The sequence below is a fragment of the Acetobacter cibinongensis genome, from assembly GCF_000963925.1.
GTDB classification, from domain to species: Bacteria; Pseudomonadota; Alphaproteobacteria; order Acetobacterales; family Acetobacteraceae; genus Acetobacter; species Acetobacter cibinongensis.
The window spans coordinates 57,672-170,519 of the sequence record NZ_BAMV01000011.1; the positions used below are offsets into that span (position 1 = coordinate 57,672).

Genomic DNA, 112,848 nt, shown 5'->3' on the forward strand with positions numbered 1-112,848 from the left:
CTTGATAACTGGTTTTGGGGTCGAGGGATGTTCCAAATCCGTCATACCCGCTGACATAAATAAAATAGGGTGTGAGGGAGAGTTGCAGATGGCGGTTGAGGTGTAAATTTACTGGCGCTGCTAGAAAAGTTTGCGCTCGGGCGTTTTCCTGCAACAGATAATAGGATGTATCGCCATCAGTGTAAGTGCGGGAATAATTGAAGTGTGTGCCCTGTGCTTTCCACTGCGCTTTGCTGGGAGCGCGCAAATAATATTGTCGTTGCCGGTTGAAGGAAAAAATGAGGGATGCCGAGCTTCCCTTGCCCCATTCTTTAAGTAGCCGACTATCAACATGAAAACGCGGGCTATCTCCGGCGCCCCGCCATTGGGACGCATTACGGTAGGAAAAGGATGCAAACCCCGTTACGCCGGTATGTCCGATCTCTCCACTATCAAGGCGTAGAAACTCGCGGTTGAGGGCGTAGGAACCGTAAGAGAGGTCCATAAAACCACTAGCCGTGCGTTTGGGCTTAGAGAGATGCACGCTTAATTGCCCACCAACCGCATTGTAAAGCGGCGATGCGGCATCGGAAGATCCCTGTGTGAGCGTGACGGAACTGATGTTTTCTGTATCCGCTGTGGCGGATGTATAAGGCATGAGAAAGAGCGGGGGAGCGGCGGGAACGCCTTCAAATAAATACCCTATTTCCGTCTGGTCCAAACCCCGTACGGACAGGCCTTGCTGATCATCATTGGTGCCAAGTGGGTCATTGGCGGAGTAAATGACACCCGGCAAATTGGCGATAAGCGCAACCGGGCTTTCTGTCGGGCTTTGGCGGGCAATATAATCCCGTGTCAGCCCGCTTTGTGCCCGCGGAGCCTTCTGGTGCGGCATCAGGCCACCGCCGGGCGTGCGGCCAGTTGAGCCATCGGCAGTGGTGCGGCTTTTTACCGTTACATATTCGGGGTGCGCGGAGGTGGCGCGTGTGTCATCTGCCTCCTTATCCTGCGTTTCCATTTGGGTATCGGTCGTTTCTGCTGCGGCATCAGCATCGGGGGCGGCCCCAAAGCTGGAAAGTGCCGCAGCAAGAATCAACACAGGGAGGAAGGGGGTGTCAGGAGTAAAGGAGGAAGCCTTTGGCACGGTATGGAATTCCGGTCTTTTTCTATTGCTTCCCAATAGTCTAATAAAATTTATCCAGAAAAGAAATAATATAACATAACATTTTTGAGGGGTGGCTCTTCGAGAGGTTCAGTGTGCCATCGTGTTATGCAGAATTAAGCAGAAAACTGACACGTTCTGGCTCAAGGGGTGAGCGAACGTGCCAGTGTGTTTTGGGGTGCGGACTCAGGGAGTAATGGTCTGAAGCACCAGGCCGGGGGTCAGAATTTGTGGAAGTGTTACTTCCGGGCCATGAGCCGGGCTGTAGATGTAAAGCGGCACACCATCGCGTTTCCGGGCTTTGAGGAAGGCACTGATTGCTGGGTCATGGTTGGTCCAGTCGCCTCTCAGGATGATAATGCCCTGTTTGGCAAATGCCTCTTGAGTGCTGGGGATATCAAGAGCAACACGTTCATTGACCAGGCAGGTAATGCACCATGCGGCCGTCATATCCACAAAGACAGGTTTGCCTTCGGCCTTCAGGGCATCAAAACGTGCTTGCGTGAAGGGTTCAACCCCTTTTGGTAGGCCAGACCCTGCGTTGGTGGCGTTTGCCTGGGGCGCTGCATGGTGCAGGGCGGGTGCAAGGGCCAGAGCCAGCAGCAGCCCTAGTAAAGCAAGGCCATGGAGGGCTGTTGTGCCGCGCGTATGGCCGTTTTGCATAAGGCGTGTTTGGGCAACGCCGTAAAGCCAAGCGGAAAAAGCCAGAAGCACCAACCCACTGGCCAGAAGAAGCACCACAAACGCGCCGCCTTCCAGCGTGGCAACCCAAAGCAGCCACACGCAGGAGGCCAGAAGCGGAAAAGCCAGAAACTGCCGCAAATATTGCATCCACGCACCGGGGCGCGGCATGCGTGCCGCCAAGCCGGGTGCAAGGGTAAGGAGCAGGTAGGGTGCTGCAAGCCCCAGCCCCATTGCGGCAAAAACACCCAGCCCGGCCACAGGTGGGCCAGAGAGTGCCCCTGCAATGGCAACCCCCATGAAGGGAGCCGTGCACGGAGTTGCAACAACAACAGCCAGAACGCCTGTCAGGACATCATGCAAATGGCCATGCTTGTGCGGGTTGGTTCCACTGCCAACGGCCACAGGCAGGAATTCAAACACCCCAAGTAGGTTAAGCGCCATGACAAACAGGAGCCACGTTACCAAGGTGACAAACAGGGGGGATTGAAACTGAAAACCCCATCCGGCTGTGCTGCCTGCCATACGCAGGCCAAGCATCAAACCGCCAAGGCCCAGAAATGTGACCATGACGCCCAGCGTATAACAGACTGCGCTGATGGTCTGGGTACGACGTTCTGCTTTGCCCAGACGGGCAACGGATAGAGCCTTCATGGCCAGAATGGGGAAAACACAAGGCATAAGGTTAAGAATAAGGCCACCCAGAAAGGCAAAGGCGATCAGCTTTAAAAAGCCTGTTGCGGGGGTGTCCGTACCATCTGAACCATTTTTTGCTACAGCCACTTTTTGGGCCAAAGCATGTTGGTTGCCAGCAGCATCCTGCAACACCACAATGCCGGAAAGTGCCTGATCTGCGCCAAACTCCGGCAAACGTTTCAGGTCAAGGGTAAGCGCGCCATTTTCAACTTTCAGCGGCTGTGGAGCGGCCTGATCTATCAGGCCGGGCTGGTCCGGCATGAACCATGCGTCTTTAACGGCCTGCGGTGACAGATCAGAGCCTGTCAGGCGTAATACGCCACCCGGTGTAATGCTGGCCTGATAAGGGGAGGGTACGGGGCTATTTTGTGTGGCGTGGTCAAATAACGCAGCCTGTACAGACGGTGTTGGGGCAGCATAAGGGAGCGTCAGGCTGAGGTCTGCTTCTTCCGGCACACAAACGCTGGCGCACACCAGCCAGTTGGCATGGGCGGTCAGCGTGGTCTGGCGTGAGGTTTCAGGTTGGGATGTTGCTCCGCTTACAGGCTGTAACGTGACAGTAAGGGGCAGTACGACATCCCCAGTATAGGCGTAGGACATGAGCGAAGCATCACGGATGCGATGGGGTGTTGGCCATGCCACCATGTCGCTCTGGCCGCTGGTGGCACCCTGTGCTGTCACCTTTACCGTAACCGGTTCTCCGGCATCGCCGGGGTTTTGCCCGTATGTGTGCCAGCCGGGCTGGAGTTGCAGACGGAGGGCAACATGCAGCGGGCTGCTGCCATCGGTTGTATCCGTACTGGTGATGAGCGTGGCCTTGCTATGCTCCGTACTGACCGCAGGGCTTTCGGCTGCGTGGCTGGCAGTCAGCATGGCAACGGACTGCGTCATGCTCAAAAAAGCCACAGCACCATAAAAAGCAGTTCTGGAGCATGTGGATCTGCGATTTTCTGCCACAGTATCTGGGTGTCGGTCTAGCTGTGATGCCGTGTCACCTGTGCGTTTGGTGCGTAAGCCTGCGGGAAGCAGCAAAGAGAAGAAACGCATGGAGCAAGATCTTTCAGGCAGAATGCGGAGAGGTTTTGCGGTCAAGGAGGACGCTACAAGACATACAGGGTGAGAGCCTGTGCGGGAAAGCCCTCATCAATCTCGTTTTTATCGGTTTTGGAGGTGTTTGCCGGGCTTACACGCAAGATGGAAGCAGGCAGAGAGTGTATATCCTGCTGATGTGGTCGCGGAGCACTTAGGCTGGGTACCTCTGCCACACGTCTGACAAGAGCGTGGCAGAGGGGCGACCGTCAGGAGCGCAATAGTTTGCAAGCTCCCGGGCGGGTTAGCAGGTTTATTCTTTAAAATTCAGGACCGCTTCAGCCACTCGTTCAGCTTGTCCACTACGGCCTGAGCGGACATGGTGCGGGCATTGCCCAGTTCCAGCGTGGCATCCGGGTTCAGTACTTTGCCATCGGGCGTTACCACCAGAGCAACCGGGATGGCTTTGATGGTGATGCCGTATTTTTTGGCAATGTCCATATTGTGGTTGAAGTGATCCACGTTGATGGAGGCCACAACAAAGTTTTCCTGCACCCATGGAGCAATGGCCGGGTCATCCAGCACACCAGAGAGCACGCGGCAATCCGGGCACCAGTTGGCACCAAAGTCTAGTAAGACCTTACGGCCTGTCTTGCGTGCTGTTGCAAAGGCTTCTTCCACCGTTTTTGGCGCGGCATCCGGTGTGTCGTAGGGCTGAGCCACAGCTTTGACGTTTAGCGTACCCACTTGCGGCACTGGTGTTTGTGCATGGGCAAGAAGAGGTGCGGCAAAAGTGCAGGACAACAGTGCTGCGGCAAACAGGCCTTTTTTGGCAGATGGCGCGGAATGTTTGGAAAAGCGGAGAAAAGCGGAAAGTGTCATGAGCTGATCCGTTACATTGGGTGTATAGATAATTCCCTTATCATATCGGATATAAAATAATAAATACAGATTAATGATCGTTATTTTGCGCGGTGTCCGGATTAAGCACGAACAGACGTGAGCAGTAAGGGCAAACGGCCTGATGCCCTGCAATTTTCAGCCAGACGCGAGGGTGCCCAAGGGGGCCAAGCCCTCCATCACACGCGACTTTGGCGCTATCCACCACAATTGTTTCCACATGGCCTAGCTTGGGGCATGGGGTAGGATGTGTGAGGTGCTGGCTCATGGTGGAGATCCTGTTTGACAAAGCAGGGAAGGGCGGCAAAACCGGCTCTGGTTTTGAATTATCGGGCATGATAGCGGCCAAAAGCCTTGGTTTCCATTGCTCTCATCATCCCATAAGCGTGAGCAGGTGTGCGTTATGCGTGTAAAACAGACCGTGGTGGCTCTTGCTGGTCTTCTGGCTTTGGCGGCATGTTCAACTACACTGCCACCAGCACCACACCCGCCAAAGCGCTGGCAAAATGCTGCCCGCCTGACGCCCCCGCAGCGCTCTTTCAAGTTGTCAGACGGCGTAATGCTCCCTGCACGCATATGGCCTGCCCCCAACACACCGCACGCCATAGTATTGGCCCTTCACGGTTTTAATGACAGCCGCGATGCGTGGGAGGTGTCTGCTCCCTTTTTTGCAGAGCATGGCATGACCGTAGTGGCCCCAGACCAATGTGGCTTCGGGCAAGCCCCAGACCGTAGTGACTGGGCAGGCACCAGACGCATGGTGGCGGATATCAAGGAGCTTATAGCCCAACTACAACGCGAAAACCCGGACATGCCCCTTTATACGGTGGGGGAAAGTATGGGTGGCGCGCTTCTGATGGTCATGATGGCCCAGCCCGATGCACCACAGACAGCAGGGACCATTTTGCTAGCGCCAGCCGTCTGGGATGTGGGGGTTGAAGCAAGCATCCCCTTACAGCTTATGAAGAGCTTAGCCCCTTACGCACTTGTTCCTCAGCAGAGTGTGCCCGTGCATGTTGTGGCTACTGACAACATGGCAGCGCTTATCCGGCTTTATTATGACCCGCTGACCCTCCATGCAACGCGTTGGAAAGCACTGGCGGGCTTGGTCGAATTAATGAAAGAGGCGGCAGCCAGCACGCCTTCTGTGCGCGGGCCGGTCCTTTGTGTTTATGGAGATAAGGACCAGCTTGTTCCTGCGTCTGCCATAGCTAAAGTCTGGCAGACAATGCGGCAGATGCACCTGACGGTCCGGCAGGACCTGATAACAGGGGGACACCATCTTTTACTGCGCGACCGACAGGGGGCATTGGTCATGCAGGATATTGTCAGTTGGATTTCCGCCCCTCAAACGTGGCTACCCTCCGGCGGTGATAGCGCAGCGGGCGTGTGGTTCTCACAGCAGGAAGGGCGCTTGGGGGCGGGGAAAAGTGGCGTTTTGCCTCTCTTGCCAGCAGGGCTTGAAAATCTTGTGAAAAGATAATTGGCCCTACGCGTTATTGGCTCCAAAATAGTCGGGGTCAATTTATTGCTGAACGACCAATTCGTGTATGGGACAAGGTGTCTTTACACGGCCTTCTAAGTGCCTAAGCGACATTAATTTATGGCTGGTGGACCCGAAAGGATTCGAACCTTCGACCTTCGCCTTCGGAGGGCGACGCTCTATCCAGCTGAGCTACGGGTCCATTGGCCTCTCCCTAGCGCAAAGGCGGCGGGCTGCCAAGGGGCTAAAATACCGCTCCAGCAAGAAAGCCCCCAAACGGATGAGTGGTATTATGCGGCTGGCGTCTATTCCAAGCCATGCACAGTTCAACGGATGTTGCGCCAAACGCGGCACAGCCGAGAGGGAGATAAAACACCATAAACAAGATCCCGCAGCGCACTGGTCGCGCAGCCTGCCTGAAAGGCTGCTATGGGGTGCGAGCCCTTGCTGGCAGGGGTAAACTGTTCCTATGCTGGACCGGAATGAAGTGTAGGAGTGCAAGACATGTCTGGAAACCGATCAGCATTTAAACTGGTAGCAACCTTGGCGTTCTCAGGGTGTGTGGCCATGCTGGGCACCGCAGGGGCCGCTATGGCGCAAACGCCGTTTCATGGTCCGGTGTTGAAAGTGCCAGCAGTACCACCGCCGATGACGGCGGTGAATGTTGCGCCGGGTGTTCTGGATTACGATGGTATTCCCACCGTTGAACACGCGTCCCCCGCCAATGTGGCAGGCCTGATGGCATATTGTTATAAGCATAAACTGGTAAGGGACACTACCGTACGCTCTCTGGGCCGCAAACTTGCAGCACGGGATGGCGTGAGTACGGACCCGGCTTATGCGTGGGGTGGGGTTGGCCGGTTGATGCTGGACCATCATGCCATGTTTGATATTACCACGCTCAAACCTAATCTTCAGTCTGCCGTATGCAGCCGGTCTGCATTGCGCGGGCCGGACTTGCTGAAAAGCCGCTGATAATTTCTCAGGAAGGCCGTTTTTATGAGTGCACCAGCCCAGAATTTGACTCCGCAGGATCTGTTGTCCGCCGTGCAGGGCGTGACGGAGAGCGAGACGGACCTGATAGCCACTTTGGCTAACGTGGCAGCGCTGGTTTTTGAAGCATTGCCACAGGTCAACTGGGCTGGGTTTTACCTGTTCCGGCAAGGGCAGCTTGTGCTTGGCCCTTTTCAAGGGCGGGTAGCCTGCACCCGTATTCCGTTAGGCAAGGGGGTATGTGGTACGGCTGCTCAAAGCCGGACAACGCAATGCGTGGCAGATGTGCATAGTTTCCCCGGTCATATTGCGTGCGATGCCGCCTCTGCCTCTGAGATTGTTGTACCTCTGATCGTGGATGACCTGCTGCTGGGCGTTTTGGATATAGACAGCCCTGTTAAGGCGCGTTTTGGAGTAGAGGAGCAGGCGCTCCTTGAGGCCGTGGCAGCCTGTGTTGTCAAAGCTGTGCGTGCAGGCAACGTGCCTTTGCCTCTGGCGTTTTAGGGGCACCTAGACTGCTGAGTTACAGTCAAGTCGGGCATCCGGGAGGCATCATGCGTTTACAAAAAATTTTCGGCACAGTCTGTTTGCTTTTAACCCTGAGTGCAGCAGGGTGTGGTTGGCATAATCCGGGCCCACATTGTGAGGGACCACACCCCCATGGTGGTATGGCACAGGGGCCGGGTATGACCGGGCCTAACGGGAGTGGCGGGTTGGCTGGCACCAGCACAAGCGAATACGGTGCCCGCCCGCATGACAAAAGGCGTTGCTAATCTTTCCCGTATTTCTATGCAGACCGGGGCATAGTCTTGCCATAAGATAAGGCTATCAAGAACGAAGCACACGGATTTCATGCGTGTGTTTAAAAAGGATTTTAAAAACTATGCGTCAAATCACATTGCTTGCAGCAGCGGCTGTTGTTGCGCTGACAACAGGCACCGTGGCACAGGCCGAACCCGGTGGTTGCATAAAATATGGTGCGGCTGGTGCCGTTGGTGGCCACCTGGTGAAGCATGGCGTGTTGGGAGCCGTGGGTGGGTGTGTCACTGGTATGTATCGTCGTCATGAGTATCGTAAGGAAGCCAAACAAAAGGCCGCCCTGTACGATCAGGAACATCCTGGCGCCAAAGGCACCTATCAGGAGAAAGCCACCGCTTATGACGTGGAACACTCTACGCAGCCGGGCAAAATGACATCCGGCACCCCGGCACCTGCCGCAGGTACACCATCCGCTACAGGGCAGCAGGACACGCACTTCTAATTTTATAGTGTGAAAAGTGCTGAACGGACCATCAGGCGTCTTCTGGTAAAAGGAAGGCGCCTGATACGCTTGGCAGAGTGCTATTTTCTAAAAAATTCCAGCTTAGACCTAAGAGGCGTTAGGGAGATGGCGGCGCAAAGTCAGCCTCTACTGGGTTAGTTGCGCTTTGACTTCTCCATTGGGGTAAGCTGGGGTTTGCAGGTTGAGGTACACCTTGCCATTGCGCAGCATTTCCTCCTGCTGAGGCGTGAGGAGCAGGCTACCGCTCATGCTGGTTGGTGTTGTCTGATGCACCGTTGCAAATGGAACCGCTTTCTTGTTCTCGGCTGCAGGGCCATGAAAATGAGCAACTTTCATCGGGCCGCTCAGGTCTTTCCAGCTCGCGGTGTAGCGTAGAACATGAGCCGCCGGATAAAAGAGTGTATCGACTTTGCCGCTGGCTTTTGTGGGCGCATTGCGTTCAGGCGCGAATGTGCCGCTATAATGTTCACTCCGTTCTGCGTGGGCAGAAGTGGCCAGCGCTGTGATGCAAGCAGCGGTCAAAACAGTTTTTAAAAAGCTGGAATAATAAGATCTCATGCTTTTGCTCCACTCTCTACCTTTACCAAACGGTATGGAGAGATGGTGTCAGGAGCAAGGCAGTTTTTATTCAAAATCCCTCAAGGTCCCTTCTTCATCCACAGGCCGCCGGGGGCTGCGTTGAAAATGTACACGCGGTTGTGTTGAGGCATTTTCCATTTTCTGGCGAATGGTTTTAAGCCACCGCTCCGTTGCGCCATCCTGCATGGCAGGGACCTGTTGTGCGGAATGAGACGGACGAGATGAAAAAGCCATCGGATTGCTCATGCATAAACTGCCATAAAACGAAGCAGACTGATGTTGCCTGCACGGTAAGGGTAAGCAGACCAGAGAATGCCTGAGCACAAGGTTATACAAGCGCAGTGCAAAATAGGTGTGACGTTTTCTTGAAATTCGGCACGCGCTTTGCCAGCCTGAAACTCTTAAAGTCCTAGTAAAGTAAGTTCTTTTTGCAAAGCGGGCGGCAGTGCCGCGTGGGTGCTCCCGCTTTCCAGGTCAGGCGGGGCATCCTTGGCTTCCAGATACCGCCAGCCCTGAAAAGGCCGTAAGGCTCTGGGCTCAACCCGAATGATTTTTGGCTCTAGCAGGATCAGGGTGCCTTGGGTGCCATCGGGGCGGGTTTCGGTCTGGATATCCAGTACCCGCTGACGGCAGAGAATAAGGCCGCTGATCACACGGTACAGGGAACCACCCGCCAGTATCTCATCACTTCGTTTGGGGAAGGAGCGCGTATGCACAACCGGTAGCGCGCCATACTCAGGGTGCATACGGCAGTTCTGGGCGGATTTCTGGCGTTCGGCCAGTTCTTCCAGAGAGGAGACGCCAACAACCAGCTTGATGAGATTAAGCATACCCCCAGATTAGAACAAAATGGGCACAACGCCTACAGTGTTTTGTAAGGTGTTTCTGAAAAAACGGGGAGGCGTGTGCCTGCAAGCGTCCCGCTTTTTCAGAGCAAGGCAGACGTTAGAGAGACTGCGCCTGCTGCACAAAATTGTTCAGGAAACGCTGCACATCAACCTTCTGCACCAGCGTGACCTCTCTGACATGCTGGCTGCGGGGGGCCATGTCTTTGGCCCAGACGCGGGCATGGCCATAGTGGCTCCCTTGGCTGGTATCAATATCCATATACGCTTTTACGGAGTGTTGTACGAGGGATGGGTCAGCCGCAATGGCGGCCGTCAACTCATCCCACATGGGCAACGGGGAATAGTATTTGCTGAGATAGGCCGTCACAGGCGTGTTTTTCTTGGCAATGCGGGCCATGTACTCTTTGCTCATGGCAATATCATTGGAAATATTGCCCACAACGGTAATGGCGGGCCATGGTGCGGTCAGGGTAATATGGGCGGCTTCCGGGTCAAAAATCATGTTGAAGTCTGAGGCAAAGTTCGCGTTGCCGGTTACGGACATCAGGTCCGTATCCAACAGACCGCCCATAAAGACCAGTTGCTTGGCTGTAGCGGCAAAAGTGGGGTCAAGCCGTATGGCCAGCGCCAAATTGGTAAGGGGGCCAGCCGCCAGAATGGTGACCTGATGGGGGTGCTGGTGCACGGCCCGGATCATGAAAAGAGCCGCATTTTCAGGCGAGGCCGCAGTGCTGGGCAGGCCTTCTGCCAGCTTGGGGAGGGCAGGCTGGACTTCAGAGGCTTTTGCACTATCACCCAGCCCGCCCCATGCGCCTTTCCATGGAATACGGCCAAACTCCTGCTCATGCAGGCGCATTAACGCCACGGTGTTGAGCAACGGATAGACCGCGCCGTCAGAGACAGGAATATCCGCTCTGTTGGCGATTTCCAGAAAGCGGCGCAGATGCGCTGACTCGGCGTTCTCCCAGTCATCGCCTGTTGTTACGGTAAAGCCCAGGACCTTGACGTGCGGGTCAGCCAGAAGAGGAATGGTGGACTGAATGTCAGACCCACCCGGCCCTAGAAAATCATTATCCTCAATAATCAGGGTTGGTTCCTGCGTACCTTCTGCCCGTGCGGGCTGAGCTGTCAGGCTCCATGCAAGCACCAGAGTGCAGGCTGCGGTCAGACCAAGGCGGGTAAAGCGGGACAGGGTGGATGGATGCATGGGGAAAGCCTCGAACTCAGAAAAATCCCCGCAGGCTGGTATCAGCCAAGGCCTGATGGGCGGTTGCAGCAGTATAGAGAAGGCTTTAAGGCCAAAAAAAGAGCTTTATGTCTGTGGCCTGTAAAAAACAGGCCAACTTTTTTAGGAAAGCTTCAAGGTGGCTATGGGCGACCTTGTTTTATACCACCAGCGCGTGCAGCAAAGCCTCAAGGCGCAGGCGGCCTTCAGGGGTGGCAGACAGCGTTGTTGCTGTGCGGTGCAGATAATTTTCTTCCAGCGCGGCTTGCAGAATGGTGGCGTCAGTCGCCTGTTCCAGTGTCAGGCCGGTGCGGGCGACAAAACGAGGCAGGGAGATCCCTTCCTTCACCCGTAATCCCATAAGCAGCATTTCACGGGCGCGTTCCTGCGGGTCCAGCCTGTCCTGTGATGTCTGGCCGGTACCCGTGCGTTCCACTAGGTCGGCCCAGGGTTCAGGTGCACGGTGGCGGCGCGTGGCAAAAAGGGCATCGCCCTCTGTCACGCGGCCATGAGCACCGGGGCCAAGGCCCAGATAATCTCCGTAACGCCAGTATGTCAGGTTATGGCGGCTCTCACTCCCCGGTCGGGCGTAGTTTGAGACCTCATAATCCGCCAGCCCGTGGCGTGCGGTAATCTCGGCGGTTTCCTCATACAGGGCTGCTGCTTCCTCCTCGTCGGGCAGGGTGAAGGTCCCTGTGCGGTAGAGCGCCTCAAACTTGGTACCGGGTTCAATGGTCAACTGGTAGAGGGACACATGGTCCGCCACCAGACGCAGTGCGGTGTCCAGCTCCTGCCGCCAGTCTGTCAAGGATTGGCCCGGCCTAGCGTAAATCAGGTCAAACGTAATGCGTGGAAAGAGCTTACGGGCAGTTTCAAGGGCTGCCAGCGCCTGTGGGGCAGAATGTTCGCGCCCCAGAAATTTCAGGGCGGCATCATCAAGGGCCTGAATACCCAGTGACACCCGGTTGACACCCGCCTGCCGGAAGCCTGCTAACCGCCCGGCTTCAACACTGGTGGGGTTGGCCTCCAGCGTTATTTCCAGATCTGGCAGCGGCTCGAACAGGGAGGTCGCGTCTTCAATAAGAGCGGCCACACTTTCTGGGGTCATGAGGGAGGGTGTGCCTCCCCCAAAGAAGATCGATCCCAGCTTACGGCGGCCCAGACGCGCAGCATCATGGGCAAGTTCTGTCCGAAGGGCACGGGCAAAACGTGCTTCAGGGATTTGAGCCCGTACGTGGGAGTTGAAATCACAGTACGGGCATTTGGCCAGACAAAAAGGCCAGTGAATGTAAAGCGCCAGAGGCTCGGTAGGCTGGGTCAGATTGCCACCTTCACGCCCAACTGCACCACGCGGTCTGGCGGGATGCGGAAGAACTCCATGCTGGAGGTCGAGTTACGCGCCATGAACAGGAACAGGGACATCCGCCAGTGTGACAGGCGCGGCACAGAAGAGCGGGTGATCAGTTCACGGGATGTAAAATAGGACGCTTGCAGCGCATCAAAATCCACGCCGTTGGCTTTCAGGTCTTCCAGTGCGCGGGGGATGTTGGGCATTTCCATAAAGCCGTAGCGCAGGATGATGCGGTAGATGTTGGGAGCCAGTTCTTCAACGGACACACGGTGCCCACGGTCAGCTTCAGGCTGATCAAGGTTCTGCACGGTTACGAACAGAACATGGTCATGCAGGATCTTGTTATGGCGCAAGTTGTGCAACAGGCACGGCGGCACAAAGTCTGGCGTACCGGTCATGAACACGGCCATGCCGGGCACACGGATGATACGAGACTGTGGCAGACGGGCAATGAAAGACCCCATTGGCAGGCTGTCCTGCCGCTGGCGGCCCACAATCAGGCCACGGCCTTTTTTCCAGGTGGTCATCATCAGGGTCAGCACACAGCCCAGCAGAACCGGTACCCAGCCGCCATCCGGTATTTTCAGGGCGTTGGCTGAAAAGAAGATCAGATCCAGCAGGAAGAAGCTGCCAAACACCGCAGCCACCTTGGTGGTTGACCATTTGAAGTGGTGACGGAACACCACAATGGCCAAAATGGAGGTGCAGATGAAGGTGCCGGTTACAGCAATACCGTAGGCGGACGCCAAGGCATCGGAACTGCGGAAGGCAACTACCAGCAGTACGGCCCCTACGGCCAGAAAGCGGTTGAAGTCTGGCAGATAGATCTGCCCTTCTTCATCCGCATTGGTGTGGGTAATGCGCAGGCGCGGCATGTAACCAAGCTGGATAAGCTGACGGCAGATGGAAAACCCGCCAGAAATACCGGCCTGACTGGCAATGACGGTAGCAAGGGTTGAAAGCACAACCATAGGCACCTGCATCCAGTGCGGGCAGAGCAGAAAGAACGGATTGGCGAGCGCCTTGGGGTCTGCAATGACCAGAGCGGCCTGACCGAAATAGTTGAGCACCAGCATAGGCAGCACAAAAAACAGCCACGCATACCGAATAGGCGCGCGGCCAAAGTGCCCCATGTCAGCATAAAGCGCTTCTGCCCCGGTGACGCACAGTACCACTGAACCTAACGCCAAAAACGACAGTTTGCCGTGGTAGAACACGAATTCCAGCGCATAGGTGGGAGAGAGCGCCATAAGAATGGCAGGGTGATGGAGCACTTCCAAAAGCCCCATAACCCCCAATGTGCCAAACCAGAGCAGCATGACCGGGCCAAAAATGGTCCCAACACGCCCTGTACCCACCCACTGTACGCTGAACAGGCTGATGATAACCAGAATGGCAACGGGAATAACAAAGTCATGCGCTGCCGGGACGGTCACCTCCACCCCTTCAATGGCGGACAGCACAGAGATAGCCGGGGTAATAATTCCGTCCCCAAAAAACAGGCAAGCCCCCACAATACCCACAAGGCCGAGGCCTATGCGCGTTTTAGGGCTGGAGGCTACGCGCTGAGCCAGAGAGGTAATGGCAAGAATGCCGCCCTCTCCATTATGGTCAGCGCGCATGATCAGCAGCACGTACTTGACGGTCACAACCAGAATGAGAGTCCAGAAGATCAGGCTTGCAACCCCCATGATCTCCCACGGTTCTACTGAGTGATGGCCGGAGATGACCTCAACCGTAGAGCGGAAGGCATAAAGCGGGCTGGTCCCGATATCCCCATAAACAACACCCAGAACACCCAGCAGTGCTGCAAACCCTACGGGTGCGGCAGTATGCTGGGGTTGGTCGGCATCAAAGTCCGTAATATGGCGCGGGTTGTGCGACCCCGTGGCCCCGGCTGCGCCCGCAGCGGTTGCATCAGGCTTGTGCGCATCGGGAGATGTGCTGGCTTGATCGGTCATGTCAGTTCAGGCTCCACAATGCACAGGGAAAGAGGTTTCCGGCGGCCTCAATAAGGCCGGGACAGAGGGTGGCGCAAGTCATGATTAAGCGCCCTTGTCAGGCTGTGGCAGGGCGGGGGCCAAAAATGGCGGTCCCGACACGTACCAGTGTAGCGCCCTGAGCAATGGCTTGTGGATAGTCAGCTGACATGCCCATGGACAGCACAGAAAGCCCATGAACCTGCGCCATGCTCCGCAAAAGCTGGAAGTGGGGCACAGGGTTCTGCTCTGCCGGTGGAATACACATCAGCCCTTTCAGGCGGTCCCCAAACCGGGCGCGGCTGGCGCGGATAAAGGCATCTGCCTGCTCGCGCGGTACACCAAACTTTTGGGGTTCGTCACCCGTATTCACTTCTATCAACAGGTCAGGCATCCGCCCTTCCATGTCCGCTGCCTTGGCCAGTGCGTCTGAAAGGGCAGGGCGGTCAAGGCTTTCAATCATGTCTGCAAGCCGCACGGCGTCTCGCGCCTTGTTGGTTTGCAGGCCACCAATCAGGTGCAAGCGAATATCCGGGTGGGTCGCCCGCAGCGCGGGGAATTTGGCAGCAGCTTCCTGCACCCTGTTTTCACCAAATACGCGCTGGCCAGCCTGTATGGCCTCCTGCACGCTGGTGGCCGGGTGGAATTTGGAGACGGCCACCAATGTAATTTCAGCGGGGTCTCTGGCTGCGGCATGGGCAGCGGTATCAATCTGGGCGCGCACATGCGCGAGTCTGTCTGCCAGAAGGAGGGGAGTGACCATAAAATTACAGAGCTTCTCACATTCATGAATACAGGCACACCGCGCTGGGGCGGTGTGGTGTCTGTGATACTCTAGCTCATATTACGCCTGAAAGGCACCCTGCTTGCGCAGAGGCAGACTTCAGCCCTGTGCAGATGCGCCATACGGGGTGATGAGAACAATTTTGCCGCTATGGTTACCCTCCTCCAGCGCCTGATGCGCCGCCGCGGCATCGGCCAGAGGATATGTTGCATGGATAAGCGGGCGGATTTGCCCTGCGGCGAGCAGAGGCCAGACGTGCTCCTGCAACTGCCGCGCAATCAGGGTCTTGGCGGTGGCATCCCGTGCACGGAGGGTACTGCCAGTTACAATCAGGCGTCTGGTCATAATGCGTGCCAGATCGGCTTTTTCCGCCTTTGCGCCACCTTGTAAGGCGATGATGACCAGTCGTCCGTCCTGCGAAAGGCTCTTGAGGTTTCGCTCAAGATAAGCACCGCCAATCATGTCGAGAATAAAGTTCACCCCTTTCCCGTCGGTCAGGGTTTTAATCTGTTCGGCAAAATCTTCTTCGCGGTAGTTGATGGCTTTGGCCCCGAGCTGTGTGCACAGGGCACATTTTTCAGCACTGCCTGCGGTGACAAAAGCCTGACCGCCAAAGGCTTTGACAAGCTGGATGGCGGTTGTGCCTATGCCACTTGCCCCGCCATGTATCAGCACCCTACTGCCAGTGGCAGGCAGGTTGGGCATGAACAGGTTGGACCAGACGGTAAAATAGGTTTCCGGCAGGGCGGCTGCCTGCACGGCCGTAAAGTCTTTTGGCCATGGCAGGCACTGGCCTGCGGGCACAAGGCAGTATTCCGCATAGCCACCGCCATTGGCCAGGGCGCACACGCGGCTTCCTATGGCTGGCATGGTCTGGCCTGCGAGCGGTGCACCACAGGCGGCAACTTCGCCAGCAATCTCCAGCCCTAGCCGGGGGTTGGCACCGGGTGGTGGCGGGTAGAGGCCCTGCCGTTGCATAAGGTCGGGTCTGTTCACCCCTGCGGCCATAACCCGCACCAGTACTTCACCCCGGCCCGGTTGCGGGATGGGGAGAGTGGCAAGGTGCAGCACGTCTGGCCCACCCGGCGCATCAAAGCATACGGCCTGTAATGTGGAGGGAACTGGGTGGGCGGACGCAGGGGTCATGATGTGCTCTTGTGCTGTGTAAGCAGGCAAGCGCATCAAGCCGCATTTTGTTTCAAACCAAAAGAGTGTGCGGCTTCACGTCTTGGATAGGCCTTGGAGCCCTGAGCTTTAAAACAGAATAAGTGTACAGAGTCCGCCAGTCAGAATCATGCTCCAGAAGGTCAGCAAAATCATGCGATGGCGGATGGTAGCCCGGGCCAGAAGCTGCATCAGGGGGTCAGGCGCAGATGTGTCTTCCTCCGCCTGTGGTGCTGGGTGCAAAGGGTGGACGGCTGTGCGCTCAGCGGTCGGTTGGTAGGGGCTATTGCTATAGCCCACCCCTACGGTACGCATCAGGCTGGTTTTAAACTGCTCCAGCTCTTCCGTGCGGTACACCAGACGGCCGTCCAGCATACGGGCGGCGGGAGCACAGCGGAGTGTGCGCAAAGCCCAGAAGGTTGTGGCACTTACCCCCAGATACCGCACGGCATCCTGCCTTGACAGAACCGGCCTGCCCGGAAAGCTGATCAGACGCCCGGTGGAAGAGCCTGCACTGTGCATAACATCTCCTTTTTCAGGGTTTCGGAAAACGTGCGGGGTAGAAAAACCGTTATGTGTGAGTCTGGCCTAGACAATAGCAGCAGGACGCCGGGGTTAGAGTGGCGGGAAGCTTTCTACCAGATCAAGGAAAATCTGGTCACTTTGTGCCATGTGGTGGGCTGCGGAGGCACCGGGGCGGGCGGGTAGCTCTCCGGGGCGTGACAGTTCATCACGTATCAGGCTCTCGAGCGCAGGCAGGCGGGTGGTGTTGCCCAGTTCATGTGTGCGGGCTTTCGCTGCAACCAGACCGTTAATGTCGTTTTTCAGGCTTTCGGAAAGGTCTGCGTGGGCCATCAATGCCTGCAAGTTCATCGGAGGTCTCTGCTCGGGTGCCAGCCGGAGGCAGCGGATGGCAAGGGCTGGGCGCAGGGCATAGAAATATTTCTTAACTGGAACCGGGCCGTCAGAAGACAACCAGCGTTCCGCAGCGTTGCGACCAAGGCTTGCGTAATGGTGGGCAAGGGCGCGGGCATCCAGTACATCGTCAGCCAGCAGGGCCAGTCGGCTAATAATCGGATGATCCGTCCTGTAGCGAATGGGCGAGCCTATCCATTCACTGATAACAGCATTGGATTTAAGCAAAAGCAGAAGCGCTTTGCGGATATCCCAGCCATTAAGGTCGATCTCCCCTTCAATCGGGGTTTCAACAACATCCCGCCCGGCCTGTAGCTTCAGGTACCAGTTGCGTGGGCGTATGTAGAGAAAGCGGATATCGTAATCGCTGTCTGGCGAAGGGAAGCCCCATGCGCGCGAGCCAGACTCAACAGCCAGAAGAATATGAATATTTTCCTGCTGTTCCAGCGCTGCCAACCGCTGCGTAATTTCGGTTCTGATAGAGGGGGCAATCGGGTCTAAAATCATGAAAACGCTTAGCCTTTGTGTTTTTCCCCAGCCAGTTCGCGGCGGGTGCGCTCCAGTTCCTCAGCGTAACGGCGCAGTACGTATCGTTCGCTCAAAAGACCCATCACCATACCGTCCTCGTTCACAACAGCTAAAGCCGGACGTGTGGTGCGTTCAAAGGAATCCAGCGCGACAGACAGGGAGGTACAGGGCGGCAACGTAATATCTCCCTCCTGCACAAGCTCCACCACAGGCGTGGTGTCATTATAGCGGCGGGAGTGGAGGGACACGTTTTCTATCACGCCCACATACCGGCGCTGCGCGTCCCGCAGCACAATATAGCGCGGGGTTGCACCGGGGTAGGCATCCCGTGCTTCTCCCACATTGGTTGTCGCGGGGAGTGTTGGCACCTCTGTGCGCATCATGCGCTCAACGGTCAGGTTACGCATCCAGCCGACATCAACGCCAGACCGAATATTTTCGCCACGTAAATGGAAACGCCATGTGGCGAAGGAATAACCAAACGTGCGCCGGACTGTCAGGGAAGACAGAATGGCGGACACCATGACAGCGCTGGTCAAGGGAAGGCTGCCGGTGGTTTCAAGCGCCAGAAAAATCATGGTCATAGGCCCACCAATGACCGCAACCGCTAATCCGCACATGCCCACTATGGCACAGACAGAGACCGGTAACGCCATGAGCGGGGACAGCACACCGGCAAATACAGCGCCCGTGAGCACGCCAAGATACAGGGAGGCAAAAAATAGCCCGCCCCGGAACCCTGACCCAATGGAAATAGCAGAGGCCAGAGCCTTCAACCCCAGTAACCCCAAAGCCAGCAGGAGAGGGGGGGTGCTCAGTAACCCGGCCCGCATGGCCATATGCCCGGAAGACAAAACGGATGGGGAAACAAGCGCCAGAAGCCCAACCAGAACACCGCCGAGCGCAGGTTTTGACCAGACAGGCAAAGGGATTTTTGTAAAGATACGTTCCGTAAGCGTTACGCCTTTCATGAGCGCAACGCCAACCAGTGCGGTAACGATACCCAACCCGGCAATGGGCAGAAAAGCGAGTGGCGGGATGCTCTCTGGCGCAGGAACCTGCACAGGCGGCAGCACCATGCCGGTTGTATGCACGACACCGAGGGCAACCACCGATGCTAACGCAATGGGGGCAAGTGCCGTAAGGGTATAAGTGCCGATAATCAGTTCAAAAGCGTAGAATGCGCCAGCCAAGGGAGCATCAAAGGCTGCCCCGATGGCTCCAGCGGCTCCGCAGCCCACAAGCAGCCGTACATCTGCCCGGTGCATGCGTAATTGTCGCCCAATGCGGGAGCCTAGTGCTGCCCCTAACTGACTAAACCCGGCTTCAAGCCCCAGAGACGCGCCGCACCCGTTTGACAATATGGTTTGGCAGGCAACCAGCGCACTATCACGGAGGGACATACGGCCTCCATGCAGGGCATTGGCTTCTACCGGGTCAACGGGCCTGAAGCGTTTGCTGCGCACCAAAGCGTAGCTGAAAAGACCAAGCAGAAGGCCCCCCAAAGAGGGAACGAGCAGCGCCCGCATAGGCTCCACAGTTGCCAGACCGGATAAGCGGCCTGTTGCGGGGGAGAGTAGATGATGGGCAAAAAGAGTGGTGCTCGTCATGATACTGACGACAGACCCGGCAAGAATGCCTGTCAGAGCGGCAAGGGCAATCAGCCACAGGCTATTGGTACGCACCAAGGCCCGCAAAGCCGCCAGAAAACGCGGCGGCGTGGTGTGGGTGCGCATATGCTCCAGCAGGCCTGTCATGGGCGCGCTGGCACGGGCATGGGAAAGGCTACGCGGTGCATCACTACACCATCATGCCTGTTCCCATCTGCCGGAGCAAAGGTATTCTTTCCTAAAAAAGCCTAGGCTGGGGGCTGTGCGGCAAGAATACGCGCCGCATCGTCAGCGCTGAGCGTGTAGTTGAAGAAGGTTTTATAAAAGTCCTGCACTTTCTGCGTCATGTTGACATCCTGAAAAAGGCTGGGGTGCAGCTGCTTTGCTGCCCACTGTATCTGGAGCAGTTCCTCAAACCCATACCGGTCCCATGCAAATACACCTTGCGGGCTGACAGCCCATTTGCCGTCCTGAAAAGCCTTAAGGGTGCGGAGGGGAGATGTGGCGTCCGGCGCGCCGCTGGATGGGTCCAGAATAATGAAATCTGGGTTCCAGGCAGCAATTTGTTCAAAGGTGGTGGGGCGATGGTTGCCGGTTACAGTGGCGGCGTTGCGGCCACCTGCGGTGGTAATCCAGCTATCAATCAGTGTGTCTGTGCCATCCACCTGCAAAGGGGTGAGTTTTGCAATATGCAGCACGCGGGGGCGTTGCGCAGCGTCAAGCGGAGCCAGACGCTCTTGAATGAACTGCAACGTATTTTCCATGCTTTTGCGATACAGGGCCCCCGTGTCCCGCGCGTAGGGGGTGCCCAGTGCCTGTGCCGTCATGTCCAGAGACCGAAGCATATCCGGCCAGGTCACATAATGTGCGTTCAGCACGGTCAGGCCTTTGTGGCGGAGGGTTTCTGCCTGCCCCTGATCGGACACAAAAACGAGATCAATCTTACGGTTCAACAGGTCTTCAGGGTCTGCCGTGTTAGGGCGTACACCTGTTTTTGCTTGAAGCAGGGCAGGAGCAATCTTGAAAAGCCATGGGCGATCTTTCGGGTTTTCCGCCGTAACCTTTATTTTGCTGGCAGCGCCTAGCATGACAAGGCTTTCATTATGGGCAAACCATAAATCGGCAATGGCTGAGGGGGCATCCGGCACTTGCACAACCGTTCCGCCCATATCCGTTACCGGGCGGGCAAAGGCGCTGGTGTTGGCCAGAGCAGCACTCAGGCCCGCCACCAACCCGAGGGCCAGACTGGCCTTGCGTGTCGTGACAGCGCGTTGACAGATACCAAGCCAGAAAGATGAATATACCCGCATAACAGGCCCCTCATGACATTATAGCCGTATAGCATAAAATATAGAGAGGGGCTGGGCAACGGGCCGTCAGGCAATAACCGTGCGGTTACGGCGCCATGTGTCTTCCAGTGCGTCTGCTGGGTCCTGATGGCTGCCACTCCATGCCCCTTCCTGCTTAGGGGAATGTGCCAGAGCTTTCCATGCACCAGTCCCTGCCTGCCGCTCCAGCGTAACAGCCCATGCCGGTGGAATACGGGTGAGCAGGCGCTCCATTTTTTGCCCGGAAGTCAGCGGTTTTGCGTAGTTATGCCCCATCTGATTTATCTCCTCACGTCCGACCTTCCAGAAGGATAAGGTCTCTCTTCAAGCTTAGTTTATATGGGGAGGTATGGGGCACAACCGCAACAGGGGCGCATTACTAAAACGGGTGATGAGTGCCGTTTTGCCAACCGGAACACGTTAGAGTGTGGCAGCATACGCTTTATTGGAACTATTTGACCTAACAGTCAGGCTGGAGCAGACCGTAGGCGTGTAGTCAGCGCACGATTCTGATTTTTAGCGTCATAAGAGTATTTAAAGAGCCTTCAGATTACTCAGTATTTTTGCAATAACGTCCGCCGCTGGTGCTGTGGCATCAACTTCAAGCGCCCGCTCATTCGCCTCGGGTGGCTCCAGAGTGTTAATCTGGCTGGGGAGCAGGCTGGCGGGCATATAATGGCCCGACCTGCCAGTTACGCGCTTGAGCAAAGTGTTGTGGTCGGTCGTGAGATGAATGAAAATGAGGTCCAGACCTGAGGCCCGCAGCACGTCACGGTAAGAGCGTTTCAGAGCCGAGCAGGTCAGGATTGCCCCGCTACCCGCCTGTGCACACTGGTCCAGCCATGCGCGGCACTGATTTAGCCAAGGTAAGCGGTCTTCATCAGTCAGCGGTATGCCAGCGGCCATTTTCTGCACATTGTGCTGGGGGTGCAAAGCATCCCCTTCCTGAAAAGGCCAGCCAAGCTCTTTGTGTAAGCCTTGAGCAATGGTGGTTTTGCCACTGCCTGAAACACCCATCACAACCAGAAGGCTTTTCCGCACATCCTGCACTGAGGGCTGGCCCGGCTGCATTTAGAGAGCGCCTTGTGTTGCCTGCTTACGTGCTGGCTCAAGAATTTTTATACCTTCAGGGCCAGCAGTGATGGTTTGGGTAGCCATGTGCAAAAACAGCCCGTGCTCAATAACCCCAACAATACCGTAAATGCTCTGGCTCAGGGTGTCCGGGTCTTCTATGGGGCCAAAAACACAATCCATGATCAGGTTTTTTTCATCTGTTAGATAAAAAGACCCGTCCCGGTGTTTACGGGGGGCCACATGAGCGCCCAGACGTGCCAGACGGGTGGCGGCACTTTCCCAGCCAAAGGGGACAACTTCCACAGGCACGGGGCAGAGCATACCCAGATGCTCTACATATTTGCTGGCATCAGCAACAATGACCAACTGCTTTGCCGCAGCCGCAACTATCTTCTCACGCAGCAATGCGCCACCGCGACCTTTGACCAGATTAAGTGTGCCCGGCTCAATTTCGTCTGCACCATCAATGGCAATATCCAGGTCAGGGTGTTCGCCAAAGCTGGTCAGGGGGATGCCTTCCTCCCGTGCCTGTGCCTCGGTGGCATCGGAGGTTGGAATTGCGCAGATACGCAGCCCTTCCTCCCGTATGCGGCGGCCCAGCTCAGCCACCACAAATGTTGCGGTGGAACCCGTCCCAAGCCCTACGGCCATACCGTCTTTTACCAGTGTGGCAGCCTGTATGGCGGCCTGTTGTTTGAACAGAGCGGCTGGGTCGAGCGGTTGGCCTGTCATGGTTCTGGTTCCTTAAAGTCTTTTTGTTCGTTTCAGGCAGAGGGGGCGGCTGCGGCATCCAGCAGCCAGCGGACCTCGCCCATAGCGGTAATCTGGCTGGCCGGGCAGGATGGGTCTTGGGCACGTACTTTGGCAACGGTCTCTTTTTTGCCAGAGCCTTCCACCAGAAACACCACATATTTGCTGGCATGAATGGCGGGATAGGTGAGCGTAATGCGTGTATAGGGTGCGACCGGGGGAATGCACGGTGCCACCCATGCCGTTTTTTCCTGCAACACCGGCTGGCCGGGGAAAAGGGAGGCCGTATGCCCATCAGCCCCAAGGCCGAGGAGGTTGACATCAAACAGAGGTTTGTCCGCCTCAAAGCGGTCAGCCCCATAAAACTGTTTCAGTTGGGCTTCATAGCTATGGGCGGCTTCTTCCGCAGTGCCTGTGCCGGCGATGGGGTAAATGTTGGCAGCGGGTATGGGGGCTTTGGAAAAAAGGAGCCGCTGCAACATGCCAAAATTACTGTCTTTATGGTCATGTGGCAAAAAGCGGTCATCACCCAGAAAGAAATGCATCCGGGTCCAAGGGAAGCGGCTGATGTACGGTTCGGTCGCCATCAGGCTGTAGAGTGCCTGCGGCGTACTGCCACCTGACAGGGCAAGCGCAAAGGGACCGCTGGTTTTGTTGAGTGCCTGCTCCAGCAACCAGTCTGCCAGATGCCGGGTTGCGGCGGTGCGGTCTGCAAATACCTCGACTGCTGCTGTACGGGTGTCATGTCCAGTCATGGTGTAGGGGTCTCCCTCTTCTCATACAAAACGCTCAAGGCAGCGCGCAGCATGCTGCCTTTGTTGGCATGTGGTTGTACGATGTCAACAGAACAGAGGCGGGAAAGTGCCGTAAAATCACTTTCTCAGCCCTCTTTCTCTCAGAGTTGTGCTCTGGAGGAGTGTTTGCTTGGCTGGCCGAAACCACACGCGCAAACAAAACCCCTTGTTGCAGGCAAGCTATGCAAGCCTTGAAAGAAACAAGGGGTGAGAGAGTTCAGCATAACAGTGTCCAGCTTGGCCTGGTGGGAAGCTGGTTTGGCGAATAGGTCGTAATTAGTCGGCTCTCGTGGCACGCGGTAAAATGACGGTTTCTATAGCCTTGGACCAGCCTTCCTGCTCATTGGTGCTGGTAATGAAATGAGCATGTGCCTTCACGGAGGCATCAGCCTGCCCCATGGCAATGGTCAGTCCGGCAGCCTTGAACATTGGCAGGTCATTATTCATGTCCCCAATGCACGCTACTTCCTGCGGGGAAATACCGTAAAAATCTGCCAGCTGGCGCAAAGCATAGCCTTTGTTGGCATTAAGCGGGGTGATGTCCAGATACCACTGGGCAGAGCGTGCAACGCTGGCGCGCCCGTCCAATAAAGCCCCGATTTCCATTTCCTGCCGGGTCAGGGCTTCGTAGTCAGCCGTTGATCCTGTTATTTTGCCAACACCATCCAAGTAATTGTCAAAGGATGGCACAACGGTGGGGTCCTGCCGCAGGGCGCGGCGCTCTGGCTCAACATAGGCCTCGCCAATATCCGTGATCAGCCAGTCCCGACCGCGGAACAGCCAGGCGTCAATATCATGAACCTTTAGCATATCCAGCGTGTCACGCATCACATCCGGCGTCAGGCTAAGCTGGGAACGTATGGAGTGATCGGGGTTGAAAATGCTGCCGCCATTCAGGGCACCGTAAGGAGTGTCCAGTTTCGTGGCCTCAAGATACATCTCGATACCGGAAGCGGGGCGACTACTGACCAGACACACCGGCACACCAGCCTGCCGCAGAGCGTCAATGGCGGCCAGAGTGTGGTGGGTAACCTGTTTTTCGGGGGTGAGGAGCGTGCCGTCCATGTCGGACACAACCAGCTTGATTTTTGAAGCTGGAGCCGGGAGTGCAGCCAGAGTGGCGCTTTCGTTAACCATCATGAGGGCTGTACGCTCCTAAAAATCTGTAAGGGGTAGCCTGCCGCCTTGCATCTGCATTCGGCAGGCTACCCATGTTTCATGTAACATGAGGTTACATGAAACGTGGCCTTATACCAAAGGTTTACTCTTTGCTTTCAATGTGGCCACCAAAGCCATACCGCATGGCGGAGAGCACTTTTTCAGCATATGTGTTGTCAGAGCGGGAGCGGAAGCGTGTGAACAGCGCAGCCGTCATGACGGGTACAGGCACAGCTTCTTCAATGGCGGCCTCAATGGTCCAGCGCCCTTCACCGGAGTCATTAACTTCCCCCGAAAACTCGGACAGGTCGCCATTTTTGGTCATGGCCTGAGCTGTCAGGTCCAGCAGCCAGGATGAAACCACACTGCCACGGCGCCAAACTTCGGCAATATCCGCCATGTTCAGGGAGAAGCGTTCTTCTTCTGCCAGCAGAGGGGAGTCCTTGCGGTACATCACGTCAAAGCCTTCCGCGAAGGCCTGCATCATGCCGTATTCAATGCCGTTATGAACCATTTTAACAAAATGGCCTGACCCGGCAGGGCCGCAATACAGGTAGCCCTGCTCCGCACGGGGGTCCAGATCCTTGCCTGTGTCACGCCCCGGTGTACGGGGAATGTCGCCCATGCCGGGGGCCAAAGCCGCCAGAATAGGGTCTATATGCTCAGCAGCGGCTTTTGTGCCGCCGTACATCATGCAGTAGCCGCGCTCCAGCCCCCAGACCCCGCCTGATGTACCGACATCAACGTAATCAATGCCTTTTTCAGCCAGAAGTTTGGCGCGGCGGATATCGTCTTTGTAGTAGGTGTTGCCGCCGTCAATAACGATGTCACCAGCCTGCATCAGCCCTGCCAGAGACATCACGGTTTCTTCCGTAATGTTGCCCGCAGGCAGCATGGACCAGACAATCTTTTTAGGGCCAGACAGTTTGGCAACAACGTCTGCCAGACTGGTGGCGCCTGTTGCGCGGCCAGACTCTGCGCGTTCAACAACTTTGGTCACGGCAGCGCTGTCGCGGTCATAGACCACCACATCGTGCCCATGTCGTGTCAGGCGGACGGCAATATTGCCGCCCATTCTACCAAGCCCGACGATGCCGATCTGCATCTTATTATCCTTCTTGTCTGGTTATCACACTGCGGCGTGTATGGCCTGAGCCAGAGCAGCAAGCCCGGCTTTCAGCTCACCGCGAATGTGCACGCGCAGGGCGCGGCGGCCACGTTCGGCCAGTACGTCAAAGTCTCCGCGTGCCTGTGCGGCCTTCACTACCCCGAAGGAGTAGTTGGCACCCGGCACAGGCAGGTCGTGCGCATCATCTGCCGTAATTTGCAGGAAAACACCACTATCCGGACCGCCCTTATAGGCCTGACCTGTGGAGTGGAGGAAGCGCGGCCCAAATTCCGCTGCCGTGGCAATGGTTTTGGCATCCCGAATTTTCAGGCGGGTATGTTGGATCCATTCGCGGGTTGCGGTATCGCGCTCAATATAGGCCAGCAGGCCTACATAATCGCCGGCTTTAACACGGTCAAAATGCGCCTTGAGCACAGCTTCAGCGCTATCCCCTTTCAGAGCCGCAGCGTTTTTCTTGTCTGCAAAAAATGCAAACGGGCCAAATTCCGCAAAAGGAGTTTCCGCTGGCAGGCTACCGGTTGTGTTGTAGGCGTCCGTCAGTTTGCGGGTTTCGATCTTGCTGGCTTCAACGTCAGGCTGATCAAACGGGTCAATCCCAAGGAAGGCACCAGCTACGGCAGTTGCCAGTTCCCAGCGGAAGAATTCCTGCGCAATCTGGCGTGTGGTGTGCAGCGTAATGGTCACGACAGGCTGGCCAGCCTCAATGAGTGTGGAAACAGCTTCATCCTGCTCGTGCCGATGTTCAGGAGCCAGACGCAGGTAAACGAACAGACGGTCCGCGCCATAGCGCTTAGGCCCACCCAGCGTTTCATCATCAATCGGGATGATGCCTTTGCCGTGCTTGCCTGTGGATTCCGCCACAAGCTGCTCCATCCAGGCACCAAAGTCGGCAATCTGGGGAGTGGCAATAACAGTCAGTTTGTCACGGCCGAACTGGGTGGCTGCAACGCCCATGATGGTGCCCAGCAGAACGGCAGGGTTTTCTGCTGGCGGTACACTGGCATCCGCAGCCCGAACGCCACGCAGGGCATCTTCAAGGAAGGGCTTGAGGGCAATGCCAGAGGCAGCAGCAGGGACCAGACCAAAGTTGGACAGAACGGAGAAGCGGCCACCAATTTCAGGTTCGCCAGCAAAAATTTTCCAGAAACCGCTCTTTTTAGCGTGGGCTTCCAGCTTGGAGCCGGGGTCCGTAATGGCCACAAAATGAGAGCCAGCTTGCTCGCCCAGCGCCTTTTGCGCGAGGTCATGGAAATAGGCCAGCATGATGTTTGGCTCAAGTGTGCCGCCAGATTTTGACGCCACGATAAAGAGCGTGTGTGCCGGGTCTATCTTCTTGGCGTAAGTTGCAACCTGCTGTGGGTCCGTGCTGTCCAGCACATACAGGTGGCCAAAGCCTTCATGCTTGCCAAAGGTTTCTGCCAGCACTTCCGGGCCAAGGCTGGACCCCCCCATGCCCATAAGCAGAACCTGCTTGAAGCCACGGGCTTTGACGTCTGCCTGAAAGCTTTCAAGCTCGGCCAGATGGGTCATACGGTCGTCAACGATGTCCAGCCATTTTAGCCATTTGGCTTCTGGCCCATTGGTCCAGACAGAGGCATCTTTTGCCCAGAGTTTACGGATGGTGCCGACTTTACGCCATTCTTCCAGCCCTTTCTGGACGGCAGCGTCAAGGTCTGCAGGCAGGGCGGTTTTGGTGCTGGTCAGCTTGTTGCCCAGCAGTGCTGTCTGTTTCGCGGCAACGGACCCAAGCAGTGTATCAAAGGCCTGCTCAAACGAGGTAACACCCTCGTCCAGCAATATGTTGGTAACACCCTCAAGGTTCAGGCCAAGGCGTTCTGCTTCAGCCAGAACATGACGGGCTTCGTCCACACCGGCAGTCAGGGTTTCAGCAACTGTACCGTGGTCACGGAACGCATCCAGCGTTGCGGGGGGCACCGTGTTGACGGTGTGTGGGCCAATCAGGCTGTCAACATACAGCACATCGCTATAGGCTTTGTCCTTGGTGCCGGTGGAGGCCCAAAGCAGGCGCTGGGGCTGTGCACCTGCGGCTTCAAGGGCTTTCCAGCGGGGGGTCTGAATAACGTCCTGCCAATAAACATAAGCCAGCTTGGCATTGGCAATGGCCACCTTGCCCCGCACGGCGGCAAGGGCTTTTGCGTCCTTGTCACCAGCCTGGATGCGACGGTCAATTTCAGCGTCAATTTTGCCATCTATGCGGCTGACGAAAAAAGAGGCCACGGACGCAACGCGGGAGAGGTCACCGCCTTTTTTGTGCAGGTCTTCCAACCCGGACAGCCACGCTTCCACCACCGCTTTGTAGGCGGAGAGCGCAAAAATCAGCGTGACGTTGACGTTAATGCCCGCAGCAAGGGTCTGGCGGATGGCGGGAATGCTTTCCGGTGTGGCCGGAATTTTAATCATCAGGTTAGGTTCGGCTACATCGGCCCACAGGCGTGCTGCCTCGTGTGCCGTGCCTTTTTCGTCCCGCGCCAGATAGGGAGAAACTTCAAGGCTTACGAAGCCGTCTTTTGCATCGGTGGCCTTGTACACAGGGGCCAGAACATGAGCGGCTTTTTGAATGTCATGCACCGCCAGTTTTTCATACAGCGTGCCGGGGGATACAATTTCATGCGCCAGAATGGACGTCATCTGTGCGTCATATTCAGTGCCTTCACCCATGGCTTTCTGAAAAATGGCGGGGTTGGAGGTCACGCCGCGTACGTCATCTTCCGCAACAAGGCGTGCCAGAGACCCATCTTCAACAAAGGAGCGACGAATGAAATCAAGCCACGGAGACTGCTGGACTGAAGCAAGAGCCTGTACCGGGTTAGCCCCTTTGCTGTGTGACGCGGTCATACATGATGTCCTTTTTAGTGTGGAGCCGCCCCGGAGTAAGGGGCGGCTGTGCTCTATTAGGGTAAGTGCAAAAACAACCAGTGAGATACCGTACCGTAAACTCAGCCAGCCTGGCGGCGGGCTGCTTCCAGTACGGCTTCTGGTGTAAAGCCAAATTTTGTCATCAGCTTGGCTGCTGGCGCAGAGGCACCAAAACCACGCATGGCAATAATGTCGCCTGTCAGGCCAGCATAGCGGTCCCAGCCAATGGCGGAGGCAGCTTCAATAACAACACGGCCTGTAATGGCAGGGGGCAGCACATTGTCACGGTAGGACTGGGGCTGTGCTTCAAACAGTTCCCAACTTGGCATGGACACAACGCGGGCGGGAATGCCGTCAGCGCTCAGGGCTTCGTAAGCGGAGACAGCCAGAGACAGTTCACTGCCGGAGGCAATGAGGATAACCTTGGGGGTCTCTTTGCTATCTGCCAGAACGTAGGCCCCTTTTGCCACGCCAGATGCAGGAGCATAGCGGTTGCGGTCCAGCGTAGGCAGGTTCTGGCGGCTGAGCGCCAGTGCTACAGGGCCGTCCTGCTTGGCAATAAGGAAGCGCCACGCTTCAGCAACTTCGTTGGCGTCACCGGGGCGTATGGTTGTCATGCCCGGTGTGGCCCGCAACTGCACCAGCTGTTCGATTGGCTGATGGGTTGGGCCGTCTTCACCTACGCCAATGGAGTCATGCGTAAAGATGTACGTTACTGGCTGCTGCATAAGGGCTGCCAGACGGATGGGCGCCTTCATGTAATCAGAAAAGATCAGGAAGCCAGCGCAGAATGGGCGTAGGCCATACAGCGCCATGCCGTTAACAATGGCCCCCATGGCGTGTTCGCGCACACCAAAGTGGAAGTTACGACCAGCGTAAGAGCCGTTCCATTCCTTCGGCTGGAAGCTTTCTTCGCCTTTCAGCAGGGTTTTGGTGGACGGGGCAAGGTCAGCAGAGCCGCCCAGAAGCCAAGGCAACTTGCTGGCGACCGCATTCAGCACTTCACCTGAGCTTGCGCGGGACGCAATGCCTTTTTCGCTGGCTTCATAGGTCGGGATAGCTGAATCCCAACCTTCTGGCAGCGTGCCACTGAATATGGCGTCCAGTTCAGCCGCCTGCTCAGGGTACTGCGCCCGGTAGGATGCAAACAGCTTTTCCCACTCAGCACGGGCTTTGGCGCCGCGGGCACCAAGGCCGTCCTGCATGTGGGCCTGTACGCCTTCCGGCACATAAAAGCTTTTGTCTTCCGGCCAGCCATAGGCTTTTTTGGTGGCCTGAATTTCAGCATCGCCCAAAGGTTCACCGTGGGCGGCAGCAGTGCCAGCCTTGGTGGGTGCACCCCACGCAATCACGGAACGGACCAGAATAAAGGTGGGGCGTGTTGTGTCCGCCTTGGCCTGAGCCAGAAGGTCTTTCAGGGCTGCTGTGTCGTTGGCATCTGCCAGTTCCAGCACCTGCCAGCCATAGGCAGCAAAACGCTCGGCCACGTTTTCTGTCAGGGCAATATCGGTGGAACCTTCAATGGAGATGCGGTTTGCATCATACATCCAGACAAGGTTGCCCAGTTTGAGGTGCCCGGCGGTAGAGGCAGCTTCACCAGAGATACCTTCCATCATGTCACCGTCCCCGCACAGGGTGTAAACATGGTGGTTGAACAGCTCAAAACCCGGTTTGTTGTAGCGTGCGGCTAGCCATTTTTCGGCCATGGCCATGCCTACTGAATTGCCACAGCCCTGACCCAGTGGGCCGGTTGTGGTTTCAACGCCTGTGGTGTGCCCATATTCCGGGTGGCCGGGGGTTTTGGAGTCAAACTGGCGGAACTGCTGGAGGTCTTCCAGTGTCAGGGCAGGAGCGTTTGTCACCTTGCCCTGTGTAACCTGACGCACACCAGCCAGATAAATCAGGGAATAGATCAGCATGGAGGCATGACCGATGGACAGCACAAACCGGTCACGATTAGGCCAGAGCGGGTCTGCCGGGTCGTAATTCAGCACATCCTGCCACAGCGTATAGGCAACCGGTGCCAGCGCCATGGCGGTGCCGGGGTGGCCGGAGTTGGCTTTCTGCACGCCATCCATGGAAAGGGTGCGGATGGTATTGATACACAGGGTATCGAGAGTGGCCGTCCCGCCAGCTTCCGCACCGTGCGGTGCGCGGAGAGGGGTGGGAAATAAGGCGCGCATACTGACCTGTCCTCCAAAATGGGCGTTAAGTGGCCCGCAAAAATAGCCAAAGGCACGGCAAACAGGGCTGTTTTTGCCCAAATACCCTGTAAGCTCCGCCGCAAGCGCACAATCACACGCTCAGGGACTACTCGGCAAGAGAAGACGGCGCCGCAGGCGCGGGATCTTTTATAACAAGGGCATAATGCTGCCATCAGCCTTTGTCCCGCAGCACTCCCGTCCTGCCCTTAGGCCTTTATAATGTGTTTGTGGTCATACGAACGTTTGGTGGCGGGAAGGGAGCGTAATCCACCCTTTCACATACCCGTGATGTGGTTCCCTGGCGGACATGTTGCCTGTGGTCGGCTGGAAAAGAGAGAAACGCTGCACAGTCTGCTGCGTTTGCGCTATGACAGACATAACGGGACGAGGAGGGCGCAGACTAAGCCCCATAGACCGTGCCGTGCCAGTAACCCACCAGATGCCCGGAGTGTGGCCCTATGACAGTAAACCCCAATCAGGACACAACACAGGCACCTGCTGGCGATTTTACGCCACAGCAGATTGAAGCCTTGTTCATGAATGCCGCCCGTGACGGGGAGGCAGATCTACTCACCAGTTTTCTGGAAGCAGGAATGAGCCCGGATCTGCGCGCTGAAAAAGGTTATACCCCCCTCATTCTGGCCTCTTATAATGGGCATGTTGAAGCCGTTGCTACCTTGCTGAAGCATGGCGCAAACCCGGATTTGCAGGATGATAAAGGGGCTACTGCTCTGGCCGGGGTGGCTTTTAAGGGCTTCCTGCCCATCGCGCATGTTCTGCTGGAAGCTGGGGCAGGGGTGGATGTCGCCAATGGCGTAGGCCGCACCCCGCTTATGTTTGCTGTCATGTTCGGGCGTGATGATATGGCACGCTTTCTTCTTAAAGCCGGTGCCAATCCCACCCGGCGGGATGGAGAGGGGCTGAGTGCGCTTGATCTGGCACAGCGCCAAGGCAACACGGTTTTAGCGGCCGCCATGCAGGATATGGCCGCAAGCTGAAGGCGGCCAGTCAGAAATATAGACTCAAGGGTGGCTGGGCTTTTTCCGACTAGTGCCTTACGCTAAGGGAACAAAGGCGGCCAACCGTGTTGTGCCGCCTGTTTTTTTCTGCGCGGATAGTCACATGAGCCGTTTCTGGAGCCCCCTCGTTCACCGTCTTACCCCCTACGTGCCAGGGGAGCAGCCCAAGATGGCGGACCTTATCAAGCTCAATACGAACGAGTTTCCCTACGGTCCGTCCCCCCGCGCGCTGGACGCCATGCGTGCCGCTGCGGATGACACACTGCGCCTCTATCCGGACCCAACCGCGCTTGCCCTGCGCACCGCACTGGCAGAGCGTGTTGGGCTGACGGCTGAGAACGTCTTTGTTGGCAATGGGTCAGATGAAGTGCTGGCACATGCCTTTCAGGCTTTCTTCAACCACGGTGACCCGCTGCTGTTCTCTGATGTCACTTACAGTTTTTATAAAGTTTATTGCGGCCTGTATGACCTGCCGTACCGGCTGGTGCCCCTGACAGAAAATATGGCTGTGCAGGTGGAAGATTTCACAGCCCCCTGTAGCGGCGTAGTGATAGCCAACCCCAATGCCCCGACAGGTACAGCCGTAGGGCTGGATGCCATCAAACGTCTGCTTGCCATGCACCCTGACCGCGTGGTGCTGGTGGATGAGGCCTATGTCGATTTTGGAGCCGAAAGCGTCGTGTCTTTGGTGAAAGACCACTCTAACCTGCTGGTCGTGCAAACTTTCTCCAAGTCCCGCGCCTTGGCTGGCGCACGCGTGGGCTTTGCGTACGCCCAGCCTGAGCTGATTGAAGGCCTTGTGCGGGTAAAGGACAGCTTCAATTCCTACCCGCTGGATCGTATCGCGCAGGCAGGGGCTACGGCTGCCGTGCAGGATGAAGCCTGGTTCCGTCAAGGCATTGAAAAAGTTATCTCTTCCCGCACCATGCTGTCCGCTGGCTTAACGGGGCTGGGTTTCGAGGTATTGCCATCTCAGGCCAATTTTGTATATGCTCGGCACGCTGACCGCGATGCAGCACAACTGGCCGCCAGCCTGCGGGAGCGCGCCATTATTGTTCGGCATCTGCGGGGTGAGCGTACGTCTTCATGGCTGCGTATAACGGTCGGAACCGACCCGCAGTGCAACATGCTGCTCTCAGCCCTGCGGGACATCCTGCACCGCAACAGCTGAACCTCCACGCTCTTCCACCCAGTGTTTTGCCGGGTGGGGAAAGTGCGTGGACTTTGCATCAATATTCAGGGTGACACTTGTCCCTTGCCTGCCACGCAGACAGGGGGCCTATTTTTATGTGCTTTCTGGCAAGTGCTGCTGCATTGCCGAAAGTTTTTGAGAGAGGGAGTCAATCTCATGCGGGCATTTCATGGTCAGCTTTCTGACAACCAGCCTATTCGCCGCAATCTGGCTGAAAAACAGAAGCAATTGCGGGACCTGAAAGAAACTCTGGCTAGCATGAAGTCCCACACATCCCCCGCATTGCGGGACAGTGTGCGGAAACGGATTGCCCAACTGGAAGCAGAAGTTACAGCCGCCCCGGCCCTTAAAAGCGGCCAGAAACCTACTGAAGCACGCACGGGTGCAGCACGTGCAGGGGGAGCACCGGCAGGGCAGGCACGCCGCCCTATGCGTTCACGCTAAGTGCCGCGTGCGCAGGTAGGAGTTTGTAACATCCATCACCCGTGATATGTAGCGGGCGAATCTACAAGGCCTGACAGTGTGGTGCCGCGCCTATGGTAACGCCTGTCAGACCTTTCAATTTTGGGTCGTCATTTCGGACAGCAGGGAGTTGAGTGATGGCCGGAACCACCTCATCCACCATGCCGGATCTTGTTTCTGAAGGCGGCACGCTTTTGCGGGATGGCCTGATCTGGGCCATTTTCTGCCGCACAGGACATGAACCGATTGAACTTGAGCGGGATGTTGTCATGCAACGTCTTGCGACAGGCGTCTTCCCGCAGCCTTATGCTGATATGGAAGGCTGGGCGTGGCTGCACTTTGATATTGTGCACACCCTCTCCCGCGCACAGATTGAAAGCATCCCCTCGCTGCCAGAAGAAGTCCGGCAGGTTCTGACCAATCTGGAACGCAGCATTCGTCTGGATAATGAAGACGAAACGGTATTCGGTGCGCTGCCCGCCTTTGACGACACCACGACCGACGATGACCGCAATGTCAGCACATGGCGCTTTGCCTTGCAGCCTGACCTGCTGGTGACAACCCGCAGGCACCCCATCCCGGCGTTGGGTGTGGTGTTTCACGAGCTTCAGCGCGGCCTTATTCCGCGCTCTCCGGCCAAGCTGGTTGACCGGGCTTTGCTGGAATTTGCGGACACCCTGCGCCGTGACTTTGCCCGTCTGGATGACCAGCTTGATCGGGCTGAAGACGTGCTGCTGATGCTTGACCGGGATACAGATCTTGGCCGCATGAGCAGCTTGCTTGGTGTTGTACGCCGGCGCTCAACGGAATTGCGGCGTGTCTTGGCTCCTGTGGACCGTATCTTCCGGGATGAAGAACTGGAACTGCCTGAATGGGCAGAAGATGACCTGCGTGACCGCTCGCAGCGGCAGGTCCATGCTGCATTGGATGACCTTTTGGCCCTTCAGGACCGCGCGCGGTCCCTGCAGGATGAACTCACGTCCAATCAGGCGGAAGAAACAAACAGACGACTGTATATCGTGTCCGTTGGTACAACTCTTATGCTGCCCGCAACGTTCGTGACCGGTTTTTTCGGTATGAACACGGGGGGCATGTTTCTGACTGATGGATCGTGGGGCACGGTGGAAGCCGGGGGCTTCTGCTTCATCATCATGCTTGGGACATGGTTTGTCCTGAAGTTGACCAAGCTTCTGTAAAACACGATTCTACAGGTGTTGGGCTCTTGGCCGCTCCTGGGTAAGTGCGCCCACTGGCTTTGGTAGCCTGGCGCCAAACAGAAGTTTCAAAACAGGTAATTAGAAGAAAGTCTTCTGCTCGCGAAGAGCGTGCACGAAGAAAAGTTGCGCAGACCAAGCGTTAATCTTTTATGAAATACCTTTTGCGGCTGATGATTTTTGCCAGCTTACGCGCTTAATACGGGGGTCTTAACTTTTGTTATGGTCCCACATGCTGCATTTTGCTCCTTATTCAGCGATGTCTTTGCTCGCGCTGGCCGTCTGCTTTTTGCTGGTATGCGTTTTTGAATTCGTGAATGGTTTTCACGATACCGCTAACGCAGTTGCCACTGTTATTTATACTCATTCCCTCAAGCCCAAAGTTGCCGTGCTGCTGTCCGGCTTCATGAACTTTGTAGGGGTTCTGGCAGGCGGTATCAGCGTGGCATATGGCCTTGTTGAATTGCTGCCAGCGGATGTTCTCTCTCCACCAAACGGGGACCCTGCCGTTCCAATGCTGATAGCCCTGTTTGGCACAGCACTGGCGTGGAACCTGTTTACCTGGTGGTTTGGTATTCCCAATTCCAGCTCACATTGCGTGATCGGGGCCCTTATTGGTGTTGCTGTGGGGGATGCCTTTTTACATACGCGGTCAATCGGGAACAGCGTTGACTGGTCTCAGGTTTGGAAAGTTCTGACCACGCTGGCCATTTCTCCTCTTCTAGGCCTCATTGGTGCAGGGATTCTGTACACCCTGATGAAAATTTTCATCAAAGACCCAGAATTGTATCAGCCGCCACAGGGTGAAAAGCCTCCGCATAAATTTGTACGTGGCCTGCTTATCATGACCTGCACAGGCGTGAGCTTTTCCCACGGCAGTAACGATGGGCAGAAGAGCATCGGCCTGATTATGCTGACCATCATTGGTATTCTTCCGGCAACTTTTGCCCTTAGCCCCAATGCAGCACCCCACATTGCCCAGATTGCACCGCAAGCTGTGATCGCCGCCCCCTTGATCGACAAGTACGATCATGACGGCCTGCGGGACGAAGCTGTGGCATCCGTTGCACGCTTGCAGAGCACAGACCCTACAAAGGTTGTGCCCTCCATGCTGCGCGCTGACATTTACGAAGTCATTGCTGGCCTGAAGGCTGTAGCCTCCAACCCGGAGGCAACGGCTGAAGAAAAGAAGACAGCCAAAACCATCAGCGGCGTCCTTCGCCCGACTGTGGAATATGCACCATGGTGGGTCCGTCTTCTGAGCGCTCTTTGCCTGGGTATTGGTACCATGGTGGGGTATAAGCGTATCGTGCATACGCTGGGTGAAAAGATTGGTAACACCCATCTGACACCCGCTCAGGGTGCATCGGCCGAACTGGTAGGCGCAGGGCTTATTGCAACTGCGGGTTACACGGGTCTGCCTGTGTCCACCACTCACATCATTACCGCAGGTATTGCGGGCACCATGATTGGGTCTGGAAGTGGCATTAATCCGGCCATGCTAACCAAAATCGCACTGGCCTGGGTGTTCACTCTGCCCATTACCGTAACAATTGGCGCATGCCTGTTTTATGTCATGAGCATGTAAAGAAGACTGGCACCCGGAAGGACCGTTTTCAGGGGCTTCTGGGTGCCAGCAGAATAACGAACGCCCCCACAAGGCAAATGGCCGCTCCACAGAGTTCCCACTTATCGGGGGAGCGGCCTTCTACCAGACGCATCCAGAGTAGGGATGCCGTAATATAAACGCCGCCATAGGCAGCGTAAGCCCGGCCAGCGCTATCAGCATCAATGCGGGTCAGCAGCAGGGCAAAGAGTGCAAGACTGCACAGCCCCGGCAGAAGCAACCAGGCTGATTTTCCGTCTTTCAGCCAGAGCCACGCAGCAAAACAGCCTGCTATTTCCGCAAAGCCTGCCAGAATATAAATAACCAGAGGTTTGAGAAGCAGCATAAGCAGTGCTCGTCTGTAAGGGGACTACTCGTCTGTGCCTGTGGCGGCGCGGTAAGCAGCCAGAACCTCATCTGTTGGCCCGTCCATATGCACACGGCCACCTTCCATCCAGATCAACCTGTTGCACCACGTTTCCAGTATGCTGAGCGCGTGGGACGTAATGACCAGAATATCCGTGCCCCCTACGACAGCGTGGAGGCGTTCTGCCGCTCTTTCCTGAAAATGCGCATCGCCAGCCATAAACCACTCATCCATAAGGAGAATTTGTGGGGTGATGGCTGTTGCCAGACCGAAGCCCAGCCGTACTCTCATGCCGCTGGAATAAAGCCTGACGGGTAGGTCCAGAAATTCTTCCAGTTGGGCAAAGGCCTCAACGTCTTTTTCCAGTTGTTCAATCTGGTGTGGGGTTAACCCCTTATGCAGCCCGACAAGAGCAATATTTTCACGCCCTGTCAGCTCTTCGCTCATGCCCGCATTCACATCCAGCAGGGTCGCAACCTGCCCCTGAATATGCACATTGGGGGCATCCGGCATGTAAATGCCCGCCATAACCCGGAGCAGCGTCGATTTACCGGCCCCGTTATGCCCAATCAGCCCCACACGTTCTCCGGTCTCAATATGCAGAGAAATATCGTTAAGGGCCTGAACTTCTACAATGCCGTTTTCTGCTTTGGAGAGTGTAACCTCGCCGCCCGTCCGGTTTTTGTCAGCGGGTGCCAGAAAAGATCGGCCGCGCTTGAGCAGCATCTTCTTGAGGGAGCGTGCCCCCCCATGAAAAATGGGGAAGGAGAGAGAAAAACTCTCAATATCAATGCTGGAGCGGATGTTATGTTCTGCCTGTGCGGGGGGGGGAGAAGACATGCTCATACCCAGAACGCCAGTCTGCTACGGGACCGGGCGAACGACACAAAAGCGATGACACCTAACGTGGCGCTAAACCCCAGAGCGATGGCCCAGGCTGTTCCCGTTGGTACCTGCCCCAGAAAAGGGCGGCGTACAATTTCAAACAAGGAGTAAAACGGGTTGAGGTAGAGCCACCACGCGCCATCTTTCAGCTGCTTTGGTTCCCAGATGATGGGGGTTACGTAAAACAGGATCTGCAAAATACTGCCGACAATAGGCGGTACATCACGGAAACGGGCACAGACAGTTCCCAATAGCAGGCACCATGCCATGCTGTTGAAAAGCCACAGCGCTACGGCGGGCAAGGCAAGAAGCACAACACTTCCTGGCCACAAACCAAAAAGAATAAAAACCACCAGTGGCACAATAACGGTGTACCCCAGAACCAGACTGCACCGGATGGTGGTGCGCAGGGCCTGTACCGTATAGGGCATTGTGACAGAGCGAATACTGTCTGCCGCCCGCGTGAAGGTAGAGCAGCTTTCCTGCACAAGAGAGGAAAGCCCATTCTGCCACAGAATCATCGAAATTGAGAGGTAGGGTAAATAGTCTTTAAGGGCCAGATGAAAAAGCTGCGAATAGATCATGCCCATCGCGGCGACCATGATTGCCGTTGTAAGCGTGAGCCAAAAGGGGCCGAGCGTGGAACCACTGAACTGTAGCCGTACATCCAGCCACCCAAGTCTGGTGGCCAACCGCCAGAGCTTGAACGAGTCCGCAATGTCCTGCACGGCCATTCCGAATCGGGATTTAAGCTTGCGCGCTGTGGCAGGTGGGTTTGGGCCAGCACCGTTTGAGCGTGGTGTTGAAGCCAGCAGAACGCCAGACGTAAAAGTGGGCTCAGCAGCGGGAGTGTTCAGGGTCATGTTCTCTCGCCTATCCGATCAGGCTTTTAGCCGCAACAGTTTGTCTTGCGGAGTAGCAGGAGCAAGCCGGTTCATGTTGCATGGCAAAGGCTGGCGTTATAGATATTTAAAAGATTTTCTTACCACAGACTCTCAGGAGCACTTCCGGTCCGTCCGGTATGGGTACTCCTCGTCTTCAGGGCAGGGCGTATGCAAGCCATGATAAGCGGGCTCAAAATCCAAATTCTGACTGTTTCAGCATCATCAGGGCGTGCGGTGGTGCGTCGTGCCGTGCGTACGACCCCTGTGTTGGGGTTGCTTGGGCTGTTAGCGGCCTGTGCGGGACAACCCCAGACAGGCCCGTCGGTTCCTGTGGCAGAAGAAGCCGCGCAGTACCGTGCCCATGCCCGCTCTTATTATGCACCGCCTGGCCCGCCGGAAGATCCGTGGGGCCCTTACATTCAGGAGGCCGCAAAGCGCTTTGACGTGCCGGAAGTCTGGGTGCGTGCCGTCATGCAGCAGGAATCAGGTGGCAGGCTGTTCCATAATGGCAGCTTTGTCACGTCTGCGCCCGGCGCTATGGGTTTGATGCAGCTTATGCCGCCGACCTATGACGAAATGCGCGCTGCCTACAATCTTGGCTCAGATGCTTACGAGCCGCATGATAACATCATGGCGGGCACCGCGTATCTGCGGCAGATGTATGATACTTACGGCTCTCCCGGTTTTCTGGCGGCTTACAATGCCGGGCCGGGCAGGCTGGAAGACTTTATTACCCGCAACCGTATTCTGCCGCGTGAGACACGTAATTATGTGGCGGCAATTGGCCGCAAGATAGTTGGTATCTCTCCGGCTAACAGGTCACAGGCGGATATCCTGGTAGCCAGCCATGATTCCATGGCACAGTCTTATCAACCCATTCTGACGAACAGCGCTACCAGTGCAGTAAGCACCGCCTGGGCAAACCGTTCAGCAGGGGCCACGGCAACGCAACCTGTGCAGGTGGCCAGCGCCAGTGCAACAGTTGGGGGTGGCAGTTCGACTTATGGTGCTGACTGGCACCCGCTGGCGCGTAATACGGCCACCACAACAGCGCGCAACGATGTCAGTTCTGTTTGGGCCAAACGCCTTGCAGCCGATGGGCAAACAGAGTCTGCCGCTTCCGCTCCTGTACAGGTTGCGCAGGCAGTTGATTCCTCAGACCCCATACCCAACCCGACTGAGGACACCTCGTCTTCTGATGATGCTGTAACGTCCGCCAATGCCCCAGTGCTGCGCGTTGCAGCGGTTACAACGCCGCAACAAACGGCCCCGGTTACGCAGCCAGCCAGCCGTCATTTGCGGTTTGTCTCGCCAGCAATGGCTGAGCCTGCACCGTTGCAGAGCAGCCGGGTGAGAGCCAATACTCCTAAAAACTGGGCCATTCAGGTTGGAGCTTTTGGGTCTGCCTCACTCGCTCAACAGGCGACTGGGCACGCTAAAACAAAAGCAAGTAGTGCATTATCTGGCGCTAAGGCGCAGGTGGCTACCGTGCAGGTTAAAAAGAGCCGCCTGTACAGGGCGCGCCTAACCAATCTGTCTCATGATGATGCAGTTGCCGCATGCCGTAGCCTGAGTGGGTGTGTTGTGGTGTCACCAACCTCTCAGTCCTGATGGTTGGGGATAACACCCTATAAAAAAAGGCGCTTCGAGCGCCTTTTTTTTGTAAATGCAGCCTTTTATTTGGCTTTTGCTTTTTCTGCTGGTGCGGTGCCGTCTGCCAATGGTGCGTTTTCCCGACCGGAATACCGGTCAATAATCTGATCGACCGCCGCCGCTGCTTCCTGCGCTGCTACCACGGCAACATCCCCCCAATAATGGTCGAGCGAATGGGCCTCAATATCATGGAGCTGCGTTGCGGCTCCGGCCTCTTTCCCGGCTTTGTCCGTTACACGCCACACAATCTCAATATGTTCCTGTGGGTGATGGGTGGTGCCAACCGGGCCAGGTGAAAGCTTAACCTTGCCGGTTACGATATAATCTGCGTTTTCAGACGTGTTCTGTATGGCATCTGGTGTTTTGCTGAACCATGTGACAAATGCCCGCGCCAGAGAAATATTGCCGTCCCCCGGTGCGCCCTCAACCCCTGTGAAATAAACGCGTGCGGCCCGGTGCTTCAGGCTCTTGGGGTCTTTTTCCATGTCATCCGCCTGAATACCGGTCAGGACAGACGTAATACGGGGTGCAGCATCCAGCGCTACGGTATGCAGTGTTTGTGCATCTGCGGCTGACCAGAGGGCGGCTGGAACGGGTGTGCCTTCCTGCGTGGCGCGGATGGTGTTTTTGGGGGTCATGACCATGTAAACCGGAATAACCTGATCCCCCTGCATTTTAGCCCGCATCTTCAGCCACCAGTCGCCAGGGCGCACAGGCTGGGCCATGGCAGGAATGGTCTGCTGCAACAATTCCTCCGCCACAGCTTTGGACCAGAGTTGCGCACCTGCCTGTGGGAGCAGGGCCTCCGTTGGGGTTGGGACATCCAGCCGCGCAGGAGGGGCATTACCCGCTAATTCCTTGGCAGCCTTGCCGGGGTTGGAGAAAGGATGTGGCACGTCAATGCAGCCTGCCAGCAGAAAAAGTGCTGAAAACGGGAGGCAGGCGTGGCGTAGGGAACGCAGCATTAGTGGTTCACTCCGGGTGCAATAACTGAAATCTGGTGCCCAATGGGGCCGCCACCGGCCAAGGTGCGTCTGCGGTGGCTGAAAAAGCGTTTGTCGTCCGTAAGGGTATCAACGCCCAGAGCCGCAGCCCGCCCTACACCTGCGTGCTGGAGGCGAAATACACACCAGCCAGCAAGATCAAACTGAAAATGGCCGGGCCGTTGGCCGGGGGCAAAAAATTGTGCAGCCTGTGGGTAGGCAGATGTAATGGCAGACCGCATGTCTTCGCCGGTTTCGTAGCTTTCCTGTGCAATGCAGGGGCCTACGACAGCCTGTATGTCTTTGGTTTCTGCGCCAAGTGCCTGCATGGCCTGTAGGGTTGCTTCAAGAACACCGGCCAAAGCCCCCCGCCAACCCGCATGCGCAGCACCAACCACACGCCCATCTGTGGAGGCAAAAAGAACAGGCGCGCAATCTGCGGTAATGGTGCCAAGGGCAATATCCGGATTGGTTGTAACCATGGCATCTGCCTCACCGCCGCTCCCGGCTGGCCAAGGGGTCTGGGCTGTGATGACGTGGGCACCATGCACCTGCGTGACCCCCAGTAAAGACGAGGCTGAAACGCCCATCCACTGTGCAACGCGGGCACGGTTTTCGGTCAGGTTTTCAGGGGTGTCACCGGACCGGGTTGAACAGTTCAGGCTTGCATAAGGACCAGTGGACACGCCGCCTTCCCGCGTAAAAAAGCCGTGCCGTGCCTGCGTGAGCAGCGGGCTGGTCAACGGGGAGAGCAGGGAGCCATTTTTACCTGTGTCGAGAGTCATGCCGCGGGTCCTTTCATAAAGCTGGTGGCGTTGGGAGAGAGGGCGATGTCAGGGCCATAACCCGGAAAAGATGCCCCATTCTCTCTGGCGCAGCCAGACGGTCCGCGGCCTGACGCAAGGCAACGGCTGCTTCTGGGTGAGCCTTGCGTGCAAGTTGCTCAGTGCGTTCCATTAACCCAAGAGCACATAAAAATGCTCCTTGTGTGACAGCGCCACAGACTTTTGCTCCTGCCTTGCGCGCGGCTGCGGCAAAGGCTGTAAAATCCACATGGGCTGTCAGGTCTGCCTCACCTGGAGTGTCAAGCGGGGGTGTTGGCTGCCCCTTTCGCAGAGCCTGAAGGGAATCCCCTGTTAACTGTGAGAAATGGCCGTAGTCCAAAAACAGGGCCGCACCGGGGGAATGGGTGAAGCGCTGGCCTAATGAGCGGGCTATCGCAAGCGCTGGCTCGCAGAGTTCAACAACCACCGTGTCCTCAAACGTGCGTCCATCTGGCAGGCTTGGGGTGCTACAGGGCACGGTATGGAACGCGCCATTTGCCACATAACGCTCCTGCCAGCCTGCGGCCGGACTATGCTCAAACTGCCGGATGGGTAAGGCGTCCAGAAACTCGTTGGCCAGCAGAATCATTGGCCCGGCTGGCAGGTCTTCAATGCGGTTGTGCCAGAGGGGAGTGGTGTAAGGGTGCAGGGCATCTGCCTGTGTCCGCCGCATGAGGGGCGATGTTTCAACCAGATGCACACGGGCGGCATCGGCCATGTCTGGTACCAGGCGGGTTATCAGGCGCAGTGCATCCGCCATGAGTGTACCGCGCCCTGGCCCGGCTTCTGCAAAAATGAAGGGGGAAGGGCAACCCATGCTTTGCCAGACAGCAACGGCCCAGGCGCCTATCAACTCCCCAAACACCTGAGACAGTTCCGGCGCCGTCACAAAGTCCGAAAGGAGCGGATGGGTGGCGTAATACTGTGCGTTGGCGCGGGCCATGAAAATGTCCAGCCGCTCAGCGCCATCCGGCAGAACGGCTGGATCAGTTTTATGATGCAGGGGCTGGTGTGACATCGGGTTCAGGCAGGCCTGCATAGGTCGGTTTGCTGCGTGCATGCACCATAAGGGCTACACCCGCTATAATCATGGGAACACACAGAAGTTGCCCCATGGTTATGCCTCCAGGCAGAAAGCCCAGAAAGGAGTCCGGCTCACGGAAGAATTCGCAAAAACTACGCGCACACCCGTAGCCCGCCAGGAAAAGGCCCGCCAGAAAGCCGGGCCGCTCCCGTATGCTCTGCTTGCGGGAGGCAATGAACATGATGGTAAAAAGCAGCACGCCTTCCGTCAAAGCTTCGTAAAGCTGGGAGGGGTGCCGGGGTATGCTGCCCGCATCCGGGAAAATCATGGCCCATGGCAGGCTGGCGGGCGCTTCCCGCCCCCATAGCTCTCCATTAATGAAGTTTGCCGTGCGCCCCAGTGCCAACCCGATGGGAACAGCTACAGTGCCACGATCTGCAAAGGCCAGAAAATTGAGCTTATTGCGCCAAGAGAACAGCGCCATGGCGATAATGACACCAAGTGCGCCGCCATGAAACGACATCCCTCCATGCCAGACTTCCAGCATACTGAGCGGGTGTGTCAGGTAATATCCGGGTTGGTAGAACAGCACATAGCCCAGGCGGCCCCCAAGCAGCACGCCCATTGTAACCCACCCCAAAAAGTCATCCGCCTGCTCCGGGCTGCATACGCGGGGGGCCAGCACAACCAGCCTGCGTAACAGGGCAATGCCCAACACAATGCCGACAATATAGGAGAGGGCATACCAGCGGAAGACCAAAGGCCCCAGATGCACCAGCACCGGGTCAAACTGAGGGAAAAGAAGAACGGGCAGCATGGGGCGGGGTATCCGGTCAGGCAGGAGACAGAGAAGGATTAGACGTAGGGATTAGGCGTTGCCAAATAGTCCTGCACATAGTGGCGTATGCCGTCTTCGAGTGAAGTAAAAGGTTTGGAATAGCCGGCTGCCCGCAGACGCGTCAGGTCCGCCTGTGTGTAGGACTGGTACTGGCCACGCAGGCTTTCCGGCATATCAATAAATTCCACCTGACGCGGCATGCCTGCTGCATCGCACACGGCATGGGCCAGGTCGAGGTAGGAGCGGGCAGTGCCGCTGCCACAGTTGAACAGGCCGGAAACTGTAGGGGTATCATAAAGCCACAGCATGACATCCACCACATCCCCGACCCACACGAAGTCACGGGACTGCTGGCCATCTGCAATATCCGGGCGGTCAGAACGGAACAGGCGGGCGGGTTTGCCAGCCTTGACCTCGTCATACTTGACCTTAACCACAGAGATCATTTTTCCTTTGTGGTATTCATTGGGGCCGTAGACGTTAAAGAACTTCAACCCGGCCCATTGCGGCGGGCTTGGCGCACGCTGCTTGAGCATTTTCATAACCTGCTGGTCAAAAACATGCTTGGACCACCCGTATAGGTTAAGGGGTTCAAGTGTGCTCAGGCGTGCCGGATTGTCAGAAAACAGGTCAGGCTTGTCCGCAGCACCGTAAGTGGCGGCGGAAGAGGCGTAAATGAAACGCACCTTGTTGCGGGTGCACCAGTTCCACAATTTGTGGGACAGCGCCACATTGGTACGCCACACAAGGTCTGCATCACGGGCGGTGGTCTCGCTAATGGCCCCCATGTGAAAAACAGCTTCCACTTTGGGGTTAGTCAGCAGGAAGGCGTCCAGATCTTCCGGCGCAACAATGCGCGCAGGCGGGTGGGCTGCAAGGTTCCGCCATTTCAGGTCAGAGCCGAGCCAGTCCACAATAAGTGTTTCAAGCCCGCGCTTGGCGAGGGCTGCCTGAAGATACGAGCCGATAAAGCCGGCGCCACCGGTAATGATAATCATACCCCGGACTATAAAGCGGTGCTCCGTTTGCTCCAAGATGCCAAGCGCACTTCCGGCGTGCTTTTTATTTTAAGATATTGCTTTGAAGTTTTTAGGGTAAAAGAGCAGCAGGAAAGGTGTTGAGGGAACCCAGACTGGTATTGCCCCAATAGCCTTAGATGATGACTATAGGGATTTCTTGATGAAGAAGCTTCTTATACCGGCAATCATTCTTGTCGGTCTTATTTTTATCGCCGGGTCCAGCTATAACCGTTTTATGGGCGTAGACCAGAACGTGCAGGAACAGATGGGCCAGTTGCAGAACGAAGTGCAGCGCCAGTCTGACCTCATTCCTAATCTGGTCAACACTGTCAAAGGCTATGCAACACATGAGCACGACACGCTGACAGATTACGCCAATGCCCGCTCTGGTGAGGCAGCCCTGAACAAGATTGATCCGACCAAACTGGATGATGCTGCCCTCCAGCAGAAAATTCTGGAAGCACAAACCCGCAACGCGCAGCAGATCAAGGCTATCAATGCGGTGGTTGAGCAGTCCCCACAGTTGCAGGCCAATGAAAACTTCAAAAGCCTGATGGTTCAGCTTGAAGGGTCACAGAACCGTATTACCGTTGCCCGCCAGCGCCTGCAAAAATCCATTCTGGCGTATAACCAGACCGTTGCGCACTTTCCCGGCAACCTGATTGCCAACATGCTGGGCTTCCATAAGCGGGTTTATTACGAAGCTTCTCCAGAAGCACAGACCCCCCCTGTGGTGGACTTCTCCAAACACTAAAACAGAGTTGCGGGTTCCGGTTTGGAGGGCAGGGTTTGATGAAACTTTTTTCTGGCTTTGAGCGCGTCTCTTCGCGTCTGTCATATTGGGTTGGTCTGGGATTGGCGGTCTGCTGCGTGCTGGCCCTTGGTGGCAGCATGGCATGTGCCCAGACTGCTGCGCCCACGTTGCAACGCTGGGTGACAGACCCTCAGCATGTATTGAGTGCAGATGAAGAAGCGGCCTTGAGCCAGAAACTCTTTACACTCTCCCAAACCCTGCCCGGTAACCCGCAGATTGCCATTGATCTGCCCGGTCATGTTGACGACATTGACGCTTACGCCAACGAGACATTTCAGAACACCGGCCTAGGCCGCAAAGGCCATGATAATGGTGTGCTGATTATTCTGGCGGTGGAAAGCAGGCAGTCTCGCATTGAAGTCGGGTATGGGCTTGAAGGCGTTCTGACAGACCTGCAAAGCAATGACCTGCTGCGGGCGGCACGGCCCGCTCTGAAAGCAGGGCAGTATGCAAATGCCCTGAACGGTATACTGGATGGTATGGCCGTACTTCTCAAAAATGCAGAGGATACATCTCCACAACCTCCGGTTGATGCCACTACAGATGCGTGGGAAGGCCTCACGGGTTTGGTGGTGGTTATTCTGCTGTTTGTGGTGCTGCCTCTCTACCTCATCCGCCGTGCCCGGCGGCAGAAGCTGCAAAACCCCGGTTTTGTTGACCCACAGGCTCAGCAGGCACGTAGTGCGACCTGGAGCTTCTGGCTCAACCTTATTCTCAATATTCTCTCAGCTTTTCTGCAAGGCGGAGGGCGTGGAGGCGGTGGTAGCGGCGGCAGTTCCGGTGGTGGGTCTTTCCGTGCCGGTGGCGGTAGTTCAGGCGGCGGTGGTTCACGGGATAGCTGGTAAGCATAGCCTGTCAGCACAGTTTGCCTTAAAGTGCCGGTTTTCAGCCTTCAGTCAGAAATGGACGCGTCATGTCACAGGAAATTACAGTAGTGGCTCGGGTTAAAGCCAAGCCGGGTGCGGAAAAAGAAGTGGCTGCCGCCATGGTAGCCTGTGTGCCAGAATCCCGCGCTGAAGCGACCAATTTGCAGTATGTGCCGAACAGAGATCTGGATGATGCCCAGACCTTTGTTTTCATTGAACGCTGGAGCAGCCGTGAGGCCTTGCAGGCCCATATGGAAACGCCCCATTTCAAAACTCTGGTTGAAAGCCTGAAAGATAAGGTGGCAGAACCTCTTTCATTACATATCCTTCAGCCACTTGTAGCCTGAGTGCATTTACGAGGGCCTGTTTGAGACTAGGAACAGATTCACTATAAAAAAGGCGGAGCCAGTTTGGCTCCGCCTTTTTTTGTGTGTGGTGGGGTAAAGCGTTATCTCAGAACATATTGCTGAAACACGACCACCAGCCCCATCAGCAGCGTCAGGAAAATACTGTGCTTGAATGTGCGGGCCAGCACGACACCTTCCTGCCCTTTAAGGGACGTAACGGCCACCCCAGTGGTGATGTTCTGAGGGGAAATCATTTTCCCCATAACACCACCGGCGGAGTTGGCGGAGGCAAACAACACAGGGTCCAGTGAAAGCTGGTGCGCGGCGGCAACTTGCAGGTTACCAAACAGCGCATTGCCTGAGGTATCGCTCCCGGTCAGGAAGACGGCAATCCATCCCAGGAAGACAGAAACCAGTGGGAACAGCACGCCGGTGGAGGCAACGCCATAACCCAGAGTATAGGTCATGCCGGAATAGTTCATCAGGAAAGCCAGACCGATTGTAAGGGCCACGGTAATAACCGCAAGCCACCCCTGTTTGGCGGTTGTGACTAAAGCTGCACTGAACTGTTTTGCGGAAGCCCCGGTTAGCAAGGCAGTCAGAATGGCAGAAACAAAAATGGCTGTGCCTGTGCCCAACGGCTCAAAGTTCCAGATCGCAGCATACGGCTTTTGATAGAGGGAGATGAACACCTGTTTGTCCAGGCCGGGCCAATGGACAGGCGTTGCGCCAATTTTAGAAAGGTGCAGGGTATCCCAGACAATAACCACCAGAATAACCACAATCCATGGAATCCAGCCCTGCCAGTGTGGGCCCTGCCACGCACCGGCCTTTGCCGGTGCTTGTGTCAGGTGGGCGGCATCAATGGCATAAGCGGCATCAGGCGCGGGAGACCAAACTTTAAGGAACAGAATGGTAACAACCAGAGACACGCTGGAAGACAGCACGTTGCTTAGGTTGTAGCTAATGTAGGTTGAAACCAGCACCATGGTCAGGGCAAAACTGCCGCCAGCTACAAGCAAGACGGGCCAAAGCTGCTTGATAGAACGCCAGCCCGCATACAGTGCCACCACATAAAATGGAATAAGGCAGGCAAACGGCGCTAATTGCAGCCCAATCGTGCTGCCAAGCACAGGTGCAGGAAGGCCTGTAATGGAGGAAAGCACTGTGATGGGAATACCCAGACCACCAAAAGCCACGGGTGCTGAATTGAAAATCAACACATAGGTCAGTGCTTCAAGGGCCGGGAAGCCAAGCATAATCAGCAAGGCGCTGGTAATGGCAACAGGTGTACCAAACCCGGCAACACCTTCCAGCGCGGCGCTAAAGCAGAAGCCTAACACCACCAGCATGACGCGGCGGTCATTGGGGAGGTGTTTGATAATCCACATACGGAATGCATCAAACCGGCCTGTCTGGGTTGCAATGTTGAACAGAAACAGGGCGCTAAGCGCAATCCACATAACGGGTAGGAAAGAGAAAACCATACCGTTTGTAATGCTGGCAAAGGCCAAGGAAACCGGAAGTTTCCAGACCGTTACCGCCATGACAAGACCGATAATCAGGCCGCCCAGCGTTGCCTGCCATGCAGGACGGCGCAAAACCCCCATCATGATAAGCGTTACAAAAATGGGAGATGCGGCGAGAAGGAAAGAGAGAACAAGGCTGTTCCCAAAAGGCACAAGAGGCTGAGCAAACATGGCAGGCTCTTTTAAATAAAGACAATGTTGCTTCCTGCAGAGGGAAGGTCGGATGTATAATGGCTGTTATGCAAAATTAGGCACGTCACGTTTCTGTGTAACACTTCGTGAGCATGCAGTGCGCTGTGCTTACAACGCCTGGACGGTCAGTGTTTGGTCTAGGATTGCCTTGAAAAGCACATCCGCCATCGTTGAGCAGAGAGTTCACAAAAAACATAACAGTCGAGCCGCCGAAAAATTGCCGGAATGTCATGTCAGTCACGCTATGGTTTATAAAAGCGTTAGGCGTGGAGTATGCAAACCAAGGGCAGGGACGGAAGACCGAAAACACAGGCGTCCTTCAGCAGGGATGTCCGGTATGGGGCTGTGCCATTCTCCGGCGTGCTGAAGCACTGCTGTGCGGCCACGTTCTGGACTGCCATGGTTGTAAGCATGGCTCCCGTGAATAAAGCAGAGGCGGAGTCTTACCGTTTATACCGGGAAGTTTCACAGGCGTGGGCCGCGCGTGGGTTTGCAGCACGGCCGTCCTCGCCCTCCTACGTTGCTCCGGGCACGGCTAGCGACCCGTGGGGGCCTTACATCAAGCAGTCCGCCAAACGCTTTGCCATTCCTGAAACATGGATACGTGCTGTCATGCATCAGGAGTCCGGGGGGAAGCAGTATCTTGGCGGTCAGCTTACAACATCCGGTGCTGGCGCTATGGGGTTGATGCAGCTTATGCCCGCTACCTACGCGGACATGCAAAGCCAGTATAACCTTGGCTCTGACCCATATGACCCGCATGATAACATTATAGCAGGCGCGGCCTATATTCGCCTTATGTATGATAAATACGGCGCGCCGGGTTTTCTGGCTGCCTATAATGCTGGCCCTAGTCGGGTAGATGACTATTTGAGCAATGGTCGGCCCCTGCCGGATGAAACTGTAAATTATGTGGCTGCCATTACGCCTAATCTTGGTGGTGGCGTTGCGGTACGGGGTGACTGGGCACCTGTGCCTGTGCAGCAGACAGGGGCGACCAGCACAGCGCCAGACTCCTACTATACCCGTACAGACCTTACGCGCACTGCTGACGGCTGCCTGCGCGACCCTAACGCCGAATATGATCCAACAGGCGCTTGCCTGATGGACCGGGACACTCCGCATCCAGACCCAGTGCCTGAAACGCCAGCACCAGTAACGGCCATTGCGCAGGCCGACAGTGCGAGTGGAGCAGTTGGAGAGAGTGAGTCAGAGGCAGGCAATAGGTATGGTGTGCCGCAACCGGCCCAAGCCGTTCAGGTTGCAGCACTCGCAGCGCCGCATCCTGCACCGTATAAAACCAGTGCGGTGCCGCTCGCCTCTAATACAGTGGCTACATCGCTCCCCCGCGGTGTAAAGCCCCTCACATTACAGCCGAGGCAGGCCGTAGCTGCTGTAACGCCTGCTATTGGTTTTTCTAGCCACCAGCTTGGGGCCGCGCCCCACAATGGTCAGCAGGGAACCGTGCAGGTTGGAGCGTTTTCAACCTATGCGGAAGCAAAGCGTGTTGCGGAGAAAAGCACACGGGTTCTGGCATCACGCTCCCTCCATGCAACGCCCGCAGTCAGCTCTGTGCAGGTTTCAGGAAAATCCTTTTATCGGGCACAGCTTGTTGCGGAGAACCGGACGCAGATTTCCGGTGTGTGTCAAATCCTGCATGCAAGCTCTGTACCCTGTATTCCTGTAAAAAATGGGTAAATAGTGGTGTTGTTTTTGAAGGAAAACTATTTACGGTAAGGGGTTAATAAAGCAGGAACTGCTGGCGCACAGCCCGGAAAGCAGTAAGGTCTTTTTCCCACGAACCCGCCAGAGTGGCTATGTCTGCGCCACGTTCCAAGAGAGGGCGGAGTTTGGAGGAGCCACAAAGCTGGTCGAAAAAGTGCCCATCACCACGCCAGATTGATGTTTGAGAAAGCGCCTGCGCACTTCTTAAAAAAGTAAGACCGGCAGTTATGGGGTCAAAACAGCTACGGTCTGTTACTGTGCAATGAATACCGTGTAGCAGGGTATTGCTAAAAGGCCCGGCCAGAGGGGTAAACCAGACATCCCGCACTGCTGTGCCGGGGGCGCTGTGTTGATGGATGTGGTCAGCCCACTTGCTCCCGTCAGGCTGATCTGCCCCCAGATATTGGAACGGGAGTGCTGTGCCTCGCCCGACCGAAAAGCGTGTCCCTTCAAATAGACAGGTGCCGGGGTACAGTAGGGCCGTGAGCGGTGTGGGCATGTTGGGGCTTGGGGGGCACCATGGCAGACCTGTCTCTTCAAAAAATTGAGACCGTTGCCACCCTGAAAGAGGAATAACCTCAAGCGGTGCGGGTCGCCTCGCGCGTGTGGGCATGAACTGCGCATTAAAAAGTTTGGCGAGTTCAGCCACCGTCATGCCATGCCGGAGCGCAATAGGGGCACGGCCTACAAAGGAGGCCAGAGAAGGCTCCAGAACGGGACCAGTAGCATCCTGCCCGGAAAGGGGGTTGGGGCGGTCAAGCACAATAAGCGGGAGTTGTAGCTGGGCGCAGGCCTCAAGGCAGTCAAACAACGTCCAGATGTACGTATAAAACCGAGCGCCAACGTCCTGAATATCAAAAACAAGACAGGTTATGCCGGAATTTTTCAAAATATCCTGAAGTTTTTTCCCGGTCTTCATGTAGATATCATACACGGTGCACCCAGTGCGGGCATCTACGCTCTGGGGTTCTGCATATCCTTCTCTGGCGCTACCTCTAAAACCATGTTCAGGCCCAAAGATGGCTTGAAGATGCACGGCAGGGCTTTGGTGCAGGCAGTCAACAACGGACTGCAAATTGGCATCGACACTGGCTGTGTTGGCTACAATACCAACCTTGTGGCCTTTCAACGGTGTGTAGTGGTCTTGCCTGAGGGTCTCAAAGCCCGTTTGGACTGTGGTGAGCGTTTTGGATGAACACTGTGCAAAGGCGTGTCTGGGCAGAATGCCGCCAGCAGAAAGCTGAATGCCTGTCTGTAAGACAGAACGCCGGGAAAAAGAACGCATGACTTGGCACCTGCCGTTTGAATGAGGACGCCTAACGGGAAGGAGAGTATGCCAAATACACTCGGTTTCGGGAAGGAAATGATTCTCGCGTGGCCCCGAGATCATGAGACAGGAACAATTGATGTCATGGAATAGAAAAAAAGAAGACACTGTCTCCTCTTTTTTAGGTGCTTAACATCGTAATATGATCTGCCAGAATTTTTACTGGGCCAGATAACCCCCATCCACCGGAAGCACAGCGCCCGTAATGAACGAGGCTTCGTCTGATGCAAGAAAGAGGATGGCGTTTGCAACTTCCTCTGGTTTTCCCATGCGGCCTAGGGGGTGCATGGAAACAACTTTCTCAATCCCCTTTTTGCCCAACCCAGCAACGGCAGGCGTATCAATGGTGCCGGGTGCAACAGCGTTTACCCGTATGCCCTTGTCGGCCAGATCAATTGCCAGATGTTTTGTAAGCCCAGAGGCCACAAACTTTGCAGGCCCATACACAGCCTGCCCCCTCTGGCCAGCAAAAGCAGAAATGGAGGACAGGCATACAATGGCGCCCCGGCCCGCCTTGACCATCTCCGCCGCAGCATATTTGCAGGACAGAAACATGCCGCGACCATCTACCGCCATTGTGTGGTCCCACAGGTCAACAGTGGCAGAGGCCAGGTCTGATTCGGGAATAACCCCGGCATTGGCAACCAGAATATCAATGCCCCCAAAAGCACTGACAGCCTCTGCCATAAGACGCTTGATATCGGCCTCACTCGCAACATCTCCGGCCACGGCAATAACCTCGGTACCATGGGCCTTCAACTGGTTGGCCAGTTCATCCAGAGGGGCCTGATCGCGATCATTGAGAACAAGTTTTGCTCCTTCCTGAGCAAAGCGTTCTGCCGTAGCGCGCCCCATGCCACGGGCTGCGCCCGTAATGACGGTAACCTTGCCCGCAACCCGACCTGCTGCCTGAATAGTCATGGCCAACCCTTTTTCATACTGTACTGGAAAATAAAGAGATTTGAGGATAGCTCAGCTTTTCAGGAAAGGCTTTCCTTCATGGGCAACCAGCAGATCGTGCATGTCTGTTGCGTGCTCTTCTTCTTCTGCCAGAATATGCTCGAGCATGATGCGTGTTGTCGGGTCTTTGTCGCCAAAATAGCGGATCAATTCACGGTAATGTTCAATGACCAGACGCTCTGCCACCAGGTTCTGGCGCACCATTTCTACAAGAGTACCACCTTTGCCGTATTCGCTGGCAGAACGAGTGGCCAGACCTTCGGGGTCAAAGTTGGGAACGCCGCCTAGTTGGTCAATACGGTTGGCCGCAGCCAGCATATGTGCCCGTTCTTCTTTGGCGTGGGTAGCAAACTCGTTTGCAATGCTTTCGCTGGTCAGGCCCTCAACAGAAATTGAGTGCATGGTATAGCGCAGCACGCACACCAGTTCGGTTGCAACAACCGTTTGCAGCAGGTCAATGGCGGTTTGCACATCGCCTTCATATGTTGGGGTTACGGCCCCTGTTTCAATGGATTTTTTTGCACGTTCACGGAGCGTTTTAACATCCGTCAGGAAGCTGTTGTCAGAAGCTTTGGCCATGGTGGTTTCCTGTTCATGAATGAGCAGTTCTATCCTGTCAGGCAGGATAATCTGCTGGTCAGAACAGATTGTCTGGGGGATGGTTGCATTTTTTCTGGCTGACTAAGTTTTTTTAAAAGCAATGTGCAAAATTTATTTTGAAATATTCTTCTAAAAAAGGAAGTTTTTTGTAGGCGCGTTATTCTTAAAGTTTATTTTAGTGCGCCAATATGATGGACAAAACACCACAATAAACTTTGATGACTGAGGGTCAGTATAACCACGGGAGTATTGTTCCTCCCGCCGTCCTGCTGCGTTTCAGTGTGCTGTCACAGGGCGTAACGTTTCTTCCAGCCACGAAGCCGTGTTGAAAAGACGGTCATCCTCGTTCTGTACCTGCATGGCCATCAGGCCAACAGGGGCGGTTCCTGCTGTATGGCAGGGAAGGCTTATGGCGCAGCCATCCAGAAAGTTTGTGATAGTCGGGTTACGCAGCAAAAGCAGGTTGGTGTGTGTATAAACTGTGTCTTCCGTCAGGTCCGCAATGCGTGGCGCAATAACGGGTACAGTCGGGAAAATAAGTGCGTCATATTCGTGCAGGAGAGTACGTGCATGAGTAATCAGGTTTTGCCGTGCCTGCATGAGGGCAATGTAGTCCACAGCACTTTGTTCCTTGCCGCGTAAAATACGTTTCAAGACGAAGGGGTCATAGAGTGCTGCTTTTTCTGCAATCAGGTCCTGATGCCAGGACAAAGATTCAGGTGCCGGGAAGCCACCAAATCTATTGATATGGGGTAGAGTTTTCAGATCCGGAAACTCTACGTCATGTAGTATGGCGCCAGCCTGCTCCAGACGACGCAACGTTGCCTGATAGGTGGCGCTGACTGTGTTGTCCATCCCGTCCAGAACATAAGTTTGAAGCACACCAAGGCGCGGTGCCGTAACACGGTCTGCCGTGGGGCATTCTGTCCAGAGCGGGGCATTGCCGGAAAGCGCACGATCAGTCGCCCAGCAACACGCCACAGTGCGACCCATGTTGCCAATGGAATCAAGCGTGAAGGAGAGGGGGACGGTGCCTTGTGTGCTGATGCGCCTGGCGGTGGGTTTGTAACCAACCAGGCCTGTCAGCGCTGCGGGAATACGGCAGGAGCCGCCTGTGTCACTCCCAATACCAATAGCGGCCATACCGTCCGTGACGGAAATGGCAGCACCGGAGGACGAGCCACCGGGAATACGGCGTTGGGCACGGTCCCACGGATTGGCGGGTGTTCCGGTATGCGGATTGATGCCAACGCCAGAGAATGCAAATTCCGTCATGGTTGTGCGGCCAATGGAAACAAGGCCAGCTTGTTTGGCATAGGCTATAGCAGGGGCGTCCTGTTGCGCCAAAGGTGCATCTGCCAACACGCGGGAGCCTGCCGTGGTGCGGCCGCCTGCTTCATCAAACAGGTCTTTTACAGACATGGGGATACCCGCCAGAAGCGGCAGGGGGTGGCCAGCCTTGCGGTGCCTGTCAATTGTGTCGGCCTGTTGGCGTGCGGCAGCTGCGTGGGTTTTAATAAAGGTGTTGTGGCCCTCGCCTGCAGGGTCCGCAATGCGTGCCAAAGCCTGTTCAATCAGGGTGCGGCTATTTGTTTGCCCCTGTGCCAGAGCGCGTGCCGTGTCGAGCAAAGGGGGGAAGGGGGTGGACATGGTGGTACTCCGCACAAAAACAGGCTTGCACAGAACTGTGCCCTATAACGGCGAGTTTGCAAAAAATAAAAATTCTGTCGCAGGTGGAGGCTGATGTTTCGATAAGAAACCATCATGGCAGGGAACAGAGACAGTGCTGCCTGTGCGCTTAGGAAATGGTGCCCGCCAAACTGCCATCGGAACGCCGATGGCAAGGCCGAGCAATAAACGGCCCCCTCAGGCAGTAGCCTGAGGGTCGTCCTGCAACGTAATAATCAGCGGGACATGGTCAGAGGGGCGTTCACATGCCCGTTCTGCTTTATCCGGTGAGGCGGTCAGGAGCCGCTCCGCCACAGCGGGGGAGAGGAGGGCATGGTCAATCCGCAACCCGCTATCGCGGTCCCAAGCCCCAGCCTGATAGTCCCAGAACGTGTAGGCCTTGCCGGAGGGCTGCAAAGCTCTCAGGGCGTCTGTCAGGCCCAACCAGAGCAGGCGGTTATAGGCTGCGCGGGTCTCAGGCCGCACCAAGGCATCATCTGGCCCCAAAGCACCGGGGGCGCAGTCTTCAGGCTTCGGGCACACATTGTAATCACCCGCAAAAATGAAGTTTGTATCCGTGCGCAGCAGTTCACGCGCACGGGCGGCAAGAGCATCAAAAAATGCCAGTTTGGTTGCGTAACCTTCAGCGCCGCCTGAATTGCCATTGGGCAGATACAGGTTGCCAAGCGTCAGGCCCTGTGTGCGGATCTCAACATACCGGGCTGCAGGATTATCAAAACCGGGCAGGTGGTCGGTGCAGACTTCAAACGCGCCCCGTACCAGCGTTGCCACACCGTTGTAGGACTTCTGGCCCACGACCGCGCACTCGTAGCCAGCCTCAGCAAACGCCTGTGCGGGAAATTGCGCCGTCTCGCATTTGATTTCCTGCATCATCAAAACATCGGGCTTGTGGCGTTCCAGCCAGTCCAGAATCAGATGTTGGCGTTGACGAACGGAGTTGACGTTCCAGGTGGCCAATTTCATGCGACGGAAAAGCTCGTGCCACACCCGCAGGAGGAAGCTGCGTTAGGGTTGTTAACCGTAAAATGGGCACCCATCAGCTTGTCCGTAAAATCAAGCTCGGCTCCAGCCAGAAGGTCAAGGCTTGTCGGGTCCACCACCACAAGGGCCGTATTTTTTTCAAGGTGGGTATCGTCCGCCTCAATCTCAGCCTGCGGGATAAGTTTGAACTGATATTGAAAGCCATTGCAGCCCCCGGCCTCCACAGCCACGCGGAGTGCGACAGGCGGGGTGGTGTTCTGTTCCGCCGCAGAGCGTTTGCGGCTGGCAAGGACCGAGGCAATGCGCGCGGCGGCTGCATCGGACACGGAGAAGGGCTGTGGCTGGGTCATGGGGTATAGATAGCGTGCAGGCAGGCCGGTTTGAAGGGCTATTGCGGCAAAGATGGTCAATTTTCCCGGAATGTCTTACTGTGCGGCCCGACCATGGCTTTACCCTACCGGTGCAGCCAGACCGGAGCAGGATGCAGTATAGATGCCAATACAGGCCGCCCATACAGACCTAGCCTCCTATGCCGTACAGCCCGCCGAGGGCCGGGGGCGGAGACTGTACCGGGAAGAGGAATCTCCAACCCGTTCCCCGTGGCAGCGGGACCGTGACCGGGTTGTGCACTCCTCTGGCTTCCGGCGGCTGCAATATAAAACTCAGGTGTTCATTAACCATGAGGGGGACTTCTTCCGGACCCGACTGACCCATTCTCTGGAAGTGGCACAGGTTGCGCGTTCTATGGCCCGCTTCCTGCAACTGGATGAAGACCTGACGGAAGCGGTAGCCCTTGCGCATGACCTTGGGCACACCCCGTTTGGCCATGCCGGGGAAGATGCTCTTGCCGCCCAGATGCAGCCCTGGAACGGTTTTGACCACAACACGCAGGCCTTGCGGCAGGTGACGGTGCTGGAGCGCAGATATCTGGCGTTCGATGGCCTGAACCTGACATGGGAAACTCTGGAAGGGCTGGCCAAGCATAATGGTCCGGTCAAAAAGCCAGCACCGTGGTTGCAGGACTTTGATGCCCAGTGGTCCCTCGACCTGCTCAGTTTTGCCTCAACAGAAGCGCAGGTTGCAGCGTTGGCGGATGATATTGCCTATCACGGTCATGACCTTGATGACGGCGTGAAATCTGGCCTGCTTTCACTGGATGACCTTGTGGACGTACCTTTGGTAGGCGAAGTGCTGGCAGATGTGCGCACTCTGGCCGCGCAGTACACGGACACCCCCCGCAAGACCCAGCGTGTGCGGCATGAGATTGTTCGCCGTGTCATTCACGCCTTGGCAACGGATGTGCTGATAACCACCCGCCAGAACCTGCAAGACCTTGCACCCAGAACGGTGGAGGATGTGCGTGCGGCCTCTGCCCCGGTCGTGGCGTTTAGTCCGGGCATGGCTGCGGCAAACAAGGGGATCAGAAAATTTCTGTTTGCAAAGCTTTACCGGCATTGGCGTGTGAACCGCATGACGTATAAAGCGCAGCGTGTCACGGCGGAGCTGTTCACCATTCTTGCGGAGTCGCCTAAACTGCTGCCAGACCGCTGGCAGGAGGCAGCCCTTGCGGGGGATGACGCAACACGGCACCGCGCAGTGGCGGATTATGTGGCATCCATGACCGATCGGTTCGCGATGGAAGAACATCGCCGGTTGACGGATCTCTCAATAGCAGGCTGAAAACGCAGCCTGATTGCTTTTTTGTAGGATTTTTAAGTGCATGTCTGAGTGTTTGTTCCAGCGTTACCGTCACCACGTCCTGGCCGCCGTGCAGGGGCTGTTACCCGACGTGCCGGAAGAAACACTGGCCCGCATAGAAGTAACCCCTACCCGTGACCCGGCCCATGGGGACATGGCAACCAATGCGGCCCTGCTGCTGGCCAAGGCGGCCCGCCGTAAACCAGCCGACATTGCGGCGGATCTGGTTGCTGCACTGGAAAAAGTGGAGGGCGTTGCCAAGGTTGCCGCCGCAGGTCCGGGTTTTGTCAACATCACGCTCAATCCGGATGTGCTGCGTAGCGTGCTGCCGCATGTGCTGACTGCTGGCGAGGCTTATGGCGATTCGCAGGCAGGTCATGGTGTGCGCGCTAACGTGGAATATGTGTCTGCCAACCCCACAGGACCCATGCATGTAGGCCATTGCCGTGGGGCTGTGGTGGGGGATGCGCTGGCCAATCTGCTGGCCAAAGCCGGGTTTGATGTCACCAAGGAATTTTACATCAACGATGCCGGAACCCAGGTTAAGGCGCTGGCATGGGCAACCTACTGGCGTTACCTGCAGGCGCTCGGCACCACGCTGACAGAAGATGAATTTGCCGCCCTGACACCCAATGGTCTGCAATATAAGGGCGAGTACCTTATTCCGGTAGGGGAAGCCCTTGTGGCGGAATTTGGCGGTAAGCTGGCAGAAGATGATGCCAGACCCGCTCCTGAAAAAACATGGCTGGAAACCGTGCGTGGCTTTGCCGTTGCCCACATGATGGCAGCCATTAAACAGGATCTGGCAGCCCTTGGCGTCACGCATGATGTGTTTACATCAGAGGCTCAGGTGCTGCGGGATGGCATGGTGGATGCGGCCATTACGCGCCTTGAAAAAGAAGGCCTGCTGTATGAAGGCGTGCTGGAGCCACCCAAGGGCAAGCTGCCAGATGACTGGGAAGAGCGTGAGCAGCTTCTGTTCCGCTCCACCCAGTTTGGGGATGATGTTGACCGTGCCCTCAAGAAGTCTGATGGCACCAACACCTACTTTGCAAATGACATCGGCTACCATGCAGACAAGGCTGCCCGTGGCGCACAGGTGATGATTGACATCTGGGGTGCAGATCACGGCGGTTACGTTAAACGCATGAAGGCTGCCGTGCGGGCGGTGACCAATGATACTGTGCCGCTGGAAGTTGTGCTGTGCCAGATCGTCCATATTCTGCGTGATGGTCAGCCGGTCAAAATGTCCAAACGTGCGGGCACGTTCGTGACCCTGCGGGACCTGATTGACGAAGTGGGTAAGGATGCCGTCCGCTTCACCATGCTGACCCGCAAGAGCGATGCCCAGATGGAGTTCGACCTCGATCTGGTTGTGGCCCAGCAGCGCGATAACCCCGTATTTTATGTGCAGTATGCTCATGCCCGTTGCCGCTCCGTTCTGCGGGCCGCGGTAGAAGACGGGTCTTACGGCGCTGCTACGGCAGAAGCTCTGGCTGCAACGTCCCTTGCGGCTCTGGAGTCCGATGCAGAAATGGCTCTGGTGCGCCGTATTGCGGAGTGGCCCCGTCTGGTTGAGGCCGCGGCCCATGCGCGGGAACCGCATCGTATTGCCTTCTATCTGGCCGATCTGGCAGGGGACTTCCATTCCCTGTGGAACCGTGGCCGTGATGATGCCTCCCTGCGCTTCCTTCAGCCCGAAGCGCCAGAGGCAAGCCGTGCGCGTCTGGCCCTTGTTGCGGCTACAGCTACGGTTATCCGTTCCGGGCTGGCAGTCATGGGTGTAGCACCTGTGGAGGAAATGCGCTGATGAATGACGAAACACCAAAAGACCCGTTTACCGCTAACGACAAAAACAGCCGCGCCCGCGAGCGCATGAGCGCTGATTACGACGATGCTCCCCGCCGCGCTGCTCCCCCCATTGGGAAGGCGCCGGAAGGGGGCGTGGTGTCTCAGGCGCTGGGTCAGTTTTTGAATAGTGACGCGGGTACGCGCAGGCTTGTCTATGGTGCTGCCGGTCTTGGCACCGTGCTGCTTGTTGGGATTGGTGGCTGGGCTTTGCTGGGCCATCACCAGAGCGGTATTCCCGTGCTGGGGCCACCTGCTGTTTCTATGCGCACCAAACCGGTTGATCCGGGCGGGATGCAGCTTGATGGCGTAACCATGCCAGAAGCGGATGATGGGCAGGCCCACCCCGTACCGGCACCAGAAAAACCTAATCCCAAAGGGCTGGCAGCCCAGTACGGGCAGGAAGCGGCCAAGACCGATGCGGCGGAGAACGCGGCAAAGCCACCGGCTCCAGCTCCGGCCACCCCAACCACGCCCGAGGCAACGCCCGCTACGCAGGGTGAGGACAAAACGGCCTCTTCCACCGCTGCTCCGGCTACCCCGGCGGACGACACTCAACAGCCCACAACCCTGCCGGAAGCCGGGACGGGGAGTGAGGATAATTCTGCCGCTGGGGATAGCGAGGCTGCGTCCACGCCAGCGGCTCCAGCACCGGCAAAGCCTGCGGCCAAGAAGCCAGTGGCAGAAGCACCGGCAAAACCCGCCACGCCTGAAAAACCCGAAGCACCGAGCGCGGTGGCTGGTGGAAAATATCGGGTGCAGTTGGCTGCCCTTCAGTCGGAGGCACAGGCCATGCAGGAATGGAGCCGTCTTAAAACACGGTATCCTACACTGTTTGGAGACCGCACGCCGGTGATTGAAAAAATAGTGCGCGATAACGCCGTGTTCTACCGTTTGCGTGTGGGTGGTTTTGCCTCCATTGCAGATACGCGGGCGTTCTGTGGTGCGGTGCGTGACCGTGGTCTGGCCTGTGCTCAGGTGCATCAGTAAGCTTTACAGCTTGCATGAGAACGCGACAGCTAAGGTAAGACTAATCTTATGGATGGCGAACATCAGGTACTGCCCGCATCAGGGCTGGGAGAAGGGGGCGGCATACCCGCCCCATCCGCTATGATGCCGGACGCCATCCAGCCCGGTGTCCAGCCGCAGAATGGGGGAGGCGGTACCGCAGCAGAGGCTGTGGAACTTCGCGTTCCCTTACTGCAACTGGATGGGTTTGAAGGGCCGCTGGACCTTTTGCTTGATCTGGCCCGCACACAAAAGGTGGACCTCAGCCGTATCTCTATCCTGCAATTGGTGGAGCAATATCTGGCCATTGTTGAGTCAGCCCGCAGGGTAAGGCTTGAGCTTGCGGCAGACTGGCTGGTTATGGCGGCGTGGCTGGCGTGGCTTAAATCCCGCCTGCTCCTGCCGCCGGAAGATGACCTTGCAGAAGAAGGCGAAGATGCAGCCGAACTGTTGCAGGAACGGCTGATAGAACTGGCCTGTATGGGTGAACTGGCCCGGTGGTTGGACGCCAGACCCCGTCTTGGGCGGGACGTATGGGCACGTGGTGAGGCCGAAAATCTGATTGAGATTGATCGGTCAGGGTTGGTGCTGGATATGCCACAGCTTATGCGGGCTTATATGGCGGCCATGCGGCGCACGGCCCGCAAACGTACTTACGCGCCACGTACCATCCGGTTCTGGACCGTGCAGGATGCCTTGTCCCGGCTGACGCGCCTGCTGGGTGAAACACCGCCCGGCTGGAGTAGTCTGGATGCCTTCATGCCACAGACCCTCCCCGGTGCCGCTGTAGGTGAGGACGCCGTGCGCCAGCGGCGTGCTGCAATGGCAGGAACCCTTATTGCAGGTCTGGAGCTTGCCAAAAGTGGGCAACTACAACTGAGGCAGGATGAAACATTCGGCCAGATTCTTCTGCGTTCCCACCATCCGGCAGAGAATGATGACGACACGGCTGAACAGGAAGAAAAGCCGGTAGAAGCAACGGGGCAAACATCACCATGACCATTCTCCCTTCCGCCCCTGTTGATGCAGCAGACCTACCAAACCAAGAGGACGTAACCCTGAAAGCAGCCGCTCCTCCGCCAGCCGATAGCATGGCGGTGCCAGATGAAGCCGTGCGCCTTACGGAAGCCCTCCTGTTTGCAAATACGGAGCCTGTCAGCCTGCGCCGTATTGCGGAACTGCTTGAAGGGCGGCAGCTTGTGCCGCGTAGCGTGGAGAATCTGAGCGCGTTTGTGCAGGCTGTTCTGGCGGCTGTTATCCGGCGCTATGAGGGCCGGGGCGTGGTGCCGGTGGAGGTCGGGGGCGGCTGGCAGTTCCGCACCGCGCCAGATCTGGCACCCGCACTTACCCGTGTGCTGGACCGGCCCCGCCGCTTGCCACGCGCCACCATGGAAACACTGGCGATTATCGCCTACCACCAGCCATGCACCCGCGTGGAAGTAGAGGAAATTCGCGGTGTCAGCCTTGGGCAGACCGTGCTGGACACGCTGATAGAAGCGGCGCTCGTTGCGCCCAAAGGCCGGAAGGAAGTGCCTGGCAGGCCGGTATTGTGGGGCACAACCCCTGAATTTTTACGCTGCTTCGGGCTGCGCAGCCTGTCTGACCTGCCACGCAGGGAGGAGCTGTTGGTTGATGTGCCAGACCTCATGCCGCCCGCCCGCAAGCCGGAGCAACAGTCCGCGCCCCCCGCTGATGCGGCCACAGAGGCAGAGCCAGCGGAGGGCGATGCTCCCACTCCGGCAGAACCGGCCACAGCGCCGGATGTTTGCGCAGCAGACGGGGCGTGATAAACCATACCCTCACTCAGCCAGTTAGCCGCGCAGCCTATGCCCAGAGACCGGGCGCGCCTGAAGACAAGAGCACGGTAGATGTTTGATTTTGCATGGTCTGAAATTGCGCTGATTGGTGCTGTGGCCCTTGTGGTCATTGGCCCGAAGGATCTGCCTGTTGCCATCCGCGGGCTTGCAAAAGCGGTTAAAAAAGCCCGCGCCATGGCCAGTGAGTTTCAATCCCATGTTGATGAAATGGTGCGTGAGGCTGATCTATCGGAAGTGCGGGACCATGTGAGGGACTTCAGGAACCTCAACGTGCGCGGCCGCATCATGAAGGCTATTGATGCGGATGGTACGCTGGCCAGCACGTTTCAGTCTTCACCGTTGGAAGGGCCGGTTATGCGTCCTCCGGCAGGGCCACGGGCGCTGGATGCACCATCCCCCTCCGCAGGGCATTCCACACCCATGCTGGAAGAGCGCAGCGTGGGCCTGCCCAGCCTTCCTCCGGCTTCAAGCTGGCAGACAGACCAGCATGAAGACCCGAATGTGGAAGCCGAGGTTATTGACGCGCCACCGGAACTGCCCCCCTCTGTGGTGCGCCGTATTGTACGGGAGCGGGAGCACCTGCATCCGCCCGCCATTCTGCCGCCAGTGAGGATTATGCACGGCGCACAGCGTGTTATGCCGGGGCCGGGGCGTATGGAACAGTCTGATATGGCGGCAGTCAGCCCTGACGTAGCTGCACCGGAACAGGCGGCCCCCCAGCCATGACGGAGACGGAAACCCTGCACGAAGACCCCATTCACGATCAGCCCATGCCGCTGATCGACCATCTGCTTGAATTACGCCGCCGTCTGCTTTGGTCCGGGCTGGCTTTTCTGCTGTGCTTCGGGCTGTGCTACCATTATGCGGGCAGCATCTATTTCTTTCTGGCGCGTCCGCTGGGTGAAATTATGCGGCAGCAGGGTGAGCAGCCACATCTGATTTACACGGCTCTGTATGAAGCATTTTTCACCTACATTCGGGTGGCGTTTTTTGGGGCGGCGTTTCTCTCGTTCCCCGTTGTGGCCATACAGGCATGGATCTTTGTGGCACCCGGCCTGTATCGTTCAGAAAAACGGGCTTTTGCGCCGTTTTTAATTGCCACACCGCTGCTGTTTCTGCTCGGAGCGGCGTTGGCGTATTACTTCATTTTCCCCATTGCATGGCGGTTCTTTCTGTCCTTTCAATCCCCAAGCGGGACGGATGGGATGCAGATAGAGCTTCAGGCCAAAGTGTCCGAATATCTGTCGCTGGTTATGAAGCTGATTATGGCCTTTGGCGTGGCGTTTGAGCTGCCAGTGGTTCTGACCCTTCTGGCCCGCGTTGGTATTGTGACCTCGGCCATGCTCAAGCGCTTCAGGCGCTATGCCATTGTGGGGGCCTTTATCATTGCGGCCATTGTCATGCCGCCTGATGTTATTACCCAGTTTGGGCTGGCCGTGCCGCTGGTCATCCTTTACGAAATTTCCATTCTTTCAGCACGGCTGGTTGAACCCAAGCAGCATGTTGAGACAGAAACAGAACCATCCGATACCGTATCCTAACGCAACAGAGGCCCTGCTAACTCATGCATGATATTCGCGCCCTTCGCGCAGACCCAGCCGCATTTGATGCTGACCTTGCCCGCCGTGGGCTGGAACCTGTGGCGCAGAAAATTCTCTCATGGGATGAAGAGCGCCGGGCTGCCCAGACGGCGTTGCAGGAGAAGCAGACCCGCCGCAAGGCTCTGGCGCGGGAAATTGGTCCCCTCAAGCGGGATGGGGGTGACACGTCCGCACTGGAAGCGGAAGCAGTAGCCCTGCGGACTGATATGGAAACGCTGGAAGCCACGGTGGCAGCGCTTGAAGGCAATACAACAGCCCTGCTGGAAACCCTGCCAAACAGGCTGGACCCAAGCGTGCCAGATGGCGCGGATGAGACCGCCAACGTGGTTCAGCATGAATGGGGTACACGCCCAACTTTTGCGTTTACGCCCCGCCAGCATTTTGAACTGGGTGAAGCTCTGGGCCAGATGGATTTTGGCACAGCCGCCAAGCTGTCCGGGGCCCGTTTTGTAGTGTTGCGTGGGGCTCTGGCCCGTCTGGCCCGTGCACTGGGGCAGTTCATGCTCGACCTGCATGTAGACCAGCATGGTTATACGGAAACACAGGTGCCCGTGCTGGTGAATGACGCCGCCATGTATGGTACGGATAAACTCCCGAAGTTTTCTGACCAGTCTTTCCGGACGGAAGATGGTCGTTGGTTGATTCCTACGGCGGAAGTGCCGCTGACCGCGTCTGTGGCGGGAGAGATTCTGGATGCTGACAGCCTGCCACGGCGCATGACGGCCCTGAGCCAGTGTTTCCGGAGTGAGGCCGGGTCTGCCGGGCGCGATGTGCGGGGGATGCTGCGCCAGCACCAGTTTGAAAAAGTGGAGATGGTGTCCGTCACCACGCCGGAAGAGAGTGATGCCGAGCATGAGCGTATGACGCGGTGTGCAGAAGCAGTGTTGGAAAAACTGGGTATTCCGTACCGGCGCGTGCTGCTGTGTACAGGCGATACAGGCTTTGGCGCTGCCAAAACATTTGACCTTGAAGCCTGGCTGCCGGGGCAAGATGCCTGGCGTGAAATTTCCTCCTGCTCCAACACGCAGGATTTTCAGGCACGCCGCATGAATGCCCGGTTCCGTCCACAAGGGGGTGGCGCACCGCTTTTCCCCCATACGCTTAACGGGTCTGGCCTTGCCGTGGGCCGTACCCTGATTGCAGTGATGGAAAACAACCAGCATGAAGATGGCTCCATTTCCATCCCTGCCGTGCTGCGCCCTTATATGGGTGGTTTAGAGAAAATTAGCGCCTGAACACACGAGTTCTCACGCATGGCGTGTCAGGAAAGCGGCCTGTAAAGGGCCGCTTTTTTGTTTTTGAGCCGTGCAATACACAACCTTGACTTGCTGTATGTGCCAGCCAAAACTGCGCATACGAATGTAAACCGGGTCCTGTAGTTTGCGCAGGTCTGAAAAAGCCAAAAAGGAAGCTGTCCCTTATGCCTCGTTTTCATGTGAAGAATCCTGCTCCTATACACGGCGGCATGAGGGGGTCTGTTAAGGCACTGCGTGCCATGCTGTGTGCAGCCGTGGCAGGTATTGCCCTATCCGGCACGGCAGGGGCGGCAGACAGCGTTGACCATGCGTCTTTAGGCACAGGCAACGTCACGGTTGCAGATCGCTTCACCGTTGCGCAGCCTTCTGGTATTGCGCGCTTGCCAGATGGACGCATTGTGCTGTCTCTGCCAACCAGTGCGCAGGACCATGAAGGCCCTGTGTTGGCAGTCTGGACGGAGGGGAAACTCACGCCATTCCCAAGCCGCAGCGCACAGAGCGCCCTGATTTCTCCCCTTGGCATGACGGTGGATGCCAACGGCCAGTTGTGGCTGCTGGATGAAGGCGTGAAAGCGGGTAGCAAGGCCAAGGCAAAGCCCACGCTTATTCACATTGACCCCAAAAAGAACAAAATTGTTCAGCGTTTTCCTTTTACCGCACCAGCCGTTTTGCCGGATAGTCATGTCAATGACGTGCGGATTGACCTGACTCATGGCAGTGAAGGGACGGCGTATGTCAGTGATACATCACAGACCACACACCCGGCCTTGATTATTGTAAACCTGACAACAGGCCTGATGCGCCGTGTGCTGGCAGATACGGTTTCTGTCAGTGCGGTACCGGGTCTTGTCATGCAGTCCGACTTGAAACTGGGCCGCTACACCACGCTTAACCCTATTGTGGCACAGGGTGGGGTAGATGGCCTAGCGCTGAGCGCGGATTCATCACGGTTGTATTGGTCTCCGCTGTCCTCCCGCCGCCTGTATAGTGCGCCCACAACGCTTCTGGCCAACTTCAATACACCTGAAAAAACTCTTGAAGCTGCGGTCAGGGATGAAGGTGAGGTCGGGATTATGGATGGTATGGCCACGGCACCTGACGGCAGCCTGTATCTGACGGATATTGAACGTCATGCTGTTATACGTCGTGCGCCAGATGGTACCTTGTCACTGGTGGCGCAGGATGCGCGCCTGATTGCGCCGGACAGTATTGCACAGGATGGTAATAGCCTGTTGTTGACGGTAGGCCAGTGGTCAAGGCTGCCAGTATTTAATGGCGGGCAGGACAAACAGGAAATGCCCTATATTCTGGCGCGCATTGCCCTGCCACAGGTTGCTGCGGCACCACAGAACTAAGTGTGTTTTTTATAGCCCGGCCCAGAGATGGGTTGGGCTTCTTCATGGCTTTCGTAACGATCAATTTGAAAAAACAACCGGACCATAAACCCAGTTTTTTGGTTGGGAATGGGCGAGTAAATTTGCATGGGAATGTGCATCTGCGTGCTGATTGTGCGGGCAATGGCCAGACCCAGCCCACTGCCTTCTGCCTGAGACCCACCGCGTACAAAGGGGTCTGTCAGGGCAGATAGTGTCGCATCAGGCAAGGGCGGGGCGTCATTTTCCAGTGTGAGTTGTGCAGAAAACGATGGTTCAGACCCCGCATCTGTTTTCATCAAAGTGTCTAATGTTACGGCAACGCGTACGCACGAGCCATCCGGACTGTGGCGAAGCGCATTTTCCAGTAAATTCCGTAATAAAATGCCCGTTGCGTCCATATCTCCCAGCACCACCAAACGGGTATAAGGTTCGGTCTCTACAAGCAGGCGTTGGGGGGCGGCCCCATGTGGGGGGTCGAGTTCATCGGCTATTGTATTGAGCACTTCCAACATATCAAAGGGTTGCCGCTGGAAGCCCGTTCCCGCAACAGCACGAGATAATTGCAGGAGTTTTTCAGTAATTCGGCTCAGTCTCTGGATCTGGCTGATCATGGTATCTACCCGGTGCCGTGCTGTAGTGCCGGGGGTGTCAGCAGGTGTTTCAGCCGGGAGAGTGCTGCGGAGCATCTGTGTCTGAGCGAGCAATGCGGCAATAGGGTTACGGAGTTCATGTGCGGCATTGGCTGCAAAAGCACGTTCAGCAGCCAAGGCTTTGTGCAAACGCTCCAGAAGTAAATTAACAGCGGTTTGAATTGTTGCCAGTTCATGAGGCAGGGCGAGATCAGGCACCGGGTTAAGGTTGCCGCTGCCTCGTTCCCTAATTTCATGCTGTAAATGCACAAGAGGTTTCAGGCTGCGGCGTACCTGCCACATAACCAGCAACCAGATGCAGGGTATGGCCCCCAGAATAGGCAGAACGGCAATAAGAATGGCGTGGTGCGTGGCCTGTGAGCGGTGCACACGCGGTTCAGCAACCATAATAAAGCGGTTTTTCTGCGCGGCTGGGGTAACATACACCCTGAAATGGGGCTGCATGTAAAACCCGGCATCATGGGGCAGAACAAAAGCCAGCTCAGGTGCGTTGGGTGAGCGTAGTAATACCTGCCCCTGCGCATCGGTAATCTGATAGGCTAGGGATGTCGGGGTAATGTTGGATAAATGGGCAATGTCGTGCCCGCTTCCCTGCTGGTTGAGCACCAGCACGGCAAATTGGAGCCGCTCGGCAACCTCTTGCAAGGAATCATCGAGGCGTTCTGTAATTTCAAATTTTGTAAAAGCGACGGTAAGAAGGCTAACAATAATAAGGCAGCCGATAACAACAGCGGTGACTCCCCGCAGTAAGCGGGTGGACAGCCGCCACGGCCGCATGGTTTTAGGGGGTGTTGGCGGTGTGTGCGCCATGCTGGAGGCCGGGTTAGGGGGCAATTGCGTCATGCTGTCTGGGGTTGTTGCAGGTAATACCCGCGACCACGGACGGTACGAATAACATCGGCTCCCAGTTTTTTACGAACACGGCTGACAAAAACCTCAACAGTGTTGCTGCCAACCTCTTCTTCAAGATTGTAGAGCGCTTCTTCAATTTTTTGGCGGGAGCATATAGCCCCCGGACGCCGTGCCAGAAGTTCAACCAGAGTCCATTCACGGGCGGTCAGGTCAATAATCTCCCCGTTTCGGGTCAGGCGTTTGCGCTCAAGGTCTATTTCACTTTCGCCCACAACAAGGCGGTTATCAATCAGGGGGCGGTAGCGTCGGCCCACGGCCGCTATGCGGGCAATCAGTTCGTCCAGATCATAGGGCTTGGCCAGATAATCGTCAGCGCCGTCAGACAGGCCCGCTATGCGGTCGCTAATCTGGTCTTCAGCCGTTGTAATGAGAATGGAGAGCGGAGAACTGGTCTGGCGTATTTCCCGCAACAGAGTGCGGCCGCTGCCATCTGGTAAGCCAAGGTCCAGCACCAGGCACTCATACTGCACGGCGGCAAGGGCGGCGCGTGCGTCCTCCAGCGTTGTAAACCAGTCCACCGTATGTCCGGCGTGTTGCACCCGCTCCTGCACGGCGGCACCAAGCAGTGGCTCATCTTCAATAACCAGAATACGCATGGGCTGGCTCCTTCGTATTCTGGCAGAGTAGTCGGATATGCGGTTTTTATGAAGCCTGATCTGTATTCGCGACAGTTGAGGGTGCTCTGGGGGCAAACCGGCCATAAAGCAGAGGCAGGACCAGCAGGGTTAACAGGGTGGACGTCATCAATCCGCCAATGACAACACTGGCCAGTGGGCGCTCAACTTCCGCCCCCGCAGACGTTGAAAACGCCATTGGGAAAAACCCCAGACTGGCAACCAGTGCTGTGGCCATGACTGGCCGTAAGCGCTCATGGGCTGCGGTTAACCCAGCTCTTAAGGGGGAAACACCCCGTTTGCGGATATGGTCCGCTGTGCTGACCAGCACAACACCATTCAGCACCGCTACCCCAAATAGCGCAATAAAGCCGATGCCTGCGGAAATACTGAATGGCAGCCCCCGCACGGCCAGCGCAAAAATACCACCGGATGCAGCAAGAGGCAGATTGCAGAACACAAGCCCCGCAAGACGTGCTGACCCAAGGGCTGCAACAAGAAGGATAAAGATAAGGGCCAGAGCAATAGGCACAACAATGCCCAACCGTTTGGAGGCTGATTCAAGGTTACGAAACTGGCCATCCCATTTCATGGTATACCCACGGGGGAGGGGAACCGCTTTTTTCACGGTATTTTGGGCTTCGGCCACAAAAGAAGCGCTGTCCCGACCCCGCACGTTGGCTTCAATAACAATACGTCGGCGGATGCTGTCCCGGCTGATGCGGGGTGTGCTGTCCTGCACGGTAACATCAGCAACCTGTGAGAGCAGAACAGAGCCTTTACCATCTGCCTGCCGGACACGTAGGTTTTTTATAGCGTCAGCAGATGCCGTGTAAGCCGGAGCAAAACGCACCTGTGTTGCGATAATACTGCTGCCTTGCGTAACAGGGCGACCAATATGGCCGCCTATGGCTTCCACCGTGTCCAGAATATCCTGCTCACGCACCGTCAGGCGGGCCGCATTGTCACGGTTTACTGTAATTTGCAGGAAGGGGACGGTGCCATCATCAGCAGACATCACATCCGCAGCGCCCCGAATACCTTGCATGGTTTTAACAACCTGCTGGCTTAGCCGGGACAGCGTTGCAAGATCATCCCCATAAATGGAAATGGCAATTTGGGTCCGCACGCCCGAGAGTAGGTCATCCATACGCATCTGGACGGGTTGGCTCCAGGAATAAAGCGCGTCCGGCAGGGCGGTATGGAGGGCCGTGTTCATGGCCTCCACCAGTTCAGACTGTGAGCGTCCATGCCCATCGTTCTTGAGCATGATGAAGCTGTCAGTTTCGTTCTGGCCCATCGGGTCTGTCGGGATGGCGGCTGTGCCTGTGTTGCTGATGACGGTTTCAACTTCAGGAAAGCTTTTTAAAATTTTCTCTTCCTGCGTTATGTCTTCTAAGGATACGGCAAGAGAAATGCTGGGCAGATGCATGCTGTGCACAACCAACGCTCCTTCTTCCAGCTGCGGCACGAACTCGCTGCCCAGAGACCAGCCCAGAAACAAGGACAGACCAAATATGGTGGCAACACACCCCAAAACGAGACGCGGCCTGCGGTAGCACTGTTGAAGAAGGGGAACGTAAAAAGTTCTTATTTTTGCAATCAGGCGTGTTTCTGCCGGCACCGTTGTCCGGGAGAGAACCAGCACACTCAGGACAGGCACCCACAGCAGGCAGAACAGTAAGGATGCCGCCAGTGCCATGATGACGGTTTGCGCCATAGGCCGGAACATATACCCTTCAATACCTTGCAGTGTTAAAATAGGCAGATACACCATTATGATAACCAGAATGGCAAAGCTTACCGGCCTGATAACCTGCAAGGTTGAAGACACAACAAGCTCTGTAAAGGCAATATGCCCCTCCCGTTTGCGGCGTGTGAGAATATGCTCCACAACGACCAGAGAACTATCAACAATCATTCCAAAGTCGATTGCCCCAAGGCTGAGCAGATTGGCGGAAATGCCAAACAGCCGCATGCCTGTCATGGCGCACAGCAGGGCAAAGGGAATGACCGAGGCAATAAGCAGTGCAGCCCGCAAGCTGCCCAGAACGCAGAGCAGCACAATCACAACAAGTGCTGCACCCAGAAGCAGGTTTTCCTTTACCGTGGCAATTGTACGCTGGGTAAGGGATGCACGGGTGTAGAAGGGGTCCAGGCTCACGCCTTTGGGGAGGGCGTGTGCAATGGCAGGAAGGGCGGCGTGCAGCGCTTCCAGTGTTGCATTGGAGCTGGCACCGCGTTCCATCATGACAACGCCAGTCACAATCTCGCCTTTCCCATCCCGTGTTACAGCGCCAAGACGGGTACGGGGCTGCGTTGAAATTTGCCCGAGATCACGCAAAGTAATGGGCGTGCCGCCAGCACGGGTTTTAACAGCAATGGTGCCAAAATCCTGCAAATTGCGGAGCAGGCCACGCCCTACAACAATCTGCTGCTCTGCATGATGTTCTATCCAGCCCCCGCCAGAGGCAGCATTACTGGCATCAATCGCCTGATACACATCCCCCACCGAGAGGCCATATGCCAGCAGTCTGGCGGGGTCGAGTGTCACAGCCCATGTTTCTTCCGCACCGCCACCTATGTTCACATCCACCACGCCGGGAACCAGCTTGAGCTGGGGGGCTACAGTCCATGTCATGAGGCGGTTTAGCTCCATAAGGCTGTAACCGGGGCCTTTGAGCTGAAACTGAAAAATTTCCCCCAGACCGGTACTGAGCGGTCCCATGGTCAGACTGACATTTGGGACGCTGATAAGGGCTTTGGCTTGCGCCATGCGCTCTGTTACGCGGGCGCGATCCAGATTGATGTCTGTACTATCTTCAAACTGGATATACACGACAGAGACACCAGAGCGTGAGATGGAGCGCAGGTCTTTAATACCGGGCAGCCCTGCCATGCTGCTTTCGACAGGAAAAGTGATGAAATGCTCTACTTCCTGCGTGGCAAGCCCCGGTGCAATGGCTGTCACCAGAACCTGCTGTGGGGAAATATCCGGCACGGCCTCAACCGGTAAATCGAGTGTGGTGGCCACACCCCCAATCAGGATAAGCCCCAGCAGGCTGAGAAGCAGAAAGCGTGCGGATACCAGTTTTTGGAAAATAGAGGCCACGGCGTTACTCCGCATCCATTGCGGGCAGAACCGTCATGGCCTTAAGGGCCAGGCTTCCGTGCTGCACAACCTGTGCCCCGGCTTTCAGGCCGGACAGCACAATAACAGAGTTCTGGTCTTCCAGCCCCAGTGTGACCGGTACAGGTTGCAGTTTTGTGTCAGACTGTTTTGTAAAAACCAATGTCTGACCATCAATAGTCTGTACGGACTCTGAAGGTATGACCAGTCCGCTTTGCTGTTGCGTGGTTTGTAGAAGGCTGTTCAGAACCATGCCCGGGCGTAACTGGTTTTTACTGTTTTCAACCCGACTGATAATGCGGACCAAGCCGGTCACGGGGTCTGCGACTGTGTTTATGGTGTCCATATGGCACATAAGGGGTGAGGCTGCGGCATCTGGTAAGGTGAGGGTCTGGACGCCGCCCGGTGCCAGTAAAGCTGCATCCTGCGGGGCTACGTCTGACACAACCCATACATGCTGTGTGTCACTGACCGTAAGAAGGTTTTGCGCTGGCTCAATATCCGCCGCTACAGCAGTATTGAGCTGTGTTACGGTGCCAGAAAACGGCGCTATGATGGTGGAGGTCTCATCTGCTTCGGCATGGGTTTCAGTGGGGGAGGTGTATTCTTCTTCAAATCGGTGCTTCAGCATGCCCAGTTCGGCCTCACGCGCTGCAACGGTTTCCTTGGCCTGTTGTAAAATCGCAAGCCGTTTTTGCGCTTCACCGACAGAGACGGTTTGCCCCGCCAGAGCATGTGCGCGTGTGTAAGACTGCGCGGCCTCCTGTTCTGTGGCTTTGGCCGCAGCCAAGGCTGTGCGGGTTTGGGCCTGTTGCAGGCGAGCAATATGCAGTGCGTGGTTCTGGTAGCGTAAAAGTGGCTGCCCCTGCCTGACGGATTGTCCCGGCAAAACCAGAATAGTCATAACCTTGCCGCTGCCAGCAGGTTGAATGGTCACGATATGGGTGGTGTCGGGCTGCACGCGGGCCATGACGGGCAGCATACGGGCCACTGTACCGGGCACCACTGTTGCATAGGTCAGGGCCTCAGCGCGGCTGGCTTCTGGCGTGAGAGTGAGCGGGGCTAATCCGCAGTCAGCCGCAAGGCTTGCCACAGGCAGGCACCCAAGGCCCATAGACCATGCAGTAACATGTAAAAAAACGACGAATTGTCTGAGGAAAGCAGGCGGCATGTTTGGGGCGTTCTTGAAAAAAGAGGGGGGCTTGTCTCTGGTTCGCTGCATCGGTTTGGCAAAAACGCCCATCAGGGATCCCCAGTGTCGAGAGAGGCCGGAATGGTTAGGGCCGTATTGCCAGAGCTATTACTGGTGGCCCATGCCGCAGAGGTACTGGTTGGGTCAGCAACACCAGTGGTCAGACCCGGCAGCGTGTGGGAGGCAATAAGTGCGCGTACAATGGCAGCATGCCAGACTATTTCCGCCCGGTCTCGTGCAAGGGCCGCGCCATAGGCTGCCTGACGTGCCCGCATGACGTCATCAAGTGGTGTTTCGCGGAGTTTCCATGAACGTTCCAGTAAGGCGGCGCGGTTTTGCAAATGCGTTGCGGCGGAAGAGGCATTATTCAGGCTTGTCGTGGCGGAGACGAGACGGGCCCGAATCTGCGCGGCCTCCTGACGGACCATGCGGTGGGCCAGTGCGTCCTGCCGGTCTGCTGCCGCTGCGCGGTCCTTGGCGGCGGCAAGCAGGGGCGCATTATGCACGCTACTGGGGAGTGGTACGCTGAATGTTACGCCCACCCGGTTATCCCAAGGGCTGGCATATTGTTTTTCATGAATAGCGCCGACCCCAATTTCCGGATTGGGCATGAAGGAACGCCTCGCAAGTTTTAAGGCCGCCTGTGCTGCGTCCACTTCCTTTCGGGCGGCTTGTATGCGGGGGTCATGTGCTTCTACGCTGGTGAGAGCACTTATCCGGCTCAGCGCACTATCGGTTGCCGTGTAGGTCTGAATATCGGGGATGGACGTACTCCCCAACAGGGCATTCAGGCCAGCCAAGGCTGTCTGCACTTCTTCCTGCGCTGCTGTGCTGTCCAGTCTGGCAGTGTCCAGCGCGGCATCAGCCTGATGCTGGTCTGACAGGGTCATCTCCCCCGCGCGCGTGGCTTGGGCTACATCCCTGCTGATCTGTGCTGCGCTGGCTGTGTAGGCTTGTGCAGTGGCCAGGTGCTTCTGCGCCAGCAGGGCGGCGGCTGTTGCATCCAGCAGCCGGACGGCCAAAGACATATGGGCCACCATGCTGCGTTTTTCGGCACTCTCTGCTTCCGCCTGCGCTACGGAGCGCGTGGCGCTTCCTTGCCCCGGTAACCAAAGCGGTATGCTGACCTCACCTTGATAGGTGGTGTAGCCTTGGTTGCTACCAATGGCATGATCGTCAAAATAATTCCCGGTTACGGTGGGGCCGCCTGCAAACCAGGAGTCTGCGGCTCTGGCGCGTGCTTGTGCGCCTTTCCGGTTTGTTTGCAGTTCACGCTGTGAGGGGTCAAGCTGCCATGCCTGTTCCAATGCGGTGGTAAAAGGCAGACGCTCGGTTAAAGGCCTAGCTGATAAAGTGCTTTGGCTCTGCCATGAGTGTTCCGCACACGCAGGGGTAGCACAGCCCATAAGCAGGGAAACAGCCAAAACAAAGCGGGCGGAAGGCCACATTTCCAGCATAAACCTTTCCAGTAAAACAGGCAGCGATAGCGGGGAAATAGCACACTCCCGTTGCTCTATCCCTGTGCAGACAGAGGAGACATACCGCACCAACCTGACAGGAAGCTGAACACCACATTGCTATTATGCGTTAAGGTGACCAGCAAAGCAGGGTAAGCAGGCGCAGGTGATGGACGAGAGCGTGGGACGTAAGGGTGGCGAATAACAAACGCAGAAAGAGCAAGGGCACCGTAAAGCGTTATGCCTTGCTGGGCTTGTGCTGTGTGGGCAGTAAGGTTGGGCTGGCCATGCCTGCACAGGCGCAGGAACAGCCCGTTACACAGCCTGTTCCTGCTGGTATTCCCGCCAAAATGCTCGCCCCGCGCGCAGATCACCGCATGGTTGTGATTGATCAGGAATGGTTGGGGGACTCTGGCCCCGCCGTGCAGCGGATTGGCCCTGCTTCCATGCGTATGCCGCGCAAGCCGCGTTTTGCAGGTGCGCAACGCGGGGTTGGGCTTGCTCCCGGCAGAGCCACGGACGGGCGTATTGGGCGCGGCGCCAAAGCACAGCCTGTTCCCCATGCCCCTCCGCACAAGCCGGATACAGATGATGATGTCACGACGGACACGGACTCTGATACCGATGACAACCTGCTTGGGAATATGGGGGGGATTCGTCCATGGCTGGACAGATACGGTATTACATTTGACTTGCAGGAAGTGGATGAACTGTGGGGCAACCTGACAGGGGGTATTCCCCCCAATGGTGGCAACAGGGCCGGGACAGGGCCAGCCTATAACGGCGTGACTATGCCCACCCTGACCGTTGATCTGGAAAAACTGATCGGGCTGAAAGACGGCGTTTTTAATATTAGCGCCCTGCAAATTCATGGCCGGTCTATCACGGCTGACAGGTTGGCCAATTATAACCCTGTCAGCGGGATTGAGGCTGACCGATCCACGCGGTTGTTTGAACTGTGGTACGAGCAGGCGTTCTGGGATGACAGGCTGGATATCAAACTTGGCCAGCAGGATCTGGACTCAGAATTTATTATCAGCACGTATGGTGCCCTGTATCTGAATTCCAATTTTAGCTGGCCAATGGGGCCGTCCGCCAATCTTTATGCAGGTGGGCCATCGTGGCCGTTGGCGTCTCCTGCGGTCAGGTTGCGGTATCGGGCGGCATCAAATGTCACGCTCATGTTTGCGGCTGCCAACGATAACCCGCCCGGTAACCGGTTTAACTCTTTTCCCGTACAGAATGGCGGGCAAGGCAATATAGCGGACCCGACAAGCCAGACAACGCATGATGCCTGTGGATGCCACTTTAACATGAACACCGGAGCCATGCTGATTGGCGAGGTGCAATATGCCCTTAATCCGGAGGGGGGGAGTGAGCACCCGGACCTCAAAGGCAAAGGGAATGGTTTGCCCGGAGTGTATAAGCTGGGTGGCTACTATGACACAGGTCGTTTTCCAGACTGGCGCTATGCCAGTAACGGGCAAAGTCTGGGGGCCGCCTATGCCCGTGGGGAGCAGGTGCAACCCCGTATGGTGCGGGGTAACTGGCTGCTTTATGGGATTGTGGACCAGATGGTCTGGCGGCCTTACCGTAAATCTCCCACGTCCTTAGGCGTGTTTGCGCGTGCAACAGGAAACGGGGGAGACCGCAACATGATCAGTTATGCCGTTGATGCGGGTGTGAATCTAAAAGCCCCTTTTGCCAGCAGGGAAAATGACACGCTAGGGTTTGGGTGGGGCATTGGCCGCGCAAGCTCTGGTGCGCGCAACTATTACCGCACACAGGGCTTTCATGCCCCCGGCACGGAGAACCATATTGAACTGACATATCAGGCAGAAGTGCAACCGTGGTTTGTTCTTCAACCTGATTTTCAATATATTTTTAACCCGTCAGGAGGTTTGGAGAGTGACCAATGGCGCGGGCACAAAATTGCAGATGAACTGGTCTTTGGCCTGCATTCCCGTATTTCTTTTTAAAGGCAGCCTGACATGTTAGCTGACAAAACCTATCTTTGGCTCCTGGGGGCTATTGTAAGTGAGGTAATAGCCACGTCATGCCTGAAGGCAAGTAATGGGTTAACCCGTGTGGGGCCATCTATCGGGAGTGTTGTTGGGTATTGCTGTGCGTTCTACCTGTTGTCGCTGACCATGCGGACAATGCCGACAGGTGTGGTGTATGCCATCTGGTCGGGTGTGGGTATTATTCTTGTCTCAGTAATAGGATTTGTATTTTTTAAGCAGACTCTGGATTGGGCTGCTCTTATTGGTATTGCCCTGATTATGGCTGGTGTGCTGGTGATCAATCTGTTCTCACGCAGCGCCTGACGGATGGGGATGTCCACCCGTCAGGCTGATGTGCTTAGAAAGATGACTCATCTTCCGTCTGGTCACCCTGTTTTTCTGCGGGCGTAGGATGATCGGGTTGGTCAGGCGTTGATGTCCCGTCAGGCACGGAAATACTGCCTGCACCGTTAATCTGTTTGCTGAACTGTGTTGGGCGTCTGGTCAGTTTAACAGCACCTGCACCATCAATACTGACGTTTGCTTTAGCGGTGGGTCCTGCCTTGACGGACCCGGCACCATTCATTTCTATCTCAAGCTCGTGCATCTCCATGGCAGACAGATCGACTGAGCCAGCACCATCAATCACCAGTTTGGCGCGTTCAACAGACCCGGTGCCCTTAACACTGGCTGCCCCATTAATGGTGAGGTCGAGCGTTTTCTGGGTGTAGTTCTGCAAGTCAACAACCCCAAAACTGTTTAGTGTAAGGGTGTCGAGCGCAGGGGCGGTAATGGTCACAACAACTTTTCTGCGGCGCAGGGTCCGGTGGGGTGTTGAGAAGCCCAGAGAGTTAGAATTTAACTCGACATCATCTACCGTTTTCTGGGGGCCTGTAACCGTGATGCTGGGTGTGTCCCCCTGTTTTATGATGAATGTTCCGGCAATATTGACGGTAAGGTCATGGCTGCCCTCCCATGGCAGTGTGCGCGTTATTTGAGGGCCTTTCGCGGCGTTAGGGGATTCAGAACCCCATTCTATATTGGCAAGGGTAAAGTCCATCGGGCCGCGAGAACTTGCAACACCAAAGCACAGGGCTGAGGCAAGGGCAGTGCCAACGGCAATAAAGACAAGGCCACGGATCATGGTCTGTGTTTCCTGTAATCAGAGGGGTTGCGAAGGGGCAATAAGCCGATAATGCGCACGGCCATAGCGCACGAGCAGGTTGAAAATGCCAATGGTGATCAGAACACAGAACGAGGTGATGGAGATACCTGCTGTGACCAAGCCTAGGCAGATCATTACATTTTGGAGCCAGTCACTTCCGGCATCAGGGTGAATACCCAGCACGCCGAAGGGAAGCAGAAGGCACCCGCCTAAGCAAAGGGCTGCACCCGCCGCAATAAACGCCAGAAGACAAACACCAACCAGAAAAAGAATTGGCAGAACAATCAGCAGGTCAATGGCAGCAAGCCCAAGAATACCAACAATGGCCCCCAGGGCACTCCCAAGGCTACGTTCGTCTTCCCACCGGCGCACACCGGCCTCTGCCCGGATTTCCCGTGCCAGACGTGCGGGGTCTCCCAGCCTTTGGGCGATATCAGCCTCTGTGCGGCCAGCAGCGCGGCCCGCTTCAAAATGTGCCTCATAATCTGCCACAGCTTCCTCAATTACGGTGCGGGGCAGCCCCTTCAGGCCTGTCCGAAGGCGGGTGAGAAAGAGCAGTCTGCTATCTTCGGGAGCCTGTCTCATGCGGGCGTTTTCCTGATGGGTTTATGCACGGTCAGGGGGCTGTGGCCACCTGCGGGGGCGGAGGGTTGGTCTGTCTGCTGTTGGGGCGGAGTGGCGGCGCTGTCCTGTATATCCAGCAGGGAGGAGACGGCTTTGGTAAACCCGATCCATGCTGTTTTTTGGGCTTGCAGGCTGACCTCTCCATTGGGGGTAAGAGTATAGTATTTGCGCGGTGGCCCTGAAGGCGATTCAACAAAATATGTTGAAACAAGACCATCTTTCTGCATTCGGCGCATGAGGGGGTAAATGGTGCCTTCCCCCATGTCTATGGCATCAGACAAGCGGCTGGCGATGTCGTAACCGTAAGAATCTGAGTGTGACAGCAAAGCCAGCACACACAGCTCCAGCACGCCTTTCTTGAATTGTACAAGGTTGGGTTCCACGGCTGTTCCCGGTTCTGTCATGCGCTGTAGCGCAGCGCGACTCTGGATAAAAGTTGGTAACAGGTACTGAATACACACCGGAACCATTCAATGCAAGGTACCTATTTAAGCATTTTCCACACGGCTTTGTGGCTATGCTGCTTTGGTTACAGTTTTCTTACAAAGATGGTGTGCGGCGGAGGCAGCCGTTAAATTGACCAAACGGGAGCAGACCGTAAGCCAAGAGGTGAATTAAGAACCATGTTTTTGAAAAAACTGTTTTGTCTGTCTGTCGCAAGTGTGACCAGCCTTGGTGTGGGTGGCATGGTTGCACATGCCGAGAGCCCCATTGTGCAAAAGACAGCACCAACCAAGCAGCAGCCCGCACCTTATTATGCTCCCGGCACAGCGCCTGACCCCACGGTTTATCTGCCACCACCACCGGAAGCCGGAAGTGTGCGCCAGCAGTCGGACGATAAAGCGTTTGCCAGCACACGCAGCCTGAAGGGCAGTGCCCGGTGGGCTTTGGCCCAAACAGACGCCGATTTGCATCTGCCTGTTCTGCTCAACAGTTTTTCCTGCTCAGCAGGGTTCGTGATTGATGCCGCGAAGGCACCGCACCTCGTGTCTCTGGTGCAGAAGATATTACAGTCGGAAACCGGGGATATGTGGAAAGGCAAAGACCACTGGCACCGTCTGCGCCCCTTTGTGGGCACCGCCCACCCGATCTGTACTGAGGAAGGGCGGCAGAAAATTGCTGAAACCGGGGCTTATCCCTCAGGCCACACTATGCTGGGCTGGAGCACGGCTCTTATTTTGGCAGAACTCTTGCCAGACCGTAGTACCGCTATTTTGCAGCGTGGCCGTGTTTTTGGGGAAAGCCGTATTGTATGCGGCGTGCATTGGGAAAGCGATGTGCAGGAAGGGTATGTTATGGGAGCGGGTGAAATTGCGGCCATGCATGGTAATGCTGAGTTCCGTGCAGATATGGATGCAGCCCGTGCTGAACTGGCAGCCTTACGCACCACGGCTCCTAAACCTAACTCTCAAATTTGCACCATAGAGCAGGACGCTGCCACGCATTCACCTCTCTAAACAAAAGAACCACCCCAACACAGAGTATGGGGCGGTTCTTCGGGGAGGACGCGTAAGACCTCCTCCCTACGATCGTGGGGCGCGTTAACCTACGCGGTGCATCCAGCCATGCGGGTCTTCTGCCCGGCCAAACTGAATATCGCACAGCGTTTTGCGGAGAGACGCTGTAACCTCGCCCGTCTGACCACTGATAAGATGGTCGCCCTCAGCGCTTTTCAGGGTGCCAATGGGGGTAACAACGGCGGCGGTGCCACAGGCAAACAATTCACGCAGGCGACCAGAGGCGGCATCAGCGTAGAGTTGTTCAATGGCGTAAGGTTCTTCCTTAACCGTCATTCCCTTATCCCGCGCCAGCGTTAGCAGGGAGTCACGGGTAATGCCCGGCAGGATGGTGCCGCCCAGAGGGGGTGTTTTCAGGGTGCCATCTTCCATGACGGCCATGACATTCATGCCGCCCATTTCCTCAATCCATTTCCGCTCATTGGCGTCCAGAAAGAGAACCTGATGGCAGCCGTTGGCTTTGGCTTCCTGCTGGGCTGTCAGGCTTGCCGCATAGTTGCCGCCGCATTTTGCTTCACCCGTACCACCGCGGGAGGCACGGACAGTTCGTTCTTCCACCCACACCGTTACCGGGCCAGCATCTTTGGAGAAATAGTCACCAGCAGCACAGGCAATGACAATGAACTTGTATTCAGCCGAGGGTTTGACGCCTAAAGCCGTTTCTGTCGCAATCATGAAGGGGCGCAGATACAGCGTGCCTACTTCCGGGTCAGGGATCCAGCCAGCATCCAGTTTTACAAGCTGGTTGACGGCATCCAGGAACAGTTCTTCAGGCAGCTGGGCCATCGCCATACGTTCGGCAGATTTGCGGAAGCGCCGTGCATTGGCTTCCGGGCGGAACAGCAGCGCATCTCCATTGGGGGCGCGGTAAGCCTTCATGCCTTCAAAAATTTCCTGCGCGTAGTGCAGGACAGAGGCCGCAGGGTCCAGCATTAGGGGCTGGCGTGGCATAATTTCAGGCGTGTGCCAGCCTTTGCCTTCAGTGTAGGTCACGACGGCCATATGATCAGAAAAGACGCGACCAAAACCGGGGTTTGCCAGCAGAGCTGCGCGCTCGGCAGCAGAAATGGCATCGGTCTTGGGGGTGATTGTAAAGGCTGTCTCTCTCGTCGTGCTCATAACGTGTGGCGTCTCCGGGGCCTTAGTGGCTGGACCTATGTCCGGGTTTAGGCGTTTTGCGCCATGAAAAAAGCGCAGCAGGCCGCGCCTTTCTATGGGGCCGGGACCGTAACATGTTCACTCAGGCAGGGCCAGAGCCGCAGTGCTGCGTTATGGCCGGGTACGCCATGCTGTGCGTCCTGCGCACGGAGGCGGAAGGGTTTGTGAGTTTCTTCTGGGCCTCAGCAGCGTTAGGGTACACATGTTTTGCATCCCGGCAGCACGGGACTGTTTGCTCAAGCGGGACCATATTTCATGACAGGCTTTTCCCTTAACCAGATGTATACGGACCTGCCAGAGCGTTTTTACGCCCCGGTAACGCCCGCGCCCGTAACAGCGGCCCCTCGGCTTATCGCGTTGAATACGCGGCTGGCGCAGTCTTTAGGGTTGGATGCAGCATGGCTTGCCAGCCCTGAGGGTGTCGCCATGCTGGCGGGGCAAGTTATGCCCGCAGGAGTTACGCCTGTAGCGCTGGCCTATGCTGGGCATCAGTTTGGCCAGTTTGTACCGCAGTTGGGCGATGGCCGGGCGCTTTTGCTGGGGGATGTGACTGACGCCAGTGGTAGGGTGCGGGAAATACAGTTGAAGGGCTCAGGCCGTACAGCCTTCTCCCGCAGGGGGGATGGTCGCGCAGCCCTTGGCCCGGTTTTGCGCGAATATGTGGTGAGTGAAGCCATGGCAGCTCTGGGTGTGCCGACCACGCGGGCCCTTGCCGCTGTGCGAACAGGGGAGACTGTTTACCGTGAAACAGCTTTGCCCGGTGCCGTGATAACGCGCGTGGCAGCAAGCCATATCCGGGTTGGGACATTCCAGTTTTTTGCTGCCCGGCAAGATCACGCAGGTCTTAAACTGCTGGCAGATTACGCCATACATCGCCATCACCCGCAGGCGGCCCAAGCTGATGCACCGTATGGTGCGTTGCTTGAGTGCATCATTACAGCACAGGCCACGCTGATAGCCCGCTGGATGCATCTTGGTTTTATTCATGGTGTCATGAATACGGACAACATGGCGGTTTCAGGCGAAACACTGGATTACGGCCCTTGCGCCTTCATGGAGCAATATGATCCTGCCACGGTTTTCAGCTTTATTGATGAAAAAGGCCGTTACGCCTATGCCCGCCAGCCGACCATGGCTTTGTGGAACCTGACCCGTCTGGCCGAGGCAATGCTGCCTCTGCTGGCGGAAGATGAGGATAAAGCCGTTGAGCGTGCACAGGAAGCGCTGGCACGGTTTGAACCTGAATTTCAGGCCCTCTACCTGAAAGGCCTGCGGGGCAAACTTGGCCTGAGTACAGAGCAGGCGGAGGACGCAGCCCTCATTCGTGGGCTTTTGGAGGGAATGCAGGCGCATAAACTGGACTTTACCCAGACGTTCCGCAGCCTGAGCCACCAGGACGCCATGCATCCTGAGAGCGTGCAGCAGGAGGGTACACCCCTTCAAATGCTCTCAGACTGGTTGCCTGCGTGGCGCCAGCGTCTGGCGCAGGAGCCGGAACAGAGTTCACAGGCGCGGGTCGTAACAATGCAGCAGGTCAACCCACTCTATATTCCGCGCAACCATCTGGTGGAGGAAATGATTGTGCAGGCGGTCACGCAGGACGATTACAGCGCGTTTGAAGCTCTGTTAGCTGTTACGGCCCACCCCTATGACGACCAGCCGGGGCGCGAGCGCTATGCAGAACCCGCACAACCACACCAGCAGGTCCGGCATACATTCTGCGGCACGTGACGGAGAGGATCAGGCTATGCCGTCAACACTGACAAAATGGCGGCCATCAGCACCCTGTTCTACGCGGGCATGGACCCGATAAACCTCTCGCAGCAAAGCGGGGGTCAATACGCAGGTTGGCGCGCCTGAAGCTTTGACAACACCATTGTGCAACACCACCACATGGTCGGTCATATTCAGGGCGGCGTTCAGGTCATGCAATACCAGAACGGTAATGAGGTGATGGGCGATTGTCTCGCGCCTGAGTAAGGCCATGACGGCAAACTGATGGTGCAGATCAAGCGCGCTAAGGGGTTCGTCCAGTAGCAGGGCGTCCGGCTGGCGGCTCAGAGCTTGCGCCAGCCCCACAAGTTGCCGTTGGCCACCAGACAGGGCGCTCATGTTTTTGAGCGCCAGATCCCGGATTGTGAATTTTTCAAGCCAGTGCAGGGCAGACTCAATATCGTCTTCCTGTGTGTGGCTGGGGTGCAGGCGCCCGGTATGGCGTGCGGCAATCAGGGCTTCCAGCACAGGTAAATCCACAGGGGCAGGCAAAGCCTGCGGTAAATACAGGCAGCGTTGTGTACGCTGCGCCAAGGGGAGGGCAGAGAGCGCGTCCTGCCCTAACGTAACCGTTGCGGAGCAGGGGAGCAGCCCGGCCATGGCGCGCATGAGGGTAGATTTGCCGCTGCCATTGGGCCCCAGAAGTGCACAGATTTTTCCGGGCTGGAATGGTCCAGCCGTAACATCCTGCAAAACGGTATGGCGGCCAAAACGGACGGTTACATGCCGGGCTAGGAGGCTGGGTGCGTCAGGGGGTAGCATGTCAGGCCTCTCCTTCCCGCCGCAAGACAATGGCAAGAAAAAACGGGATCCCGACAAGGGAGGTCACAATACCGGTTGGTACAACAACGCCGGGCACCAAGATGCGTGCCGCCACGGCGGACAGGGAAAGAATAAGTGCCCCAGCCGCCATACTACCGGGAAGGTAGAAGCGGTGGTCTTCTCCCAACAGGCGGCGGGCAATATGGGGGGCAACCAGCCCTACAAACCCAATAACACCCACAAAAGCTACAGCCAGAGCGGAGAGAAGGCTGATGCGCAATAGCGCTGCACGGCGCACACGCTGCACATCCACCCCCAGACTTGCTGCCCGTTCTTCCCCCATGCGCAGGGTTGTCAGGTTCCAGGCTGCCCGGAGGGAAAACACGCTGACCACACAGCCAACACCTGCCAGTAAGGCTACTTTTGGCCAAGAGGCCCGAACAAGGCTGCCTAACGTCCAGAAGACAAGCTGTTGCAAGGCATCTTCTGTCGCCATGAACTGCATGAGGGAGACAAGGGCCTGAAAGCTGAAAACCAGCGCAATACCAAACAGCACGACAGTGCCCGTCGTGGCCTGCCGCCGCCTGCTTACGCCATCCAGAAGCAGAACGGAGGCAAGGGCAAAGGTGAACGCACACAGTGCCACCATGCCGCTTTCCGGAATGCCACTCACACTCAGCCCGAGCACCAGCACGAGAGAAGCCCCAAAAGCTGATGCAGCGGAGATCCCCAACGTGAAGGGGCTTGCCAGAGGGTTTGCCAGAATGGTCTGCATTTCCGCCCCGGCAAGGCCCAATGCGGCCCCCACACAAACCGCCATGAGCGAATAAGGCAGCCGTATATCCCACACAATAATCCGTTGGGTTACAGGGGCCGTATCCGGGTGCAGCAGAATGTGGAAAAGGGTTGCGGGGGATAGTCCGGCAGGGCCAATGGCAAAATCTGCCAGACAGGAAAGGGCAATGGCGCAGACCAGAAGGCTGAGGCGTTGCACGCGCTTTCTTACTGTTGCGCTATAGGCTGCCCGGATGACGTTGGATGTAAGCGGGGTGTCAGACGCGGGACCGGAAGCAGGCAGATGCGGCATGGATGATCCATTTATCTTTGGACCCGCCCTGAAGGCTGGTACGCGTTCTTAACGACTGCTCTGGGTAGCACACTCTGTGTGCAGGGTGGAAATAAGGCCGTGTACAACTTGACTGCCGCCAACCGAGCAGGCTTTGTGCCCAAAGACGCGCGATTGACAAAAGGCAGGACCAGACGTGACACACCCCAGCATACCGCATGACCAGACTCAGGGTTTGCCAGCGTCCGGGGTGACATTGTTTTTTGATGTCCAGCCCGATCAGGCGGGGGAGCGGGTGGACCGTTTTCTGGCAGCCCGCTCTGGGGATCTGTCACGGTCCCGCGTCAAAAGCCTGATAGAAGACGGCCACCTGACCTGCGGCACAAAAACCGTGACCGAACCGGCCGAGCTTGTAAAAACAGGCCAGCATTATGTGCTGCATATTCCTCCCGCAACGCCTGCTGTGCCGGAGGGAGAAAACGTAGCCTTTGATGTGTTTTATGAAGATGATGACCTGATTGTGCTGAACAAGCCTGCCGGTCTGGTGGTGCATCCTGCGCCGGGGAACGAGACCGGGACTTTGGTCAACGGTCTTATTGCCCATTGTGGCAGCAGTCTTAAAGGTATTGGTGGTGAGCGCAGGCCGGGTATTGTGCATCGGCTGGATAAAGACACATCAGGCCTGATGGTGGCCGCCAAAACGGAAAAAGCCCATCTGGCGCTGTCCGATGATTTTGCAGCCCGCCGGATAGACCGGGCGTATCTTGCCGTATGCTGGGGGTGCCCCAACCCTGCGGAAGGGGATTACGAGGGCGATATTGGCCGGGACAAGCGGGACCGTAAACGGATGGCCATAGTCACCCATAATGGGAAATGGGCTTTAACCCACTACCGCACCCTGCAAGCGTTTGAGATGGGCGCGGCGCTTGTCACCTGCAAACTGGCAACAGGGCGCACACACCAGATCCGCGTGCATTTTTCTGCCAACGGACACCCGTTGATTGGAGACCCTGTCTATTTGCGCCGTATTCCGGCTGCCGCCAAGGGTCTCTCACCGGATGCACGGGCTGCCGCGCTGGATTTCCCCCGGCAGGCCCTTCATGCCACCCGTTTGGGCTTTACCCACCCACGAACAGGGGAGGCTTTGGTGTTTGAAGCCCCAATGCCAGAGGACATGCAGGAGCTTGTTAGCGCATTGGCTGGCGGAAACCCGTGAAGACGTGCCAGAAGCTGTAAGTTAGAACAGGCGGCCCCCGTTTGGTACAGGCCGCTCTGGCATAACCAGCACGACATTCCCTTGAGCATCAGGAAAACCCAAGGTCAGAACTTCAGAAATGAATGGCCCGATTTGCCGTGGGCCCAGGTTCACAACACACGCGACCTGTCTGCCCAGCAAGTCCCCTTGTGTGTAAAGGGTTGTAATCTGGGCGCTGGAGCGCTTGAGCCCAATCTCGGGGCCGAGGTCAATGGTGAGCTTCCAGGCAGGCTTGCGAGCCTCCGGGAAAGGCTGCACATCGACAATACTGCCGACACGAATATCCGTTTTCAAAAAATCATCAAAAGTAATTTGGGTCATATTTCGGCGCTCTGTTGGCTAGAGGTGGCATGGCGATGAACGTTTTTTGGCCGATGAGCGGACAGGCATGTCAGCACACTGAGAACCAGAAAGAAGAAAGCAGCTAATTCAGAGGAATGCGGTAAACGCCAATCCCATAAGAAACCATAGATAAGGGCAAAAAGCGTTTCAAACAGGATCATTTGTCCCGTCATGGTTAAGGGCAGCAGACGGCTCATTTGGTACCATAAGGCATTTCCACTAAAAGATGCGATGATGGCGACAGCAGCAGAAACAGCCACAAAAGTTTCCCATTGTGGGGTGGTATGACCGGGCTGCCCCCACATAAAAGCAAACGGCACCAGAGCCATGGCCTGTGCGCCTGTGGCAAGGCCCATCAGAAGGTTCCAGTCATGCAGGGAAACACCGCGTAACTGCTTGATGCGGCGACTATTGCCCACAGTATAAATAGTCCATGAGGCAAGGGCGGCTAGGGCATAGAAGACGGCGAGGGGAGACTGCTGTGCGGAGCCGGGAGCGGTCAGAGCTTGCCACCCAATACTGATGGCGCCGGCCAGGCAAAAGAAAAGCGACGGAGCAAGTGCCTTGAGCGACAACGCTTCTTTTTCACGGCTTCCAATAAGCGTAACGGCAACGGGTAAGAACCCAATGATAAGAGCCGTCAGGGCTACGCCCCCCAAAAGGATGGCTTGAGAAAGAAAGATGAAAAAGAGTGTGTTACCAAAAAGCGAGAGCCAGAAAAGAGCTAACCAATCCCGTTGGTGGATATGCCTTTTAAGGTCTGGCCAGCGCGGTACGATCAGGATGCTGGCGAGCGCGCCGTAAACCAGATAACGCCCGACCGCGAGTTGGAGCGCGGTAAAGTCATGCACAAATTCCGGGGCCAGAAACACCAATCCCCACAGGGCACCTGCTCCGGCACCGCAAAGGAAACCCAAAGGAATAGTGTGAGTCGTTGCAGTATGAGGGGCGGAGTGGTCAATGGCCATACTGAGGTTCTCCTTACCTACTGAGATATATCATCGGTAAAGTGAGTTTTGCGCTCTTGATTGCATGGCAAAATGCAACAAAAACTCGTTCTATGAAAAAACCATCCACCTCCCGCCCCTTGGACGACTTTGATAAAGCCATTTTGCGATTGGTGCAGCGCGACAACCGCATGCCGCAAAGGCAGATTGCGGATCGCGTGAACCTCTCGGCTGCGGCGGTGCAGCGGCGCATTGCCAGTATGGAAAAGGCAGGCATTATTGTCGCCAATAGTGCTGAGGTGGATGTTCATGCAGTAAACATGAGCATTACAGCCATTGTTGAAATTACAATGAAAGATGAGCGGCTGGAGACGGTTGATAATGCCAAGGCATTATTCCGGGCCGCACCAGAAGTTCAGCAATGTTATTATGTGACGGGTGGAACCAGTTTTTTACTGGTTATTGTGACCAAGGATGTGATGACTTACGAAGATATAACGCGGCGACTTTTTGCAACAAATGAATCTGTTGAAAGCTACCGGTCTCTTATTGCGCTTGATCGTGTAAAAACAGGAAGCGCGATAACTATTCCGTAACGGCTTTTCCTACGGTCGCTGTTCCAGACTATGGTTTTGAACCGGTGTTAGAGAACGGATCATAACTTTAAAACAGACTCAACAGTGTGTGCGGTTATGTTCGTTGCTCGTAAAGACCAGCTTATGAGAGGCAGGCTGCTTTTTTACATTGCCTGTCAGCGCGTCTGAAAGATTCGTTTTGTAATCAGGGCGCCAGCCTTCTCTTGCGTTCCAGAGAAGGCTGGCGGGCAGGATCAGGCTTTTGCCAGAGCGGCCTCACGGGCGGCGCGTTTTTCTTCTTCCGTCCAGACTTTACGCTCGCGCTTTTGTTGTGGTGGCTTAGGCTGCTTGACCGGGCCACCTCCGAGCACAGGAGCGGGCAGGGTAGAATGGCGTGCCTGTTCGCAATGCCATTCGTGCTCATCATCCACGGTTAAGGTGCGGCCAATTTCACGCTCTACTGCGTGCAGCCATGCCCGCTGTTCAGCATCGCAAAGGGTTACGGCAAAACCGCTACGGCCTGCGCGGCCTGTGCGGCCAATGCGGTGCACATAGCTTTCCGGCTGATGTGGAAGGTCGTGATTGAAGACATGCGTGACGGTATCAACATCTATGCCGCGTGCAGCAATATCTGTAGCAACCAGAACCTGCACGGTTCCTGCCCGGAAGGCTTCGAGTGCTCGTTCGCGCTGGCCTTGTGATTTGTTACCATGCAGGGCTTCTGCCGTAATGCCAGCTTCTGTCAAAAAGGAGCAGACCTCGTTGGCAATGTTTTTCTGCAAGGCAAAAACAACGGCCTGACCAATCTCTGGGTTTTGTAATTGTGCCAGCAGTGCTGCTTTTTTGTTGGCGGCATTCAAAAACATGACCGACTGCTCAATGCGGTCCACAGTGGTTGAAGGCGGCGCAATTTCCACCTTTGCCGGGTTGCGCAACATGCTTTCAGCCAAAGCGGTGATAGATTTTGGCATGGTGGCAGAAAAGAGCAGCGTGTGCCGGTCTTCAGGCAACATGGCGACAATACGTTCTATAGGCTTGGCAAAACCCATATCCAGCATCTGGTCTGCCTCATCCAGCACCAGAGCTTCGAGCTGAGACAGATCACAAAGGCCCTGTGTCACCAAGTCCAGCAACCGCCCCGGTGTTGCGACAATAAAATCCACCCCGGCTGCCAGAGCGTTAATCTGATGGAACTGGCTTACACCGCCGAAAATGCTGGTGACGCTGAAGTTCAGGTGCCGACCAAATTTTTCCAGCCCATCCGCAATCTGGGAGACCAGTTCACGCGTGGGAGCCAGTATGAGCGCACGGGCTCCACCTTTGGGGGCAGGGCGACGGTTTACGGACAGACGGTGCAACAGGGGGAGTGAGAAGGCAGCACTTTTTCCAGTGCCGGTCTGGGCCATACCCAGCAGATCACGGCCTTCCAGCAGGAAGGGGATAGACTGCGCCTGAATAGGGGTCGGGTGCGTGTAGCCTTCTTCTGCCAGAGCCTGCAGGAGAGGCGGGGTCAGAGAAAGATCAGCAAAGGTGATGGACATGGTCAAGCAGCGCCTCCGGCGCTTCATAAGGCTGCGCCTGGTAGGGCTTGGCTGTTTTACAGGAAGCGGCGTTTTACGTGTGATGCTGACAGGCGTCAACGCGCAAAGCAGGCGCAGACTGGCAGTTTTCCTGAAGCTGCCAGTGGCAAACGTAAAACTTTGGTTTTGAGGTAAAGACGTGTCTGGCGAGCAGAAGCAAAACATCGTGCTCGCCAGAGTCGGGGGGAGGCACATGAGGTGCCTCCGACAGATTCCTGCCTAGATAGTTTAATGCTGCGCCGCGTCTGGCAGGGCGTAGGCAACAATGTAGTCGCCCAGTTTAGTGCCAAAGGAACCGTGGCCACCATCTACCGTAACAACAAACTGGCGACCATTGGCCTCGTAGCTCATAGGCGTGGACTGACCACCCGCTGGCAGGCGGTCCTGCCAGAGCTGCTTGCCGGTCGTCACGTCATAAGCGCGGATATAATAGTCTGCCGTAGATGTCAGGAAGGCTACGCCGCCCGCAGTGGTAAGCGGCCCACCCAATGACGGAATACCTACCTTGAAGGGCAGGGGCAGGGGAGAACTGTCACGCACAGTGCCGTTACGGTGCATCCATTTGATGGTGTTTGTTTTCAGGTCAATCCCCGCAACATAGCCCCAACCCGGCTGTTTGCACGGAATCCCCAGAGGTGACAGAAACGCGTGCAGGTCTACTCCGTAAGGTGTGCCGTATTGGGGTTGCACACCGCTTTCTGACCCGGACGGGCCTGCGTTAGGATCTGGCTGTGCTGGATTTTTTGGCCTGCGCGGAATGAGGGTAGAAACAAACGGAATGGCAATGGGGTTGGCAAACGCCACCTGACGTGCCGGGTCAACCGCAAGGCCGCCCCATTCAAACATGCCAAGATTGCCGGGGAAAACCAGCGTGCCTTGGAGGGACGGTGGTGTAAACGGCCCGTCATAACGCAGTTTTTTGAACATGATACGGCACACCATCTGGTCCAGCATGGTGCCGCCCCACATGTCCGCATCGGTCAGGTTCTTCTTGGGCCGGAACGTTAAGGCCGAGTAAGGCTGCGTTGCGGCAACGTGATCACCAGGTGCAGCACCCTGTGGCACAGGTGTTTCTGGTGCAGGGACAATCAGATGTCCGTTCCGGCGGTCCAGCACAAAGATATTGCCGGTTTTTGCTGGTGCGTACAGGGCCGGAATAATGGTGCCGTCTTTCTGGCGGATATCAACCAGACTGGGCTGGGAGGGAATATCCATGTCCCACAGGTCGTGATGCACGGTCTGGTAGAACCATACTTTTTCGCCCGTATCAGCGTTGAGCGCCAGAATGCCAGAGGCATAGCGTTCCTGATCTTCAGAGCGGTGGCCACCCCAGATATCCGGCGTTGCAACCCCTGTAGGAATGTAAATCAGGTTCAGCTTGGCGTCATAAGATGACGTAATCCAGGAATTTGGGGAGTTGGCAACGTAATGGTGTGTGTCGGACGGCAGTTCGTTCGGGTTGGGGTTACCCGTATCAAACGCCCAGACCAAGCGACCCGTGTACAGGTCGTAGGCGCGGGTTACACCGGAAGGTTCGTGCGTTGAGTAATTATCGGTAACAGCCCCGGAAGTAATGACAACCTTGCTGGTGACAACCGGCGGAGATGTTGGTTCATAAAACCCTGCTTCACGCATGGGCATACCGGCAGACAGGTCAACTGTACCGTTGGTGCCAAAACTTGGGCAGGTGGCTCCTGTTTCAGCATTCAGGGCAATCAGGCGGCCATCATTGGTGGGCAGAAAAATGCGGCGTGTGCAGTCTTCCGTTGGCGCGGGGGAGCCATCGGTCGTGGTATCGCCCTCATGCACTTCAGCATAGGACACACCCCGACAGGTCATGTGTTGGAAGCTTGGGTTATAGGCAAGCTTGGGATCAAACTTCCATTTCTGTTTGCCGGTTGCGGCATCCAGCGCAAAGACCATCTGATGTGGGGAGCATAGGTAAAGCGTGTCCCGTATTTTGATAGGGGTCGCTTCATCCGTAAATTCGCCGGGGTCATTTGGCGTTTTCAGGTCGTGCGTCTGAAAAACCCATGCCACCTTAAGCTTGTTGACGTTGGCTGGTGTAATTTGTGCAACCGGAGAGTAGCGGTCACCAAACTGGGTGCGGCCATAAGCGGGCCAGTCAGATGCTGGTGCTTCTGCGGAGTCAGCAGGGGTTAATGCGCCACCCTGTTGTGCAACTGTGGGCAGGGCTCCCGGCTGGTCTTGTGGGTCCTGTGTGAGCGCATAGCCGTACACGCCAAGCCCAGCCACAATAGCTACGGCAAGAGGCACACGGTTGATGTTGCTGGCAGGAAGAAGCTGGCGAGAGACAAACGGCAGGAGCAGCCAGAGCCCTAGGGGCAAAATAACGTCTCCACGCGGCGCGAGTGCCCAGAAGTCAAACCCGGCTTCCCATACGGACCACAGAAGAGTGGCAAACACGAGCGCAGCGTACAGCCAGAGTGCTTCACGCCACCGTTTGAGCAGCAGCACGGCAGTGACCAGCAGCACAACACCACTGAAGAGATAGAATATTGACCCACCCAAAGCAGCGAGCCAGCCGCCGCCGAGAGTAAGGAAGAGCCCAAGACACAGGAAAAGAATAACTGTTAAGGTCACAGGCAACCCGGAGCGGGGAGGTGATGTTGTCATGCAGATAACCATCAATGTTATAAGGAATGTACGACAAGCATACGCTATTTTATAAAAAAAATGAAAGAATATATCTTTCCAAGTATAAATGAAAAAATTCATGGGGAATAAAGTAAAATAGGAATACGCAATGAATTTATTTGTATTTCATAATTTAAAAAAATATATTGGCAGGGATATGTTGGCTCAAATATTTTTTGAATAATATTTTTTAAATGTACCTAAGTGATTTTGGAAAGCTAATCAAAACACATGAAGTTGCATTATCTGCTGAGAGATATTTATGAGTGTAAGAAAGGTTAGTAAAAACCGTTTCCTTCTCTTGAGAATAAGGGGTTTTTCTAATGTGTAACTGAGAATAAAAGTCACACAAACTGGGATTTTTTAGAATAATCTATAAATTATACTTAATTTTATTTAGGGAAAAACATATTGTATTTATGTTTCATACGCTCTGAGTATACAGCCGGCAATAGAATAGTAAGTCGGCAAATACACACCAACTAAAAACATAATAAATTTTCAAATGATGAATGGCTGGGGCGAACGACGGGGATCGAACCCGCGACAACCGGTACCACAAACCGGCGCTCTACCAACTGAGCTACGTCCGCCACACAGCTAGGGGTCATATAAGAAAGCGCACTTCATCCGTCAATCCATAGTTTGCCAGATGAAGTGATTTTTTTCAGGTGCGTTCGCGCCATGCGCGGATCCGGCCAATAGCCTCTTGCAGGACGGCTTCTTGCTTACAAAAGGCAAAGCGCAGCAGGTGGATGGGTGGAGCGCCATTGCTGGCGTCATAAAAGGCGGAGGCCGGAATGGTCGTAACCCCAGCTTCCCGTGTCAGGCGTTGTGCAAAGGCCATGTCGTCCTCCCCTTGTGCGAGGGGAGAGATGTCAGCCATGACGAAGTAGCTGCCGTGACAAGGCAGAACCTCCAGCCCTACGCTGCGGAGGCCGTCAGATAAAATAGTACGTTTATGGGCAAGGTCTGCGGCCAGACCCTGAAAATAATGTGTGTCCTTGTTTAATCCATAGGCCACGGCGCGTTGCAGGTTGGGGGCTGTGGCAAACACTAGGTTCTGGTGGGCTTTCGCAATCACAGCTGCCAGTGGTGCCGGTGCGGTAACGTAGCCGACCTTCCATCCTGTCAGAGAAAAGCTTTTGCCAGCGCTGCCAATGCGTATGCAACGCTCCCGCATGTCTGGGAGCGCCATAAGGGAGATGTGGGGCGCGCCAAAGGTCAAATGCTCATACACTTCATCACATACGGCATAGGCATCGTATTGTTTCAGTAAGCCTGCAATGACTGTCAGTTCTTCCTGCGTGAAAACCTTTCCGGTCGGGTTCATGGGGGTGTTCAGCAGGATGGCCTTTGTGCGGGTCGAAAACGCGTTGGCCAGAGCATCCAGCGGGAGGGTCCAGTCAGGGTGTTCCAGCCTGACCAGTTTGGGGACGCCACCAAGCTGGCGGACCATTGGCAGGTAGGTGTCATATAGCGGCTCAATCAGAACGACTTCATCTCCCGGTTCAATGAGCGCCATGAGAGAGATGGCAAGGGCTTCTGTAGCCCCAGATGTGACGATTACTTCAGAATCGGGGTTGATGGTCAGGCCCTGAAATCGAGCGTTGGAGTCGGCCACAGCCTGCCGCAGTTCTGGCAGCCCGGTGAGGGGGGCATACTGGTTTTGGCCATCCAGGAGCGCGTCTGCCGCAACGCGCACCATGTCGTGTGGACCTTCCGTGTCTGGAAAACCCTGACCGAGATTTACAGCATCATGCTGGCGCGCCAGAGCGGACATGACAGTGAAAATAGTGGTGGGCTGCGCCTCCAACAGGCGATTGAGCGGTTTTGTCATGTCAGGCCTCCTTTTCTGGCGGGGTGGAGAGTGCCAGCAAAAACAGCCAAAATCCATGCGTCAGGATACTGGGTCAGTGCTTTATCGATACTATTTCGCATATGCCCGATTGCTCATGCGGCCAACCCGTGCAAGTTTGTGGGGGTTCGGCTTGGGTACTCATGCCTTAAGGGCATGGCTGCACAAAAGACGGACCCCTCAAACAGGGTGCAGCAGTAATATATTGATGATGTGACATGAGAAAGATCGAGGCCATCATAAAGCCCTTCAAGCTGGACGAGGTGAAGGAAGCCCTTCACGAACTCGGCCTGCAAGGGATTACCGTAATCGAGGCAAAAGGCTTCGGGCGGCAGAAGGGGCACACGGAACTGTATCGTGGCGCAGAGTATATTGTTGATTTTCTGCCCAAAATGAAAATTGAGGTTGTCTGTCCGGCCAATCTGGTTGAACGGGCGGTTGAGGCTATATCGGCCGCAGCCCGCACGGGACGAATCGGAGACGGAAAGATCTTTATTCTTCCGGTGGAGGACGTGGTCCGAATCCGCACGGGGGAAAGAGGAGAAGACGCCATCTGAGGTGCTGCCATACATGGCCAGCCTGTTGGGCATGGCCGGGTAGCCGTGCCACAGGGCGCACATTTGATAATCCTAGCCGTGCCGGAAGCGTTCCGGTGCGCAACAGGTTGTAGGTGAAGAGAGAATGGTTAAGAAAACGACGTCTGCGGGTGATGCCAAGGCCGCAGCTATTGCCAAGGTTTTTGAGCTCATTCAGGAACATTCGGTTGAGCTGGTTGACCTGCGCTTTACCGACCCGCGCGGCAAGTGGCATCACACGGCACAGTATATTACGACCATTGAAGAAGATACCTTCACCGAAGGCTTCATGTTCGATGGGTCCTCCATTGCTGGCTGGAAAGCCATTAATGAAAGCGACATGGTGCTGCTGCCCGACCCTGAAACAGCCGTCATGGACCCGTTCTCTGCTCGTCCGCAGCTGATCCTGTTCTGCGATATTATCGAGCCTTCAACCGGTCAGCCCTACAACCGTGACCCACGCTCTACCGCCAAGCTGGCTGAGCAGTATCTGAAGTCTTCCGGTCTGGGTGACACAGCCTTCTTTGGTCCGGAAGCTGAATTCTTCATCTTCGATAACGTCCGCTTTGGTACAGGCCCCAACTTTGGCACCTACCAGCTTGACAGCATTGAAGGCCCTGGTGCGTCCATGAAGGACTATCCGGAAGGCAACATGGGCCATCGCCCTGGTGTTAAAGGCGGCTACTTCCCTGTTGCCCCTGTTGATAGCGAATCTGACCTGCGTGCAGAAATGCTGGCAACCATGGGTGAAATGGGCCTGCCGATTGAAAAGCACCACCACGAAGTTGCACAGTCCCAGCACGAATTGGGTACCAAGTTCGACACACTGGTGCGTTCTGCTGACTTCATGCAGATCTACAAATACTGTATCCACAACGTGGCACAGTCTTACGGCAAGACAGCAACCTTCATGCCAAAGCCAATTTATGGCGATAACGGCTCAGGCATGCATGTTCACCAGTCCATCTGGAAAGACGGCAAGCCTACATTTGCTGGGAACGGCTATGCTGACCTGTCTGATTCCGCACTGTATTACATCGGCGGTATCATCAAGCATGCAAAGGCTCTGAATGCCTTTACCAACCCGTCCACCAACTCCTACAAACGCCTGATTCCGGGTTTTGAAGCACCTGTGCTGCTGGCTTACTCTGCCCGTAACCGCTCTGCTTCCTGCCGTATTCCATACGCAACCAACCCCAAGGCAAAGCGCGTTGAAGTTCGCTTCCCGGACCCAACAGCTAACCCTTATCTGGCATTCTCTGCCATGCTGATGGCTGGTCTGGACGGTATCAAGAACAAGATCCACCCTGGCGATGCCATGGACAAAGATCTGTACGACCTGCCTCCGGAAGAACTGAAGCAGATCCCGACCGTTGCAGGCTCCCTGCGTGAAGCTCTGGAAGCCCTCCAGGCTGACCACGAGTTCCTGCTGGCTGGTGGCGTGTTCACCAAAGACCAGATTGAAAGCTACATCAACATCAAGTGGGAAGATGTGTATCGCTTTGAACACACGCCACACCCGGTTGAGTTTGAAATGTACTACTCAGTCTAATCTTTCCGTCGGGAAGACCAGACAAAAGGCGCGGCTCTCTCTGAGGGCCGCGTTTTTTTATGGTCTCTGTTCGGGAGAGGGGAGAGGCGGGGCTGCTTAGAAGGAGGGCGGTGTTGCCGCGGTGACAAGATGGCAGGGCTGTGACCCAATGTTGCGGAAACGGTGAGGGCGAGAGCTGTCAAAGTAAAACGCATCCCCCGGCCCCAGAACGGTGGTATGGTCGCCAACCGTCACTTCTATTTCACCGCTGACAACAACGCCGCCCTCTTCTCCTTCATGCCGGAGGGGTTCCGGGCCTGTGTCTGTTTGGGGTTGGTACACTTCATTGAGGATCTGAAGGGCACGGCCGTGCAGGCTATTCCCGATCTGGCGGTAAGAGATGCCGTTGGTGCCAATCTCGCTCAGATCTTGAGCACGATAGAAAAGTTTGCGCTCCTCACTTTGCTCAAACGCAAAGAAGTCAGACAAGCTCATGGGTAGTGCATCAACAATCTGGCGCAGCAGACCAACCGACGGGTTAATGGCGTTTGCCTCAATCAGAGAGATTGTGCCGTTTGCCACGCCACAGCGTCGGGCCAGCTCTCTTTGGGAAAAACCGCGTTGCGTGCGTAATGCATAGAGTGTGCTCCCTACATCCATGATGTGCTGGCCCCTTGGTACGCTAACTTTATATTCTCTTATCGTAATGATATAACCAATAATGCTATTAAGCCAAATGTGAATTCTGGTCAGAGTGGAGAAGAAGGATGCAGGCGGCTTGCCGGGAGTGGGTTGATTTTGCGCCTTATAACCTCTTGAATGTTCAGCTTATCTCAATGATGCACCAAAACCCTGCCAGTTTGTCTTCACGGTGTGGTTTTGCCTGGCAGCGCTGAGCCGGAACGATATGCACGCAAAAGGCGCGGGTCATGACGCACAACCAGTCCTCTCATAACACCAGCGCCATGGCTGTGCATGACCAGCAGGAACCCAAAAAAGGGTTGAAGACGCGCCACGTCAGTATGATCTCGTTAGGAGGGGTCATAGGGGCGGGGTTATTTGTCGGGTCTTCAGGGGCAATACTGACAGCTGGCCCCAGTGTAATCCTGTCTTACCTGATTGCCGGGGCCATGATGTTTCTGGTCAATATCTCCCTACGCGATATTGCCCGTGCTGCGCCGGGTCATGGGTCTTTTATCAGCCAGATTACCTATGCCCTGGGGGCACTGCCCGGCTTTGTGGCGGGATGGGTGTATTGGCTGATTTGGATTACGGTGCTGGGGGTGGAAGTTATTGCCTCCGCATCGCTCATGGCGCCGTATATCCCCTTGCCGTTTGCTGCGATTGAGTTTCTCATTCTTGCCTTCATGACCGGCATAAACCTGCTTTCCGTGCGTCATTATGGAGAGTTTGAATACTGGTTTGCCATGATCAAGGTTGTGGCGATTGTCGGCTTTATTGCTATTTCGGTTTATCTGTTGGGCACGCATACGGTGCCTGTGCAGGAGAACCTGTTTGGGCATGGCGGTTTTCTGCCGCAAGGTCTGTTAGCATTTATGGCCGCCATTCCAACGGCTCTGTTTTCCATGACCGGCAGCGAGGTTGCGACAATTGCCGCGCTGGAAACGGATGAACCAGACCGAAACATTGCCCGCGTGACCCGCACGGTGGCTGTCAGGTTGCTGGTATTTTACCTGACGTCCATCATACTCATTCTATGCCTCATGCCGTGGTCGGATCAGGAGCAGGGGGTTTCACCCTTTCTGGCCGTGCTGAACCGGTTTCAGGTTCCGTATGCGGCAACCGCTATGGGGCTGGTTATTCTTTCTGCCACGCTCTCCACCCTCAATTCCGGGGTTTATGCCACATCGCGCGTGGTATTCGAGATGGCGCAGCGCGGTGACATGCCCCGCTTTTTCTGTAAGCTCAGCGGCAGGGCCGGTGTGCCACAAAGGGCCATTCTGGCCAGTGCTATGGCGGCTTTACTAGTGTCGGGGTGTGCGGCGTTTTCACCACACCTCATTTTTGCGTTTCTCGTGTCCATCGTTGGCACGTTTGTGATGTTCTATAATACGTTGATCGTGTGCAGCCGTATCCGGTTATGCACCGCGCAAGCTTGGAAGGGCTGGCTAGCGCTGGGGCTACTGGCCACAGCACTTGCCGCCATGGTGAGTGTTGCTGAAACCCGGTATCAGCTCGGCATAGGGGTGGCAGCACTGTGCTGTATGGCATTTGGGGGTTGGGTGCGCCTCAGGGGAGGCCCTATGCCTCAGTAGCAGAACTGAGAGACTCGTGCCTGTGCCATGAAGCAATCATCTGGTTGTTTGTCAGGAAGTTTAGAAAATGCGGGAACTCTTGCAGGACTGCTCGCGTTAGAGCCGCACAAAGCCTGACTTTCTTGACAGCATAGAGATTCAGGCGCACCCTGCCTTACCAAACTGGTGCGCTCTTAAACAGGCCATCATGATTGGACGCTTCCTCCCCCGCGCTGCCCAGAAGGGGGGTGGAGGAGGAGAGCGTAAGTCCTACCACTTTTGGCTGGAGCTTGCCTCTTTTTCAGCACTGCACCACCTAGCGAAACGTCTGGTGCAAGGCAGGGAGCTTTTCAGTTCAGAGGAGTGCTGACCTATGGTGTCTTCTGTTATCAATGTTGGTCCTGAAAATAATCTGTCAAGGTATCTTCAGGACATTCGCAAATACCCGCTCCTGACACCGGAGGAAGAACTGCGTCTTTCCCATTTGTGGAAAGACAAAGGCGATGTTCAGGCTGCCCATAAACTCGTGACATCTCACCTGCGTCTGGTGGCAAAAATTGCCATGGGCTACCGTGGCTACGGCTTGCCGGTGAATGAGCTGATTAGCGAAGGCAATGTGGGGATGATGCAGGCCGTCCGCCGCTTTGACCCCGATAAAGGCTTCCGTCTGGCAACTTATGCCATGTGGTGGATCCGCGCAGCTATTCAGGAATACATCCTGCACAGTTGGTCTCTGGTTAAAATGGGTACGACCGCAGCCCAGAAAAAACTGTTCTTCAACCTGCGCCGTCTGAAGGGGCAGATGCAGGCTATTGAAGATGGTGACTTGCAGCCGGAACAGGTGAACAAAATTGCCACAACGCTTGGCGTGCCTGAGCAGGATGTGGTGAACATGAACCGCCGTATGGCGGCACCAGACCACAGCCTGAATGCGCCCATGCGCACTGATGAAAGCAGTGAGTGGCAGGACCGCCTGGTTGATGACCAACATAACCAGGAAGAAGTTTACGCTGAGAACGAAGAGCTCTCCGGTCGTAAAGCTCTGTTGACCTCCGCGTTGGATACGCTGAACGAGCGTGAAAAACATATCTTCACGCAACGCCGTCTCATGGATGAGCCGTCCACACTGGAAGATTTGGCACACGAATACGGTATCTCCCGTGAGCGTGTACGCCAGATTGAAGTGCGCGCTTTTGAGAAGGTACAGGCAGCCATGAAGAAAGAAGTGGATGCCCGGCGTAACGAAGTGCTTGGTAAATAACGCAACCTGCTTGCGGCTGGAAATCAGGCCGCATTGCAAACTGTGCTGAAAAAGGGAGGGCTTTGCCTTCCTTTTTTGTTTGATATGAGAGTGATATGTCCAAAATTCCTGCCACGCCGCCCATGCTGAGTGGTGCTACCGTGCGCCTTGAGCCCCTCCAGCATACTCATTGTGCTGCGTTGGCTGAGGCCGTGCAGGATGGTCAGTTATGGACTGTCTGGTGCACCACAGTGCCACGCCCTGAGCAAATGCAGGCGGAAATCGACCGCCGGTTGGCATTGCAGGATGCAGGAAGCATGTTGCCCTATACGGTCATTAATACAGCGGACAACCGTGTCGTGGGTATGACAAGTTACATGAACATAGACCGCAACGTGCCGCGGGTGGAAATAGGCTCCACATGGTACGCGGCCAGTGCTCAACGGACCGGGTTGAACACAGAGGCCAAGACTTTGTTGCTAACCCATGCATTTGAAACCATGGGGTGTTCTGTCGTTGAATTAAGAACCCATTTTCTGAACCAGCGCAGCCGGAAAGCTATTGAGCGGCTGGGGGCGAAGTTGGATGGTGTTTTGCGCAGCCACATGCGTATGGCGGACGGGTCTTTACGCGACACATGCGTGTACAGCATTATTGCTACTGAATGGCCCGCCGTAAAAATGCACTTGCAGCATGGTTTGCGCCGCGTCTGAACCCCATGCACAACAGACTATGGCTGAGTATTTAGGCTTTTGCGTACGCTACGCGGCGGGCGCAAAGGGGAACACAGCACAGCAGGCCTGCCAGCAGCCAGAACGCACCCTTTAAGGTGACAAGGCTTGCGGCAAAACCAATGCCAGCAGGGCCAAGCAACACACCGGTATATCCAATGGTGGTCAGGGCTGAAACCGCAAGCCCGGCAGGCATGACGGTTTGTTCCGCCGCCCTGCGAAAGAGAATGGGGGCAATATTGGCAATGCCTAGCCCAATGAAAACGAACCCGGATAAAGCCAATGGTTTAAAGGGTGAGAGCAGAAGGCAGGCTATGCCGAGAATAGCCAGAACCGCGCCCCCGCTGAGGACGGTGGCAGCCCCCAAGCGGGTGGTTACTCTGTCACCCAACAGCCTGCATACAGTCATGGCAATAGAAAACAGCATGTAGCCCATGCCGCCCTTGGCAACCGGTAATAGCCCCGCACTGGTAATCAGGAGCGCGCCCCAATCCAGCATGGCGCCCTCAGCCAGAAATGCGATGGCGGCCAGTAGGGAGAGCAGCAGCACAATACCACGCGGCATGGCAAAGAGCGGTTCATCCTCTCCCTGCCTTGTGCTGACAAAGCGGGGGAAAGCATAGATCAGGACGACGAGCATCAAGGCGGAGCAGATAATCGTGCTGTGCAAGGGCGTTAGATGGCAGGACAACAGGAAGGTCATGAAAGCCGCGCCAGCAAAGCCCCCAATGCTGAAAAGAGCATGAAACCCAGCCATCAGAGGGCGCTTGGCCAAGCGTTCCACTTCGGTGCCCTGAATGTTCATTGCAACATCCAACACGCCCAGACTCGCCCCAAAAAATAGAAGGACGACCGCTAAAAATAACGCTGTATGGGCTAGGGCAAGGCCAGGTAAGGTAACGGCCAAGCCAAGAGCACCTGTAATAATAAGGGGCTTGCTGCCAAATCTACTATTCAGGGCTCCTGTGCCTAGCATGGCCAGAACAGACCCCGTGCCCAGACACAGCAGCAAAGAGCCAATAGCACCTGAGTCTGTGTGTAGGCGCTCCTGAGCGAAAGGGACCAAAGGCGCCCAGCAGGCCAGCCCAAAACCCCCTAATAAAAAGGCCAGGCGGGTCGCAAGGCAGGCTGCGCGGGGCGTAACGGGCATGTTCCAGTGTTCCCTGTTTATGCCAGTGCAGCATCCTGAATGAAGAACGTAACGTCTGTTCGGCCATTCCAGCTCTCTGCGCGCAGGTAACCGGCTAAATGGAGGGGCGGGCGTGTTGTATCTTCTAAAGTGGGGGCCAGCGGGCTGTTTTCCACCCGGAAGACCAGCGCTTTCAGGCGGCCCCCGTCCGCACCTTTTAACAACAGACGTAGCGTATTTCCGTCCCGGCCAATACGGTCTGCCTTCACCACCTGTACGTGGGATAGGGCTATGAGAGGTTCGGCATTGCCCGCGCCAAACGGCGCAAGCGTGGCAAGGTTCTGGGCCAGATCAACCGTAGCCCCGCCGACAGAGACAGCTGCATCAATATCAAGGTCTACTGCGTTGGGCAGTTCCGCAGCGCCAGCCAGCCTTTCATCCAGAAAGGCATGAAATTCTGCTACGTTGCTGACCGGGAGCGAAAACCCTGCCGCCATGGCGTGTCCACCCCCAGTTGTCAGCAGCCCGGCCTGTCGTGCTGCGATGATAACAGTGCCAAGGTCCAGCCCCGGCACGGAGCGGCCAGAGCCTTTGACAGACCCGTCTTCTTGCTCAGCTCCAACCAGCGCAGGCCGGTTGAACTGCTCCTTGATGCGCCCTGCGACAATACCCACCACGCCGGGGTGCCAGTTTTTGCCTGCCAGAAAAATAACGGCATGCCCTGCTTCACGCTGTTCCGTGGCCTGCTGCATGGCAAGGTCCAGAATTTCAGCTTCAACACCTTGGCGTTTGCGGTTAACGGCATCCAGCCGTTCCGCCATAATCTTGGCTTCGTGCGGGTCTTCGCACCGTAAGAGGCGCAGGCCCAGGGCGGCTTCCGCAATACGGCCGCCTGCATTAATGCGGGGGCCAAGAGCGAAGCCACAGGAAAACGCATCTGGGGCTTTGGTAACGCTGGCTATCTCAAGCAAGGCAGACAGACCAACCCGCTGCCGGCGTGCCATAACCTTGAGGCCCTGGGCCACAAAAGCCCTGTTCAGGCCTTGCAGCGGCATGACATCACACACTGTAGCCAGAGCGACAAGATCAAGCTGGCGGAGCAGGTCTGGTGCGGGATTTGCGTCAAACCACCCCAGAGCTCTTAAGTCTCGTGCTGTGGCGACGGCGGCCAGAAATGCCAAAGCCGCGGCGCAAATATGATTGAGGCGGGAGGGGCAGTCTGGTCTATTGGGGTTTACCGTGGCCAGAATGGCGGGCAGGGCATCTTCTGACTTATGGTGGTCTAGAACAATCAGGTCGGCTTTGTCTGCCATCTGGTTCAGGATATCTGCGGCGGCTGTTCCGCAGTCCACACAGATGATGAGTTTGGCCCCCTGTGCTGCAAGGTTTTCCAGCGCGGGCAGGTTAGGACCGTAGCCCTCTGTCATCCGGTCAGGAATATGAGTGTGGACTGTGCTGCCCAGCTCTTCAAAAAACGAGGCCAGAATGCCGGAGGCACACGCGCCATCAACGTCATAATCGCCAAAAATGCCAATGGTCTCGCCTTGCTGCACAGCGCGCGCCATGCGGGCTGCGGCTATATCCATATCCTGCAAGGTGGACGGGTTGGGCATAAGCGCCCGTAGTTTTGGGTCCAGAAAATCTGCGGCATTCTCTAACGAAAGCCCGCGCAATGCCAGTAGGCGGCCTACAATTTCCGGCAGGCCAGCCCGTTGGGCAATGGCAGCCCCCAACCTTTGACAGTCCGGATTATCCGCCCCGGTCCGCCATAACCAGCGGCGGCCAGACAGGCTGGTCTCTACCCCCAGAGCCACATGCGTTTGAGTGAGTGTGGCTGGTGCGGTGGGGGAGAGAACAGTCATGACGTCCAAAGGTGCTGGGTGCTAACCCCGCGTTATTGCGGGGTCCATGTTTTGGTGTTGAAGTTATGGTGCCCCTCAATAAACCGAACTGTGCCGGACTTGGAGCGCATAACCAGAGAATGTGTCACGGCATGTGTAGGGTGGCGATGAATACCCCGCAAGAGCGTGCCGGATGTAACGCCTGTGGCTGAGAACAGTACGGAACCCGCTGCCATATCATGCAGACCCAGTTTGCGGTCCGGATCTTTGCCGGGGTTCATTTTCTGGGCACGGGCGCGCTGTGTTTCATCTTCAAACAACAGGCGGCCCTGCATCTGGCCATTGACGCAACGCACGGCAGCGGCTGCCAGAACCCCTTCAGGCGCACCGCCAGAACCAGCATAAATATCTACTTGGCTGTCGCCCATACAGGCGGCAATGGCTGCGGCAACGTCGCCATCGCTCAGCAGGCGCACACGGGCTCCGGCTTCACGGGTTTTGGCAATCAGTTCTTCATGGCGGTCGCGCTCAAGGGTGCAGAGCACGATGTCTTCAATCGCCTTGCCTTTGGCGCGGGCCAGATTGCGCAAATTGTTTTCAATGGAGGCATCAAGGTCCACCACGCCGTCCGGCAGGTTGGGGCCAACCACAATTTTGTCCATATAAACGTCTGGTGCGTGCAGGAAATTACCTTTTTCTGCCAGTGCAACCACCGTAATGGCGTTTGGCATGTCCTTTGCGCACAGGTTGGTGCCTTCAAGCGGGTCGACGGCAATGTCCATGGCCGGACCGCCAGCGCCCACTTTTTCGCCAATATAGAGCATTGGCGCTTCGTCCATTTCGCCTTCGCCAATGACCACGGTGCCGTCAATGGCGACCGTATCGAACGCAATACGCATGGCTTCTACAGCGGCACCATCGGCATCGTTTTTCTTGCCACGGCCTGTCCAGTGAGAGGAGGCAAGAGCCGCCGCTTCCGTAACACGTACCAGTTCAAGTGCCAGGTTGCGGTCAGAAACTACAAACTGCTTTGGCTCACGATTGTCAGACATCAGGCAATATTTCCTCTTACATAAGGCATGGACAGGCTTTTTCTTGGTGAAAGCTCAGTCCGTTTCAATGCGGATGACCACCGGTGCGTCCGCCACAACATCAAGCGCGTCAATACGCGCTACGGCGTCCTGCATGGCGGCTTCTGATGTCTGGTGTGTGACCAGAACCAGCGGCACATACGGGGCTGTATCATTCCGTGCAGGCGTGGGTTGCAGCATACTGCGCAGCGACACACCGCAGTCACGCAGCACGGCTGTAATATCTGCAATCACACCGGGACGGTCTTCTACCCGCAGGCGCAGATAAAACGCGCCCTTTCCGGCAGAAAGAGGGCAGGCCTGCAAGGCCTCTGCCTGCGTGGTCTGCACGCCCCATACGGGAATGGTGTTGCCACGGGCAATATCAATCAGGTCTGCGGTCACGGCGCTGGCGGTTGGGCCTGCACCTGCGCCACGGCCTTCAATCATCAGGCGGCCCGCAAACGCGCCTTCCGCCACAACGGCATTAAACACGCCATCAACCTGTGCAATGGGGGCATCTTCCGGCACAAGGCAGGGGGTTACGCGGGCTTCAAGCCCGGCGTCTCCCATACGGGCCAGACCAAGCAGCTTGATGCGGTAGCCAAGCTTACGGGCAAAATCGAGGTCTGCTGCGCCAATATGGCGAATACCCTGCACATGCACCGTGCTGAAATCTACAGGCCGACCAAAAGCCAGGCCAGCAAGAATGGCCAGCTTGTGGGCTGCGTCCCAGCCATCAATGTCAGTGGAGGGGTCGGCTTCAGCGTAACCAAGTTGCTGGGCGTCCGCCAGAACGGAGGCAAAGTCCTTACCTGTCTCCCGCATGACGGTCAGGATGTAGTTGCAGGTCCCATTCAGAATGCCCCCGATGCGCAGCAGGCGGTCTGCTGCCAGCCCCTCACGCACGGTTTTGATGGCCGGAATGCCCCCGGCTACGGCGGCTTCAAACAGAAGCGGAGCATTATTGGCAGCACTGCTCTGGGCAAGGGCGGGGCCATGTAGGGCCAGAAGCGCCTTGTTGGCAGTGACCACAGCCTTGCCAGCGGCAAGAGCGGCTTCAACCAAGGCACGGGCAGGCCCTTCTGAGCCGCCAATCAACTCCACCACAACATCCACTTCGGGATCAGCAGCCAGATCAACCGCGTTGTCGTACCACCGCAGGCCTTCAAGAGTGACACCACGGTCCTGTGTACGGTTGCGTGCGCTTACGGCCACGACCTTCAAGGCACGGCCTGCGCGGGCTGTAATCAGGTCATTATTGGTTTCAAGCAGCCGAATAACGCCAGCACCTACGGTGCCAAGCCCAGCAATACCAAGACGAAGAGGAGAAGAGGGGGGTGTTACGCTCACGACTTGACAGGCTCCGGCTTGCTGGACGGGGAGGAGGCTTCTGGTTTGACACCATGGGCCGAAAGAAAACCGCGAATGGCACGTGTGGCCTGCCGCAGGCGCTGGGTGTTTTCCACCAACCCGATACGGACAAAGCCTTCTCCGTGTTCGCCAAAGCCAAGGCCGGGGGCTACTGCCACTCCGGCTTCTTTCAGCAGAAGTTTGGAGAACTCTACGCTTCCCAATTCACGGAAGGGTTCAGGGATAGGAGCCCATGCAAACATGGACCCTTCAGGTGACGGCACGTTCCAGCCGCCAGCGTGCAGGCCACGGATCAGCACATCACGCCGCTCCTTATACAGGGCGCGAATGTCTGCCACGCAATCCTGCGGGCCATTCAGAGCCGCAACGGCGGCAACCTGAATAGGGGTGAAGGCCCCATAATCAAGATAGGACTTGATACGGGTGAGGGCTGAGATCAGCCGCTCATTCCCCGCAGCAAAACCCATGCGCCACCCTGCCATGCAGTAGGTTTTGGAAAGAGAGGTAAATTCTACCGCAATATCCTTGGCACCAGGCACAGCCAGAATGGAGGGCGGCACCAGATCACCAAAATAGATTTCAGCATAGGCAAGGTCAGAGAGAATGAAAATTTCTTCCCGCCGTGCGAAGGCCACCAGTTCCTTGTAAAAATCAAGGTCTGCCAGATAGGCGGTCGGGTTGGAGGGGAAGTTGACAATCAGCGCTGTTGGTTTGGGCACGGAGTGCCGTACGGCCCGTTCCAGCGCCCGCAGCATGTTATCGTCCGGCGTTGCGGGAATGGAGCGGACAGACGCTCCAGCAATGATGAAGCCGAACTGATGAATGGGGTAGGACGGGTTTGGCACCAGAATGGTGTCACCAGGGCTGGTGATGGCGGAGGCCAGATTGGCCAGACCTTCCTTGGAGCCAAGGGTGGCAATGACCTCACGCTCAGGGTCAAGTTTCACGTTAAACCGGCGCTCATAATAGCCCGCCAGTGCACGGCGCAGGCCAGGAATGCCCTTGCTGACAGAATAGCCGTGCGCGCGCGGGTTCTGCACGCTTTCCACCAGTTTTTCGACAATATGAGGTGGTGTCGGGCTGTCTGGGTTGCCCATGCCAAGGTCAATAATGTCCTCACCGCGCGCTCGGGCTGCCGCTTTGGCCTGATTGACGGAGGCAAAAACATAAGGCGGCAGGCGGCGGATGCGGTGAAATTCTTCGGTCATGGACACTCAAAAACCCAAGGTTAGGGATCAGACGCCCCGCAGGAGCGCGGGGAAAAACATAGTAATGGCAGAAACGGAACAGGCAACTCCCCTTCCGCTGCTTTCTGCCTCTTTCTACGTCTTAGGGTGAGGAAGCCACCCGTGCCCCGGTACCAAACGCGTCCCCCCTGATATGGATGGCGCTGGCTGGTACATTGCGGCTGATAAGTTCCTTGGCCACGCGTTGTGCCCTTAGCAACCCAAGCTGCACGGCATCTGCCTGATCCTGCGTACTGAGGGAGGGCGAATTGCCAAAGCCGCGCACATAAAAGGGACCGTTGGGGGTTTTGCTGATCAGTTTGGCAAGAGTGCCATCCTGCCCGCTGGAAAGCTGGTCGGACTGCGGCATGAAGTGCAGTGCCGTACCCTTAGGGTCTGACAGGTCATAGTTTGGCTTGGGGGCATCTGCCAGATGCGCATCAGTCGGGACATCAAAACCGGGGAAGGCGGGGGCAATGGGTGGGCCGTCAGGAATTTGCGGCAAGGCGCTCTCGGGCACGGGTGCTTTCTGGGTGCTTTCCTTCACTTCGGGCATGGCCAGTTCAGGGCCTTCAGTGCCTTGTGTCACACTGTCGGTCGTAGAGGGTTTTTTAGCATCTGCCCGTTTGGTGTGCTGCGGCGCATCCACTTTTGGAGGCGGCGGCGGGGCAGCCTCAGCAGCATCCATGATAGCACCAGATGTCCCAGCAGGTAGCGTGGGGGAGGCATCCTGCTGATCCGGGTTTTGGTCAGAAGCAGCGGCGGCGGGCTGCGCAGAAGGTTTGCCTGCGGCCGGTGCGGGCGTTGGCGCTGGTGTGGCGGCGGCGCTGGGTGGGGGCGGAATAACCGGTGTAAGCGTACCGTTTGCGGCAACCGTGCGGTAGGTCAGGTTACGGTCCCGGATCAGGTGTTCTGTCAACAGGGCGCGGGCCTGTGGAGAGGGCATCTCCGGTGCTTGGGTTGGTGTCAGGCCAACATGAGGGTACGGGTCACTCTCGCCAGGTGGCGGGGGGCGTTGTGCAGCAATCACGCCGCCGCGCATATGCTGAGTCCATTCCAGTGTGCTGTCTATGGCGTCCTGATGGTGGCAGGCGCTCAGGCTGACCAGGCATGTTGCCATAAAAAGACCCATGCGCACTGTGCCGGTCTGGAGGAGAGAAGGGCGAGGGCACAGCCGATCTTTAGGCTGGCGCGGCTCGGGGCACAGGTGCTGCATGGTGGGGTGGACGCTCCGCAGGCATAAATAAAATTATTGGCCAGCACCTTACCGTCTTAGGCCCGTCGTGGCGAGATCATCTGACCCTCTGTTGGCATTGCTGTGCAATTGCCCCTTGGCACAAGCGCACAGGCAGCGCAGGATATAGAGTATGAGCAGAGACACAGACCATGCGGAGACAGGCATGACGGGCATTTTCCCTCGCACTACCATCAAGCTGGATGACGAAGGGCCGGACGCACCGGAAAACCCTGAAAAAGACGATGCCAAAGCCCCGGGCGCACCTGCGGGTGAGCTTGAGCACAAGCTGTTCAAGCAGCGTAAGGTGCTGATTTTTGGCGGTATTAACGACAAAGTGGCCCGCGATGTGACAGGCCGCCTGCTGGCGCTGGCTGGCGAGTCTGACAAGCCGATTGATGTGTATGTCAACTCTCCCGGCGGCCATGTGGAGAGCGGTGACACCATTCACGACATGATTCGGTTTGTCGATTCGATTGCACCGGTCAACATGATCGGGACGGGTTGGGTGGCATCTGCCGGGGCATTGATTTTTGCCGCAGGCCATAAAGACCGCCGCTTCTGCCTGCCCAACACGCGCTTTCTGCTCCATCAACCGATGGGTGGCGTGCGTGGCCCGGCAACGGATATCGACATTGAAGCACGCGAGATCATTAAGATGCGCGAGCGTCTGAACCGTCTGTTTGCGCGTGAAACAGGCCAGACTTACGAAAAAGTTGCCAAGGATACGGACCGTAACCACTGGATGTCCGCCAATGAGGCAATTGAATACGGCTTAGTGACAAAGATCATTTCTCAGCTTTCTGATCTTCACTAAACCAAGGGACATTCTCTTCCTCCGCTCTGCCGGGCGGGGGAAGGAATTTTTGTTTTACCGGGCTTTTCTCCTGCCTTTCGTGCTCTGACGCGGAGGGAAGGGGAGGCGCTCCCAGAAAACGGGTTCCTTCCATGGGTTCTCTCTCCGATATTTATTCCCGCCTGCCAGATAATCTTGATGATCTGCCAGCGCCACCCAATGCCGAAGCTGTGACTGAGGCGGATTACCGCGCTCGTCACTGGGTCAGTTCGTACCAAGGGCCTCTGGTTCCGGGGTCTGTTGAACATAAGCGGGCCATTGCCCAGATGTTCCGTGATACGTTCAACCCTTACAAACCTTCTGTCATTGACTGGCCGAAGCTGGATGCTGAAACGCTGCATCGCATAACGTCCCTGCCCATATGGGATATTGCGGTACAGACGGAAGGCAAGGCCCGCCTGCGTATGGCTGCCTATGCCCGCCTGGTGCAGGACCCGGATATTAAGGATGCCATCTCCCGCAACGCGTGGGAGGAAAACCGCCATAAGGAAGTGTTGTCCAACATGGTGGAGGCCTACAATATTCCGATGGCCCCGGAGCCACCGTATATTGAGCCAAAAGATGTTGAGTGGGCTTATCTGGTTACTGGTTTTTCCGAGTGTGTAGATAGCTTTTTTGCCTTCGGGCTATTTGAACTTGCCAAGCGCTCCGGCTTTTTCCCTCCGGAACTGATTGATACGTTCGAACCCATCATGCAGGAAGAATGCCGCCATATCCTGTTATTTGCCAACTGGCTGGCATGGTACCGGGCGGATATGCCGCTTTATCGTCGTCCCTTCTTTGAATTGAAGGTTTGGGCGGTGTGGGCTTTCCTTGGTTACGAGCGTCTTAGCCTTGCCAAAACGGTGGATGATAAAGGTGAGGTCCATACACAGGACAACAACTTTACCGTTACAGGGGCCAAGGACATTGCAAGTGTGGACCTGAACTTACCTGACTTCATGGATTTGTGCCTGACCGAAGATGAGCGCCGTTTTTCTGGCTATGACGCCCGCCTGCTGCGGCCAACAACTGCGCCAGCCATTGGCCGAACAATCCGGAATGTTTGTCGTGGGTGGCAGTTTGTTTCTGGTCTGGTGAAGGCCAACCGGCCTGTCTAACATTAAAAAGGCCTGTTCCCGGTCAGGAACAGGCCTTTTTTTATGCGTTAGCCTTCCTTGCGTTTTAAATCTGCATGAAGGTCTATCGGTACCTTAATCATAATCTGTTTTATGGCGTGTGTTGTCTGGAACTGGGTGTTCTGGCTAAAGCGCTTTGGCTCCAGCGTGTAACTGGCCGTGCTGTCTCCAGTGTTGTCAAAAAGCGTTTTGGTCTGGCCATCTGCCGTGGCTTGCAGGCTGCTGTGGGGAGCAAGCGTGACCTCAAGCGCCTGTGTGCCGGGAAGCAGGAAGGAAAAAACCAGTCCCACAACATCTTTCATGCAGTGGTCTAGCTGTTTGAGCCATGCCAGAGCCTGTGTGTTGCTAAAACTGTCTGGTTGGGCTGGCTTGACCATGATCTGGAAAGCAAAATGAATATGCTCATCCTGCGTCAGCGTGGCCATCAGGGGTGGGTTTTCCTGCCATAACGCATCGGAGAGCGGAAAAACCATTTCATCGCTGCCATCCCGCCACAAAGGCACCTGTCCTGCCTGTGTCTGCAAATGAAGCTTTGCAAAGGACAAAGGCTTATCTTCCGGCAGAATACGGCCCAGAACATGGAGGGAAAGATTGGCGCGGTCCTGCTCCGGTAGAGCATTAAAGCGCCGATAGAAGCGCCCTACCTTACGATAATGCTGCACCAGAACAGTGCGCGCTGCGTGAACGTCCACACTCTCGGTCTGTGGAGCCTGCGCGGCGTGAGCAGGAAAAAGCGGTAACAGGGGAAGAGAAAGGCAGGCTGCAAGGGCGAGGGGGTGGCGTAAAAAGGTCATATCTCCCCCTATACCATAAAGGGCCGGGCAGGTGTGGCAGGGGCACGCAACGCAGCGTTACGTGCCGTTTGTTATTTCCCCATTGCCGTAACGTCTGTACCGGAAAGCGGGGGGTACAGCCGGACGGTTGGCAATGGCCTGCTTAATAACACCGTGACCGGGGGCCTGGTTGCAAACGGGGTCTGTTGCGCTGGCATCTCCGGTCAAAGCCAGAGCCTGGCAGCGGCAGCCACCCCAATCCTGCTCTTTAAATGCACAGGAGCGGCAGGGGTCAGGCATCCAGTCCGTACCGCGATAAAGCGTGAAAAGGGGGGCATTCTGCCAGATGTCCTGAAGGCTGCTTTCCCGCACGGTGGGAAATGTCAGACCCGGAATACTCTCTGCTGCGTGGCAGGGTAATACTTTGCCGGTGGGCGCTATGTTCAGGAAGCGTTGACCCCAGCCGCCCATGCAGGGTTTCGGCTGGTCCGCATAGTAGTCCGGCGTCACAAAATCTATGGCAAGGCGGGTACCAAACCGTGCCCGTGCGGCAGCAACGGTATGCTCTGTCTCTTCCAGTTGTGCGCGGGAGGGCAGCAAAGCATCCCGGTTGAGGAGCCCCCAGCCATAATATTGGGTGTGTGCAATTTCCACCCGCCGCGCACCCAGACGCTCCGCCATATTCAGCATGGCAGGCACACGGGCGGCATTCTGCCGGTGAATGACAAAATTCAGGGTCAGAGGAAGCCCATCCTCCTTGATCAGGCGGGCAGCTTCCAATTTTTTGGCCTGCGCACCCGCCATCCCGCCAATGCGCTCGGCTTCTGCCGTATCAGCATCCTGAAAAGAGAGCTGGACATGGTCCAGCCCGGCATCCGTCAGGGCCTTCAGGCTTTTGGCGTTCAGGAGCACGCCTGATGTAATAAGGTTGGTATAAAGCCCCAGTGACACAGCATGGCGGACCAAATCAGGCAGATCCGGCCGTGCCATAGGCTCCCCACCGGAAAAATGTACCTGAAGGACACCCATTGCCGCCGCTTCATCCAGCACGCGCAGCCAGTCTGCGGTGCTGAGTTCATCCGTGCGTGGGTCAAGACGGAGGGGGTTGGAACAGTAAGGGCATTGAAGCGGGCAGCGATGCGTTACTTCTGCCAGCAGGCTCATGGGGGGTGGTATAGCAGTCATACCACCTGCAAAACCTGTTTGTCCGCCAGTTCCCGCGTCATGTGCAGAACATCATGCACAAGAACATCGCGTGTTGCAGAAAACTTTTGAAGCAGTTTGTCTGTCACAGTACCCAGAGTGCGTTTGCCATCAATCAACTGCAAGATTTCTGCAGCGGACGGGTCAGCAATAAAAGCTCTTTCAGGGGCCTGAATAAACCACTGTTCGCGCACGCGATCATATTGCAGGCGGGTGCCCCGCGCAAAGCGCAGCACGGTTTCTTCTGAAAACGGTTCAGAGGTTTCGGTCATGATGCATCCTGCGGCTTGAACGCGCCGGGTGGAATATGGCCGGGTGCCACATAGGCATAATCCAGTTCATCCAGCATGGACCAAAGCACACCGCATTTGAACGTGAGAGCATTCAGCACAGCCTGCTGCTGCTCAACAGTCCGGGCATGTTCCTTCACATACCCCAGCGCGAAAGCGGAGTCCTGCGGGGCCTGTGTCAGACGTGGGGTGAAGTAGGCTAATGTTTCTTCCGTCACAAAGTCGTAGTTCCGCAACATGCCGGACACACGCTCACTTATGATAGTGGGTGAGAACAGCTCTGTGAGGGAGGAGGCAATCGCTTCCAGAATGGAGCGGTCCCGAACAAAATGTACATAGGCCTCCACGGCAAAGCGTGTGCCGGGCAGCAGACCGTCCAGAGATTCCACATAAGCCCGATCAAGGCCGAGACCATCCGTTAACCGGAGCCAGCGCGCCACCCCTCCGGTACCGGGTTCCGTACCGTCATGGTCAACCAGCCGCCGCCGCCATTCCCGGCGGAGTTCCGCCGTGGGCAGGCGGGCCAGAAGGGTGGCATCCTTGGCAGGAATACTGGCCTGATAATAGTACCGGTTCAGCGCCCACGCCTGAACCTGACCCTTGTTCAGTTTGCCGTCGTGCAACGCACGGTGGAACGGGTGCAGGTTATGGTAACGCTCCGCCCCTATGGCGAGCAGTGCGGCTTCCAGTTCTTCTGGGGTGAGGAGGCGGTGTGTCATAGCGTTACTCTCATGCCGTCGAAGGCCACGTCCCACCCGGCCTGTTCAATGTCCCGCCGTTCCGGCGAGTCAGCAAGCAGGATAGGGTTGGAGTTATTGATATGAATGAGGATTTTGCGCCCAATCGTCAGGGGAGTAAACGCAGCACGGGTGCCATCGGGTTCGTCCGCAATAGACATATGACCCATGCGTTTGCCGGTTTTTGCTCCCAAACCTGCACGGACCATTTCATCGTCCGTCCACAGGGTACCATCAAAGAAGACAAGGTCGGCCCCATCAAGGCGTTTGCTCAGGGCGTCTGTCATCATGGCGCAACCGGGAATGAAAAAGGCGTGGCGC

104 protein-coding genes, 2 tRNA genes and 1 pseudogene (2 of these 107 running past the window's edge) are annotated in these 112,848 nt (G+C 56.3%); 38 read left to right on the forward strand and 69 right to left on the reverse strand.

Annotated features, from left to right (window positions below; genetic code table 11):
• The 4 genes from Abci_RS06695 to Abci_RS06710 form a co-directional block, all read right to left on the reverse strand.
• A protein-coding gene (locus tag Abci_RS06695; RefSeq protein ID WP_048838380.1) for a TonB-dependent receptor crosses the window boundary here: on the reverse strand, positions 1 to 1,123 show its start. It extends 1,283 nt beyond the left edge of the window; only the first 1,123 of its 2,406 coding nucleotides appear in the window; it begins with the start codon at positions 1,121 to 1,123; its stop codon lies beyond the left edge, outside the window.
• Between the two features lie 204 nt (positions 1,124 to 1,327).
• The gene (locus Abci_RS06700) at positions 1,328 to 3,409 is read right to left on the reverse strand and encodes a protein-disulfide reductase DsbD family protein (protein WP_052944794.1); all 2,082 of its coding nucleotides are present in this window, start codon (positions 3,407 to 3,409) and stop codon (positions 1,328 to 1,330) included.
• A 465-nt stretch (positions 3,410 to 3,874) separates the two neighbouring features.
• Positions 3,875 to 4,429: a thioredoxin family protein gene (locus tag Abci_RS06705; protein WP_084597560.1), complete on the reverse strand. Its 555-nt coding sequence runs from the start codon at positions 4,427 to 4,429 to the stop codon at positions 3,875 to 3,877.
• 70 nt (positions 4,430 to 4,499) lie between these two features.
• Positions 4,500 to 4,715, reverse strand: coding sequence for a zinc-finger domain-containing protein (locus tag Abci_RS06710; protein WP_048838381.1), 216 nt, complete (start codon positions 4,713 to 4,715; stop codon positions 4,500 to 4,502).
• Positions 4,716 to 4,850: 135 nt separating this feature from the next.
• On the opposite strand from Abci_RS06710, the gene Abci_RS06715 reads away from it, so the two are divergent.
• Positions 4,851 to 5,930: an alpha/beta hydrolase gene (locus Abci_RS06715; RefSeq protein WP_052944784.1), complete on the forward strand. Its 1,080-nt coding sequence runs from the start codon at positions 4,851 to 4,853 to the stop codon at positions 5,928 to 5,930.
• 125 nt (positions 5,931 to 6,055) lie between these two features.
• Here Abci_RS06715 and Abci_RS06720 read toward each other — a convergent pair.
• Positions 6,056 to 6,132, reverse strand: a tRNA-Arg gene (locus Abci_RS06720).
• A gap of 302 nt (positions 6,133 to 6,434) precedes the next feature.
• Here Abci_RS06720 and Abci_RS06725 point away from each other — a divergent pair.
• The 4 genes from Abci_RS06725 (at position 6,435) to Abci_RS06740 (ending at position 8,184) form a co-directional block, all read left to right on the forward strand.
• Complete coding sequence (locus tag Abci_RS06725; protein WP_052944785.1) at positions 6,435 to 6,905, forward strand: hypothetical protein; 471 nt, start codon at positions 6,435 to 6,437, stop codon at positions 6,903 to 6,905.
• A 24-nt stretch (positions 6,906 to 6,929) separates the two neighbouring features.
• The gene (locus Abci_RS06730; protein ID WP_048838382.1) at positions 6,930 to 7,427 is read left to right on the forward strand and encodes a GAF domain-containing protein; all 498 of its coding nucleotides are present in this window, start codon (positions 6,930 to 6,932) and stop codon (positions 7,425 to 7,427) included.
• A gap of 50 nt (positions 7,428 to 7,477) precedes the next feature.
• The gene (locus tag Abci_RS06735) at positions 7,478 to 7,696 is read left to right on the forward strand and encodes a hypothetical protein (RefSeq protein ID WP_146806772.1); all 219 of its coding nucleotides are present in this window, start codon (positions 7,478 to 7,480) and stop codon (positions 7,694 to 7,696) included.
• Positions 7,697 to 7,806: 110 nt separating this feature from the next.
• Complete coding sequence (locus Abci_RS06740) at positions 7,807 to 8,184, forward strand: hypothetical protein (protein ID WP_048838383.1); 378 nt, start codon at positions 7,807 to 7,809, stop codon at positions 8,182 to 8,184.
• 147 nt (positions 8,185 to 8,331) lie between these two features.
• On the opposite strand, the gene Abci_RS06745 is transcribed toward Abci_RS06740, so the two are convergent.
• The 20 genes from Abci_RS06745 to tkt all read right to left on the reverse strand — a co-directional run bounded on the left by Abci_RS06745 (position 8,332) and on the right by tkt (position 30,481).
• Entirely contained in the window at positions 8,332 to 8,763 is a 432-nt protein-coding gene (locus tag Abci_RS06745) for a CHRD domain-containing protein (protein WP_052944786.1), read from the reverse strand.
• A gap of 66 nt (positions 8,764 to 8,829) precedes the next feature.
• Positions 8,830 to 9,030 (reverse strand): hypothetical protein, encoded by a 201-nt coding sequence (locus tag Abci_RS06750; RefSeq protein WP_146806776.1) that lies wholly within the window; start codon positions 9,028 to 9,030, stop codon positions 8,830 to 8,832.
• A gap of 155 nt (positions 9,031 to 9,185) precedes the next feature.
• Complete coding sequence (locus tag Abci_RS06755; protein WP_048838385.1) at positions 9,186 to 9,614, reverse strand: DUF1489 family protein; 429 nt, start codon at positions 9,612 to 9,614, stop codon at positions 9,186 to 9,188.
• A 115-nt stretch (positions 9,615 to 9,729) separates the two neighbouring features.
• The gene (locus tag Abci_RS06760; RefSeq protein WP_048838386.1) at positions 9,730 to 10,839 is read right to left on the reverse strand and encodes a nucleoside hydrolase; all 1,110 of its coding nucleotides are present in this window, start codon (positions 10,837 to 10,839) and stop codon (positions 9,730 to 9,732) included.
• 178 nt (positions 10,840 to 11,017) lie between these two features.
• The gene (hemW, locus tag Abci_RS06765; RefSeq protein ID WP_048838387.1) at positions 11,018 to 12,178 is read right to left on the reverse strand and encodes a radical SAM family heme chaperone HemW; all 1,161 of its coding nucleotides are present in this window, start codon (positions 12,176 to 12,178) and stop codon (positions 11,018 to 11,020) included.
• On the reverse strand, positions 12,175 to 14,169 hold the full coding sequence (locus Abci_RS06770) for a potassium transporter Kup (protein WP_048838388.1): 1,995 nt from the start codon (positions 14,167 to 14,169) through the stop codon (positions 12,175 to 12,177). Before Abci_RS06770 ends, hemW begins: the two co-directional genes overlap by 4 nt.
• A 97-nt stretch (positions 14,170 to 14,266) precedes the next feature.
• Complete coding sequence (locus tag Abci_RS06775) at positions 14,267 to 14,950, reverse strand: YggS family pyridoxal phosphate-dependent enzyme (RefSeq protein ID WP_048838389.1); 684 nt, start codon at positions 14,948 to 14,950, stop codon at positions 14,267 to 14,269.
• Between the two features lie 120 nt (positions 14,951 to 15,070).
• The gene (locus Abci_RS06780; protein WP_048838554.1) at positions 15,071 to 16,117 is read right to left on the reverse strand and encodes an NAD(P)H-quinone oxidoreductase; all 1,047 of its coding nucleotides are present in this window, start codon (positions 16,115 to 16,117) and stop codon (positions 15,071 to 15,073) included.
• A gap of 108 nt (positions 16,118 to 16,225) precedes the next feature.
• Positions 16,226 to 16,657, reverse strand: a complete 432-nt coding sequence (locus Abci_RS06785; RefSeq protein ID WP_048838390.1) for a hypothetical protein — start codon at positions 16,655 to 16,657, stop codon at positions 16,226 to 16,228.
• Between the two features lie 93 nt (positions 16,658 to 16,750).
• Positions 16,751 to 17,557 (reverse strand): nucleotidyltransferase domain-containing protein, encoded by an 807-nt coding sequence (locus Abci_RS06790; RefSeq protein ID WP_048838391.1) that lies wholly within the window; start codon positions 17,555 to 17,557, stop codon positions 16,751 to 16,753.
• An 8-nt stretch (positions 17,558 to 17,565) separates the two neighbouring features.
• Positions 17,566 to 19,335 (reverse strand): chloride channel protein, encoded by a 1,770-nt coding sequence (locus Abci_RS06795; protein ID WP_048838392.1) that lies wholly within the window; start codon positions 19,333 to 19,335, stop codon positions 17,566 to 17,568.
• A gap of 101 nt (positions 19,336 to 19,436) precedes the next feature.
• Positions 19,437 to 20,498: an ABC transporter substrate-binding protein gene (locus Abci_RS06800; RefSeq protein ID WP_048838393.1), complete on the reverse strand. Its 1,062-nt coding sequence runs from the start codon at positions 20,496 to 20,498 to the stop codon at positions 19,437 to 19,439.
• Between the two features lie 66 nt (positions 20,499 to 20,564).
• Positions 20,565 to 20,792: a hypothetical protein gene (locus Abci_RS06805; RefSeq protein ID WP_048838394.1), complete on the reverse strand. Its 228-nt coding sequence runs from the start codon at positions 20,790 to 20,792 to the stop codon at positions 20,565 to 20,567.
• 258 nt (positions 20,793 to 21,050) lie between these two features.
• Positions 21,051 to 21,587 carry a gluconokinase gene (locus Abci_RS06810; RefSeq protein ID WP_048838395.1) on the reverse strand — a complete coding sequence of 179 codons (537 nt, stop codon included), beginning with the start codon at positions 21,585 to 21,587 and terminating at the stop codon, positions 21,051 to 21,053.
• Positions 21,588 to 22,322: a ribose-5-phosphate isomerase RpiA gene (gene rpiA / locus Abci_RS06815; RefSeq protein WP_048838396.1), complete on the reverse strand. Its 735-nt coding sequence runs from the start codon at positions 22,320 to 22,322 to the stop codon at positions 21,588 to 21,590. It lies immediately after the preceding gene.
• Between the two features lie 32 nt (positions 22,323 to 22,354).
• Positions 22,355 to 23,095, reverse strand: a complete 741-nt coding sequence (gene pgl, locus Abci_RS06820) for a 6-phosphogluconolactonase (protein WP_048838397.1) — start codon at positions 23,093 to 23,095, stop codon at positions 22,355 to 22,357.
• 315 nt (positions 23,096 to 23,410) lie between these two features.
• Positions 23,411 to 24,274, reverse strand: coding sequence for a Cof-type HAD-IIB family hydrolase (locus Abci_RS06825; protein WP_048838398.1), 864 nt, complete (start codon positions 24,272 to 24,274; stop codon positions 23,411 to 23,413).
• 121 nt (positions 24,275 to 24,395) lie between these two features.
• Positions 24,396 to 25,397 (reverse strand): phosphogluconate dehydrogenase (NAD(+)-dependent, decarboxylating), encoded by a 1,002-nt coding sequence (gene gnd / locus Abci_RS06830; protein WP_048838399.1) that lies wholly within the window; start codon positions 25,395 to 25,397, stop codon positions 24,396 to 24,398.
• Positions 25,398 to 25,421: 24 nt separating this feature from the next.
• A complete protein-coding gene (locus tag Abci_RS06835; RefSeq protein WP_048838400.1) occupies positions 25,422 to 28,277 on the reverse strand; it encodes a bifunctional transaldolase/phosoglucose isomerase in 2,856 nt (951 codons plus the stop codon).
• Between the two features lie 101 nt (positions 28,278 to 28,378).
• Entirely contained in the window at positions 28,379 to 30,481 is a 2,103-nt protein-coding gene (gene tkt, locus Abci_RS06840; RefSeq protein ID WP_048838401.1) for a transketolase, read from the reverse strand.
• 479 nt (positions 30,482 to 30,960) lie between these two features.
• Here tkt and Abci_RS06845 point away from each other — a divergent pair, with 479 nt between their 5' ends.
• The 5 genes from Abci_RS06845 to Abci_RS06865 all read left to right on the forward strand — a co-directional run bounded on the left by Abci_RS06845 (position 30,961) and on the right by Abci_RS06865 (position 35,977).
• Positions 30,961 to 31,500: an ankyrin repeat domain-containing protein gene (locus Abci_RS06845; RefSeq protein WP_048838402.1), complete on the forward strand. Its 540-nt coding sequence runs from the start codon at positions 30,961 to 30,963 to the stop codon at positions 31,498 to 31,500.
• A 124-nt stretch (positions 31,501 to 31,624) separates the two neighbouring features.
• The gene (gene hisC / locus Abci_RS06850) at positions 31,625 to 32,692 is read left to right on the forward strand and encodes a histidinol-phosphate transaminase (RefSeq protein WP_048838555.1); all 1,068 of its coding nucleotides are present in this window, start codon (positions 31,625 to 31,627) and stop codon (positions 32,690 to 32,692) included.
• Between the two features lie 177 nt (positions 32,693 to 32,869).
• Positions 32,870 to 33,157 (forward strand): hypothetical protein, encoded by a 288-nt coding sequence (locus tag Abci_RS06855; protein ID WP_048838403.1) that lies wholly within the window; start codon positions 32,870 to 32,872, stop codon positions 33,155 to 33,157.
• A gap of 155 nt (positions 33,158 to 33,312) precedes the next feature.
• Positions 33,313 to 34,371, forward strand: a complete 1,059-nt coding sequence (locus Abci_RS06860; RefSeq protein WP_048838404.1) for a transporter — start codon at positions 33,313 to 33,315, stop codon at positions 34,369 to 34,371.
• 250 nt (positions 34,372 to 34,621) lie between these two features.
• A complete protein-coding gene (locus tag Abci_RS06865; RefSeq protein WP_048838405.1) occupies positions 34,622 to 35,977 on the forward strand; it encodes an inorganic phosphate transporter in 1,356 nt (451 codons plus the stop codon).
• A 28-nt stretch (positions 35,978 to 36,005) separates the two neighbouring features.
• Here the strand turns inward: Abci_RS06865 and Abci_RS06870 are convergent, their stop codons facing one another.
• Genes Abci_RS06870 through Abci_RS06880 form a run of 3 tightly spaced genes read right to left on the reverse strand, consistent with a single transcriptional unit; the run spans position 36,006 to position 38,110 of the window.
• Entirely contained in the window at positions 36,006 to 36,341 is a 336-nt protein-coding gene (locus Abci_RS06870) for a YnfA family protein (protein WP_048838406.1), read from the reverse strand.
• Between the two features lie 24 nt (positions 36,342 to 36,365).
• Positions 36,366 to 37,208, reverse strand: coding sequence for an ABC transporter ATP-binding protein (locus Abci_RS06875; protein ID WP_048838407.1), 843 nt, complete (start codon positions 37,206 to 37,208; stop codon positions 36,366 to 36,368).
• A complete protein-coding gene (locus Abci_RS06880) occupies positions 37,205 to 38,110 on the reverse strand; it encodes an ABC transporter permease (protein ID WP_048838408.1) in 906 nt (301 codons plus the stop codon). The genes Abci_RS06875 and Abci_RS06880 overlap by 4 nt, the downstream gene beginning before the upstream one ends.
• A gap of 198 nt (positions 38,111 to 38,308) precedes the next feature.
• Here Abci_RS06880 and Abci_RS06885 point away from each other — a divergent pair, with 198 nt between their 5' ends.
• Positions 38,309 to 39,742 carry a lytic transglycosylase domain-containing protein gene (locus tag Abci_RS06885; RefSeq protein WP_052944797.1) on the forward strand — a complete coding sequence of 478 codons (1,434 nt, stop codon included), beginning with the start codon at positions 38,309 to 38,311 and terminating at the stop codon, positions 39,740 to 39,742.
• Between the two features lie 65 nt (positions 39,743 to 39,807).
• Here the strand turns inward: Abci_RS06885 and Abci_RS06890 are convergent, their stop codons facing one another.
• The 5 genes and pseudogenes from Abci_RS06890 to rfaD all read right to left on the reverse strand — a co-directional run bounded on the left by Abci_RS06890 (position 39,808) and on the right by rfaD (position 44,451).
• Positions 39,808 to 40,749, reverse strand: a complete 942-nt coding sequence (locus Abci_RS06890; RefSeq protein WP_048838409.1) for a hypothetical protein — start codon at positions 40,747 to 40,749, stop codon at positions 39,808 to 39,810.
• Positions 40,749 to 41,552: a peptidoglycan editing factor PgeF gene (gene pgeF / locus Abci_RS06895; RefSeq protein ID WP_048838410.1), complete on the reverse strand. Its 804-nt coding sequence runs from the start codon at positions 41,550 to 41,552 to the stop codon at positions 40,749 to 40,751. The genes Abci_RS06890 and pgeF overlap by 1 nt, the downstream gene beginning before the upstream one ends.
• A pseudogene (locus tag Abci_RS06900) lies at positions 41,549 to 42,609 on the reverse strand (class I SAM-dependent methyltransferase). Before Abci_RS06900 ends, pgeF begins: the two are co-directional and overlap by 4 nt.
• Positions 42,584 to 43,432 carry a prolipoprotein diacylglyceryl transferase gene (gene lgt / locus Abci_RS06905; protein ID WP_048838412.1) on the reverse strand — a complete coding sequence of 283 codons (849 nt, stop codon included), beginning with the start codon at positions 43,430 to 43,432 and terminating at the stop codon, positions 42,584 to 42,586. The pseudogene Abci_RS06900 and the gene lgt overlap by 26 nt, the downstream one beginning before the upstream one ends.
• A gap of 38 nt (positions 43,433 to 43,470) precedes the next feature.
• On the reverse strand, positions 43,471 to 44,451 hold the full coding sequence (rfaD, locus tag Abci_RS06910) for an ADP-glyceromanno-heptose 6-epimerase (RefSeq protein WP_048838413.1): 981 nt from the start codon (positions 44,449 to 44,451) through the stop codon (positions 43,471 to 43,473).
• A gap of 181 nt (positions 44,452 to 44,632) precedes the next feature.
• Here rfaD and Abci_RS06915 point away from each other — a divergent pair, with 181 nt between their 5' ends.
• The 3 genes from Abci_RS06915 to Abci_RS06925 all read left to right on the forward strand — a co-directional run bounded on the left by Abci_RS06915 (position 44,633) and on the right by Abci_RS06925 (position 46,499).
• Positions 44,633 to 45,226: a LemA family protein gene (locus tag Abci_RS06915; protein ID WP_048838414.1), complete on the forward strand. Its 594-nt coding sequence runs from the start codon at positions 44,633 to 44,635 to the stop codon at positions 45,224 to 45,226.
• A gap of 38 nt (positions 45,227 to 45,264) precedes the next feature.
• Positions 45,265 to 46,131: a TPM domain-containing protein gene (locus Abci_RS06920; RefSeq protein ID WP_048838415.1), complete on the forward strand. Its 867-nt coding sequence runs from the start codon at positions 45,265 to 45,267 to the stop codon at positions 46,129 to 46,131.
• A 68-nt stretch (positions 46,132 to 46,199) separates the two neighbouring features.
• Entirely contained in the window at positions 46,200 to 46,499 is a 300-nt protein-coding gene (locus tag Abci_RS06925) for a putative quinol monooxygenase (RefSeq protein ID WP_048838416.1), read from the forward strand.
• Between the two features lie 101 nt (positions 46,500 to 46,600).
• On the opposite strand, the gene Abci_RS06930 is transcribed toward Abci_RS06925, so the two are convergent.
• Positions 46,601 to 48,199, reverse strand: coding sequence for an L-lactate permease (locus Abci_RS06930; protein WP_048838417.1), 1,599 nt, complete (start codon positions 48,197 to 48,199; stop codon positions 46,601 to 46,603).
• A gap of 294 nt (positions 48,200 to 48,493) precedes the next feature.
• On the opposite strand from Abci_RS06930, the gene Abci_RS06935 reads away from it, so the two are divergent.
• Entirely contained in the window at positions 48,494 to 49,918 is a 1,425-nt protein-coding gene (locus Abci_RS06935; RefSeq protein ID WP_244877609.1) for a lytic transglycosylase domain-containing protein, read from the forward strand.
• Positions 49,919 to 49,961: 43 nt separating this feature from the next.
• Here Abci_RS06935 and Abci_RS06940 read toward each other — a convergent pair whose 3' ends face one another.
• The 6 genes from Abci_RS06940 to Abci_RS06965 form a co-directional block, all read right to left on the reverse strand.
• The gene (locus Abci_RS06940; protein ID WP_052944787.1) at positions 49,962 to 51,230 is read right to left on the reverse strand and encodes an exo-beta-N-acetylmuramidase NamZ family protein; all 1,269 of its coding nucleotides are present in this window, start codon (positions 51,228 to 51,230) and stop codon (positions 49,962 to 49,964) included.
• Between the two features lie 201 nt (positions 51,231 to 51,431).
• The gene (locus tag Abci_RS06945) at positions 51,432 to 52,193 is read right to left on the reverse strand and encodes an SDR family NAD(P)-dependent oxidoreductase (RefSeq protein WP_048838418.1); all 762 of its coding nucleotides are present in this window, start codon (positions 52,191 to 52,193) and stop codon (positions 51,432 to 51,434) included.
• A gap of 51 nt (positions 52,194 to 52,244) precedes the next feature.
• On the reverse strand, positions 52,245 to 52,811 hold the full coding sequence (locus Abci_RS06950) for a ferritin-like domain-containing protein (RefSeq protein WP_048838419.1): 567 nt from the start codon (positions 52,809 to 52,811) through the stop codon (positions 52,245 to 52,247).
• Positions 52,812 to 53,108: 297 nt separating this feature from the next.
• Positions 53,109 to 54,482, reverse strand: a complete 1,374-nt coding sequence (locus Abci_RS06955; protein ID WP_048838420.1) for an amidase — start codon at positions 54,480 to 54,482, stop codon at positions 53,109 to 53,111.
• 216 nt (positions 54,483 to 54,698) lie between these two features.
• Positions 54,699 to 55,484, reverse strand: a complete 786-nt coding sequence (locus Abci_RS06960) for an exodeoxyribonuclease III (protein WP_048838421.1) — start codon at positions 55,482 to 55,484, stop codon at positions 54,699 to 54,701.
• Positions 55,481 to 55,852 carry a HesB/IscA family protein gene (locus Abci_RS06965; RefSeq protein ID WP_048838559.1) on the reverse strand — a complete coding sequence of 124 codons (372 nt, stop codon included), beginning with the start codon at positions 55,850 to 55,852 and terminating at the stop codon, positions 55,481 to 55,483. Before Abci_RS06965 ends, Abci_RS06960 begins: the two co-directional genes overlap by 4 nt.
• 142 nt (positions 55,853 to 55,994) lie before the next feature.
• On the opposite strand from Abci_RS06965, the gene Abci_RS06970 reads away from it, so the two are divergent.
• The 9 genes from Abci_RS06970 (at position 55,995) to Abci_RS07010 (ending at position 66,085) form a co-directional block, all read left to right on the forward strand.
• Positions 55,995 to 57,182: a deoxyguanosinetriphosphate triphosphohydrolase gene (locus Abci_RS06970; protein WP_048838422.1), complete on the forward strand. Its 1,188-nt coding sequence runs from the start codon at positions 55,995 to 55,997 to the stop codon at positions 57,180 to 57,182.
• A 40-nt stretch (positions 57,183 to 57,222) separates the two neighbouring features.
• On the forward strand, positions 57,223 to 59,010 hold the full coding sequence (gene argS, locus Abci_RS06975; protein WP_048838423.1) for an arginine--tRNA ligase: 1,788 nt from the start codon (positions 57,223 to 57,225) through the stop codon (positions 59,008 to 59,010).
• Positions 59,010 to 60,038, forward strand: coding sequence for an SPOR domain-containing protein (locus Abci_RS06980; RefSeq protein WP_048838424.1), 1,029 nt, complete (start codon positions 59,010 to 59,012; stop codon positions 60,036 to 60,038). The genes argS and Abci_RS06980 overlap by 1 nt, the downstream gene beginning before the upstream one ends.
• A gap of 48 nt (positions 60,039 to 60,086) precedes the next feature.
• Positions 60,087 to 61,055, forward strand: coding sequence for a segregation and condensation protein A (locus Abci_RS06985; protein ID WP_244877610.1), 969 nt, complete (start codon positions 60,087 to 60,089; stop codon positions 61,053 to 61,055).
• A complete protein-coding gene (gene scpB, locus Abci_RS06990; RefSeq protein ID WP_084597563.1) occupies positions 61,052 to 61,843 on the forward strand; it encodes an SMC-Scp complex subunit ScpB in 792 nt (263 codons plus the stop codon). Before Abci_RS06985 ends, scpB begins: the two co-directional genes overlap by 4 nt.
• Before the next feature lie 81 nt (positions 61,844 to 61,924).
• A complete protein-coding gene (gene tatB, locus Abci_RS06995; RefSeq protein WP_084597564.1) occupies positions 61,925 to 62,599 on the forward strand; it encodes a Sec-independent protein translocase protein TatB in 675 nt (224 codons plus the stop codon).
• Positions 62,596 to 63,414 carry a twin-arginine translocase subunit TatC gene (gene tatC / locus Abci_RS07000; RefSeq protein WP_048838425.1) on the forward strand — a complete coding sequence of 273 codons (819 nt, stop codon included), beginning with the start codon at positions 62,596 to 62,598 and terminating at the stop codon, positions 63,412 to 63,414. The genes tatB and tatC overlap by 4 nt, the downstream gene beginning before the upstream one ends.
• 23 nt (positions 63,415 to 63,437) lie before the next feature.
• Entirely contained in the window at positions 63,438 to 64,709 is a 1,272-nt protein-coding gene (gene serS / locus Abci_RS07005; RefSeq protein WP_048838426.1) for a serine--tRNA ligase, read from the forward strand.
• 260 nt (positions 64,710 to 64,969) lie between these two features.
• Positions 64,970 to 66,085 (forward strand): major royal jelly family protein, encoded by a 1,116-nt coding sequence (locus Abci_RS07010; RefSeq protein ID WP_244877611.1) that lies wholly within the window; start codon positions 64,970 to 64,972, stop codon positions 66,083 to 66,085.
• Here the strand turns inward: Abci_RS07010 and Abci_RS07015 are convergent.
• The 5 genes from Abci_RS07015 to Abci_RS07035 all read right to left on the reverse strand — a co-directional run bounded on the left by Abci_RS07015 (position 66,082) and on the right by Abci_RS07035 (position 74,061).
• A complete protein-coding gene (locus tag Abci_RS07015; protein WP_048838427.1) occupies positions 66,082 to 67,599 on the reverse strand; it encodes a sensor histidine kinase in 1,518 nt (505 codons plus the stop codon). The two genes, Abci_RS07010 and Abci_RS07015, sit on opposite strands and share 4 nt — an antisense overlap.
• Positions 67,596 to 68,264: a response regulator transcription factor gene (locus Abci_RS07020; RefSeq protein ID WP_048838428.1), complete on the reverse strand. Its 669-nt coding sequence runs from the start codon at positions 68,262 to 68,264 to the stop codon at positions 67,596 to 67,598. The genes Abci_RS07015 and Abci_RS07020 overlap by 4 nt, the downstream gene beginning before the upstream one ends.
• A gap of 46 nt (positions 68,265 to 68,310) precedes the next feature.
• A complete protein-coding gene (locus tag Abci_RS07025; protein WP_048838429.1) occupies positions 68,311 to 71,409 on the reverse strand; it encodes an efflux RND transporter permease subunit in 3,099 nt (1,032 codons plus the stop codon).
• A complete protein-coding gene (locus tag Abci_RS07030) occupies positions 71,399 to 72,583 on the reverse strand; it encodes an efflux RND transporter periplasmic adaptor subunit (RefSeq protein ID WP_158319783.1) in 1,185 nt (394 codons plus the stop codon). The genes Abci_RS07025 and Abci_RS07030 overlap by 11 nt, the downstream gene beginning before the upstream one ends.
• A 71-nt stretch (positions 72,584 to 72,654) precedes the next feature.
• Entirely contained in the window at positions 72,655 to 74,061 is a 1,407-nt protein-coding gene (locus Abci_RS07035) for a TolC family protein (protein WP_052944789.1), read from the reverse strand.
• A 350-nt stretch (positions 74,062 to 74,411) separates the two neighbouring features.
• Between Abci_RS07035 and Abci_RS07040 the strand changes: the two genes are divergently transcribed.
• Positions 74,412 to 76,040 (forward strand): carbohydrate porin, encoded by a 1,629-nt coding sequence (locus tag Abci_RS07040; RefSeq protein ID WP_371861382.1) that lies wholly within the window; start codon positions 74,412 to 74,414, stop codon positions 76,038 to 76,040.
• A gap of 12 nt (positions 76,041 to 76,052) precedes the next feature.
• Positions 76,053 to 76,388: a DMT family transporter gene (locus Abci_RS07045; RefSeq protein WP_048838431.1), complete on the forward strand. Its 336-nt coding sequence runs from the start codon at positions 76,053 to 76,055 to the stop codon at positions 76,386 to 76,388.
• A 34-nt stretch (positions 76,389 to 76,422) separates the two neighbouring features.
• Here Abci_RS07045 and Abci_RS07050 read toward each other — a convergent pair whose 3' ends face one another.
• From Abci_RS07050 to Abci_RS07060, 3 genes are read right to left on the reverse strand one after another with little or no spacing between them, the layout of a single operon-like run.
• Entirely contained in the window at positions 76,423 to 77,208 is a 786-nt protein-coding gene (locus Abci_RS07050) for a GIN domain-containing protein (RefSeq protein ID WP_048838432.1), read from the reverse strand.
• 18 nt (positions 77,209 to 77,226) lie between these two features.
• Positions 77,227 to 77,814 (reverse strand): DUF1700 domain-containing protein, encoded by a 588-nt coding sequence (locus Abci_RS07055; RefSeq protein WP_048838433.1) that lies wholly within the window; start codon positions 77,812 to 77,814, stop codon positions 77,227 to 77,229.
• Positions 77,811 to 78,236: a PadR family transcriptional regulator gene (locus Abci_RS07060; RefSeq protein WP_086651784.1), complete on the reverse strand. Its 426-nt coding sequence runs from the start codon at positions 78,234 to 78,236 to the stop codon at positions 77,811 to 77,813. Before Abci_RS07060 ends, Abci_RS07055 begins: the two co-directional genes overlap by 4 nt.
• A gap of 240 nt (positions 78,237 to 78,476) precedes the next feature.
• Between Abci_RS07060 and Abci_RS07065 the strand changes: the two genes are divergently transcribed.
• Positions 78,477 to 79,310 (forward strand): acid phosphatase, encoded by an 834-nt coding sequence (locus tag Abci_RS07065; protein WP_244877613.1) that lies wholly within the window; start codon positions 78,477 to 78,479, stop codon positions 79,308 to 79,310.
• 84 nt (positions 79,311 to 79,394) lie between these two features.
• Here Abci_RS07065 and Abci_RS07070 read toward each other — a convergent pair whose 3' ends face one another.
• Entirely contained in the window at positions 79,395 to 80,489 is a 1,095-nt protein-coding gene (locus Abci_RS07070; RefSeq protein WP_048838434.1) for a branched-chain amino acid aminotransferase, read from the reverse strand.
• Between the two features lie 294 nt (positions 80,490 to 80,783).
• Here Abci_RS07070 and Abci_RS07075 point away from each other — a divergent pair, with 294 nt between their 5' ends.
• On the forward strand, positions 80,784 to 82,259 hold the full coding sequence (locus Abci_RS07075; protein WP_048838436.1) for a protein adenylyltransferase SelO: 1,476 nt from the start codon (positions 80,784 to 80,786) through the stop codon (positions 82,257 to 82,259).
• Positions 82,260 to 82,268: 9 nt separating this feature from the next.
• Here Abci_RS07075 and Abci_RS07080 read toward each other — a convergent pair whose 3' ends face one another.
• Both Abci_RS07080 and Abci_RS07085 read right to left on the reverse strand, forming a co-directional pair.
• The gene (locus Abci_RS07080) at positions 82,269 to 83,063 is read right to left on the reverse strand and encodes an ABC transporter ATP-binding protein (protein ID WP_048838437.1); all 795 of its coding nucleotides are present in this window, start codon (positions 83,061 to 83,063) and stop codon (positions 82,269 to 82,271) included.
• A 1-nt stretch (position 83,064) separates the two neighbouring features.
• Positions 83,065 to 84,150, reverse strand: coding sequence for a FecCD family ABC transporter permease (locus Abci_RS07085; RefSeq protein WP_048838438.1), 1,086 nt, complete (start codon positions 84,148 to 84,150; stop codon positions 83,065 to 83,067).
• Positions 84,151 to 84,364: 214 nt separating this feature from the next.
• Between Abci_RS07085 and Abci_RS07090 the strand changes: the two genes are divergently transcribed.
• Positions 84,365 to 85,345, forward strand: a complete 981-nt coding sequence (locus Abci_RS07090) for an RluA family pseudouridine synthase (protein ID WP_048838568.1) — start codon at positions 84,365 to 84,367, stop codon at positions 85,343 to 85,345.
• A gap of 21 nt (positions 85,346 to 85,366) precedes the next feature.
• Here the strand turns inward: Abci_RS07090 and Abci_RS07095 are convergent, their stop codons facing one another.
• Both Abci_RS07095 and Abci_RS07100 read right to left on the reverse strand, forming a co-directional pair.
• On the reverse strand, positions 85,367 to 85,705 hold the full coding sequence (locus Abci_RS07095) for a tRNA-binding protein (RefSeq protein ID WP_048838439.1): 339 nt from the start codon (positions 85,703 to 85,705) through the stop codon (positions 85,367 to 85,369).
• Entirely contained in the window at positions 85,702 to 86,694 is a 993-nt protein-coding gene (locus tag Abci_RS07100) for a DMT family transporter (protein ID WP_146806778.1), read from the reverse strand. Before Abci_RS07100 ends, Abci_RS07095 begins: the two co-directional genes overlap by 4 nt.
• A gap of 92 nt (positions 86,695 to 86,786) precedes the next feature.
• Between Abci_RS07100 and Abci_RS07105 the strand changes: the two genes are divergently transcribed.
• Entirely contained in the window at positions 86,787 to 87,269 is a 483-nt protein-coding gene (locus Abci_RS07105; RefSeq protein ID WP_048838440.1) for an Lrp/AsnC family transcriptional regulator, read from the forward strand.
• A gap of 233 nt (positions 87,270 to 87,502) precedes the next feature.
• On the opposite strand, the gene Abci_RS07110 is transcribed toward Abci_RS07105, so the two are convergent.
• Positions 87,503 to 88,789 carry a DEAD/DEAH box helicase gene (locus Abci_RS07110; protein WP_048838441.1) on the reverse strand — a complete coding sequence of 429 codons (1,287 nt, stop codon included), beginning with the start codon at positions 88,787 to 88,789 and terminating at the stop codon, positions 87,503 to 87,505.
• Between Abci_RS07110 and Abci_RS07115 the strand changes: the two genes are divergently transcribed.
• Entirely contained in the window at positions 88,788 to 88,958 is a 171-nt protein-coding gene (locus Abci_RS07115; protein ID WP_158319784.1) for a hypothetical protein, read from the forward strand. The two genes, Abci_RS07110 and Abci_RS07115, sit on opposite strands and share 2 nt — an antisense overlap.
• A 98-nt stretch (positions 88,959 to 89,056) precedes the next feature.
• Here the strand turns inward: Abci_RS07115 and Abci_RS07120 are convergent, their stop codons facing one another.
• The 3 genes from Abci_RS07120 to Abci_RS07130 all read right to left on the reverse strand — a co-directional run bounded on the left by Abci_RS07120 (position 89,057) and on the right by Abci_RS07130 (position 93,326).
• On the reverse strand, positions 89,057 to 91,465 hold the full coding sequence (locus Abci_RS07120) for a glucose/quinate/shikimate family membrane-bound PQQ-dependent dehydrogenase (RefSeq protein ID WP_084597577.1): 2,409 nt from the start codon (positions 91,463 to 91,465) through the stop codon (positions 89,057 to 89,059).
• Between the two features lie 538 nt (positions 91,466 to 92,003).
• Positions 92,004 to 92,079, reverse strand: a tRNA-His gene (locus tag Abci_RS07125).
• 74 nt (positions 92,080 to 92,153) lie between these two features.
• The gene (locus Abci_RS07130) at positions 92,154 to 93,326 is read right to left on the reverse strand and encodes an aminotransferase (RefSeq protein ID WP_048838442.1); all 1,173 of its coding nucleotides are present in this window, start codon (positions 93,324 to 93,326) and stop codon (positions 92,154 to 92,156) included.
• 236 nt (positions 93,327 to 93,562) lie between these two features.
• On the opposite strand from Abci_RS07130, the gene Abci_RS07135 reads away from it, so the two are divergent.
• Together Abci_RS07135 and glnA are read left to right on the forward strand one after the other, a co-directional pair.
• Entirely contained in the window at positions 93,563 to 93,901 is a 339-nt protein-coding gene (locus Abci_RS07135; protein ID WP_043551886.1) for a P-II family nitrogen regulator, read from the forward strand.
• 124 nt (positions 93,902 to 94,025) lie between these two features.
• Entirely contained in the window at positions 94,026 to 95,471 is a 1,446-nt protein-coding gene (gene glnA, locus Abci_RS07140; protein WP_048838443.1) for a type I glutamate--ammonia ligase, read from the forward strand.
• Positions 95,472 to 95,567: 96 nt separating this feature from the next.
• Here the strand turns inward: glnA and Abci_RS07145 are convergent, their stop codons facing one another.
• Entirely contained in the window at positions 95,568 to 96,110 is a 543-nt protein-coding gene (locus tag Abci_RS07145) for a cupin domain-containing protein (protein WP_048838444.1), read from the reverse strand.
• 269 nt (positions 96,111 to 96,379) lie between these two features.
• Here Abci_RS07145 and Abci_RS07150 point away from each other — a divergent pair, with 269 nt between their 5' ends.
• The 3 genes from Abci_RS07150 (at position 96,380) to Abci_RS07160 (ending at position 99,658) form a co-directional block, all read left to right on the forward strand.
• On the forward strand, positions 96,380 to 97,726 hold the full coding sequence (locus Abci_RS07150) for an amino acid permease (protein ID WP_084597566.1): 1,347 nt from the start codon (positions 96,380 to 96,382) through the stop codon (positions 97,724 to 97,726).
• 352 nt (positions 97,727 to 98,078) lie between these two features.
• Positions 98,079 to 98,966, forward strand: a complete 888-nt coding sequence (gene rpoH, locus Abci_RS07155) for an RNA polymerase sigma factor RpoH (protein ID WP_048838445.1) — start codon at positions 98,079 to 98,081, stop codon at positions 98,964 to 98,966.
• 95 nt (positions 98,967 to 99,061) lie between these two features.
• Positions 99,062 to 99,658, forward strand: coding sequence for a GNAT family N-acetyltransferase (locus Abci_RS07160; protein WP_048838446.1), 597 nt, complete (start codon positions 99,062 to 99,064; stop codon positions 99,656 to 99,658).
• A gap of 31 nt (positions 99,659 to 99,689) precedes the next feature.
• Here Abci_RS07160 and Abci_RS07165 read toward each other — a convergent pair whose 3' ends face one another.
• From Abci_RS07165 to Abci_RS07190, 6 genes are all read right to left on the reverse strand, one after another.
• Complete coding sequence (locus Abci_RS07165; protein ID WP_048838447.1) at positions 99,690 to 100,826, reverse strand: MFS transporter; 1,137 nt, start codon at positions 100,824 to 100,826, stop codon at positions 99,690 to 99,692.
• Between the two features lie 17 nt (positions 100,827 to 100,843).
• Positions 100,844 to 102,667, reverse strand: a complete 1,824-nt coding sequence (gene recJ / locus Abci_RS07170; protein ID WP_048838448.1) for a single-stranded-DNA-specific exonuclease RecJ — start codon at positions 102,665 to 102,667, stop codon at positions 100,844 to 100,846.
• A 32-nt stretch (positions 102,668 to 102,699) separates the two neighbouring features.
• Positions 102,700 to 103,698 (reverse strand): class II fructose-bisphosphatase, encoded by a 999-nt coding sequence (gene glpX / locus Abci_RS07175; protein ID WP_048838449.1) that lies wholly within the window; start codon positions 103,696 to 103,698, stop codon positions 102,700 to 102,702.
• Positions 103,699 to 103,752: 54 nt separating this feature from the next.
• The gene (locus tag Abci_RS07180) at positions 103,753 to 105,069 is read right to left on the reverse strand and encodes a homoserine dehydrogenase (protein WP_048838450.1); all 1,317 of its coding nucleotides are present in this window, start codon (positions 105,067 to 105,069) and stop codon (positions 103,753 to 103,755) included.
• Positions 105,066 to 106,298, reverse strand: a complete 1,233-nt coding sequence (locus tag Abci_RS07185) for an LL-diaminopimelate aminotransferase (RefSeq protein ID WP_048838451.1) — start codon at positions 106,296 to 106,298, stop codon at positions 105,066 to 105,068. The genes Abci_RS07180 and Abci_RS07185 overlap by 4 nt, the downstream gene beginning before the upstream one ends.
• Positions 106,299 to 106,419: 121 nt before the next feature.
• Positions 106,420 to 107,532, reverse strand: coding sequence for an OmpA family protein (locus Abci_RS07190; protein ID WP_371861378.1), 1,113 nt, complete (start codon positions 107,530 to 107,532; stop codon positions 106,420 to 106,422).
• Between the two features lie 151 nt (positions 107,533 to 107,683).
• Here Abci_RS07190 and Abci_RS07195 point away from each other — a divergent pair, with 151 nt between their 5' ends.
• Positions 107,684 to 108,367 (forward strand): ATP-dependent Clp protease proteolytic subunit, encoded by a 684-nt coding sequence (locus tag Abci_RS07195; RefSeq protein WP_181015824.1) that lies wholly within the window; start codon positions 107,684 to 107,686, stop codon positions 108,365 to 108,367.
• Between the two features lie 131 nt (positions 108,368 to 108,498).
• Positions 108,499 to 109,506: a ferritin-like domain-containing protein gene (locus Abci_RS07200; protein ID WP_048838452.1), complete on the forward strand. Its 1,008-nt coding sequence runs from the start codon at positions 108,499 to 108,501 to the stop codon at positions 109,504 to 109,506.
• A gap of 47 nt (positions 109,507 to 109,553) precedes the next feature.
• On the opposite strand, the gene Abci_RS07205 is transcribed toward Abci_RS07200, so the two are convergent.
• The 5 genes in view from Abci_RS07205 to pqqB are tightly spaced (at most 57 nt apart) and all read right to left on the reverse strand, a layout consistent with a single transcriptional unit that may run on beyond the window.
• Positions 109,554 to 110,318 carry a DUF2987 domain-containing protein gene (locus Abci_RS07205; protein WP_048838453.1) on the reverse strand — a complete coding sequence of 255 codons (765 nt, stop codon included), beginning with the start codon at positions 110,316 to 110,318 and terminating at the stop codon, positions 109,554 to 109,556.
• A gap of 57 nt (positions 110,319 to 110,375) precedes the next feature.
• Positions 110,376 to 111,482: a pyrroloquinoline quinone biosynthesis protein PqqE gene (pqqE, locus tag Abci_RS07210; RefSeq protein ID WP_048838454.1), complete on the reverse strand. Its 1,107-nt coding sequence runs from the start codon at positions 111,480 to 111,482 to the stop codon at positions 110,376 to 110,378.
• Complete coding sequence (gene pqqD, locus Abci_RS07215) at positions 111,479 to 111,772, reverse strand: pyrroloquinoline quinone biosynthesis peptide chaperone PqqD (RefSeq protein ID WP_048838455.1); 294 nt, start codon at positions 111,770 to 111,772, stop codon at positions 111,479 to 111,481. Before pqqD ends, pqqE begins: the two co-directional genes overlap by 4 nt.
• A complete protein-coding gene (pqqC, locus tag Abci_RS07220) occupies positions 111,769 to 112,509 on the reverse strand; it encodes a pyrroloquinoline-quinone synthase PqqC (RefSeq protein WP_048838456.1) in 741 nt (246 codons plus the stop codon). Before pqqC ends, pqqD begins: the two co-directional genes overlap by 4 nt.
• On the reverse strand, positions 112,506 to 112,848 hold the 3' end of the coding sequence (gene pqqB / locus Abci_RS07225; protein ID WP_048838457.1) for a pyrroloquinoline quinone biosynthesis protein PqqB. 569 nt of this gene lie beyond the right edge of the window; only the last 343 of its 912 coding nucleotides appear in the window; its start codon lies beyond the right edge, outside the window — the gene reads right to left on this strand; its stop codon occupies positions 112,506 to 112,508. Before pqqB ends, pqqC begins: the two co-directional genes overlap by 4 nt.

What these genes read in the sequence shown, in the direction of transcription:
- Abci_RS06700 (WP_052944794.1), bottom strand. Translation starts at nt 3,409, where the DNA reads ATGACGCAGTCCGTTGCCATGCTGACTGCCAGCCACGCAGCCGAAAGC.
- Abci_RS06705 (WP_084597560.1), bottom strand. Translation starts at nt 4,429, where the DNA reads ATGACACTTTCCGCTTTTCTCCGCTTTTCCAAACATTCCGCGCCATCT.
- Abci_RS06710 (WP_048838381.1), bottom strand. Translation starts at nt 4,715, where the DNA reads ATGAGCCAGCACCTCACACATCCTACCCCATGCCCCAAGCTAGGCCAT.
- Abci_RS06715 (WP_052944784.1), top strand. Translation starts at nt 4,851, where the DNA reads ATGCGTGTAAAACAGACCGTGGTGGCTCTTGCTGGTCTTCTGGCTTTG.
- Abci_RS06725 (WP_052944785.1), top strand. Translation starts at nt 6,435, where the DNA reads ATGTCTGGAAACCGATCAGCATTTAAACTGGTAGCAACCTTGGCGTTC.
- Abci_RS06730 (WP_048838382.1), top strand. Translation starts at nt 6,930, where the DNA reads ATGAGTGCACCAGCCCAGAATTTGACTCCGCAGGATCTGTTGTCCGCC.
- Abci_RS06735 (WP_146806772.1), top strand. Translation starts at nt 7,478, where the DNA reads ATGCGTTTACAAAAAATTTTCGGCACAGTCTGTTTGCTTTTAACCCTG.
- Abci_RS06740 (WP_048838383.1), top strand. Translation starts at nt 7,807, where the DNA reads ATGCGTCAAATCACATTGCTTGCAGCAGCGGCTGTTGTTGCGCTGACA.
- Abci_RS06745 (WP_052944786.1), bottom strand. Translation starts at nt 8,763, where the DNA reads ATGAGATCTTATTATTCCAGCTTTTTAAAAACTGTTTTGACCGCTGCT.
- Abci_RS06750 (WP_146806776.1), bottom strand. Translation starts at nt 9,030, where the DNA reads ATGAGCAATCCGATGGCTTTTTCATCTCGTCCGTCTCATTCCGCACAA.
- Abci_RS06755 (WP_048838385.1), bottom strand. Translation starts at nt 9,614, where the DNA reads ATGCTTAATCTCATCAAGCTGGTTGTTGGCGTCTCCTCTCTGGAAGAA.
- Abci_RS06760 (WP_048838386.1), bottom strand. Translation starts at nt 10,839, where the DNA reads ATGCATCCATCCACCCTGTCCCGCTTTACCCGCCTTGGTCTGACCGCA.
- Abci_RS06770 (WP_048838388.1), bottom strand. Translation starts at nt 14,169, where the DNA reads ATGACCGATCAAGCCAGCACATCTCCCGATGCGCACAAGCCTGATGCA.
- Abci_RS06775 (WP_048838389.1), bottom strand. Translation starts at nt 14,950, where the DNA reads ATGGTCACTCCCCTCCTTCTGGCAGACAGACTCGCGCATGTGCGCGCC.
- Abci_RS06780 (WP_048838554.1), bottom strand. Translation starts at nt 16,117, where the DNA reads ATGACCCCTGCGTCCGCCCACCCAGTTCCCTCCACATTACAGGCCGTA.
- Abci_RS06785 (WP_048838390.1), bottom strand. Translation starts at nt 16,657, where the DNA reads ATGCACAGTGCAGGCTCTTCCACCGGGCGTCTGATCAGCTTTCCGGGC.
- Abci_RS06790 (WP_048838391.1), bottom strand. Translation starts at nt 17,557, where the DNA reads ATGATTTTAGACCCGATTGCCCCCTCTATCAGAACCGAAATTACGCAG.
- Abci_RS06795 (WP_048838392.1), bottom strand. Translation starts at nt 19,335, where the DNA reads ATGACAGGCCTGCTGGAGCATATGCGCACCCACACCACGCCGCCGCGT.
- Abci_RS06800 (WP_048838393.1), bottom strand. Translation starts at nt 20,498, where the DNA reads ATGCGGGTATATTCATCTTTCTGGCTTGGTATCTGTCAACGCGCTGTC.
- Abci_RS06805 (WP_048838394.1), bottom strand. Translation starts at nt 20,792, where the DNA reads ATGGGGCATAACTACGCAAAACCGCTGACTTCCGGGCAAAAAATGGAG.
- Abci_RS06810 (WP_048838395.1), bottom strand. Translation starts at nt 21,587, where the DNA reads ATGCAGCCGGGCCAGCCCTCAGTGCAGGATGTGCGGAAAAGCCTTCTG.
- rpiA (WP_048838396.1), bottom strand. Translation starts at nt 22,322, where the DNA reads ATGACAGGCCAACCGCTCGACCCAGCCGCTCTGTTCAAACAACAGGCC.
- pgl (WP_048838397.1), bottom strand. Translation starts at nt 23,095, where the DNA reads ATGACTGGACATGACACCCGTACAGCAGCAGTCGAGGTATTTGCAGAC.
- Abci_RS06825 (WP_048838398.1), bottom strand. Translation starts at nt 24,274, where the DNA reads ATGATGGTTAACGAAAGCGCCACTCTGGCTGCACTCCCGGCTCCAGCT.
- gnd (WP_048838399.1), bottom strand. Translation starts at nt 25,397, where the DNA reads ATGCAGATCGGCATCGTCGGGCTTGGTAGAATGGGCGGCAATATTGCC.
- Abci_RS06835 (WP_048838400.1), bottom strand. Translation starts at nt 28,277, where the DNA reads ATGACCGCGTCACACAGCAAAGGGGCTAACCCGGTACAGGCTCTTGCT.
- tkt (WP_048838401.1), bottom strand. Translation starts at nt 30,481, where the DNA reads ATGCGCGCCTTATTTCCCACCCCTCTCCGCGCACCGCACGGTGCGGAA.
- Abci_RS06845 (WP_048838402.1), top strand. Translation starts at nt 30,961, where the DNA reads ATGACAGTAAACCCCAATCAGGACACAACACAGGCACCTGCTGGCGAT.
- hisC (WP_048838555.1), top strand. Translation starts at nt 31,625, where the DNA reads ATGAGCCGTTTCTGGAGCCCCCTCGTTCACCGTCTTACCCCCTACGTG.
- Abci_RS06855 (WP_048838403.1), top strand. Translation starts at nt 32,870, where the DNA reads ATGCGGGCATTTCATGGTCAGCTTTCTGACAACCAGCCTATTCGCCGC.
- Abci_RS06860 (WP_048838404.1), top strand. Translation starts at nt 33,313, where the DNA reads ATGGCCGGAACCACCTCATCCACCATGCCGGATCTTGTTTCTGAAGGC.
- Abci_RS06865 (WP_048838405.1), top strand. Translation starts at nt 34,622, where the DNA reads ATGCTGCATTTTGCTCCTTATTCAGCGATGTCTTTGCTCGCGCTGGCC.
- Abci_RS06870 (WP_048838406.1), bottom strand. Translation starts at nt 36,341, where the DNA reads ATGCTGCTTCTCAAACCTCTGGTTATTTATATTCTGGCAGGCTTTGCG.
- Abci_RS06875 (WP_048838407.1), bottom strand. Translation starts at nt 37,208, where the DNA reads ATGAGCATGTCTTCTCCCCCCCCCGCACAGGCAGAACATAACATCCGC.
- Abci_RS06880 (WP_048838408.1), bottom strand. Translation starts at nt 38,110, where the DNA reads ATGACCCTGAACACTCCCGCTGCTGAGCCCACTTTTACGTCTGGCGTT.
- Abci_RS06885 (WP_052944797.1), top strand. Translation starts at nt 38,309, where the DNA reads ATGATAAGCGGGCTCAAAATCCAAATTCTGACTGTTTCAGCATCATCA.
- Abci_RS06890 (WP_048838409.1), bottom strand. Translation starts at nt 40,749, where the DNA reads ATGCTGCGTTCCCTACGCCACGCCTGCCTCCCGTTTTCAGCACTTTTT.
- pgeF (WP_048838410.1), bottom strand. Translation starts at nt 41,552, where the DNA reads ATGACTCTCGACACAGGTAAAAATGGCTCCCTGCTCTCCCCGTTGACC.
- lgt (WP_048838412.1), bottom strand. Translation starts at nt 43,432, where the DNA reads ATGCTGCCCGTTCTTCTTTTCCCTCAGTTTGACCCGGTGCTGGTGCAT.
- rfaD (WP_048838413.1), bottom strand. Translation starts at nt 44,451, where the DNA reads ATGATTATCATTACCGGTGGCGCCGGCTTTATCGGCTCGTATCTTCAG.
- Abci_RS06915 (WP_048838414.1), top strand. Translation starts at nt 44,633, where the DNA reads ATGAAGAAGCTTCTTATACCGGCAATCATTCTTGTCGGTCTTATTTTT.
- Abci_RS06920 (WP_048838415.1), top strand. Translation starts at nt 45,265, where the DNA reads ATGAAACTTTTTTCTGGCTTTGAGCGCGTCTCTTCGCGTCTGTCATAT.
- Abci_RS06925 (WP_048838416.1), top strand. Translation starts at nt 46,200, where the DNA reads ATGTCACAGGAAATTACAGTAGTGGCTCGGGTTAAAGCCAAGCCGGGT.
- Abci_RS06930 (WP_048838417.1), bottom strand. Translation starts at nt 48,199, where the DNA reads ATGTTTGCTCAGCCTCTTGTGCCTTTTGGGAACAGCCTTGTTCTCTCT.
- Abci_RS06935 (WP_244877609.1), top strand. Translation starts at nt 48,494, where the DNA reads ATGCAAACCAAGGGCAGGGACGGAAGACCGAAAACACAGGCGTCCTTC.
- Abci_RS06940 (WP_052944787.1), bottom strand. Translation starts at nt 51,230, where the DNA reads ATGCGTTCTTTTTCCCGGCGTTCTGTCTTACAGACAGGCATTCAGCTT.
- Abci_RS06945 (WP_048838418.1), bottom strand. Translation starts at nt 52,193, where the DNA reads ATGACTATTCAGGCAGCAGGTCGGGTTGCGGGCAAGGTTACCGTCATT.
- Abci_RS06950 (WP_048838419.1), bottom strand. Translation starts at nt 52,811, where the DNA reads ATGGCCAAAGCTTCTGACAACAGCTTCCTGACGGATGTTAAAACGCTC.
- Abci_RS06955 (WP_048838420.1), bottom strand. Translation starts at nt 54,482, where the DNA reads ATGTCCACCCCCTTCCCCCCTTTGCTCGACACGGCACGCGCTCTGGCA.
- Abci_RS06960 (WP_048838421.1), bottom strand. Translation starts at nt 55,484, where the DNA reads ATGAAATTGGCCACCTGGAACGTCAACTCCGTTCGTCAACGCCAACAT.
- Abci_RS06965 (WP_048838559.1), bottom strand. Translation starts at nt 55,852, where the DNA reads ATGACCCAGCCACAGCCCTTCTCCGTGTCCGATGCAGCCGCCGCGCGC.
- Abci_RS06970 (WP_048838422.1), top strand. Translation starts at nt 55,995, where the DNA reads ATGCCAATACAGGCCGCCCATACAGACCTAGCCTCCTATGCCGTACAG.
- argS (WP_048838423.1), top strand. Translation starts at nt 57,223, where the DNA reads ATGTCTGAGTGTTTGTTCCAGCGTTACCGTCACCACGTCCTGGCCGCC.
- Abci_RS06980 (WP_048838424.1), top strand. Translation starts at nt 59,010, where the DNA reads ATGAATGACGAAACACCAAAAGACCCGTTTACCGCTAACGACAAAAAC.
- Abci_RS06985 (WP_244877610.1), top strand. Translation starts at nt 60,087, where the DNA reads ATGGATGGCGAACATCAGGTACTGCCCGCATCAGGGCTGGGAGAAGGG.
- scpB (WP_084597563.1), top strand. Translation starts at nt 61,052, where the DNA reads ATGACCATTCTCCCTTCCGCCCCTGTTGATGCAGCAGACCTACCAAAC.
- tatB (WP_084597564.1), top strand. Translation starts at nt 61,925, where the DNA reads ATGTTTGATTTTGCATGGTCTGAAATTGCGCTGATTGGTGCTGTGGCC.
- tatC (WP_048838425.1), top strand. Translation starts at nt 62,596, where the DNA reads ATGACGGAGACGGAAACCCTGCACGAAGACCCCATTCACGATCAGCCC.
- serS (WP_048838426.1), top strand. Translation starts at nt 63,438, where the DNA reads ATGCATGATATTCGCGCCCTTCGCGCAGACCCAGCCGCATTTGATGCT.
- Abci_RS07010 (WP_244877611.1), top strand. Translation starts at nt 64,970, where the DNA reads ATGCTGTGTGCAGCCGTGGCAGGTATTGCCCTATCCGGCACGGCAGGG.
- Abci_RS07015 (WP_048838427.1), bottom strand. Translation starts at nt 67,599, where the DNA reads ATGACGCAATTGCCCCCTAACCCGGCCTCCAGCATGGCGCACACACCG.
- Abci_RS07020 (WP_048838428.1), bottom strand. Translation starts at nt 68,264, where the DNA reads ATGCGTATTCTGGTTATTGAAGATGAGCCACTGCTTGGTGCCGCCGTG.
- Abci_RS07025 (WP_048838429.1), bottom strand. Translation starts at nt 71,409, where the DNA reads ATGCGGAGTAACGCCGTGGCCTCTATTTTCCAAAAACTGGTATCCGCA.
- Abci_RS07030 (WP_158319783.1), bottom strand. Translation starts at nt 72,583, where the DNA reads ATGCCGCCTGCTTTCCTCAGACAATTCGTCGTTTTTTTACATGTTACT.
- Abci_RS07035 (WP_052944789.1), bottom strand. Translation starts at nt 74,061, where the DNA reads ATGCTGGAAATGTGGCCTTCCGCCCGCTTTGTTTTGGCTGTTTCCCTG.
- Abci_RS07040 (WP_371861382.1), top strand. Translation starts at nt 74,412, where the DNA reads ATGCTCGCCCCGCGCGCAGATCACCGCATGGTTGTGATTGATCAGGAA.
- Abci_RS07045 (WP_048838431.1), top strand. Translation starts at nt 76,053, where the DNA reads ATGTTAGCTGACAAAACCTATCTTTGGCTCCTGGGGGCTATTGTAAGT.
- Abci_RS07050 (WP_048838432.1), bottom strand. Translation starts at nt 77,208, where the DNA reads ATGATCCGTGGCCTTGTCTTTATTGCCGTTGGCACTGCCCTTGCCTCA.
- Abci_RS07055 (WP_048838433.1), bottom strand. Translation starts at nt 77,814, where the DNA reads ATGAGACAGGCTCCCGAAGATAGCAGACTGCTCTTTCTCACCCGCCTT.
- Abci_RS07065 (WP_244877613.1), top strand. Translation starts at nt 78,477, where the DNA reads ATGTTTTTGAAAAAACTGTTTTGTCTGTCTGTCGCAAGTGTGACCAGC.
- Abci_RS07070 (WP_048838434.1), bottom strand. Translation starts at nt 80,489, where the DNA reads ATGAGCACGACGAGAGAGACAGCCTTTACAATCACCCCCAAGACCGAT.
- Abci_RS07075 (WP_048838436.1), top strand. Translation starts at nt 80,784, where the DNA reads ATGACAGGCTTTTCCCTTAACCAGATGTATACGGACCTGCCAGAGCGT.
- Abci_RS07080 (WP_048838437.1), bottom strand. Translation starts at nt 83,063, where the DNA reads ATGCTACCCCCTGACGCACCCAGCCTCCTAGCCCGGCATGTAACCGTC.
- Abci_RS07085 (WP_048838438.1), bottom strand. Translation starts at nt 84,150, where the DNA reads ATGCCGCATCTGCCTGCTTCCGGTCCCGCGTCTGACACCCCGCTTACA.
- Abci_RS07095 (WP_048838439.1), bottom strand. Translation starts at nt 85,705, where the DNA reads ATGACCCAAATTACTTTTGATGATTTTTTGAAAACGGATATTCGTGTC.
- Abci_RS07100 (WP_146806778.1), bottom strand. Translation starts at nt 86,694, where the DNA reads ATGGCCATTGACCACTCCGCCCCTCATACTGCAACGACTCACACTATT.
- Abci_RS07105 (WP_048838440.1), top strand. Translation starts at nt 86,787, where the DNA reads ATGAAAAAACCATCCACCTCCCGCCCCTTGGACGACTTTGATAAAGCC.
- Abci_RS07115 (WP_158319784.1), top strand. Translation starts at nt 88,788, where the DNA reads ATGGTCAAGCAGCGCCTCCGGCGCTTCATAAGGCTGCGCCTGGTAGGG.
- Abci_RS07110 (WP_048838441.1), bottom strand. Translation starts at nt 88,789, where the DNA reads ATGTCCATCACCTTTGCTGATCTTTCTCTGACCCCGCCTCTCCTGCAG.
- Abci_RS07120 (WP_084597577.1), bottom strand. Translation starts at nt 91,465, where the DNA reads ATGACAACATCACCTCCCCGCTCCGGGTTGCCTGTGACCTTAACAGTT.
- Abci_RS07130 (WP_048838442.1), bottom strand. Translation starts at nt 93,326, where the DNA reads ATGACAAAACCGCTCAATCGCCTGTTGGAGGCGCAGCCCACCACTATT.
- Abci_RS07135 (WP_043551886.1), top strand. Translation starts at nt 93,563, where the DNA reads ATGAGAAAGATCGAGGCCATCATAAAGCCCTTCAAGCTGGACGAGGTG.
- glnA (WP_048838443.1), top strand. Translation starts at nt 94,026, where the DNA reads ATGGTTAAGAAAACGACGTCTGCGGGTGATGCCAAGGCCGCAGCTATT.
- Abci_RS07145 (WP_048838444.1), bottom strand. Translation starts at nt 96,110, where the DNA reads ATGGATGTAGGGAGCACACTCTATGCATTACGCACGCAACGCGGTTTT.
- Abci_RS07150 (WP_084597566.1), top strand. Translation starts at nt 96,380, where the DNA reads ATGACGCACAACCAGTCCTCTCATAACACCAGCGCCATGGCTGTGCAT.
- rpoH (WP_048838445.1), top strand. Translation starts at nt 98,079, where the DNA reads ATGGTGTCTTCTGTTATCAATGTTGGTCCTGAAAATAATCTGTCAAGG.
- Abci_RS07160 (WP_048838446.1), top strand. Translation starts at nt 99,062, where the DNA reads ATGTCCAAAATTCCTGCCACGCCGCCCATGCTGAGTGGTGCTACCGTG.
- Abci_RS07165 (WP_048838447.1), bottom strand. Translation starts at nt 100,826, where the DNA reads ATGCCCGTTACGCCCCGCGCAGCCTGCCTTGCGACCCGCCTGGCCTTT.
- recJ (WP_048838448.1), bottom strand. Translation starts at nt 102,667, where the DNA reads ATGACTGTTCTCTCCCCCACCGCACCAGCCACACTCACTCAAACGCAT.
- glpX (WP_048838449.1), bottom strand. Translation starts at nt 103,698, where the DNA reads ATGTCTGACAATCGTGAGCCAAAGCAGTTTGTAGTTTCTGACCGCAAC.
- Abci_RS07185 (WP_048838451.1), bottom strand. Translation starts at nt 106,298, where the DNA reads ATGACCGAAGAATTTCACCGCATCCGCCGCCTGCCGCCTTATGTTTTT.
- Abci_RS07190 (WP_371861378.1), bottom strand. Translation starts at nt 107,532, where the DNA reads ATGCAGCACCTGTGCCCCGAGCCGCGCCAGCCTAAAGATCGGCTGTGC.
- Abci_RS07195 (WP_181015824.1), top strand. Translation starts at nt 107,684, where the DNA reads ATGAGCAGAGACACAGACCATGCGGAGACAGGCATGACGGGCATTTTC.
- Abci_RS07200 (WP_048838452.1), top strand. Translation starts at nt 108,499, where the DNA reads ATGGGTTCTCTCTCCGATATTTATTCCCGCCTGCCAGATAATCTTGAT.
- Abci_RS07205 (WP_048838453.1), bottom strand. Translation starts at nt 110,318, where the DNA reads ATGACCTTTTTACGCCACCCCCTCGCCCTTGCAGCCTGCCTTTCTCTT.
- pqqE (WP_048838454.1), bottom strand. Translation starts at nt 111,482, where the DNA reads ATGACTGCTATACCACCCCCCATGAGCCTGCTGGCAGAAGTAACGCAT.
- pqqD (WP_048838455.1), bottom strand. Translation starts at nt 111,772, where the DNA reads ATGACCGAAACCTCTGAACCGTTTTCAGAAGAAACCGTGCTGCGCTTT.
- pqqC (WP_048838456.1), bottom strand. Translation starts at nt 112,509, where the DNA reads ATGACACACCGCCTCCTCACCCCAGAAGAACTGGAAGCCGCACTGCTC.